A 114015-nucleotide genomic window follows, 5' to 3' on the forward strand; every position below is an offset into this window, starting at 1 on the left:
CCCCCCCCCCCCCCCCCCCCCCCCCCCCCCCCCCCCCCCCCCCCCCCCCCCCCCCCCCCCCCCCCCCCCCCCCCCCGGGCGGGGATCATTCTTCGTATTCGTCGTAGTTAAAGCCCCAGCCATAGTCGCCGAGCATGGCGCGGTAGGTATCCGCCTGCTCGCGGTATGCGTTCATCGAGCTGTAAACCATGTTGAAGTTCTCGTTGGCAGCCGCTTCTTCCTCGTAGACCTCGCGGCAGGTGTCGCGGATGGTCTGCCAGTCCTCGCTGTTCATCTCGGTGACGATGCAGTCATCCTCCTCAAGCATCTTCTCGGTGGATTCAAAGTCCATCCACAGATAGCGGGACAGCTGCTCGGCTGTGCAGATCTGCGCAGCCATCTGGATTGCGTTCTGATATTCCTCCGGCAGCTCATTCCATGCGTCCATGTTGATCATGACGCCGTTAACGCCGCCCGACTGATACCAGGCAGGCGAGCACCAGTAAGGCGCGACCTCCTGCAGCTTGAGCGAGTCGTCCGAGCACGGGGTGGAGAATTCGCCGCCGTCGATGACGCCGCGCTGCAGCGACTCATACAGCTCGGAGGCCGAAACCGTGGTGATATTGATGCCCAATTTTTCAGCCGCACGGCCGGCCATCACGCCGCCGAGGCGGATCTTCATGCTCTTCATGTCCTCGAGCGAGGTAATCGGCTTGGTCGAGCGGATGCCGGATTCGGCGTGGTTAATCATGATGGGGAAGTACATCATGTTATATTGGCCGTACATGTTCTGGTAGCAGTCCAGACCACCCGCCTGCGTGATCCAAATGTAGTAGTCCAGGCCGGTGAAGTTGTCCATCGTGGTCGAGAGCAGTTCGAACGCGGTGTCCTTGCCGCTCCAGTAGCCGCCCCAGTCGCCGCCGCACTGGATTGTGCCGTTCTGCACATAGTCAAACAGCTGGTTGGCTGCACACAGCGCGCCCTCGGGATAGTTGGTGATTGTGAAGCGCCCATCGGTCAGGTCGCTGACCAGCTCAGAAAAGCGCTCGTCGCAGGTGAAGTGAATATTACCGTCCCCCCAGGTAGAACCCATCTTCCAGGTGACAACCGGCAGATCGCTGCTGCCTCCGGCGACCGCATTGGCGTTGGCCGCATCCATCATACCGCTGTCTGCCGTGCCGCAGCCGGTCAGACTGAGCATCGCGCCCAGTGAGCCGCAAAGCAGGCCGGCCATCAGTCTTTTAACTTTCATGAAAAAGCCTCCTTGTATCTTTTTTCTATCGCAAAGCGCCGCCCCTTGGGCGCTTTCGACCGGGAGAAAAAAGAAGAGGAGGCGGCATCTCAGTCTGCGGGGTCGGCCAATTCGCCGACTGCCTCGACCACGCGCTGCTGTTCGGGCGTCAGCCGGTCATAGAGCGGCTGCGCAGCTTCGCGGAAGCGGGCGGTCTGCTCCTCGTCGAGCAGCGCCATATAGCAGCCGCTGCGCGAGGCGTGCAGCATAGCGCGGACCTCGGCGTTGAGCCAGTGGTCGCGCTGCCACGCGGCGGCTTCAACCGCACAGTCGCGCAGCATGGCACGCTCCTCTTCGGTAAAATCCTGCCATGTGCTGGAAGATGCAATCAGCACATCGGCATTATAGGTGTGTCTGTCATAGGTCCAGTAGGGCGCGAGCTTATAGTACCCGCTGTCGACATAGGTCGGCAGATTGTCCTCGGCCCCGTCGATCTGGCCGGCGCGCAGCGCCAGCGCAAACTGTTCGCGCGCCAGCGGCACGGCAACCGCCCCCCATTGCTCGACAAGCAGGTCCATTTCGCTGGAGGCACCCGTGCCCAGCCGCAGACCCTGCAAATCGTCCAGAGAGGACAGCGGTCGGTCGGTGGTGAAAAAGCAGCGGTAGCCCGCGTAGAAATAGGTCATGCCAATCAGCCCCGCTTGAGAGAGCGAGTCCAGCGCCTGCTGTCCGACCGTGCCGTCGAGTACGCGGAACAGGTGCTCGTCCGAGGTGTACAGATAGGGCATCTGCAGTGCGGTCAGCAGCGGCGCGTACTGCGCTGCCGCGCTGACGGTCGTGCGGACAAAGTCCACCCCGCCATAGACGCATTGGGTAAGCGCCTCGTCATCACTGCCCAGTTCGTTGTCAAACACCGGTTCGATGACGATGCTGCCGTCCGAAGCCTGCTCGACCAGATCGCAGAAGCGCTGGCAGGCCTGATTGGTCACATAGGTTGCGCTCTGGCTGCTTGCCAGCCGGTAGCGCCGTACCGGGGATTGGACGGCTGCAGCGCAGCTGCTCAGCAGCAGTGCTGCGGCCAGTGCCGCCAGCACGACGAAATGAATGTATTTTTTCATCGTTTCCAACCTCAATTATACCGGCGGGGTGTGCGCCAGCCTATCGGAAAAAATTGCGCTCCGGTAGGCAATATTATGACCGCCGCCAAATAGAATGCAAGGATTTAGTGCGTTTTGCACAAAATCAGTGATTGCGGTATTCTGTCGGGGTGACGCCGACGTGACGTTTGAACACCTTGGAGAAATAACCCGCGTCCGCGTAGCCTACGCGCGGGGCGATTTCTCGCACCGGGATCTCGGTCTCCTCAAGCAGGCGAACAGCTTGCCGGATGCGATAGGCCGTCAGGTATTCGACAAAGGTCTGGTTGTAGGCGGTGCGGAAAAACCGCGAAAAATAAAACGAGCTCATGCCCATGGCTTCGGCCGCTTGTTCCAGCGAAACATCCTGCATGTAGTGATGCGCAAGCCAGACGGAAAACTGGGCGCAGAATGGGTTTTCGGTCTCGTCCGGCTGCTCGGCGACTTGCTCGGGTAGATGAAGCGTGCGCCGCAGGCAGGCGTTGACCTGTGCGCGGTCGAACGGTTTGAGCAGATAGTCGGTACCGCCCGCTCGCATGGCGCCGACCGCGTAATCGAAACGGTCGAACGCGGTCAGAAAGATGATGGGGATCTCCGGCTGGGTTTTGTGCAGAATGGAGGCTGCATCCAGCCCATTCATGACGGGCATCTCAATATCCATGAAAATCAGCGCGGGCTGGATCTGTCGAGCGCGCTCGACGGCCTCGCGGCCGTTGCTCACGCCCTCGATCAGTGCATCCTCTCCCAGACGGCGGCGCAGATGACCAGTCAGAGTTTGCAGGCTGAGCGGCTCGTCCTCAGCAATTAGGATTTTAATCATGCGCGGTTTTCCTCCTTTGGCATGGGCAGGGTCAGGCGGGCGGTCGTGCCCAGACCGTGCAGGCTGTACAGACGGAACGAGCCGCCGGTCAGCTGAACGCGGCTGGCGATGTTGTGCAGACCGATTGAGCGCCGGCCGGTTGCGGCGGGCGGATTGCTGCCGGTGCATGTAAAACCGCCGCCGTTATCGGTTACTTGAATGCGGCAGTACGCGCCGTCGGCGCTGGTGACGATGCGAATGCGTCCGCCCGCGCTGCGGGTGCGCATGCCATGCACGATAGCGTTTTCGACCAGCGGCTGCAGAATGAACTTGGGTACGCGCAGCATGTCGCAGCGGTTGTCGCAGTCCATCTCAAACGAAATGCGTTCGCCAAAGCGCAGCTCTTGCAGCGAGATATAGTCGCGCAGCAGCGCCAGCTCACGCGCGAGCGGCACCATGCTCTCGTCGGTTTCGAGTGTATAGCGGAAAAAATTGGCCAGACGCACGACCATGTCGCCCGTCACAGTCGCGCGCTCGATCTGCGCCATGCTGGCCACGCTCTGCAGTGTGTTGAACAGGAAATGCGGGTTAATTTGGCTTTGCAGCTGAGCGAAGCGGCTCTGCTCAACCAGTTGACGCAGGTGGGCTGCTTCAGCTTCCTGCTGACGCAGCGATTTTTCCAGTGCGGCTTCGCTTTCCAGTGCGTGGATGGTCTGTGCAATTTGGTGCTTCATGTGGTTGAACGAAGCGGCAAGCACGCCGATTTCGTCCGAGGAGGGGTGCACAAAGTCGTCGATGCCGTATTCACCGTCGGCTACGCGGCGTGCCGCCTGACTGATCTGCCGCACGGGCAGGATTAGGCTGCGGATCAGATACAGCACGAGCAGCGCGAACACGATACAGCCCAGCGCTGCCACGACCGACAGCACGATATTCTGGTCGGCGAATTTCTGGCCGAGATCCAAGTAGCGGTTCCGTCCCTCGAGCAGCACCGCGTCCATCAACGTGTCGGCATAGCTGTACAGATACGCGCTCTGCTGCTGCAGTTGGGAGAAGGCTGTCGCGTCAAAAATGCCTGCGGCAAAATCGTCGAGGAATTGCTGCTGCCGTTCATGCAGGCTGTTCATCGCGCGGCCGATTACCTGCTTGAGCAGGTCGATTTGCGCGTTGTCTGTGGTCTGTGTGGGAGCCAGCGCCTGCCACGCGGTGGAAGTTGCCTCGCAGGCGGCGGTGTATTCGTCGACCGCTTTGGCGTTCGCCGCGGCAAAGGGCAGTGCGTCGAGCAGTTCTCTTTCGGCGCGCAGCGCGTTGGCGTAATCAATGCAGCCTGCGTATTCGGACAGGATCCGGTCGGTTTCCAGCCGGTAGGCGCTGAATTCGAAAATCAGAATGCCAACCGCGATCAGGATTGGCACGACAAAGGTACAGCATAATGCGACGGCCTTGTAATGAATGGACATATTCGCCCAGTGCCGTCTCAACAGAGTCATAAGACTTCCCACCTTTTTTGCTGCTTGCCGCAGCCGTCTTTTAACAGCCGCGGATGCGCGATTACTGGTATTATACTCCTGCGAGAAAAACAGAACAAGAGTGAAAAGCAGCGGCGCGGAGCAAGCCGCGGTATCTTTTCGAGTATGCTGTTTTCCGCAATACAGTGGTTGCTGAGTTGGGCTTAGAATGGTACACTGATAGTTCAGTGTAGCCTTGAAGCCGTGTTACGGCAAAAAGAAAGCGTTGCAGAATGATACATTCTGCAACGCCTTCTTTTGTTTCGTTTGCGATTATAAAGCGACATGAATCGCAAACTTAAATTGCTCATGTGTCCGCCAGAGTCTCTTCCATGCTATGCCATAGCTTCTCCATAATATCCACCAGCGCGTTTTGTTCTTCGCTTGACAGCTTTCTGAACGCGGATAACTCCACATTTCGCATCGTTCGACCAATGCGGCGTCCGGAAGCACGGCCGTCTTCAGTTAAAGTGATCATACGGCTGCGGCGGTCGTTTTCTGCAATGCTGCGGCTGACCAGACCGCGCTGCTCCAAGCTGTCCACCACACTGGTGACCGTTTGGCGGGACAGATGCAGCTCCCGGCTCAATTCGTTCTGCGTCATGGGTGTGCGATGCTTGTACAGCAAGGTCAGAATATTCATGATGTTGGAGGTCACACCGCAGGAAGCCGCTATCTGATCGTAGGCGGCATCTATTCCTCTCCAACTTTTGTAATATCGTTCAAATAAATCGTTTTCCCAACGCTCCATCACAGTTTCACACCTTATATTGTTTAATAGATCCCTTTATTTATTATACGCTAATTATGATATTCCAGTCAATACCATAAGCATACAGAACAAAAACGGGGCTGGTTTTCTAGTCAAGTATACAAAATAAATAAATAATAGTAAAACCGCTTGATTTTTTTGGGCTAAGTTATATAATTGAATCATCCGATATCAGACAAACTGAAATCGGATTGACTGGGTAAGGACAATCAAATATCGAACAAAGAGAAAGGGAGCATTAGAATGGATTTTACACTGAGCAAAGAGCATCGCGCATTGCAGGAAAAGGCAAGAGAGTTCACTGAGCAGGTACTGTTCCCGTATGAGCTGGAGTGTGAACAAAACAACGGTATTTCCCCTGAGACACATAAGTACATCACTTCTCAGGTTATGGAGTGGGGCTTCAACGCAACCAACCATTCTAAGGAGCACGGCGGCACTGGTTATACCCTGTTTGAGCAGGCACTGATCAGCGAGCAGCTCGGCATGGCGACGGGCGCTATCTGGGATGCGGTTCCGCAGCCTTCGTTCCCGATGAAGTTCGGTACGCAGGAGCAGATCGAAGAGTATCTGATTCCGACCTGCCAGTGCAAGCGCCGTGATGCGTATGCAATCACCGAGGCGGACGCTGGCTCCGACCCGACTCAGTGCCAGACGACCGCAGTCAAGTGCGACGGCGGTTATAAGATCAATGGTGAAAAGTGGTACGTAACCGTTGGTGATATCGCAGACTTCCTGCTGGTACATACCCATCTGGACGGTGACCCGAATAAGGCTACCGTATTCTTCGTTGAAAAGGATGCCCCGGGCGTCAGCATCAAGCGCACGCCGGAATACACCCACCACTTTGCGTTCAAGCATCCGGAATTCCTGTTCGAGGATGTTGTGGTTGACGAGTCCAAGATCCTCAAGGGCATCGGCGAAGGCTTCAACATGACCAAGGACTGGTTCGTAGAGGCTCGTTTGGGCATTGCCGCTCGCTGCGTCGGCGGTGCACAGCGCGTACTGAAGGAAGCAAACGACTGGGCGGCTACCCGCGTACAGGGCGGCCACGTCATCCGTGACTACCAGGTAATCGAGCATATGCTGGTTGACATGACCATGGATATCATGGCTGCAAAGAGCCTGCTGTATCGTGTATGCTGGGAGATTTCCGGCGATATGGATCGCAAGCTCAAGCACGCTCGTGCATCCGCTATCAAGCTGTGGTGCTCCGAGATGGTCAACCGCGTAACCGACAAGGGCGTTCAGATTCTGGGCGGCCGCGGCTACATGAGAGAGAACGCTATCGAGCGTCTGTGGCGTGACCAGCGCGTTGACCGTATCTGGGAAGGTACTTCCGAGATTCAGCGCAACGTTATCGGCGGTCAGATCAAGAAGCGCGGCATCGAGCTGTACACTGGCTGGGCTTACGAGGAGTAATTGAATCATCTAACCGTGAGGCTTTCTTCTCACAGTAATAGGAGGTTGCTATGTTTCCTTTAGAAGGAATAAAAGTGCTCGATTTGATGACACTTTCCGGTTACTGCGGGATGGAACTGGCTGACTACGGAGCGGAAGTTATCAAGGTGGAATCTCCGAATACCGGTGATCCGCTGCGGGCACTGGCGCCATTAAAAAATGGCGCCAGTGTTCATCATGCCTTCCGCGATCGTGGCAAAAAGAGTATCACGCTGGATCTGACACATCCTGAGGGAAAAGAGATTTTCAAAAAGCTGGTGGCACAGGCAGATGTGGTTTTGGAAAATTTCCCACCCAATTGGATGGATGAACTGGGCTTAGGATATGATGTGCTGTCAGCTATCAAGCCATCTCTTGTATATGGACGTATTTCTGCATACGGTTCAACCGGGGAAAAGACAGATTTGCCGCAATATGATCTGCTTGCGCAGGCAAAAAGCGGTGTAATGCACTTCACCGGCTTTCCGGAAAACCCGCCGACCCGTATCGGCTTTTCAATCTCCGAACGATATGCAGCCAGCTTCCTTTCCTCGGCTGTATGTATTGCCCTTTATCATGCGAAAAGCACGGGTGAGGGGCAGCTCGTGGAAACAACGCTTTGTGGCTCCGCGATTGCGATTTCGGAGGATAAGGTTATTACTTATGGCGCAGAACACGAAGATCCGATGCGTACCGGCAATGCACATCCGCTGATAAATCCATATGATATCCTTAAATGCAAGGATGGTTATGTGGCCATGGGCATTTCTTCCGATGCGCAATGGGCGAAATTCTGCGATGCATTCGGGCGTCCTGAATGGAAGGTAGATGAATTATATTGCTCCAATTTGGTGCGTGGCTACCATTATTTCGGCGACCTGCGTGTCAAACTGGAAGACTTGTTCTCTAATTACACGATGCAGGAAATTGCGGATATTTGTGATGAAACACTGATTCCGGGTACGATGTGCAGCACCACCAAGGAAGCATTGCAGCAGCCACAGCTTAGGGTGCGCAACATGATTGTTTCGGTCAATGACGCAGAGCTGGGCGCGGTTGAGATGCCGGGCAAGCCGGTCAAGTTCGCCGGGCAGGAGGAGGATGACCTGCGCGCAGCACCTACTGTGGGAGAGCAGAACAAGGAACTTTACGCAGCGCTCGGATTGGATTTGGCTGCACAGGCTGCTTTGCATGAGCAGGGTGTAATTTGAGTGGCGGCGCAACGAATACTGAAGGAGAGTAACAAATGAAGAACGGACCTCTCAAAGGAATCAAGGTGCTCGATTTTTCACAGGTGCTTTCCGCTCCGTTCTGCGGAATGATGCTGGCAGACATGGGTGCGGAAGTGATCAAAATAGAGCGTCCCGGCGCCGGTGATATATCGCGTGAGTATGGACCCTATGTCAATGACATCAGCTTGTATTTCTGCCAATATAACCGCGGGAAAAAGGGAATCGCCATTGATATGCGTTCGGAGGAAGGCAAGCGTGTTGTACTGGATCTTGTCTCTCAAGTAGATGTTGTCATAGAGAACTTTAAAGCAGGAACACTCGAAAAACTTGGAATCGGCTATGATAAAATGCTGGAGGTCAATCCTGGCCTGATTTATGGCTCGATTTCCGGTTTTGGCACATATGGGCCGCTTTCCCACCTGCCCTGTATGGACATTATTGCAGCCGCACGAAGTGGTCTTGTCGCACAGAGCGGTCAGGCGGGCGATGCGCCGATAAAACCCGGTTTCTCCATGTGCGATACATGGGCTGGACTGCAGCTGCTGCGCGGTTTATCGATGGCACTGCTGTATAAGCAAAGGACGGGAAAAGGGCTTCGCGTGGACATTGCCATGTTGGATTGTGCGTTCTACATGTGCGAAGCATCTGTACTGGAGCACTCACTGACCGGCCGGTTTTCTGAAAGAACCGGCAATCATCATGCGTGGTATGCTCCTTATGGCGAATTTGCTGCGAAGGATGGAAATATCGTAATCGCGGTGACAGACGAGGGCGCATGGCAATCGCTGTGCAGCACGCTGGGGCTGGATGCCCTTGCGGCGGATCCTCGCTTTGTCAATAACGAGCAGCGTGTGGCCAACCGGGATGCACTGATTGCGGAGCTTGAAAAAGCGACAAGCACAATGGGTCGATATGAGATGGAAGAAAAGCTGCACAGAAGCGGAGTTCCCGCAGCGGCGGTACAGTCGCTGCAAGAGTTTGACAACGATCCGCAGACCAGACAGCTCAATGTTATCACTCAGGTCACCCAAGAAGGCGTAGGGGAGTGCACTGTAACCAATACGCCTATCCTATTCAGCAAGACTCCGGTTGATTGCAATGCTTCTGCGGCCGGATTCCCGGGTGCGAACAGCAGGGAAATCCTCAGTGAGCTGGGATACAGCAGCGAGAAGATCGACAGCCTGATAGCAAGCGGTGCTGTTGCGCAAGCGGTTTGATAATTGCTGTAAATCAGATGAATGATCCACCTGATGCTCGTAACCTGTCTAGAAGGAAACGGTGCATTGGGTGGATTTTTTTGAAAGGGATATGTTTGTGAAAGCTGTTGAACTGATTTCTCCGGATAAGCAACAATGTGTGAAATGTTCTGCCTGCATTGATATCTGTCCCATGCGTGTCATCGAGCTGGATGAGGAAGGATATCCCCGTGCGGTTGGCAAAGCGTTTTTAACGTGCATTAACTGTGGCTACTGCGTGGATGTCTGTGCGCCGGGCGCGCTGCTTCACAGAGTGCGTAAGCGTTCGATTAACGCCGCGGCAGCGCAGCGGGCAGCGCAAAAGCGCTTGAACAGAACCCGGGAATACAGACAGAAGCAAGGAGAATCGAAATGAGACGGGATTGTATCTTTTTTTGCCCGATCCGTGTCCGCTTTGGAGAAGTAGACAGACAGGGCATTGTATACAATGGAAATTACGTGGCATATACCGATCTGGCTTTCGAGGAATTCCTTCGATCCAAGGGATATTCCTACCGGGAACTGGCGGAAAAACATGGTTCAGAAGTATGTCACAAAAAATCCACCTATGAGTTTGTTGCCAGCGCATACGAAGGGGATATGCTCGAAGTCGGTATCAGCAAGATTAAGATCGGCAGGAAAAGCTTCACGATGCAGTTTGAAATATACCGGCAGGGTGAAGACGACTTGCTCCTTTGGGCAGAATCGGTATACGTTGGTTATGATGTGGAAAACCGAACCAGTCGCCCGATTACCGATCTGATGCGTGCGCTGTTGACTAACTGACCGCTTCAAAATGCTGTAGGCGACGATTTTACGAAAGATAACACGCTATGGGGAGGCGAGCAATACCATGGATAATAAACAAAACAAGAAAAATGCGGATGTGGAAGTCGGTTTGATTATTGTAAGTGTGGCAATACTGGCTGCATTCATTGTCTTTATGATTCTCAATCCGGAGTCTACCCTCAATGTCATTTCCTCATTCTTCAACCTGATGATTTCAGTTCTGGGACCGTTCTTTGAGCTTATCGCGGTCGTCGCATTCCTTGTCGGTTTGTACCTGCTGTTTGGAAAGTACGGCAAAGTACGTTTGGGCAACTGTAAACCCGAATATTCCAACTTCAGCTACTTTTCAATGATGCTGTTGGCGTCGCTCGCATCGGCTGCGCTGTACTGGTCGTTCACAGAATGGGCGTATTATTATCAGGCGCCTGGTCTGGGTATGGAAGCGTTCAGCGTGGAAGCGCTGGAATCCTCTCTCGGTTATCAGTTCTATCATTGGGGCATTGTCAATCAGGCAATGTATACGGTGATGGGCGTTGCCATTGCTTATGGCGTTTATGTACGGAAACTGCCCTCGTTCCAAACCAGCGCGGTGTGCTGCGCTATGCTGGGCGAGAAGGTCAAGGGCAAGACTGCTATTGGCAAAATCATTGACTTCCTTGTTATTTTTGGTATTCTGGGTGCGCTGAGTTCCTCTTTGGGTTTGGCTGTTCCGCTGGCAACCGGCGGTCTCAAGCAGCTGTTTGGCTGGGAGGCAACTCCGGTTGTTCAGATTGGCGTCATTGTATTCATTGCAATCGTTTACAGTATCACCTCGTTCCTTGGCACAAAGCGCGGCATGCAGACAATCAGCAATATTGCATCTGTGGTTTGCGTGGTATTCCTTCTGTATGTGCTGTTCATGGGACCGACGACGTTTATTTTCAAAAATATCGTTAACTCGCTCGGTCATATGTTTGAAAAGCTGCCGCGCATGGCACTGTTCACCGACCCCATCAATAACACCGGCTTTGCGGAAAGCTGGACCATCTACTTTGTTGCGTTCTATCTGAACTATGTAGCAATGATGGGCATTTTCATTGCAAAGGTTTCCAAGGGCCGCACGATCCGCGAGATCGCGCTCTACACAATCTTTGTTATGACGGCCGGCGGTATTGGAATTTTCGGCATCAATGGCAGCTTCTCAATTTTCACCCATCTGCAGGAAACCGTGGATGTGGTTGGCCTGGTTAACAGCGGCATCGGAGACGCGGCAATTTACAGCATTCTGGAAGTGCTGCCTCTGGGCAAAACGCTGCTGCCGTTCCTCATTCTGGTGCTTATTGTCGGCTTTGTGGCGCCGTCCATGGACTCGGCATCACTGGCGCTGGCGGAAACGGTTACGAAACGGGGTACCCCCAAGATGGCGCTTCGGCTGTTCTTCTGTGTTCTGCTGGCAGTGATCCCCATGTCGATCATTCTGGTTGGCGCGGATTTCACGGCGATCAAAAATATTGCGATTATTATTTCGGCACCTTTCCTAATTATACTTGTAGGAACTATGCTTGGTCTGTTAAAATGGTTACGGCACGATGATCGTATTGGTCTGCATGCTGAGATCATTGCGCTGCACGAAGCAGAGCAGAGACAGGAGGAACTGTCCGGCGATAGCGAAGCTGCGGAGGAGCAAAACCCTGTGCAGGAGCAGATTCTCGTGCAGGAGACGGTCGAAGAGTCCTAATTTATTACAATCAGCTGGGACAGACAGGCGTGCCATGTGCATGCCTGTCTGCTCTGGAGTCAGGAGAAACACATATGAGAGATTTGTTTTTTGGCGAGGAAGCAAGAAAAATGCTTCAGGATGGCGTGGATCAGGTTGTGGATGCGGTTAAGATCACACTGGGACCACTGGGCAGAAATGTTTTGGTGGACAGTTCTTCCGGAGTGCCGTTCATTACAAATGATGGCGCGAGCGTTATCAATGACATGCAATTGACTGACATTGCGGAAGATCTGGGTGCACAGATGATCAAGCATGTTGCACTCCGCACAAATGAAGCGGCTGGCGATGGCTCGACTACCGCGATGCTGCTGACACAGGCGATTATTCGCGAAGGGATTCACAATCTTGCAGCAGGTGCCAATCCCATACAGCTTCGCCGGGGCATGCAGGGCGCGGTTGACGAGGTAGTGCGGTATCTGGAGGAGCATTCGTACAAGCTGACCACGCGGGATGATATTGCGCACATTGCGGGTGTTTCTGCTGACGACGAACAGATTGGAAGCATGATTGCAGATATCATGGATCAGCTCGGTTCGGATGGCGTGATCACGGTAGATGCATCCAGCACGATGGAGACTTCCTGCGAGATCGTCCGCGGCACGCGGTTTGACAAGGGGTATCTGTCGCCTTATATGGTGAGCGATCAGGAGAAGATGGAAACCGTATTCGAGAATGCGTATCTTCTGTTTACCGACAAAAAGATCACCGAACTGCAAGAAGTTCTGCCGATTTTGGATCAGGTTGCGCAGCAGCATCGTCCGCTGGTCATTGTGGCGGAGGATGTGACGGGCGAGGCGCTGAAGGCGCTCATTATCAACAAGCTCAAGGGCGCAATCGACGTAGCTGCGGTGCGTGCGCCGGGCTTTGGCGAACGGAAAAAGGCTTTGGTAGATGATATTGCGCTGATTTCGGGCGCGGTTGTCATCCGCGAGGAAACCGGCTATGATTTGAGCCATGCTACAATGGACATGCTTGGCCGGGCAGATAAGGTCATCATTCGGAAGGACAGCACGCTGATCGTCGGGGGCGCGGGCAATCGCGATGAAATTGACAGCCGAGTCGAGATGCTCCGGCGCATGCTGGCGCAGGCGAAGGATGAGTTCGCGGTGGATCGCGCTCGTGAGCGTCTGGGCAAGCTGGCAGGCGGCGTGGGCCTGATCCACGTTGGCGCAGCGACCGAGCTGGAGCTGAAGGAGAAAAAACATCGCGTGGAAGACGCGCTGAATGTCACTCGCGCTGCGCTGGAGGAAGGTGTTGTGGCCGGTGGCGGCGTGGCCTACTGCGACGCCTGCACACAGGTTGAGGCATATGCGGCGCAGCTTACGGGAGATGAAAAGGTCGGCGCGCAGATCATCTGCACTGCGTTGACCAAACCGGCAGCTCAGATTGTGGAAAATGCCGGCGGAGACGGCGATTCCGTTGTGACAGAGATTCGTCGGTTGGAGCCTGGAATGGGAATGGATGTTTGCACCAATACCTATGTCAATATGATTGAAGCCGGTATTATGGACTCGACCAAGGTGGTGCGTCTGGCGCTGCAAAATGCGGTTTCCATGGCGAGCACTTTCCTGACCACCGAGGTGAATGTGATCGATCCGGTCGATGAGGAATGGCTGCGCACCGGCGGCGCGAGCCGACGCAAGAGCACGCATTGATAGAGGATAAATGTGCGTCTCTCATCTTGCAGTATGCAGATAAGCGCAAGTCTTTCTGACGAGTAAAAGAAACCCTCCTGTTGCAGCTATGCTGCGACAGGAGGTTTTTCATACTGTGGCTTACAGCCATCCGTTTTTACGCCAGGAGCGAAATTCCGTAAACGCCAACGCAATGCTGAGCAAAAAGACCAGCATATCCGTAATGGGAACGGCATATAAAGCGCCATCCAGACCAAAACTGCGGGAGAGCAGCAACGCCAGCGGAATCAGAAACACCCCTTGCCGTACCAGCGGAATCATCAGCGAGTGCACAGGTTTGCCGATGCTCTGAAAAAAGGATGCCGTAGTCATATGCAGACCGTAGAGGAAAAAGGCCATCATATAAATTCGGAAAATGTGAGCGGTGCAATCCAGATACAGAGGATTATCCGAGACAAAGAGCATACCGATTTGCCGGGGGAGCACCATGAAAACCAGAAAGCATACAGCGGAAATGATGAGCGCAATCCGGCTGGCCAGCAGGTATGTCTGATGTACCCGCGTGTAGTGTTTGGCGCCGAAGTTAAAGCCGTTGATGGGCTGTACAGCGGAGGAGACGCCCACAAACATTGAATGAGCAATTTGGTATACCTTCATCATCATGCCGTAGACCGAAAGGGCGATGTCGCTGCCAAAGGCGCTCAATGCACCATACTGACGCATCAGGTTGTTCATGGTGATCTGTACCAGCGCCATCATCGTCTGCGTCAGCAGGCTGGGAAACCCCAACGCAACGATACGTCCGGTCAATGCAGGCGTGGGGCACAGATCGGGTTTGCGAATGCGGACGGTACGCATATGGCGCAGATAAAAGAGGCACATACAGCCGGCAGCTGTCTGTCCCACCGCTGTGGCGATACCGGCGCCCACCACACCCATTTGCAGCGGGAAAATGAAAATGGGATCCAGAATCAGGTTGATAACAGCGCCCACGATCATACATTTCATGGTGTACTGGGGAGCGCCATCCGCACGGATGATGGCGGTGAATGCAGGGCACATCAGCTGGAACGGTACGCCCCATGCGATCGCCCGCAGATAGGAGACTGCCTGCGTATAAGCGGTTTCCGTGACGCCGCACAGAATCACCAGCTGCGGGGCGAAGATAGCAAACACCAGCGCGCAAAGGATGCCGCTGCCGACAATTAAAGTCAGTGCGTGCGACATGGTCGCATCTGCTGTTTGCTGCTGCTTGCGGCCCAGGCACAGACTGATATTGGCCGCGGCCCCATCCCCCAGCAGCAGCGAGATTGCGTTTACCAGAATCATGAGCGGAAACGCGACATTGGTAGCTGTCATGCCGGTGATGCCAACGCCTTGCCCGACAAAAATCTGATCAACGATGTTGTAAAGGTAATTGACCATGAGTGTCAGTGCTGTGGGGATAGAATATCGCACTAACAGCGCGGAGATCGGCTCTGTTTCCAGCGGGTTTGCGTTTTGTACCGGTTTATTCATGGCGACAGCCTCCTCTTGTGGTTCCCTGCCGCCGGATAAGCCGGATAAATCGTAAAGCAGCCGTTGATTGCCATCCAACGGATGCAATACCGGCTGCTTCGTGTTCTTTCATCGTGCACGAGAAGCTGCCGGTGCTGCCGGCGGCTTTCTTCTCCCATCCAGACCTGACTGTTGGCCCCGGGATTGCACCGGGTTAGCTTGCGCTCGCGGGCTTTGACCGCCAGTAGAGAATACTCTCGTTTCCGAAGAAAGGAATATACAATTTTATAAGGCCATTATAGCAGAAAATCCTGCCCTGTCAATCGCTTGAAGACCAATTTTTTTGCAGAAATATTGTGCGTTATGGATGGCCGGTCGGCGGAGATACAAGTTGGGGATACGCCGCCTGCAGTATCACTCATTGCCAGCCGTCTGAGCCGAACTGTTCCACATTTTCCGCTGTAATTAACTCGACCGGCACAATGATTTCGCTTTCATAGGCTTGTCCGGACAGAATCTGGTATATGACCTGCGCTGTCGTCTGTCCGATCTGAATAGGAGATTGGGCGACCGTTGCTGTCATCACACCCTCAAAAATCATATTTTTGGCTTCGGGAGCACCGTCTACGCCATAAACCAGTGTGCGCTCCAGTAAATGACGCTCCTCCAGTGCAGCCATCGCCCCCAATGCTGTCGGATCGTTGAGCGCCATCACTACATCAATCGTCGGATCGGCATCCAGCAGGCCGTCCAGCGCCGGCATGGCAAGCTCCAGCTGACCGTCGCTGCTTGCGCGGCCGGCAATCTGATACTGCGGATGCGCGGCGATGGTGTCGCAAAACCCTCGAATGCGGTCGACCGCCGACTGGGCGGTCGGGTGCTCCAGAAGGGCGATGCGCGCGGAATCACGCGTGCTCATCAGATGCTCGGCGCATAATACGCCCGCGCCATAATTGTCTGAAGCAATCGTGCAGGCAACCAGTGAGGGATCGCTCACCTGCGAATCCACAATCACAACCGGAACATCTGCCTCCCGCGCTTCCTCCAGTGCAGGACGAATCTGCTGAAAATCCACCGGGTTAATCACAAGCAGATCGATTCCACCCGCAAGCAGTTCGTGAATCTGGTCGTTTTGCTTCTCCTGATCGAGTGCAGGGTCGCGCGTGAGCAGGATATCGCCGCGGCTTTCGATCATCAACCGCAGTTCCTCGTCAATGACGCTGTAGAACGGATTGTTCATTGTCATATAGGTTGCGCCGATACGCAGCGGTGTCTCCTGCTGTTCTTTCCATGCGCCCAGCGTCAGGCACAGCCATGCCGCCAGCACGACGCCGCACACAGCAAGAAACAGTCGTCTCCATTTCATCGCCAGCCCCCCTTACTGGTTTTATCATATCATATTAGGGGAGTCATGAAAACGCTTTTTTGCCGGTTCTGAACAGGACGACGATTCTTTTCCGGAGAGGTTTTACACATATTATTTGCGGCCTGCGGTGAACGACGCGCTATTTCACCGGACAGGCTGCGGGTATCCGCCTGCTGTTTTTGCATCTGATCTGATATGTTGTTTGATCTTGTGCAGGATATATATTATAATTTATGCATAGGAAACCCGTTCCACAGCGCAGCACGGCAGGAAAAAAGGCGACTGTCTGCGGCAGAAGAAAGACAAGGCTTGACGGGGAAAAGGGGGCTGCTGGCATGTCGGATGGACCGGCCAATCGCGAGATGCAGACGGACGAGAGCCTGACCCTGCTGCGGCAGGGGACGCTGCTCATCAATCTGGCACTCTGCGCGTTCCTCGGTGCGGTTTTTGTGCTGACGCCACTGCGTGCGGTGCAGCGAGCCGAGGGTGTGAGCTTTTTGCAGGGGCTGAGTATTTTACCGGCTGCTCCGTGGAGCGTGTCTTTTGCGGCGCTTAGTTTACTTGCGTTTGTCGCGGTCGACTTTGCATATCGGCGCGGCAGGCTGGGAAACGGCCGTATCGTGTTTTGGTTGGAACCGGGAGTCGCCCTGCTTGTGATTCTGGCGCTGCATCTGGACTATAACGGCCTGCTGCTGCTCGCCGTGGTCAATCTGGTGGATAGTCTGCATGGGCGCGGGCGTATGCTGTTTCTCGGCGCGATGACCTCGCTCTATCTGCTGACCAGTCTGGATGTTTTGCAATCCGGCTTGGGTATGGTTTCGGTATCCGAATATCTTGCCTATTATGAGGGACAGCCGCGGCAGCTCATGCAGACAGCCATTGGTCTGCTCAGTGCGCTCAATCTGATTTTGTTTATCGGCTATATGGTGATTCTGGTCGGCAGGCGGACGGAAGAAAACGCGGCTATCCGCCGACTCAACGGAGAACTGGCGCGGGCGAATGATAAGCTGTCTGTCCTCAACGGTCAGCTCAAGGAATATGCGGCGGAAAGCGAGCGCATGGCGGAGACCCGAGAACGCAACCGTCTGGCGCGCGAGATTCACGATACGCTCGGCCACGCGCTGACCGGCATCACCGCCGGTGCGGATGCCTGTATTGAAATGATGGATATTTCGCCGGATATGGCGCGCAAGCAGATGGAACTCATTGCGAAAACCGCTCGTGCGGGCATGAATGAGGTGCGCCGTTCGGTCAGTGCGCTCAGACCGGATGCGCTCGAGCGGTTTCGCTTGTCCGAGGCGCTTGACAAGCTGTGCAGCGAGATGCAGCAGACTTCACATGCGGATATTCGGCTGAATGTGCAGCCGACGGATATGCGTCTTTCACAGGACGAGGAGGATGCGGTCTATCGGATTGTACAGGAAAGCGTGACCAATGCCATCCGGCATGGGCATGCGACCGAAATTGACGTGTCCCTGTCCTGTCAGGAGCGCTGCATGACGATTGTAGTGCAGGATAACGGTATCGGCTGCGCAAAAATCGAACAAGGCTTTGGGCTGCGTCACATGCGGGAGCGGCTGCGGCTGCTCGGCGGCAGCCTGCGCGTGAACGGAGAGAACGGGTTCCGGATAGAGGCTTCCATACCGCTTCGATGGGGGGATGAAATATGATCCGTGTATTGATTGCAGACGATCAGGAGTTGATCCGTCAGAGCCTGAGCTTTGTGCTGGATGCGCAGGCAGATATCGCCATGGTGGGCACAGCATCCAACGGACGTGAGGCGATTGAACTGGTCCGCAAGGAAAAACCGGATGTGGTGCTCATGGATATCCGCATGCCCGAGGTGGACGGTGTGGAATGCACGCGGCTGATTAAAGCCGCCTATCCGCAAATCAAGGTCATTATCCTGACCACATTTGACGATGATGAGTATGTATTCGGTGCGCTGCGTTACGGTGCGTCCGGTTATCTGCTCAAGGGCGTTTCGGTCAGCGAACTGGCAAATGCGGTACGTGAGGTGGTGCGCGGCGGCTCGATCATCATGCCCGGCGTGGCATCCAAGGCACTGGATATGTTTGCGCGCATGGCGCGCGGCAGCATGCAGATTCCGGTGGATACACAGCAGACCGCTGCTTTGCAGGAAAACGAATGGCGGGTCATCCGCGAGGTTGGCTGCGGCAAATCCAACAAGGAGATTGCGGCGGCGCTATGCCTGTCGGAGGGCACGGTGCGCAACTATTTGAGCAGTGTGTTAAGCAAACTCGATTTGCGTGACCGTACACAGCTTGCGATCTGGGCAGTGCAGACCGGCGTGGCGGCCGATCCTTATGGGGATAAGCCATGAGACAGATGCTGAAACGACTGACAGCCGGCGTATTGTTGACTGCGGCAGTGCTGGTGTGCACGGCCTTTGGTGCGTCGCGGGAAACTGTGATCACGGTCGGCGTGATTGCGGGCAGCTATTGGGATGCGCCGACCGGCAACTGCTATGCTGTGATTGACGCTGCGATTGCGCGGTTTGAGCAGGCACATCCCAATGTGCGCGTGGAGTATACAAGTGGTATTTTAAAACGGGATTATTCCGAATGGTTGACTGACCAATATCTGCTTGGTCGGGAGCCGGATGTGTTTATGGTACTGCCGGAGGATTTCGGTATGCTGGCGGAGCAGGGAGCTTTGCAGCCGCTGGATAACCTGCTGGCAAACGATTCTGCGGTTTCTACAGCGGATTTCTATGACGCAGCGCTCGAGAGCGGCGCGGCGGGCGGCGTGCAGTATGCGCTGCCGTATGAATGCGTGCCGACGTTGATGTTTGTCAATAAAACGCTGCTGGAGGCGGAAAATATCCCGGTACCGGATAATGACTGGACGTGGGATGATTTTTACGAGATCTGCGCACAGGTAACGCGTGACACGGACGGCGACGGCACGATTGACCAGTTTGGCAGTTACGGCTATACCTGGCGGGACGCGCTGGCGTCAAACGGCGCGGCGCTGTTTGATGAGAACGGCAGCAGTTGTCTGATTGCGCAGCCGGCGTCCGTGGAGGCGGTTCGATTTGCGCAGCGGCTGGAAGAATTATATGCGGACTGCGATATCACGGCGCGCAGCTTTGACGAAGGGCATGTTGCATTTCGGCCATTTTTATTCTCGGATTACCGCACCTATCAGCCTTATCCGTGGCGAATCAAGCGGTATTCGGATTTTGAGTGGGACTGTATCCAGATGCCGGGCGGGCCGTCCGGTGCGGGACGGTCGGAGCTGAGCACCGTGCTGGCGGCAATCAGCAGTCGGTCCTCGCAGCAGGCGCTGGCGTGGGAATTTCTCAAAGAGATGACCTGCTCGGACGCGACGCAGAGTATGCTGTATACGGATTCACACAGCGTATCCGCGCTGCGGCGCGTGACGCAGTCGCCGCAGACCCAGCAGATTCTGCGGCAAGACACGCCGGGCGAGAGCCAGCTCGGATTGGAAATCCTGTCCGACGCGATGGAGCAGGCGGTTGCCGCGCCGCATTTTCGCGCGTATGACCAGGCGCTTTTGCTTGCGGAAAGTCTGGTGGCAACGGCCATGGAGGATGACCACAACCTGTCCCTTCAGCTGCAGAGGGTGCAGCTGAAGATGGAGGAATATTTGCAGCATTAAACAAACGAAGAACAGACAGACAGAATAAGCCGTCTCCGGTTTTGGCAATGTGCCAAAGCCGGGGGCGGCTTTTTTGCGTTTTTCCACAAGGCAAATGACATTTGTCATGTAAAAGAGGATAAGTGTCATCTGTCATTCGTGACAATGGACAGATGTATTATTGTGGGTCAATTGGTAAAATTGTCTCAACAAACGAGAAAGGGGAAAATGAGCATGCGTTATCTGATTTTGGTCAGCCACGGAACCTTCGCGCCGGGGCTGCACAATGCGGTCGGCATGATGGCCGGTGCGGGCCGCGAGGACATTCGCTCGACCAGCCTGCTCGATGGCATGGATGTGGACACCTACCGGAAGGCGTTTGCAGAACTGGTTGCGGATATCACCGCGGAGGACGAAATCCTGTTGTTTGCGGATATCATCGGCGGCTCGCCGCTGACGACCGCGATGGAGGTCCTGACGGAAAAGGGCCTGTTGGCGAACACGGCTGCCATCGGCGGCATGAACCTGCCGCTCGTACTGACCGCTGCTTTTGCGGACGCGGACGCACCGCTCGCGCAGGTTGCGGCCGAGATTATGGAGGAAGGCCGCGGTCAGCTCAAGCCGTTTGACCTGGACGGCGGCGACGAGGACGATATTTGACGGCACATTGCAATATTTAATTGGGAGGAAAAATTCATGTCTATTTCATTTATCCGTGTAGACGACCGCATGATTCACGGTCAGACCTGTACCCGCTGGGCGCTCGAATATCCCTGCGACGGCCTGATTGCCGTCAATGATAAGGCGGCAAAAACGCCGGTACTGAAAGCGGCTTACAAAAACGCCAGTGATAAAAAGACCTTTGTCTGGTCGCTCGACGAGTGGCGCGCCAAGTGCGGCAAGGTGCTGGCGAGCAAGGACCGCTACTTCCTGATTACCAAGGACCCGCAGACCATGAAAACCATTCTGGTCGACGACGGCTTTGACCCCGGCGAGGTCAAGACGGTTGTTATCGGGCCGTGCAACGACCGCGAGGGCGCAGTCAAGCTGGGCAACAACCAGTCCATTACGCAGGAAGAGGCGGATGCGCTGGAGGCCATTATGCAGAAGGGCTACGAAGTGGAGTTCGCGCTGATTAAGGAAGCGGCCATCGGCAACTGGAAAAAGTTCCGCGGTCAGTTCGGCTACAAATAAGTATAAACACCGCGGCACGGCTGCGGGTTAAAAAACAAAAGGGGCTATACAGAAAGGTTAGGTGAAGGATTTTATGGAAATCCAGGTATGGCAGGCGGCATTGTTTGGCTTACTGGCCTGTTTGGCGTCCATGCCCGGCCTTGGCGGCACGGTGTTTGGCAACTACACCTTGGGCCGTCCGCTGGTTGCGGGCCTGATTGTCGGCCTGATTATGGGCGACGTGCAGACCGGTATCTATCTGGGCGCGGCGATTCAGGTCGTTTACATCGCGCTGGTTACGCCCGGTGGTACGGTATCCGCTGACGTGCGTGCCATCTCTTACATCGGTATCCCGTTGTCGATTGTTGCAGTAAACGGCATGGGCCTCAACCCGGCTTCCGCAGAGGGTCAGGCAATGGCGGTCACCCTCGGTTCGGCTGTTGGTACGCTGGGTACGGTTCTGTTTTACGGCACGGCGACGGTCAACCTCGTTTGGCAGCATATGGGCTGGAGAGCGCTGGAAAAGGGCAACCTGAGAAAGCTCTATGTGGTTGATATGGGCTTGCCGTGGATTTCTCACATCCTGTGCTCGTTTATTCCGACATTTATCATCACCAAGGTCGGCGTCAACATGGTTGACCTGATGAAGGCCTATCTGCCGATGGACGGCATCGCTATGAAAACCCTGTTTACGGTCGGCTCACTCCTCCCGGCAGTCGGTATTGCGATTCTGCTCAAGCAGGTGGCGACCAAGCCGGTCGATTTGCTGACGTTCCTGTTCGGCTTTACACTGGCGGCCTGCATGGGCCTGAATCTGATTGCGGCATCGGTTGTTGGCGGCTTTTTCGCGGTCATCAATTACCGCATCAAGCTGCTGAGCATGCAGAAGGCTGCGCCTGCTGCTGCATCGGATGCCGGTACGGACGAATTTGACGATGACGAGGAGGAGATTTGACCATGGCTGAGAAAAAGCTTTCCAAAAAGGCGCTTGCGAAATCCTTCCGCAACTGGTATTACGGCCATCTGACCTGCTTCTCGCAGGAGCACATGCAGACGTTCGGCTACCTGTGCGCTATGCTCCCGCTGGTGGAGGAGCTGTATGATACCAAGGAGGAGCAGAAAGAAGCCCTCCAGACGTATTCCGCATTCTTTAATACCGAGCCGCAGCTCGGCACGGTAATCGTCGGCATGACCGCCGGTCTCGAGGAGGCCAAGGCCAACGGCGAGGAGATTGACGGCGAGATGATAAACGGTATCCGCGCCGGCCTGATGGGTCCGGTCGCCGGTATCGGCGACAGTCTGCTTGTCGGCACGCTCATTCCGATTCTGCTCGGCGTTGCGCTGGGCATGTCGTCCGGCGGCTCGCCGCTCGGCGCCATCTTCTACATTCTGGTTTACAATATCGTATTGACGCTCGGCATGCGTTTCCTGTACTATAAGGGCTATGAGCTGGGCGGCAAGGCAGTAGAACTCATTGTCGGCGAAAAAGCCAACGCCATCCGTGAATCGGTCATTATGCTGGGCACGGTTGTTATCGGCGCGGTTGCAGCAACGTGGATTTCGATTACTACACCTCTGGTGCTGCCCGGCGACATCGCCTTGCAGACCGGTGTACTCGACACGATTTTCCCCAAACTTCTGCCGCTTGCGGCCGTTATGTTCTGCTACTGGCTGATGAGCAAAAAGAAAATGGCGCCGACGACCGTTATGCTCATTCTGGTCGCGGTGGCACTGATTGGCGTACTGATCGGCTTCTTTGACCCGCAGCTGAGCTACTAAAAAACAGCATTGGAAAGGAGTTTTCGCAGATGAAAACCAAATTGAGTAAGAAAACGCTGCTCCGGGAAGCGGAGCAGCAGAAGGACGCGCTGGCGCGGCTGTCCATCTGGTTGAGGAATGCGATGCTCCTTTCCTCTTGTGCTGCGGTCCTGGCCTGGTGGGGACTGAGCGGAGGCGGACTGCGTCTGGCATGCGGCGTGGCCGGGGTTGTGCTGGCGTGTATCAGTGTGGTCTGTGCCGCTCTTCTTGGACTGGGCATCCGCAACGGCCGCCGCAATGTGGCGCATATTCTAAAGGCGGTGGAGCAGGCATGAACAAGACCGAAGACGTTATCCTTCCCCTTCGTCTATTGTGTCTGGACATTGACGGAACCCTGCTCGACACTGCGCATCAGCTGCCGCCCGAAAACCGGGCGGCAGTGCAGTATGCAGCGGCAAAGGGCGTCTGCATCTGTCTGCTGTCCGCCCGACCGCCGCAGGCCATCGCGCCGATTGCGCAGGCGCTTGGCGTACCGGGACCGATTGCGAGTTTTGGCGGCGCATTGATTGAAGAGGGCGAAAGACGAATTTTTGACCGCAGGCTGCCTGTGGATGCAGTGCAGACGGTAATTCGACTGGCGCGGCAGCAAGGTGTTTCGCTCAGCCTGTACCGTGATACCGATTGGTTTGTCGAGCGGGAGGACCGGTGGAGCGAGGGCGAAGGCATCATCACCGGACTGCATCCGACGGCTGTCGCATTGGAGGACACGCTTGCTGCGGGCGCGCCGCACAAATTGCTGTGCATGGGTGAGGCCGCACGCATTGATGCCTTCTATCAAATTCTGCAAAAGCAAGCGATTGCAGCGGAGTTGCTCCGCTCCAAGGACGAGTATCTGGAGATTATGCCGCGGCAGGCCGGCAAAGCCGAGGCGCTGCTGAACGTTTGCCACCATATGGGTATTGCATCAGAACAATCTATGGCAATCGGCGACCATGACATTGACTGCGCGTTGCTGCGCGCAGCAGGCGTCGGCGTGGCGATGGGAAACGGTTCTGATGCTGCGCGGCAGGCCGCAGACTGGATTGCGCCGGATAATGACCACGCGGGCGTGGCGGCGGCGGTCTATCATTGGATAAAGGAGAGAGACGCATGAAATATCGTTTGCTCGCGCTGGATTTGGATGGCACGCTGCTCAATTCGCAAAAGGAGATTACGTCTGAAACCCGCAAGGCGCTGACATGGGCCAAGGCGCACGGCATTTATGTTGTACTATCGACCGGGCGGATTGTCGGAGAAGCGGCGGAGTTTGCCCGCGAAATTGCCTGCGAGGATAAGATGGTCACGGCGGGCGGCGCGGCGATTGCGACGGCCTCCGACGAGCGTATTCTGGAAAGCTGGGCGATGCCGTGCGAAATCGGTGCGCAGGCGGTCGCCGCCGTGCAGGATTTGCCTGTGCGCGTGATGATTTATGTGGGCGATAAAATCTATATTAATCCGTTTTCCGACCGCGATTTTGTACAGAATTATCGCGTAGAGGGTTTTCACGCCAATAAGGTTGTGCTGGACGATATCGCGGGCGCAATTCGCGCGCGGGGACTGGATGTGACCAAGGTGTATGCGATTGGCGAACGCGCGGATCTGGACAAGGCGCTCGAAACCATCCGTCCGCTGCCGGGGATTACGATCACCAGTTCGGGCAGCGATAATTTTGAGGTTATGCCGGCGGGCGTGGATAAGGGGACGGCGCTGGTTCGACTGGGAGAGATGCTTGGTGTTGGCCCGGAAGAAATGGTTGCTATCGGGGACAGCGATAATGATGCAGCCATGCTGCGCGCGGTCGGCATGCCGGTGGCGATGGGCAATGCCGATCCTGCGCTCAAGCAGCTGGCGCGCTATGTCACGCAGGACTGCGACCATGACGGCGTGGCACAGGCGGTATATCATATTTTTTCGTAAGGACCCACCGCAAGGCAATGGTGGGGCTGGTATGAGAGGAGCGTTTTGCATGAAAAGCTATATCACCATTCCGGAAGCCGCAGTCAAATGGGGCGTGAGTGCGCAGCAGGTGCGAACCAGCTGTGAGAAAGCCCGCATCAGCGGGGTGGTACGGCTGAGCCGCCGCTGGTTGATTCCGGAGGATGCGGTTTTGCCGCCTGAACTCGAATATGCTGCGATCAAATGCAGTATATCCGCTTAAAATATGCAGGGACGGGAGGAGAAACCATGGCGCAGACCGATCTGCATATGCATTCCTCCGTCAGCGTGGACGGCGAGGTTTCGCCGCGCGGGCTGGCGGAGTTGTGCTGTCAGGAGGGCGTGACGCTGGCAGCGTTGACCGATCATAATGATATCGCGGGGGCAGCGGAATTTATTTGGCGCTGCGCGCAGCTGGGCGTGCAGGCGATTGCCGGCGTGGAACTGGACTGTATGCATGAGGGGACTCACTTGCACCTTCTCGGTTATGGGATTGATATTGCCAATGCCGCGCTGCTCCACGCAGTGCAGGCAGTACATGTGCTGCAAGCCGAGGCCGGCCTGCGGCTCATGGATGCTGTTGCAGCGCTGGGCATCGGGTTTGACCGGGAGCAGGTGCTGGAGTTGGCGGGAGATGGCGTGGTGTGTGCGGAAACAATCGCGCAATCCGCACTGCAAATGCCGGAAAACCGCACGCATCCGCTGATTCGTCCGCTTTTGCCGGGCGGCGCGCTGGAAGACCGGCCGCTGGTGAATTTTTACTGGTCGGTGTGTGCACCGGGCAAGCCCGCATATGTGCCGGTCGATTTTATGACAGCCGGACAAGCGGCTGACCTGATTCATGAAGCCGGTGGAGTTGCGATATTGGCGCATCCGGGCATCAGTATTTCGGATATGGCAGTGTGGGATAAGGTGCTTCAATTGCCGCTGGACGGCGTGGAAGCCTTCAGCAGCTATCATACAACGCAGCAAGCATTCGCTTACGTGCAAAAAGCGAATGCAAGCGGACTGCTGATCAGCGGCGGCAGCGATTTTCATGGCAGAATCAAACCGGATATTCGTATCGGAGCGGTCGACTGGCAGGGATGCGAAAGCGAGGCGACAGCAGCGCTGCTGGATGTGATCCGACGCTCCCGCTGAAAAACAACAATTGATATGGCGATTTTTCGCGTGCTGACATAACAAATCCCCCGGCCTGTACAGGCCGGGGGATTTGCGTCCTCCGCGGCGATGGACCGCGTGGCAGGACGATCGGAAAAAGAAGAATAAGAAAAAGCATGTGTCAAAGCTCAGCGACGGTAATAACGCCTTCCGTTGCACTCACCCAATTGAGAAGTGTGTTGATTGGGCATTTGCGGTGCAGCCGCAAAGAGAAAATTGCGCAGGCATTGTGACTTTCGCTGCCCGAGGCGCGTGTGATCTCAATATCCATGATGGTCAGATTGTGGTGCCGGAAAAGCTGGAGCACACGCTCCAGACAGGTTTTGTCAGAGTATTCCATATACAGATTAATTTCCGGAACATGATCGAGAATGCGATATTCGATACGTGAAAAGATGATTTCCGCCACCAGCACCAGCACGGTGGCGCAGATGCCGCCCTCGTAAAAGCCGCCGCCGAGTGCAAGACCGATAATGGCGGCCGTCCACAGTCCGGCAGCGGTTGTCAGGCCTTTGACGCGCTGCCGCCGCGTGACGATGATGGTGCCCGCGCCGATAAAGCCGATGCCTGCCACAACCTGTGCGCCCAGACGGGCCATATCGGTATAATAATGCAGGTTGAGGTAGAGAAACTGGCTGGTCATTGTGGTCATGGACGCGCCGAGACAGATCAGAATATGCGTCCGGAAGCCCGCAGGACGGCGTTTGTAGGCGCGTTCAATGCCGATTAGGCCGCCGCACAGTACGGAAAGCAGCATGCGAAGCGTAATCGAAGCCAGCGTGATGTCGCGCAGGCCGTCAAAAATGGGTAGCATGGACGACCCTCCTTAAAACTCGTCAATGGTGTAAATGCTGTCCAGCTCGGCGATGGCGGTGAGAATGCGGGTGTGCGGCTGTTTGTGCTCCAGACGGATGGAAAAAACCGCGCTCGGGTTTTTTGAGCCTTCCGCGCCGGTGCGGCTGATATCCACGTCACAAATCTGCGCTCCTTGCTCTTTGATGCGGTTGATGATCGTGCCGATGTTGTCGAGGGAATGAAATTCCACATAGATGTTGATAAAGCGGGCGCGCTCAATCAGCATGTTTTCGATGACCGGCAGAAAACGCATGCACAGGAAGATTAGCAGTACGCACAGGATGACGCATTCGTAAAAGCCTGCGCCGATGGCCAGCCCCATGCAGGCGGACGCCCACAGGCCGGCCGCGGTTGTCAGACCCTTGACCTCCTGACGGCCCGTGACCAGAATAGTGCCTGCACCGAGAAAGCCGATGCCGTTGACAACCTGTGCGCTGAAACGGGATACGTCGGTGCGTTGGCCGATGGATTCCGCCAGCGACGACCAGTGCAGATCGAGTGCGATGCTCTCATACTGGCCGAGCAGCATGGTCAGCGCGGCCCCCAGACAGACCAGCATATAGGTGCGGCACCCGGCGGGGCGGCGCTTGCGTCCGCGCTCCAGACCGAGCAGACCACCGCTGATCATGGCAAGTGCGAGTCGAAAGAATAAGGAGACCGCATTGAGTTCACGCATATAAGACAAGAGTTCATACAATTCTGGTAACCTCACCTTTCTAAAATGATGTGGCAGCGCTCCTATGTAGGAGAGAGCACCGGGTTAAAGCGTTTTAGTAGCGACGATGTTAACGTCTGTGTCAAGGATGTTGGCGGCCAGCACCTGACCAACCTTGACTGGCGCCTGCACGTTCAGCGTGTTAATCAGCTGCATGCAGTCGAACATTTTTTCCTTGGGCAGCGGCTTGTCGGTTTTGACCGGCAGGCGGGGGATTGCGGCGCCTTGCACCCGTACGGTTGAGGTGATCATGCGAACCGGATGCAGCAGCTCGTTGCGGGCATATTCCGCGCCGCGCGGACAGGAATTACCGGTCACGGCATAGTCGTTTTCCTCGTCCACCGTGAGATGACAGCCCTTAGGGCAGGTGATACAGATTAGGTTGGTCATGCCTGTGCCTCCTCGACAGAAATTGTAATCGCGCCCTGCGCCTTGTCCAGCAGTACGCGCGGCAGCTTGATGTTTTCCATTTCGCCCGGCGCCATATGCTCGCGCGGGAAAGAGGCGATTTGTGCACCGGCCTCGTCGGTGACAACAATGCGGCTGCTGCCGCAGATGGCGCGCACACGGAAGAATACGTCGACTGTCTGGAAATCCGTGTCCCTGTGGATATGCTGCGGCACAGTGTAGCCCACCAGATTTCCGTTTTGCAGCTCAATCGTATCGTCCGACGCGGTGCGCTGGCCGCGGCAGTATGCGGCTGCGGCGCGGCCCGCCCGGGCGGCTTCCGCAGTGACGAAATCGACCAAATCATGTACATGCAGCACGTTGCCGCAGGCAAACACCCCAGGCACAGAGGTTTCCATGTTTTCAAAGACAATCGGACCGTTCGTGCGCGTGTCCATCCGGATGTTCGCGCCGCGTGACAGTTCGTTTTCCGGAATCAGGCCGACTGACAGCAGCACGGTGTCACAGTCGAAGGTCATTTCGGTGCCGGGGATGGGGCGGCGGTCGGGTCCGACTTCGGAGACGATGACGCGCTCGACGCGGTCGCGGCCTTGAATGTCGGTAATCGTGTGAGACAGATAAAGCGGGATGTCAAAGTCGTGCAGACACTGCACGATATTGCGCGTCAGGCCGCCCGAATACGGCATGACCTCGACGCAGGCGAGCACCTTTGCGCCCTCCAGCGTCATACGGCGCGCCATAATCAGGCCGATATCGCCCGAACCCAGAATGAGCACCCGCTTGCCAACCATGTAGCCCTCAATGTTCAGATACCGCTGTGCGGTACCCGCAGTGAACACGCCTGCCGGACGGGTGCCCGGAATGGCGATAGCGCCGCGCGTGCGTTCACGGCAGCCCATGGCCAGCACAACGGCCTGCGCCTGCAGCACTTCATAGCCGCCTGCGGAGGAGACGATATGAATCTGCTTGTCGGGTGTGATATCGAGCACCATAGCGTCCAGCCGAACGTCCACGCCGGTCTGGCCGACCATTTCGATGAAGCGGCCGGCATATTCCGGGCCGGTCAATTCTTCGTTAAAGTAGTGCAGGCCGAAGCCGCTGTGGATGCACTGGTTGAGGATGCCGCCCAGCTCGCGGTCACGCTCGACGATACAAATCGAGCGGCAGCCGTCCTCCCATGCGGACTGTGCTGCGCTCAGGCCGGCGGGGCCGCCGCCAATGATGACAAGATCGTAATTCATACCTGTTCTCCTCCCTTGGTGACGCCGGTGAGAATGTAGGTGCCTTCGCCGTCCTGCCGAATATCCAGCGGATCGCAGCCCAGCTCACGGGCGAGAATATCCAGCACGCGCGGGCCGCAGAACCCGCCCTGACAGCGTCCCATACCCGAACCGGCGCGGCGCTTGATGCCGTCGATCGAGCAAGGCGGGATGGGCGAGTGAATCGCCGCGACGATTTCGCCCTCTGTGATGGTTTCGCAGCGGCAGATGACGCGGCCGTAGCGCGCGTCCTTGGCGATAACGGCGGCCTTTTCCGCGTCGGACAGATCCTTGAAGTGGATTTGCTCGCGTTCGCCGTTCCAGTCAGCCTTTTTCTCCAAAGAAAGGCCGCTCTTTTCCAGCAGTTCGACGGCATACTCGCCAATGGCGGGCGCGGCGGACAGACCGGGGGATTTGATGCCTGACAGATGCAGCAGATGCGGCATGCCCTTCGCGGGACGGATGATGAAATCCGCTTCGCTTGTATTGGCGCGCACACCGGCAAAATTGCGGATGGACTGACGGAAATCCACACCCGGCACGCTCTTCCGGCTGGCTTCGACGACCGAATCCATGCCGGCGCGCGTGTTTTCACGGTTGAGTGGGCCTTCGACTTCCTGTGCACTCGGACCGACAATCAGGTTGCCGTGCACTGTCGGCGCAACCAGCACGCCCTTGCCCGCTGCGGTCGGACACTGGAAGATGACGCGGCTGACCATGTCGCCGCTCGATTTATCCAGCAGATAGTATTCGCCGCGCGAGGGATGCGCTTCCCACTCGGCAGCGCCAGAGGCCATGGCGCTGATTTCATGGCCCCAGCCGCCCGCGCAGTTGACCACAAAACGGCTTTCGCAGTCGCCGGAGGTGGTATGTAACAGAATAGACTCGCCGCGGTCCTCCAGACCGGTGACTGCGCTGCGCAGACGCAGCTCCACGCCGTTGCGCACAGCGACCTCGGCTTCTGCGATGCACAGGCCCCACGGGTCGATGATGGCGGCGGAGGGCGCATACAGCGCAGCGCACACGTTTTCTGACAAATTCGGCTCCATTTCGCGTGCTGCGACGCCGTCCAGCAGTTGCAGGTCGGGTACACCGTTGCGCTTGCCGTTTTCGTACAGGCGCTCCAGATGCGTGCGCTCTTCCTGATTGAAGGCGACAACAAATGAGCCGATGCGCTTATACTTGACCGAAAGTGATTGGCAAAGCTGTTCCATAATGGCAGAGCCGCGTACATTGAGCTTTGCCATCAGGGTGCCGTACGCCGGGTCATATCCAGCGTGCACCACAGCGCTGTTGGCTTTGGTGGTCCCCATGGCGACGTCGTTTTCCTTTTCCAAAATCAGCACACGCAGCTGATATTGTGAAAGCGTGTAAGCCAGAGACGCGCCGATCACACCGCAGCCGATAATCGTTACATCATACATGCTCTTATCCCCTCCGTCATTGTTTGCAGAAATAAAAAAAGAGTCAAAACAAACCACCGTACAACAATTCGTGCACAGAAGTTCGCTTTGACTCATCTCTCCAAGAAAACGAAACAACTTTTAATTGATAAGTTTACTATAACACAGCATTTTTTTGATTGCAAGAAAAAGATTTTGCCCGCGGCGGTTATATGCGCCAAAGATCGACACTGGTCGTGGAGATGGCGTGTGCGCCTGCGGACAGAGCGGCCATAATGTCCTGCTTGTCAGCCAACAGACCGCTTGCGATGATGGGCTGCTGCACCTTTTCAGCCAGACGGGCGAGCACGCGGGGCATGGTGCCCGGCAGCAGATCGACGGCGTCGGCGTCGGAATTTTGCCGCAAAACATTTTCAAAAGACAGGGAATCGAACAGGAAAAAGCGCTGGATGGTCAGTAGGTCGAGCGCTTTGGCGCGCCGGATGATGTTCGGGCGGGTGGAGATGATGCCGTCTGCCTGCGTATTCTGCGCAATGAAGTTGGCAGCAATGTCCTTAGCTGTCATGCCTTCAATCAGGTCCGCGTGTACAAAGGCGATTTTGCCGCGCTGCTTGACGCGGGCAACCAGCTGGCCGATGTTGAGAATACTTCCATACAAGAAAAAAACGATGGCGCAGTCGCTTTCCAGCGCCTGCTCCAATCCCTCATCATTTTTCAGCGCGGCAATAATCGGAGAGTCCTGCAATGCCTGCAGAAAATCAGTTTGCTTGCGTGTCATAAATGAAGCCCCCTACATAGCAAGTGTCTATTGCGAATCCGGCTTATTCGTAATAAGACAACGAATTTGTTTATTATTTTCACTTTAGTATATTCGCTTTTATTTTTCAATGGGGAAAAGTGATTTTGGTCAAATTATATAAAATTTTCGTTTATTATATGTTAAATTAGTGAAAAAAGTCATTTTTAACGGAATTTTGACTTGCCAGACCCGGAGAGCCATGCTAAACTTTAAGTAAATCAAGAATATGTTGCTTGCAGAGAACAGAGCCAAGGTAACAAGAAACTCTCGTGTGAAAGTGCAGGGGGGATGGCTGTTACGCTTGGTTTTTTATTGCTTGCAAAACGTTTGGGACAATCTATAAATTAAGATTACGGGGGTTGATAGACAGGTTTGGCGCATTCTCATACTCTGGCAGCTAACAAAAAGGGGTGGAATACTTCATGTTCAAAATGCTCAATCCAAAGCGATTCTATCATGCGGTAGGAAAGCGAAAGTTTCTGGAATTTATTCTGTTTGCCGTATTTATTTTGTTTTTTTACGGGCCGATTCTCAACATGCTGATGCTGGCCTTTGCCAACGAATATACGGCGCCGAATATTCTCCCACAGGAATGGGGGTTCAAGTGGTGGGAATATGTATTCAGTCAGGATAGTCTGGTTTCTTCTATTGTGCAGTCGTTTATCGTAGCGATTGTCACAACCGTGGTTTCCATGATTTTCTGCATTCCGGCGGCTTATTCTATCGCGCGATTCAAATACCGCGGCCGCAAGCTGTTTATGCTGTCGTTCCTGTTGACCAATGCGTTTCCGAAACTTGGTATTTATACGTCGATCGCCGTGTTGTTCTATAAGTATAATCTGATGGGTACTTATACCGGCGTTATCATCATCCATATGATCAATTCCATGATGTTCATGGTCTGGCTGCCGGCCAGCGCGTTCAGTGCGGTGCATCGCCAGCAGGAAGAGGCTGCACGCGATGTCGGTGCGGGGCCTATCCGTACGTTCTTCAAGGTGACGCTGCCCATGGCGGTGCCCGGCATTGCGGTTGCCACACTGTATACCTTCCTCGGTTCGATGGAGGAGGCGCAGGGCACCATGCTTGTCGGTATGGCAAAGGTGCAGACCATGCCGGTTGCGATGTACGGTATCGTGCTGGATTCGTCGGCCGTCCAGATCGGCGCGGTGTTTGCCATCCTGCTGATCATACCATCCGCCGTCCTGATTTTTGCGATGCGCAAGTATATCGGGCCGAACGCTATTGCGGGCGGATTTAAGATGAAATAAGAGCGGAAAAGATTGGGAGGAAGATGAAATCCATGAGTGAGCGCAAAATCAAGTTGCAAATCAAGGATATGACCAAAAAGTACGACAACGGCGACGGTGTTGAGCATATCAATCTGGATATTTACGAAGGTGAAATCGTTACGTTTCTCGGGCCGTCCGGCTGCGGCAAGACAACCATCCTGCGCACCATCGGCGGTTTTCTGGATGTGACCAGCGGTGACATCATCATTGATGGACAGTCCATTATCGGCTTGCCGCCCGAAAAACGGCCGACCGCAATGGTATTCCAAAGCTACAACCTGTGGCCGCATATGACCATTTACGAAAATCTGGCATTCGGCCTGAAACTGCGCAAGATTCCCAAGGCGACCATTGACAAGGATATCAAGGATATTTTAGAGCTGGTTTCCATGAGCGGCTGCGAGAAAAAGTATCCCAGCCAGCTGTCAGGCGGCCAGCAGCAGCGTATTGCCATTGCGCGTTCTCTGCTGCTCAAGCCCTCTCTGCTGCTGCTGGACGAGCCGTTCTCCGCGCTCGATGCCAAGATTCGCCAACAGATGCGCGAGGAACTGAAGAAAATCCAGAGCGATCTGGGCATCACGGTTGTATTTGTTACCCACGATCAGGAAGAGGCCATGGCGCTCTCCCATCGCATCGTGGTTATGAACAAGGGCAAGTTCGAGCAGGTCGGCACTCCGACTGAAATTTACGACCAGCCCAAGACTCGTCACGTCGCCGGCTTTATCGGTGAAATGAACTTCATCGAAAAGGACGGCAAGACAATTGCGGTACGTCCCGAAGACGTAACCGTGACTGAGGCGGGCAAGGGCGAGGTTAACGGCATTGTGCGTACCATTATGGTGCTCGGCCATTACGTAGTCGTTACCGTGCAGCATGGGGATACGGTCATCAAGTGTTTTGTCGACCGCGAGGTGAGCGAAAAACTTCAGAGCGGCGACGAGATTGGCCTGTCAATTGGAAAGCATTGCGTATTCTAATTTCGGTAAACAGCGTTTTGGCGCGGATAATGCTTCGCGTGGCGCTGCTTATATCGCACCCAGTCAAAAAATGAGAGAGAAGGAGAATGAAAAATGAAAATGAAGCGTTTAGGCTCTATGCTGCTGGCGGGTACAATGCTGGTAGCGGCGCTGGCCGGCTGCGGCGGCGGCAAGGATGGCACAACGGCGGACGGCAAGTCCGTAGTAACGCTGTGGGCCACCGGCTCGGACAATGTGCGTACCATTTTTGAGACCTTGACCAAGGATTTCAATGAAAACTCCGAATATGCAGATAAATACGAAGTAAAGCTGCAGTTTATGCTGTCCGGTACGGGCGCGCAGACGCTGGCCGACATGATCGCGGCGGCAGCCAAGGCCAATCAGACGGATACCGATTACGACCTGATTGATATGAGCGGTGACGACCTTTCCAAGATTGTTTCCCAGATTGGCGAGGAATCCTTTGTCAAGCTCGATGATACCAAGATTCCGAATGCGGCATCTGTTGCGGCGCAGAGCACGGTAGCGACCGATTACGTCCAGCCGTACCGCGGCACGACCGTAATTCTTGCATATGACTCCGAAGCGGTTCCCACCCCGCCCAAGACCATGGACGAGCTGGTTGAGTGGATTAAAGCCAATCCGGGCCGCTTTGCTTACAATACTCCGGGTACCGGCGGCGCAGGCGACTCCTTCGTGCGCACCGCGGTTTACAACTTCATGCCGGAAGAGGCGATTACCTCGGACGACCCGAAGTGGGAGGAGCAGTGGGATGAAGGCTTTGCCTTCCTCGCTTCCATCCATCCGTACATGTACAAGTCCGGCGGTTCGATCGTTTACCCCAACAAGAACCAGGGTACGCTTGACCTGCTCAATCAGGGCGAAATCGATATGTGCATCAACTGGGCTGATATGGTGCTGAGCCAGCGCGCACAGGGCGCCATCAAGGATACCATCAAGATTACGCAGATCGAGCCTGCGCTGACCGGCTCGCTTCAGACATTGGGCATCCCGACCTTCGGCTCCAACGAGGACGGTGCGTATGCGTTTATTGATTACATGCTGTCTCCGGAAGCACAGCAGATCATGGTGGAGCAAATGGCGGCTATCCCGCTGATCGACACCGAGGGTATGGATATGACCGGTTATGAAGATCTGCAGGATCTGGATGTTTCCAATTTCCGCATTATGTCCATCGGCGATCTGGCCACGGACTTCAACGAGCGTTGGGATAACGAAATCGGCACGCTCGGCTAAAGCCCAAACCTGAAAAAGAGGGGATAAACATGAGTAAAAGCCTGAAGCAGAAGCTGGTAGCGTATGCTTTGGTTCTGCCGGCCTTTCTGGTAGTTATGCTGACGGTCGCCTATCCGATCGTTTCGGCGGTGATCCAGAGCTTTCAGGATGAGGAGACAGGTGCATTCACCTGGGACAACTACCTGTACTTCTTCACTGAGCCTGCGCAGCGGCAGAATATTCTGTACACACTGTATGTTGTAATTATGACGGTTATTATCGCGATCGTGGTCGCGTATCTGCTTGCGCTGTACCTGCGCTTCGTGCATTCAGGCTTTGCCAAGAGCATCGGAACGCTGTATCTTCTGCCCCGTTTTGTACCGGCTATGTGCGCGGTTTACGCGATGATTACCATCATCCGCGATTCCGGTCTCATCAACCGTATCGGTGCGCTGTTTGGCGTGGATATTCAGCTCGGCCTGATGTACCATGCCAACGGTCTGATTCTGATGAACCTGTGGTTTAACATCCCGTTTGCGGCGCTGATGATTACCGCAGGTCTGGGCGCAATTCCGGATTCCATCATTGAAGGTGCGCGCGACGTGGGTGCGGGAAAATTCAAGACGTTTACGTCGATGATTTTACCACTGTCGCTCAAGGACGTTGTCATTGCGGCAACCTTTGTGTTCATGAGCAACGTCGGTTCGTTCACCACTCCGTATTTGATGGGCGGCAACTCCCCGAAAATGCTGGGCATTGCGCTGTTTGACCAGTTCAACAAGTACCTGGCGTACAACCGATCGGCAGCGCTGTCAGTGATTATGTTCCTAATCTGTTCTGTTTCCGCAGGCGTATATATCTATACCAACCTGAAGGAAAAGGACTGGGAATAAGCAATTGAAAAAGAAGAGGAACAGTGATGTTCCTCTTCTTTTCGTGTATTTGATGGAAAAGACAGGAGAACTGAGATGGAACAGATGATAAAGATTACTGCGCACTCGGGTGCAGAGCATACGGCGGACAATTCTCTGGACTTTGTGCGCTATGCGCTTGAGCTAGCGGTGGACGCACTCGAGGTGGATGTGCGCCGCCGCGCGGACGGTGTGCTTGCGCTGGGGCATGATGCGGCAGATGGGCAGTCCCCGACGTTGGAAGAGGTGCTTGGGCTGGTGGCGGCGCATCCGTCCATGTGCATCAACTGCGATTTGAAAATGCCTGGATTGGAACGGGAGGTCGCGGCCCTTGCGCAGCAGGCAGGTCTTGTCGGTCGGCTGATTTTCTCGGGCACAGTGGACGCGGCGGTCTGCGCTGCGGACCCTTTGCTGCATGAACAGGCGGAGATTTATCTGAATATCGAGGAATATGTGCCGGATTTGTATGTAAGCTATCGTAACATACCGGATTTTGAACTGCAAGCCGCCGCTAAAATCACGGCGGTGTGCAAGCAGTATGGTGTGCGGACCGTCAACATCAATCATGTGCTTGTGACCCGCCGATTGGTGCAGACGCTGGCACAGGAGGGAGTGGGGCTGTCTGCATGGACGGTCAATGAGGCAAGTGAACTGCGCTGGTTTTTGGCAAACGGCGTACGCAATATCACCACGCGGGAGCCGTCGCTGGCGCTTGCACTGCGAGGCGAAGCAATACAGGTGTGATGAGAAAAGCGGACTGTGCAGCATGGCTGTGATACCGAAATCCTGCGCCGGATATGGTGCAGGATGCCCATTGCATTTTCCTGTTCTCGGCGCTATAATAACGATGTGCAGAGAATTGTTGAGCAAGCACATGTCCGTCGGTTTGTTGGCGTGGCATGTGCTTTTTTAATGGACCAAAAGGGGAGAAAGATTATGAAAAAACCTATTTTACTGGCACACCGCGGTTTTTCCGGAAATTATCCGGAAAACAGCCCGATCGCATTCCAGATGGCGGTGGAAAAGACTGCGGCGGACGGCTTTGAAAGCGATGTTCATATCACAAAGGACGGAAAACTGATTATTTTCCACGATGCGACGCTGGAGCGCACCTCCAACGGAACGGGGTATATCAAGGATCATACCTATGAAGAACTGCTCGCTCTGGATATCGGTGCATGGAAGTCGCCGGAGTTTGCCGGACAGCACATCTGGACGTTTGATGAGCTGCTGGACTTCTGCGACCAGACCCACATGCTGCTGAATATGGAGCTGAAGAACTACGAGGTGTTCTATGAAGGGCTGGAGCAGCGCGTCATTGATGCAATCTGCGCGCATAAGATGCAGGATCGTGTGTTCGTTTCCTCCTTCAACCATATTTCCATGCAGAACTTTAAGAATCTCTGCCCGGATATCAAGACCGGCCTGCTGTATGACAAGCCGTTCCTTGAGATTGGCGAGTACATCAAGCGCTCTAACGCGGATAATATGCACCCGCGATACATGCTGCTGCAATACCAGCCCGAACTGGTCGATTTGTATCACAGCCGCGGCATGGGGGTCAACACATGGACGGTTAATGATGAGGAAAACATGCGCGACATGATTGAGCGCGGTGTGGACTGCATTATTTCCAACTACCCGGACCTGCTCTGCAAGGTCGCGGGCGAGATGTGTGATTGAGCTTTCAAATGACAAAACGGCACCGGGCCGCTCTCCGTTGGGAGGGCGGCCCGCCTTGCTTGAGCGAAGGCCAGCTGTTTGAAAAAACATGCTCCAATCGACAAATCCGGCAATCCTGTGGTATGATAATAGGGCCTTGAAAAGAGGAAGCCGGTTGAGTGGATACAGCATGGAGGTGAAGCGGTATGCATGTGATCCTCTGCTTGGACGACAAGAATGGGATGCTGTTTAATCATCGGCGGCAGAGTCAGGACCGTATTTTGCGCAGGTATATCCTTTCCTTGTGTGGCGCGCGGGCGTTATGGCTGAATGGATATTCCGCCGGGCAGTTTGCAGAGAACGAGCGCGCCCGCCTGCGGGTTGATGACCATTTCCTTGCGTTGGCAGGGGAGGGGGACTACTGTTTTGTCGAAGATCAGCAGATAGAGCCGTTTCTGGATAAGATAAAGAATATCATTCTTTTCTGCTGGAACCGCGTTTATCCGGCGGACCGGTATTTTGACCGTTCGCTGCTTAACCACGGCTGGACCTTGCGGGAAACGGACGAGTTTGCCGGTTCCTCGCACGCAAAAATCACAAAGGAAGTATACCAAAAATGCAAAAAATCATGAAAAAAATCATACCGGTTCTGCTGGGCATCCAGCTTTTGCTCTCCGGCTGCGCCCTGCTGCAGCCGCAGCAGACCATTTCGCTGGAGGACGTTCCGGCGTACAGCGGCCAGCCGTATGTGGAGATCGACGGCAATGTACCGGATTTCCCGGAGGAGGACCGAGTTCCACAATCCTTTGAAAGCTATGCTCCGCTGGATTTCCTAGGGCGGTGCGGCACGGCCTATGCGTGCATTTCCACCGACCTGATGCCGACGGAGGAACGCGGATCGATTGGGCAGGTCAAGCCGTCCGGCTGGCAGACGGTGAAATATGATTTCGTGGACGGAAAATATCTGTATAACCGCTGCCATTTGATTGGATATCAGCTGACGGCGGAAAATGCGAATGAGGAGAATTTAATCACCGGTACGCGGTATTTAAATGTGGAAGGCATGCTCCCGTTTGAAAATCTGGTGGCGGATTACATCAAGGAAACCGGAAACCACGTGTTGTACCGCGTCACACCTGTCTTTGAGGGGAACAACCTTGTTGCCTCCGGTGTGCAGATGGAGGCTCTGTCTGTAGAGGACGAGGGGGACGGCATCTGCTATAACGTATATTGCTATAATGTGCAGCCCGGTGTGGAGATCGACTACGCAACCGGGGAAAGCCACGAAGCGGATACAGCACAGACGGACAATACAGGCGACGCACAGGAGTATGTACTCAATACTGCTTCGAAGAAAATCCATCTGCCGGACTGCGCCAGCGTGGCCAGCATTGGGGAAAACAATAAGGAGTCGTATACCGGAAGCTATGAGGATCTGCTTGCGCAGGGGTATTCGCCCTGCGGCAACTGTCTGGGAAAATAGCAAAGGGTTCAGACGGAAAAAGCCACTTCTCTGTGTCAAATGACAGAGAAGCGGCTTTCGCTTGTTTATATGGATGGAATATGTATCCGTCAGGCAGTCGGCGCTTCGCAATTTTCATGCTCAATGATTTTGATGAGCGTGACATGGCGGTCGTCGGCATCCTGCACGACAAAATCCAGATTTTTATAGGTAAGTGTTTCGCCCTGTTTGGGGATGTGTTCAAGCTGATCGATCATCCAGCCGTTGACCGTGGTATAGGTATCCGCTGCCTCGTCATCTTCATAGCCGAAGTTGGTCAGCACATCTTCAAAATCGGCAGCACCGCGCGCCAGATATTCATGGTTGCCGGTTTTCCAGCATTGCTCGACAACACGGTCGTGCTCGTCCCAGATTTCACCGACCAGTTCCTCCAGCACATCCTCCAGTGTTACAATGCCCAGTGTGCCGCCGTATTCATCTGCTACGACTGCGATATGTGATTTGTTTTTTTGCAGCAGTTTGAGCAGCTCACCGATTTTCATGGTTTTGGCTACAAAAATCGGGGGCTTGACAATTACGTCAATCGAACGGTTAGAGGGAGCCACTTCATTATAGAAGTCTTTCTCATGAATGATGCCGATGATATTATCAATGGAATCCCGATAAACCGGCAAGCGCGAAAAGCCGGTTTCCTTGAACAGCTTGGCGATGGTTTGATTATCCGTGTTCTCTGAGATGCCGACAATATTGACGCGCGGGGTGAAGATTTCCACAACCTCCACGTCGCTGAATTCGATTGCGCTGCGAATCAGATCGCCTTCCTGCTCATCGATGCCGCCTTCACTTTCGGCTTCATCGACCATGGTCAGCAGCTCTTCTTCCGAAATAGAGGTATCCTCCGAGGTTTTGAAAACCCGAGAGAGCAGCTTTTTCCACTGGACAAACAGGAAATTGACCGGCGTGAGAATATAAATGAGAACCTGAATGATCGGCGCGGAAAAGCGGGCAAACAGCTCCGGCGATTCCTTTGCCAAGGTTTTGGGGGAGATTTCACCAAAAATCAGCACAACAACGGTTGTGACAATGGTGGAAAGAGATGGTCCGGTTTCCTCGCCCGCCCAACGGATGAACAATACCGTTGCAACAGATGCAGACGCGATGTTGACAATATTGTTGCCGATGAGGATAGTGGACAGTAATTTGTCATACTGGTCGGAGAGCCGCAGCACCAAAGCCGCCCGCTTGTCGCCTTTTTCGGCAAGACTTTTGATACGGATGCGGTTAAGAGAGGAAAAAGCGGTCTCCGTAGAAGAGAAAAACGCGGACATAATAAGGCAGGCGATAATGATAATAATACCTACTGATGTGTTCATGTTGTGTTCCTTTCGAAGTGTTTTTTTGAGTTTAGTCGTTATCGGTGCTATTCCAAAAAAACTTCAATCGGTCGGAACGGTAATCGGCCCGCAGGATCAGGGTCAGACATAGAAACTGAATTCCACCTTTCTGTGTAAATTGTGACAAGTTAATGTTGTATATTATACAGAATTTGATGCATTTCGTCAAGATGGCTTGTGGCCGGTTCATCGATGGCCGGTTCGGTGCAAGTGCGTTTATTTTTGCAGCTTTTCGTTGTTGGCAAAGCGGAAAATGGTCATAAACAGGATTTTGATATCGAGCAGAAACGTCCAGTTTTCGATATAATACAGGTCATGCTCGATACGTCCCTGAATCGAGGTGTCGCCGCGGAAGCCGTTGACCTGCGCCCAGCCGGTAATACCGGGGCGCACCTGATGCTTGACCATATAAAGCGGGATTTCCTCTTTAAACTGATTGACAAAATAGGGAAGCTCGGGACGCGGACCAACCAGACTCATATCCCCCTTGAGCACATTGAAAAACTGCGGCAGTTCATCGATAGAGAATTTGCGGATGAAAGAGCCAAATTTGGTTTTGCGGGGGTCTGCGTTTGTGCTCCAGCCGGTGGTTTGCTTGTCGTTGACCCGCATGGAGCGGAATTTGTACATGTAGAACGTCTTTTTGTTCAGTCCGACCCGTTCCTGCTTAAATAAAACAGGACCGGGGGAGGACAGCTTTACGCCGATTGCGGCAAACAGCATGAACGGCGAAGTGACCAGAATGAGCAGCAGAGAACCAATGATGTCCATACCGCGTTTGAGAAATGCGTTGCCGATATTATCCAGCGGAATATGACGAATATTGACCAGTGCGATTCCCCCGACCTCGTCATAAACCGGGTGTGCGGGCATAAAGCGGCTGTAAAAAGGAATCAGGGAGACTTTGACACCATGCTTTTCGCTGCTTGCGATAATGTTTTGTAAATAAGGATATTCATCCGCTTCCAAAGCGATGACGACTTCATCCGGATTGGTGCGGTCAAGCACCTTGGAAAGGGCGTTGTAGTTGCCCAGATAGGAGATGCCGGGCAAGCAGTCGCGGGGAGCGAGGTAATGATCGACGGAGAATCCCAGCGTGCGGTCCTGCTGGATGGCATGGTAGTAGGTGCGCGCCTGTTCACCGCATCCGATAAGCAGCACATGCTTGAGGTTATAGCCCTTTTCGCGGAGTGTTTTCAGCGCACGCCGCAAGAACCAGCGTTTGATGGCGATACCCAGCGTGGCAAAAGCGAAAAATAACAGCAGGGTCCAGCGGGAAAGATGAAATTCCTTGAAAACAAAGAAGAATGCCAGCATCAGTCCGAACAGGATGACATTGCAGCGGAGCAGCAGACTGAATTCGGTTAAGAAATTTTTTGCGCGAAAGGAATCGTACAGGCCCATCAGACTGTACAGAAACCACAAAAGCGGGATAATGCAAACGGTGGCGTATAGATAATAAGAAAGCCCAATATGGCCGGGTTCCCCTTGAAAGATTACGAAACGGATAAAGTAGGCCAGCAGCATGCAGGGGAATAGAAGCAGCACATCAGTCAAGCCGTTGATCTGATTGAGCGTTTTTTGATTTTCTTTGATCACCGGTCGATCCTCCCGAACGAATGAATTATTTTTATTCTACCATATCTGACCGCCATATTCTATAGAAGAACCACTCTTAACTTGACAAAAAGTGCGGTATGCGGTAATATTTTAAGCGAATACAGAACAGGACGCGGGTGGGAAAAATCGCCTGCGTTTTCTTTTGGAGGCGCGTTTCCATGAGAGCAAGAGAGAAAATACTGTATGTTGCCTCAACATTTGGACATCTCGCATCCTTTCATCAGCCATATCTGCAATGGTTTGCCGACCAAGGTTATGAAGTGCATGTGGCCGCAGGCGGTACACCATGCGAACTGAAAGGGGTGAGCCGCTATATTTCTCTGCCGTTTGAAAAGAGTATGTTTTCTCCGAAAAATCTGGCGGCTGTGTGGGAATTATATCGACTGATGAAGGCGGAGCGGTATAAAATGATAAGCCTGCATACCTCGCTTGCGGCGTTTTTTGCGCGGCTTGCGGTTGTGCCGTTGGGAAAGCGTAGGCCGGGTGTGATGAACACGGTGCACGGGTATTTGTTTGATAAAAATACGCGATGGACAAAACGGATGCTGCTGCTGGGCGCAGAACGAATGACAGCGCCGGTAACTGACTGGCTGCTGACTATGAATCAGCAGGATACAGAGATTGCGCGCAGGTATCATCTGGGGAAATGGGACGTGCTGACCAAGGGCATGGGCGTGGATTTCACGCGGTTTACGCCGCCGGAACAAAACCAGCGGGAAGAGCTGCGGCGCAAGCTGGGACTAAAGCCTTCTGAGTTAGTCTTGATTTATGCGGCGGAGTTTTCCAAGAGAAAGAATCAGGGCATGTTGATTGAGGCAATGCAAAGATTACCCGAGCATGTTGTACTGCTGCTGCCTGGACAGGGCGAAATACGGGAAATGTGCCGTATGCAGGCGGGAAGAGCCGGGCTGACCGATCGCATAAGGTTTCCGGGATTTGTGCGGGATATGGAGAACTGGTATCGTGCATCGGATATCTGCGTGTCATCCAGCCGGATTGAGGGACTGCCGTTTAACGTCATGGAGGCGATGGCCTGTGGTCTGCCGGTTGTTGCCAGCGATATCAAGGGTCATCAGGATTTGATATGTGCAGGTGAAAATGGTTTTCTATACTCGTTCGGAGACACAAAGGAATTTGTAAATGCAGTACAACGCATGCAGGACGCAAAGGTGCGGCAGCGCATGGGGGAGGCTGCAAGAAGTTCCGTGCAGCGGTTTGGCATCACGGAGGTGTTTCCGGAATTGACGGTTCTGTATGAAAACGCGGCAAAGGACTTTCGCTGAAAAAGATTGTATTATATAATAAGGTATAAGGTATCAATGAAAAAACGCTGCGGCAGGCGGCAGCGTGAAGGAGGTCATTCGAAATGAAGGGAAAAACGGTTCAACCGGTGAAGACAGAGCGATGGTGGTTATATATCATCGCGGCAATCACCGTATTCTTCATACTGTGTTTTGAAAATAACGGCTCTTACTATACGGAGAAGGTAGTCGGACTGCTGGGAGCGGTGGCTGTGCTGTGCGGTCTGCTATTCGCAGACAAGCAGCGCGTCAAGCGGCTGCTGACGCCACCGGCGTTTGCAGTGTTTGCCTATATGCTTCTGGCGGGTATCTCGACGCTTTATGCGCGTTCCGGCAAATTTGCAATTGCTCAATTTGCCTGTCTGCTGGCGGCGTTTGCGGTATTTATGATTATTGTGCTATATGCGCAGGACAGCAAGACCGCATTCCGCCGCACCGCGGCTGTTTTGGCATGCGCTGCGGCGCCCGTGGGTGTGCTCTCCATTGATGCGGCATCCTGCAATATTCTGATGCGTCCGTTCCGGGTACTGATGGAAGTGATTGGAGCGGGCTACGGCGATACCGGTTCGCTTTTCAATGCGCGACTGAATACGATTTTTGGCAACCCGAATATCTATGCCGGTCTGATGTCGATTGCCTGCCTGCTCTCCCTGTGGCTTGTGCTTACGGCAGAAAGCCGAAAGCAAAAAATCCTTTGCACCATTCTGTTAATGGTCAACGCGGTGTCGTATTTGTTGGCATTTTCCATGGGTTCGCTTGGTGTGTTTGTGGTTGCTTGTCTGCTCATGCTCGCGCTCAGCCCCAAGGAGCAGCGAATCGGTCTGCTTCTGTTGCTGGTGCAGACGGCGGCAGTCGCATTGGTCGTGGGTGCGGTATCGGTCAAGGGCTTTGGCGATACGGTGACGGGTTCACCGCTTCCGATGCTGATGCTGGTGCTGGGCTGTGTGGTAGCCTGTGTGCTGGAACTGTTGGTGCGAAATAAGGTATCGGCAGCGCTTTCAGGCAAGGGAAAAGTGCTGATCGCTGTGATTGCAGCCATTGTTGTAGTGGGTATTATCTATTTGGTTGCAGCACTTTCCGTCACCGGCACTTATACCTTCGGTGCAGAGGGTTACTTCCGGCGCACGGCGGATCTGGGTGCAGGAGAATACACCCTGACAATGGAAGCAAGCGGACTGGTCAGCGTGCGCGTTGCTTATAAAAATACGAACAACCTGATTCAGAATAACGAAACCGATCTTGCCAGCGGCACGTCGGATGCGCCGGTAACGTTTGTCGTACCCGAGGACAGCGAATTGGTATTCTTCTATTTTTCGTGCAGCGAGCCGGGCGTTGCGGTGAGCAATGCAGTGTATGACGGTGCGGAAAGCGGCAGCATCAAACTGGGCTATAAGCTGCTGCCGACCTTTATTGCCGACCGCATACAGGATTTGTCGGCCAACGGCAATGTTGTGCAGCGCCGTGTATATTGGCAGGATGCCATCAAGCTTTGGCAGACCGCACCTATCTTCGGCCGCGGCCTTGGCGGTTTTGAAAACGGTGTTGTGTCCGTGCAGGATTATTACTATGAGACCAAATATGCGCACAATCATTATGTAGAAGCGCTATGTGATCTTGGTGTGTTGGGACTGGCGGCTTTTCTTGCGATACTGGGAACTGCGGTATGGGTGCTGGTAAAGAGCCGGAAGGAAAAAACACTTATAGTGATGCTGCTTGCCGCCTGTGTCGTGCAGATGTTTGGGCAGGCGGTAACCGATGTGACTTGGTCCTCCGGCGCATGCCTGCCAATGTTTTTTGGCGTGCTGGCATTGATAACGCTCTATTGCGGTGATTGCCTGCGGCTAAAGGTTGCTGAGAAGAGTAAAGGCGGTGCAGTTCGCTGGCCGGTGGCTGCGGTATCTGCCGTCTTTATCGTCTTGATTGGTTTGAATCTGATGGCACAGAGTATCTTCTATGGAAATAATCTGACATTGGATAAGCTCAAAACCTGCGTATCCATTGATTTCTTTGAAAAAAATGACTATAAGCTGTCGTATCTGCTTTCCGGCGGCAATGAAGAAGGTGTTGCGGAGCAATATGCGGCCGATCTGGCGGCTGTAGAATCCAATTCGATTACGATTCCGTTGGCACAATATTATGCGGCGATTGGGCAGTTTTCCAAGGCGCTGGATACGTTGGACAAGGGCTCGGATTACATGCGTGCGGATGAAGCGGTATGGCAGCAGATGTTTGATGTGTATGAATCTATTCTCGATCCGGTCGGGCAATTCAACGCAGTACAGCTGCTTGAGAATGACAGTTATGTCAAGCGCATGGTGGCAGGCTACGAAAAACTGCAGGCGGTTAATGACGATCAATTGGATGAAGTGTTATTGACGGTAAAGAACGATATGTTCCTCAATAAACTGCTGTCAGTGGCGGCGCTTAACCCCTATGACCAGATGGAAGCGCTAAATGCGTTTGCAAATATCGGATTGGATACGGCGACAGCGCCGGATGTCAATCATGACAGCATGCCGGATTATGCAACGGTGCAAGAGGGCAAGGTTGTATGGAATGAAGATGGATCGTTCACGGCGGAAACCGATTGCCTGATTACATTTGACATGGTGCTGAAAAATGAGGGCCAATATTGCCTGACAGTGTCCAGTGATAATCTATCTGGCGTTACAGAGGCATATGTGGACGGAAGCGCGGTGGCGATCGACCGCACTACAGGCGTATGTCCGGCGCAGGAAGAGTGGGGCGATGGAACGGAAAGCTCAATCACTTTGCGGCTGCAAGCGGGAACAACAATCAATCGATTGACTTATATGAAGGAATAAGACAAGCTTTTGCAATATTACACGCATGTTACATTCGCTTCGCTTCGCTTGACCCCCAAAAAAACCTGTGGTATTATAATTTTCGAAAAGAGCATAATGCTCAAAAAATTTAAGGAGGAAAAAACCCATGAAGAATCTGAAAAAGGTTCTCGCACTGGTGCTGGCGTTCGCTTGCGCGTTCACCATGTTTGCTGGTGCGGCATTCACGGATCAGGCTGACATTCAGCAGACTGAAGCTGTGGATATGCTTGCGGCGTTGGGTGTCATCAATGGTTACACTGATGGCTCTTTCAAGCCCAACGAGACGATCTCTCGCGCAGAAGCTGCGAAGATGATCTACACCATCTGGAACGGCGGTAACGACGACGCGACTGCTTTCGAAGGCAAGTCCGTTTTCACCGACGTTTACTCCGGCCACTGGGCAGAAGGCTACATCAACTTCTGCTACACCAATGGCATCATCAACGGTAAGGGCAACAGCAAGTTCGCTCCGGACGACAAGGTCACCGGCACCGAGCTGGCTAAGATGCTCCTCATCTGCATGGGCTATCAGGCTGACAAGTCCGGCCTGACCGGCACTGGCTACAGCCAGCGCACCAACGCTCTGGCTACCCAGAACGGCCTGTACGCTGACGTTAACTCTGCCGTTGGCTCTGCTATGCCGCGTCAGTACGCAGCTCAGCTGATGTACAACGCTCTGAAGGCTGAGACCGTTAAGTGGAGCGCTGATTCCAACGCTTACGAGAAGGTCACTGAGACTGGCATGAGCGCTTACCAGGATGCTTCTGGCAACTGGCACTTCACCACCGTCACCACCAACGAGACCATGGGCTCCAAGTGCATGGACCTGACCACGATGAAGGACATTCGTCTGGACACCGTTGAGAAGGAAGACGGCCGCGACACCTATCGTCTGAACGGCAGCATGTTCACTCGTGTTGCTAAGGACTACAGCAATCTGGTTGGCCAGAACGTCAACGTTATGTACAAGAACGGCGAGACCGACAAGGTTTACGGCGTTTACGCTAACGAGGACTCCAAGGTTGTTGCTGAGTCTGCTCTGGTAAACGTTGAAGTTTCCGGCACCAAGGTTAAGGTTGACGGCACTGAGTACAAGGTAGAGGGCGATGCTCTTTCCAACGTTACTACCTACGGCTTCAACAATGATACCGCAGTTGTAATCAACGGCACTACCTGCAATAACCTGTCTACGGTTATTTCTACTGCCAATGCTTCCAGCTACGATGCATGGGATGCTTACACCGCTAAGTTCATGGATAACGACGGCAACGGCAAGATTGACCATGCGGTCATCACTCCGGTAACCGTTGGCCAGGTAACCTATGTTGGTTCCTCTTCCATCAACGTAACTGCTAACGGCACCACCACTCCGTACAAGTTTGCGGATGACAACATCTACGAAGGCGCAGCTCGCGATGACTGGGCTTATGTAACTCCGAAGGCTTACACCGCGGACGACAAGAACGTTATCGCTAAGGCTGACGTTGTCACCGGCGAAGTTACCTCGACCAAGGGTGCTGGCACTGCAAAGGCTGAGGTAGAGGTTGACGGCACTTGGTACAAGGTTGTTAGCACCATCACCGATATCGAGGCTGGCTCTGCTTACGATCTGGTCGTTTGCAACGGTCTGGTATTCGATGCGCAGCTGACCTCTGATGGTTCTGCAAGCAACATCCTGTACATCTCTGCTGTAGATACTACGTTCGACAAGGGCTTTGGTGACAGCGATGCTTCTTTCCAGGCAAAGGCTTACTTCGCTGATGGCTCTGATGCAACCATTAAGGTTACCCGCGTCAACGGCGAGAAGATGACCATGGCTGATAACACCAGCACTACTGGCACTAACCTGGCAAACAAGATGTACACCTACTCCAAGAACTCTGCTGGTAATTACGAGATCAAGGAGCTGGCGAATGCTGCTGGCGCTACTACGCTGAATGGTGTTATTGCTGGCAACCCGAATATCAGCAAGAACACTGCTGGCTACAAGACCTACTCGACCAACACTGGTTCTGGTCTGCTGACTGCTACCTCCACCGACATGATCGATGGCAAGCCGCTGGCTGACGATTCCATCGTATTCCTGCAGGGTACGGACGGCGTTAAGGTTGTTTCCGGTAAGACCGCGAAGAACCTGTCTGTTGACTTCGGTACCGCTTCTGCAGTACTGACCAAGGTTGTTAACGGCATCAGCTATGCACAGGTTGCTTGCGTATATGATGCTGGCCAGGCTCTGCCGGCTGGCACGGTTTACGGCCGCTCCTTCGCATACCTGCTGTCTGATCCGATGATCACCACTCTGGACGGCAACCGCTGCACCAAGCTGAACGTTTGGACCGGCAACGGCGCTGCTACCCTGTACGTTGACTCCACTGCTGTTACGATCTCTGGCCGCCTGTTCTCTTACGAGACTGATGGCAAGTACATCAAGAACATCATGGATGCAAGCAACGGCAAGGTTGCGGCAGTCGCTATCACCGGCGTTGAGCCGACCAGCGAGGGCGCTGTTGAGCTGTACTATGCGAATAGCTCTAAGGGCACCTACAAGTTCGATAAGGACGTTGTGATTATGTCTGTCAACGATTCCGACCGCACTGGTCTGGAAGGCGCTTCCTACGCGGGCATCCCGTATGCGAAGTCTGATAACTCGGGCAAGATCACTCAGAACGCTTACATCTACTACGAAGGCAGCACCATCTACGCAATTGTTTACGATGTAAACAACGAGCTGGACGGCGCTCCGGAGTTTAACTCGTAAGCGAATTCGAGAATTGTATTCTTGAATGAACCAGCAAGCCCCTCGGGAAACCGAGGGGCTTGTTTTTTTATACAAAGGCGATATAGTGATATTTTACGTAGCTGTAATTGGTGTGAACGTTGTAGTTAGGCAAATTTACTACATTAAAGCCGCCGGATACGATTTCTACAGCATAGTTGGTAGAGCCAACAGTTCCTGAACCATAGCAGGGAGAGCCTTCCAGAGCCAATCCGCCATAACAAGTGGAGTTGACGGTTATTAAGCCGTAATTAGCGATCACAAAAACCGCTTTCGGAGTTTGCCCCAGAGAAATAAAGCGCTTTGCAGCGTCATCTCCCTGATAGGTGCCAAAAATCAAACTGCATTTTGCGTTGATCTGATTTTGCAGATTGGTGTCTGCCGTTGTGCGGGCAGATGTTTCGGCGCTATCGGCACTGGCACGCGCACTGCTTTCGGCGGCCGCTGCATTTTCAATGGCAGTGAATCGATTACGTACATCTTGTGCCAGCTTATCACCGTCTACACTGCCGGACGGAATATTGCCGAGCACCGCATCAATGACCTGTTGCTGCACGTTTTCGACGGCAGTCTGCACCGTATCGGCGGGCACGCCCGCCGTTCGCTGAAAGCCGAGGCCTGCTGCAGCGTCGGTAGCGTTGAGTGCGTCGCACAGGCCATTATGCGCCTGTCGAACCTCTTCCGGGCTGCTGTCAAAATACGCTTTGAGGGCATTCGGCTGCATATTAGGTTGGTCAGGCAAGGAAGAAATCGTTTTGCTGAATTTTTGTAGTTTGTTTTGCAAAAAGCCCATGGGAACCTCCTTGTGTGGCATAGTTCCGCGCGTGTTTTGCTTCAGGCGAGCACGCGCGGAGCCATATCCGGATATTTTGTTACGCGGGGAAACAAGCATATCAATAGAATAGGAAAAAATACAAAAAAAGCAAGTGCAAAGATTACACCTGCGGTTTATCTTGCTTTTTGGAACAAATATTGTATAATAGTGATATGACGCAGCAGCAATGCAGAGAAGCATTGTCCTGCTGCGGCTCCCGTAAGCAGGTATGCATGCAGGGGGATATACCCTCTGACTGAAAAGGGAGCGAAGCCGGAGCTTCGCTCCCTTTCCTGTTTTAAAACCAAAAGAGGGAAAGAGGTAATGGTATGGAGACATTCTCCGGTATTGTATCGGCGATTGATAACTGGATTTGGGGCCTGCCGATGATTGTGTTGCTGCTTGGCACGCATATTTTCATGACGCTTCGCACCGGCTTTATCCAGCGTAAGACGTTTACCGGCATTCGCTTATCCCTGACCAAGGATCCGGATTCTCCGGGGGACGTCAGTCAGTTTCAGGCGCTGACAACTGCGTTGGCTTCAACCATCGGTACAGGCAATATCGTCGGCGTTGGAACGGCAGTGTTCCTCGGCGGTCCCGGCGCTGTGCTTTGGTGCTGGCTGACCGGCGTGTTTGGTATTGCAACCAAATATGCGGAAAGCCTGATTGCGGTTAAATACCGCGTGCAGACCAAGGACGGACGCATGCAGGGCGGCGCGATGTATGCGCTCGAACGCGGGCTGCACTTGAAATGGCTGGGAGTGGCGTTTGCAGCGTTGGCTATGCTGGCTTCGTTCGGCATCGGCTGCGGTACGCAGATCAATGCGATTTCGGAAATCATTCAGGGCAACAGCCCGATTTACATTCCGCCGCTGGCCATTGGTATCGTTTTTGCAGCGATTACAGCGGTGGTTATCATCGGAGGGATCCAGTCGATTGCGGTTGTCTGTGAAAAGCTGGTACCGTTTATGGCGGCGTTTTATGTGCTTGGGTGTCTGGTGATTTTGTGCATTAATTGGGACTTCATCGTGCCGGCCTTGCAGACGATTCTGGTGCTGGCATTTAAGCCGGGGGCAGTGGCAGGCGGATTGGTAGGCGGCGGTCTGCGGCTGGCAATGCAGTATGGCGTGGCACGCGGTCTGTTTTCCAACGAATCCGGTTTGGGTTCTGCGCCGCTGGTTGCAAGCGCTGCGCAGACGCGTAATCCGGTGCGGCAGGCACTGGTCTCCGCAACCGGAACCTTCTGGGACACTGTCGTCGTTTGTATGATGACAGGACTGGTTCTGGTTACCACCATCATGAAAAATCCCAGCATCAATATGGATATGATCGAGGACGGCAGCCAAATGACTACGGCAGCGTTTTCGCAGATTCCGGTACTGGGGCCTTTGATTCTGGTGGTGGGAATTATCACCTTTGCCTATTCTACGATCTTGGGATGGTCATATTATGGGGAGCGCTGCTGTGAATATCTGTTCGGCCGGAAAGGAATGCTGCCTTATAAGCTGCTGTTCATTCTCGTCATTGTGATCGGGCCGGTATTGTCACTCGACCTGGTATGGACGATTGCCAATATCCTGAACGCGTTGATGGCGGTACCCAACCTGATTGCCGTATTGTTGTTGTCCGGCGTAATTGCCAAGGAAACACAGCATTATCTCAATCATCTGGATGAAAAAGACACCACGGAAATTCCCGTTGTCGACAAATAGCGTAGGAGGAGACAAGAACGGACGAATGTATATCCGTCCGGAAAAGCAAAAAAGCAATGATACACTTTCAGAAAACGCGACCGGGCGCGCACGAGGCGAAACGACGCCGTCCCGGAAAGCAGACAAATATCGAGGAAACCCGTGGAATCCCACTGCATATTGCAGCCGGTTGGAATATTCCGCTGGCGATTGTGCTGGCGGCGGCTATCTGGTTTTTGTGCCTGAAAACCATGCCGGTCATTCCGTATACCTTCTTTACCACGCCGTTGCTGGGACTGCTGAACTGGCTGCCGGTACTTTTGGTATTGGCCGCGCTGACGTTTGCATTTGGCAATGTTTTTGGCGCGTCGGCCGTGACAATGGTTGTATTCGGTGTGTTCAATGTCGCCAATCAGCTTAAAATCGAGGCACGCGACGATCCGGTTGTTCCGCAGGATTTGACCATGCTGAGAGAGGCGCTGACTGCGGCAGGCGGCTATGATCTGCGCATTGATTTGCCGCTCGTAGCGGCTTTTGTCGCGGCGTGTGTCATTTTAATTGCGGCGGCTGTGCTGATACGGACACGGAAAAGCAGTCGTGGCAGAGCGCTGGTGCGATGCGGTCGTGCTGTGGGCTGTTTGGTCAGTTTGGCAATTCTGTTTGGGCTGACGTTTACGGTATATGCTTCGGCTGACCTGTTCAATTCCTTTCCATGCACCAATCGCTTTAATATGACCACAGTTTGTCAGGAAACCGGCTTCCATTACACGTTTTTGCGCAGTGTGACGCAGAACAATCTGCAAAAACCGGAAGGGTTCTCTAAAGCAGAGACGGAGGAGCGCATTGCACAAACACAAACGGCAGCGGCGGAACCGAAGCCGGTGAATGTTATCTTTGTGATGAGCGAGGCGTTTTGCGATATTACCGATGCAGATGCATTCGCATGGACGGAGGACACCGATCCGCTTAAGAACTATCATGCGGTGCAGCAGTCGGAGCATGCGATTTCCGGCCGGCTGATTGTTCCGAACTACGGCGGTGGCACGGCGAATACGGAGTTTGATGTATTAACCGGCATGCAAACTGCCATGCTGTCAGATGCAAGTGTGTCTTCGTTCCGTGTACTGCATAAAAATATGGATTCCATCTTCCGGGTTGCCAATGATAACGGCTGGCAGACAGCGTTTATTCATCCCGGCAAAGCGTGGTTCTACAATCGGCAGAATATCTATAAATGGCTGGGCGCGCAGGAAATCGTGTTTGAGGATGCGTTTACCAATGCCACCTATAAGGGCGGATATGTATCCGATGCATCGCTGACCGAATATCTGATTACAGACTTTGAAAACCGGCAGGCAGCCGGTCAGCCGCAGTTTACCTATGTGACCACGATACAAAATCATATGGCGTATACCGAGTCTAAATATGGCAAGGCACGTGATTTGTATCAGCTCCAGTTGGCGGAAGAACTGCCGGAAGATGCCAAAACCATGCTGACCGTTTATACACATGGCTTGCGCGATGCGGATACGATGCTGGGGGATTTGGTCAATTATTTTGAGCAGCAGGAGGAACCGGTGCTGCTGATCTGGTATGGCGACCATCTGCCCAGTTTGGGAGACAATTACTTGTGCTACCGCGCGCTGGGCATGGATATGACGGCAGACCGCGAGACTGAGGATTGGCTGGACGCTTATGCGCCGCCGTTTGTAATGTGGGCCAATCAGGCGGGAGCGGATGCACTGGATTTCGATACCTTGGCGGAGCGCCTTGGTATTCCACAAGACGGCATGCTGAGTGCGAGCTTTCTGGGTGCTGCCGTGCTGGATGCGGTGGGCTGTGGACAAAGTGACGCGTTTTTTGCCTTTGTAAATAGCTTGCGGCGTGAATGGCCGGTGATTCAGCGTGGTACAGGGATAGACGCGCAGGGCAACTATCTGCCGGCGCTGGATGGAACGGCTGCAGACGCCGTTAAGGAGTATCAGGACCGAACCTACTACCGCATGAAATATGAAACTGTAGAGTGAAAAAGAGCCGACGGCATAGCCGTCGGCTCTTTTGGATAGACGTAATATTTATTGCAGCAGCGCACGATAACTTTCGGCGCGGTCGGGCTGACCGACTACGGCGAGAGAAACCTGTTCAAAGTCGAATACGCGGCGTGCCAACTCAAGCAGGTCCTCGGCGGTGACCTTGTCGTAATCGGCAAGCACTTGCTCTACCGCTGCAACCTGTCCACGCAGCAGCTCGCTGCGGCCAATGGTCATCATACGCGTACCGGTGTTTTCCAGTCCCATCAGCAGCGTGGTTTTGACCTGTTCACGGCAGCGCGAAAGCTCGTCGGGAGTAGGCCCGTCCTCGCAAAAGCGGTGCAGTTCACGTACAATCAGCTCCAGTGCCTTGTGCTCGGTTTCCGCGCCAAGGCCGGTGTAAATGGACAGCAGACCGGTATCCAGATGCGGCGTGGTGAAGGTGTAGATCGAATAGCAGAGGCCGTTCTGTTCGCGTACTCCTTGAAACAGGCGGGAGGACATGCCGCCGCCAAGAATGGAGCTGAGCAGGTTCATTGCAAAGCGGTCCTCGGACAGCAGCGATACGCCCGGGAAAGACAGGCACAAGTGATTCTGTTCAATATCCTTTTCACGCAGCATCAGGCTGGGCTGATAGACTGCGGGGGTAATCTGGTTGCGTCCATCGCCTTCCATATGCGAAAACAGCTCGGCAATATAATCCAGATCGTCCTCGGTAAAATGGCCGGAAACAGCGACAACCGTATCCGCAGGACGGTAATAACGATGCATATAGTCGTGCATCGCTTCCGAGTTAATCGTTTGCAGGGTTTCTGCCGTACCCAGAATGGGGCGGCCCAGCGCCGAACCGTCATAGCACTGTTCAAACAGCTTGTCAATGGCGACATCCTCCGGAGAGTCCTCGTACATGTCGATTTCTTCCAGCACAACGCCGCGCTCCAAGTCGATATCCTCCTGCGCAAAACGCGAATGCATGAACATATCCGCCAGGATAGAGATGCCGGTTTTGAGCCGTTTATCCAGCACCTTCATATAATAGCACGTACATTCCTTGTCGGTAAAGGCGTTAGCCTGTCCGCCCAGAGCATCGATAGCGATGGCAATATGCTGAGCAGAGCGCTTTTCCGTGCCTTTGAAGATCATATGCTCAATGAAATGAGAAATACCGTTCAGTGCAGCCGGCTCATACCGACTGCCGTTGCCAACCCAGATGCCGACCGATGCCGTCCGCACGGTATCCAGTTTCTCCGAGATCAGGCGCACCCCGTTGGGAAGAACACGTTTAACATACATACTGGTTGTTTTCCTCTTTCTGTGTCAGTTATAAATAGGGGGTATGATCTTGGTATCATACCCCCTATACGGATCATATTGATTTAATAATACACCCGATTACCGGATTCATCCAGATGATAGCGGTCGCCATCGGAGTCATAATAGTCCCCTGTTGCCGGGTCATAGCGTCCGCCCTCTTCCGCGAGGGAAGCGGGATCAACCGTGCTGTCCGAAGAAGAGGTATCGTCTGTGGTGGCCGGTGCGGTCGGTGGCTCATCGTAATCGACGCCGCCCAACGGCTCGTTAGTCGTATCCGTGCTGGTGGTGCTGGAACCGGAGGAAGACGTAGAAGGAGTCTCGCCGGGAAATACATCGTTATAGATGTATTCATGGATATGGTCAGCGGCCACATCCAAATCATATAGGATGTACTGGCTGGAGGAGCCGTAATAATCCCATTCGCCATCCAACGGGACGCGGGTATGCTCCAGCGTTGGGACGCCATCCTTGACAGCGCCGACAATCAGCGGAGCAATTTCGGTTGGTTTGAGCGAAGTTGTCACATAGGGGACAATCTTTTGCATCAATCCGATTAACTCGCTCGCTCCCATGGACTGCACCTTGGTGAACATGGCTTCCAGAACAATGCTCTGACGTTCTACACGCGCCCAGTCATCACCTGTGCCGCCCTTACGGATACGGCCGTAGCACAGTGCCTGCACACCGTCCAGCGTTTGCAGGCCGGTCTGCTCTACACCGGCAAATTCCTTGCCTTGCTCGATGCCGTAATCGCGGATGACACGGTTTAGTTCAAGAAGTTCCGCGGTGGTTTCTACATTGATCTCTACACCGCCCAGCGCATCGATAATTTCGACCAGCTGCTCAAAATTCACTGCAATATATTCAGTGATGTCTGTGCCGAAATTCTGGTTGATGGTGCGGATGGCAAGACTTGGCCCGCCGAGGAAATAGGCGGCGTTGAGCTTGTCCTCACCATGGTCGTCAATATTGACGAGAGAATCGCGCATCAGGCTGATGAGCTTAATCTTGCCGCGCGTATTGTCCACAGTGACAATCATCATACAGTCCGAATGGCTTTGGGTATCACCCTCGCGGGTGTCCAGACCAAACAGCGCAATATTGGTGATGTTTTCATCCGCCTTAACACCGGCTGCCAGATCCTGCCCAGACAGGAAGCTGTCATAGGTGAAGCCGAAAAATGACCGATAGGCGTACAGGCCAAGGCAGAAGATGATGGACAAAATAACCAGAACAGTCAGTATGCGGACAAGTCTGCGCTGGAAGCGTTTGAGAGACATAAAATCAATCCTGTACGAGCTGCGCGAACGACCGTTCGGTCAGCTGATGCACACGCAGCGTGTTGGTATAGTTGACGTGGCCGACCGGCATACCGGCAGTGATGGTGATGATATCGCCCACGCGCAGATCCACTGCGCTGATGGCAGCCTGCTCGGAAAGGTCATACAGCTCGGTACCCGAGGTGGGACGATTGGGAACCATCACAGGATGAACACCCCAGGACATGCTCAGACGGTGGAAGGTCTTTCCGTTAGGCGTTGCAGCAATGATCGGTGCGCCGGGGCGATAGGTCGATACCGCGCGTGCGGTGGAGCCGGACTCAGTGAACGCAACAATGCACTTTGCGCCCAGATCGGCGGTGGTGGAGCAGGTTGCGTGCGAAATTGCCAGCGTCTTGAGGTCGCCGGCAACATTCATGTTCTGGAATTCCAGACGGGTCGCGCGGCGGCGGTCGTAGTGGATGGTCTTTTCTGCGTTCTCTGCAATCATGCTCATGGTTTTGACGGTCTCAACCGGATACTTGCCGACCGAGGTCTCGCCGGACAGCATGATAGCGCTGGTGCCGTCGTAAACCGCGTTTGCAACGTCGGAAACCTCCGCACGGGTCGGACGCGGGTTCTTGGCCATGCTTTCGAGCATCTGGGTCGCGGTGACAACGCGCTTGCCGCGAGAAATGCAGGTCTTGATGATATTCTTCTGAATTTCCGGCAGCACTTCAAACGGAACCTCTACGCCGAGGTCGCCGCGGGCAACCATAACACCGTTGGCCTCGTCGAGGATTTCCTGAATGTTGTTGACGCCTTCCATATTTTCGATTTTGCAGATGATTTCAACATCTTCCTTGCCGTGTGCCTTGAGGATTGCCTTGATGTCGCGCACGTCCTGAGCGGAACGGGTGAAGGAGGCAGCGATGAAATCAATGCCCTGCTCCAGACCGAACTCGATATCCGCGCGGTCCTTATCGGACACGAACTGCATGTTCAGCTTAATGCCGGGAACGTTGATGGACTTGCGGTTGGAAAGCGGGCCGCCGTTGAGCGCGCGGCAGACAATGTCCGTACCGTTCTTGACTTCGATAACGTCAAAAGCAACCAGACCGTCGTCGATCAGGATGCGTGTACCGGGCTGTACGTCCGCCGGCAGGCCCTCGTAGGTGATGGAGACGATGGTGTTATCGCCTTCGATGTCGCGGGTGGTCAGGGTAAATTCCTGTCCCTCCACAATTTCAATCTTGCCGTCCTTATACGTCTTGGTGCGGATTTCCGGACCCTTGGTATCGAGCATGATGCCGACCGGCATACCCAGTTCTTCACGCGCTGCCTTGACAGCATCCATACGAGCCTTGTGCTCCTCGTGAGAACCATGGCTGAAATTCATGCGGGCGACGTTCATGCCTGCCTTGATCATTTCGGGAAGAACCGCGTCGGTCGCAGGGCCGAGCGTACAAATAATTTTGGTTTTACGCATCGAAACATATTCCTCTCTGTATCATCGCGTGTGTTAGTCTGACATTTTTTTAACAGCACCATTTTAGCAGTTTTCCAGCCGTTTTGCAATCGTTGGGCGCACTGTAACAGGATTTTCATGCTTTTCGACAAAAAAGAGCGCGTGCGCTGCAAACATCTTGTGTTTTATGATATGGTCTTGTATAATAATGAAGTATTCCAGACGGGCGGGGAGATTAAACATGGAAAAAAACATGGAAAAAGCCCGTTTTACTGGAGCAAAGACTGGATAAAAAAGTATCCGGCGGCGCGGCCGCCGCAAAGAAGGAGAAGTGCGCAATGGCAAAGCCGGTTTTGGTGATTATGGCTGCGGGCATGGGCTCGCGTTACGGCGGACTCAAGCAGATTGACCCGGTCGGTCCGAATGGGCAGATCATTCTGGATTATTCAATTTATGACGCACATCGCGCAGGGTTTGAACGGGTTGTGTTTATCATCCGGCCCGAACTGCATGAGGCGTTTGAGCAGGCGATTGGCCGTAAGGCGCGCCGCTTTATGCAGGTGGATTACGCTTATCAGACGCTGGACAAGCTGCCGGAGGGGTTGCATGCGCCTGAGGGACGTGAAAAGCCGCTCGGCACGGCGCATGCTGTCTGGTGTGCCAGTGAGCTGACAGCGGGCGCGCCGATTGCAGTCATCAATGCGGATGATTTTTACGGCGCGGATGCGTTCCGGAAAATGTATGATTTTCTGTCCACTGCGCAGGACGATGAAAAATACCGGTACTGCATGGTCGGCTATCAGGTGGAGAATACCCTGACCGAAAACGGTACGGTATCGCGCGGCGTGTGCACAGCGGATGAAAACGGTCTGTTGACCGGCATTGTCGAGCGCACCGCGATTTCGCGTACACCGGACGGGCGGATTGTCTACGCAGCAGACGGCGACGCGCCGGCAGGAGAAATCCCGGCGGGGACACCGGTTTCGCTCAATCTGTGGGGCTTTACGCCTTCCTTCCTCCCGACGCTGGAGGAGGGACTGCGCCGCTTTTTTGCGGAAAAGCTGCCGCAGAACCCAATGAAGGGCGAGTATTATCTGCCGTTTGCAGTCGATGAACTGATTCAATCGGGACGCGCAACTGCCAAGGTGCTGACCACTACGGCGCGCTGGTTTGGCGTTACCTATCGAGAGGATAAGCCGACCGTCTGTGCTGCCATTGCAGAGATGACCAGACAGGGCGAGTATCCGGCAGACCTGTAAGCGGGAGGAGACCAATGGATTTTTCAACCGAATTTGTCGATTTGCGCAGCCGATTGATGCGGGGATTGGATCCGGCGTTTGTTTCCACGCAGAATGCTGAAATTGCCGGACGTACAGCGGCCCTGTTCAGTCGGTTTGATGTGACCAGCCAGAAAAAGCTGCTGGGGATGATGACGATAGGGACATCCAGTCATGCGCATGAGTACCGTCTGCTGTTTGCTCAGCCTGAACTGAGTACGGCGGCGCTGGCAGACTGGTGGGAGTATGCCAAGCGGGCGGAGCAGGCGCTCGTGCAGCCCAATGCCGCGCACGGTTTTTCCATCGTGTCCTTTATTTTGGCGACGCAGCACGTGGAGCGCGATATGCAGAAAAAAGTGCGTCAGTTGACCGCGGAGCGGCAGTTTGAGAACGGCAAGCATGGCTGGTCCTCCATACACTTTGCGGTTGTTGATTTAGAAGCGCACAAGATATATACAAATCGCATGGGTGCACCATTGAAGAATATTTTGCAGCCTGTTTTGCGAAAAAATACTTGAAATTTCGCATTTATTGTGCTATAGTATCATGTACGCAAATATAGCGTGCCATGTTTTGGCGCGATAACGGAATGAAAAACAGTGGAGGAATCGTAATTATGACTACCGCACAAATTGCACTTTCGATTGTAATGATTGTTGCCAGCCTGTTCCTGATCATTGTGGTTCTGCTGCAGAGCGGCGCACAGCAGGGTCTGGGCGCTGTTTCCGGCGGCGCGGAAACCTTTTTCGGCGCAGGCAAGGCTACGGCAGCAGATAAAGTATTTGCCCGCCTGACCTCGGTTGTGGGCGTGGTGTTCGTCATTGCTGCGCTCGTGCTCAATCTGATTCACTGATATGCAGACGGTGCAGCGCGTGCTGCTGCTCGCGTTTGCGGTGCTGGCAGCGCTGACGGTTTTCCAGCAGATGCGGTATGGCATGATTTGCGGCCGTGTCGAAGGAACGGAGGATAAGCAGGCAGATCCGAAGGCAAAAGCATGCCGGCGGCGCGCAGTGCTCTGCGCAGTCGGGGCTGCGGTCTGTCTTGCGGTCAATATTGTGATTGGAGCCTTGAACCGGTAAGCCCTGTCCTTAGGCTGCGAGAGACAAGTGATTGGTGAAAGTGGTGCGTTGATGAGGGCGCGCCACTTTTTTTGATGCCTGCTAAGGGAGGAGAAAGCAGCTTGCGAGGAGGAAACCTGGCACCGCTTTCTTTTTGCACCGGAATATGGTATAGTAGTATAAACATGTCTGCTGTTTTTTGGACATCTTGCTGAGGGGTTTTGGGGAAATGAGGAATCAGTCGAACGTCTGCCGCGTTCTGGTGGTTGACGGACAGGGCGGCGGTATTGGCAGCCAGTTGGTAAAACTGCTGCGGTCCTGCCTGCCTGAAAATTGCGAATTGATTGGTGTCGGTACCAATGTATTGGCGACCAACGCCATGCTGAAAGCAGGCGCCAACCATGGCGCAACGGGAGAAAACGCCGTTATGTTCAATGCCGCGCGTGCGGATGTGATTTTGGGACCCATCGGCGTTGTGATGGCCAACGGTATTCTGGGTGAGGTTTCACCGCAAATGGCAATTGCCATTTCGGGTGCGGATGCAAAGAAAATATTGATTCCGTCCTCCACCTGCGGGATTTATGTGGCGGGTACCGAGGATTGCCGTCTGGAAGAATACCTGCGCCGTGCGGTACAGGTCGTGATGCAGGTCGTTGCGGAATGAGCGGACAGGATTATGAGGCACTGCTGCGTGCACATCGTGCACGGTATCCGCTGATGGAAGCGCAGGATTGCATCAAGCTGCTCTATCAAAGTGAGTTTGGCCCGATGCATTTGGGCGAAAATAGAGAAATGCTGATGAACAGCATTGCAGAGGAATGGAAAACGGTGCCGGAAGCCGCTTTGCCGGTTGAACCGGAAAGGATTGGCGGCGGTTTGTGTCGGTTTCCGCTTCGTCATGGTGCGTTTTGCCCGGAGGCGGCGCGGCTGCTTGCCGGATTGATGCAGCAAACTATGCTGCATTGCCAAGGGAGTTCGGAGCGTTTGCGGCAGCGGCTGGAGCGGCTGGGCACCGTGCAACCCGATTTGTGCAGGTGGCTGTCTCAAACAGCATGGGATTACACTTCGCCGGTCCAGCATAGCGCACAGTTTCGCGCAGCGTATCAGCCGCATTACCGGCTGCTGCGGCAGGAATATGCCGGATATTTTCCGCTTTTGCTGCGGATTGCACAGGAAATGCGGAAAAAGCGTCCGTTGCTCGTTGCCATTGACGGCTGCTGCGGCAGCGGCAAAACGCAGTTGGCCGCGCTTTTGCAGGCGCTGTTTCCGAGCCGGGTGTTTCATACGGACCATTACTATCTGCCAATTGAAAAACGTGCGATGGACTGGCAACAGCAGCCTGCCGGAAATATGGATTTGGAACGGCTGCGGACAGAGGTCATACAGCCGGCACAGGCAGATGCGACGGTATACCAGCGCGTATTTGACTGCGCGGCGCAGCAGCTGGGGCAACCGCAGGCTGTGGCGCCCGCTCCGCTCAGCATAGTGGAGGGCAGCTATTCTCTGCACCCGATGCTGGCCGATGCCTATGATATGCGTATTTTCCTTACCTGCTCGGAGCAGGAGCAGAAAACGCGGCTGCAAGCGCGGGAGGGTACCTATTATGAGGTGTTCGAGCGCGTTTGGATCCCGATGGAAAAGCTGTATTATACCGAGTGCGATCCGCTTTCGTATCATCCGCTGGTGATAGATACCAGCTCGTTTTTTTTGCGAGTCATCGGACACGCTTTGTATATAAAATGATTTCGCTGTCAAGAAGACAGCTGGATTCCCTCTGGCAACTCCTGAAAAAAGCCATGAAGGCTGCGCAGTTTCAGAAGAAACGGCTCGAAAAGACTTTTAAAGGAGCTTTTTATCATGCGAAAATCCATTCATAACTTGGTTCTGGCTGCACTGTTCCTTGCGCTGGGGCTGATTCTTCCGTTCTTTACCGGACAGATCCCGCAAATTGGGAGCATGCTGCTGCCAATGCATATTCCGGTGCTCATCTGCGGTCTGCTCTGTGGCTGGCAGTATGGCGCAATCATCGGCTTTATCCTGCCGTTGCTGCGCTATGTCCTCTTTGGCATGCCGCCGATTTTCCCAACCGGTGTTGCGATGGCGTTTGAACTGGCAACTTATGGTCTGGTTGTCGGTGCGCTCTATGCGCACTCGCGCTGGAAGTGCATCTTTGCACTTTACCGGTCGCTGCTTATCGCAATGGCGGCAGGCCGCATCGTATGGGGTGTGGCGGAGATTGTGCTGCTGGGCTTGGGCGGTCAGGCATTTACCTGGCAGCTGTTCCTGAGCGGTGCGTTGTTGACTGCGGTTCCCGGCATTGTTCTGCAGCTGGTGTTCATTCCGGCGCTGATGATTGCATTGGATCGCACTGGTTTGGTTCGTTTCTCGAAAAAAACTGCGGCGGATGCAGCGTAATGAGTTGATAGAATAAAATTGATAAAGCAGCAAAGAAAAACGGTGTTTTCATGAAGAAAGCATCGTTTTTTTGCTGTTACGGTAAGCTTGCAGCAGGATAGCGACCCGGTATTCCACAACACTTATGCTGTGAAAATGACTATCTATCGACAAATAGTGGAAATACCTATTCGTTTTTCTTATCCTATCACTATACTTAAAGCGGGAGGTGGGAAAATGCAAGTTGAAATCAATATTGACAATAGCTGCAAGGAAACCAAAGTCATTGTAGTTACCGACAAGAGAACCGATGCAATAAACACACTTGTAAAAAAACTCGCCGAGGATACCACGCAGTTTCTTGTAGGGTTTCAAGGAGATATCATTGTATGGAGCAGTAAGCCACCAAACAACCGGAAAATCCAGATGAGCCGGTCAAGGGGAATATCCGCTCTCGAAAAATCCATGAAGGCAGCGGTACCTTTGTGCGGAAAAGGAAAAAGCGTGCCGCAGAGCGACACGCTTTTCCGCAAAAAAGAAAAGAAGAAAAGAAGAAAAGAAGATAGGCAAGTAAGAGACAAGAGATAAGAGTAACGCTGTTTTCAGACCAAGGTCAGGGGAGTGGTCACAGCGCATCTACATTGATAGAGGAAACGTGCGGGATTGTGGACAGCTGCAACAGCAGATCCGAGGTTGATACATCGCGCTGATGTATGCCGAGATATAATTCAAACCGCACGCGGGAGTGTTCTCCATCGACATCCCGGCTGGAAAAGTTGCTGATATTAGCCTCCTGCAAATCCAGTGTCTTGCAGATGGTATGAAAACAATCCCCCTGCTGGCTGCAAAGGAAAGAAATCTCGAAGCGCGGGAATTTGAACAGCCGCAGGGCTAGCATGGCAATCGCAAAGCCGCAGAGCGAAATGATATATTGTCCTGCGCCGACAGCCAAGCCGAGACAGGCGGAAACCCAGAGCGTGGCAGCAGTGGTCAATCCGCGCACCGAGCGGCCCTCTTTCATAATGGTACCGGCGCCGAGGAAGCCGATGCCGGAGATGACCTGCGCACCCAGTCGGGCGGGGTCGGAATTGGCAGTGCCGACGAACTCTCCTACGGTCTGGCTGCCTAACAGCATAATAACGGCTGCGCCGATGGTCACCAGCATGTGTGTGCGCACACCGGCAGGATGATGGCTGCGGGCACGTTCCCAGCCAATGCCGCCGCCGATGCAGATTGCCAGCAGCAGCCGCAGAGTGGTATTTCCAAGCAGGATAAGGTGCTCCATGCTGTTTACCCCCTTTGACGGATAAAGAGCGGGTTGGTAAAGGCAAGATGTTGACCGGTACGACCGTAGTATGTGCCGATTAAATCGGCACGCAGCCAGCCCGGTGCGGCTGACAGATGCAGATGCTGGTGCGTCTGTGCCGGACAAACGGCTAATATTCGGCCGTTTTGTACCAGGCGCAGCTCTTGCAGCTGCACTTGGCTGCGGTCCCAGTCGTTGGGCAGGGTGTCCGGGTCGATGGTCAACTCGATTTCAAGCGGTCCAGCTTCCACTTCGTCGCCAATCTCCCAGTTGACGCCTTGCGCATCCGTGCCGCGCATAGTCAGCAGCGGTCCGGCTGCCAGACAGACGTGACCGGCGCGAATCGCGTTCAAAATCGTGTCCTGCGTCAGTGCACCGTCCACCCCAACATAGGTGTGCGCGTAGGCAAAGGTATCCTCGCGGTGCCAGTCGCGGCCGCTCGTTGCCGTGATGCGGCAGCCGCGGTCCAGCAGCTGCTCCCACAGCGCAAACGCACGCAGGCTCTGGATTTTGCGCGGCGCATCGTCGCGCGACCAAACCTCAAGATAGTCGACTGCCGTCCAGTCCGCCACCTGAAATTCCCAGTGATAGCCGGTGTTTACCGGATTGGACAGCGCAAAGGGATGCGCGATGCCCACGATGCCGCCATTCTGATGGATGGAGGCGATTGCACGGTCGATTTCGGACGGCTGCACGCCGCGCCAGTCGGTATAGCCTTGCTCGCCCAGTACCAGCATATGGCCGAAATACGTCGTCCATTCGATACCTGCCACGCCGGTCAATCCTTCGCGCTCAAGTGCGGGATAGAATTCGCGCAGACCGGAAGCGGTGTTGTGGTCGGTCAGTGCCACGGCGGCAAAGCCGCGCGCATGGGCGGCCTCGACCAGACCGGATACGGTGAAATCACCGTCGCTGTGCTCTGTGTGGGTATGCAGTTCAACCGGATACCACTTCATCGGGCAGCCTCCCTTCGATGCGCAGTGTGCCGCGGCACACCGGTGAAATAACTTCGTGCAGATGCAGCATACCGGCCCATGGTCCCTCCAGCCGAGACGGGGGATTAAAGCCGCGCGAGGCGGTTTCGGTGGTCAGAATGTGCTCCTGTTCGGTCGCCCAGCGGTGAGCGTTGCCGATGTATGTTCCGTCTTTGTCCAATGAGATCGTGATCAGGTTTTTGACCGGGAGAAACTGCTCTGCCCGCATGGGCTGCAATTCGTGGGGATAACAGTCGTAGTAGCGTGTGAGCGCTTTCTCCACCTCCGGACGGCAGATTTCCTCCGAGGTTTCCCGGCCGGGGGAAAAGGTGAAGTACAGGCGCACTTCTGTTGCTCCGTCCGGACAGGTGAAGGAAAACGGTACGTCGTGCTGTGCGTCCTGCGGCGTCCAGCAGTAGTCCTGCTCAAAAAGTACCATGGGTCAGACCTCCTTTGCGTAATATGGGATACAGTGTGTTGGTTCTTGTGCAACACAGCATAGTGCACAGGGCGGCTTGCCGTCTTGCAGCCCGAAGGATAATGCCAGACGACCGGTTGTATAGACCTGTGCCGGACGGCCGCGCTCGGTGAGATATTGTTCCGCCCGTGCCTGTACTTCGTCACAGGCGCTGCAGAAGGTGCGTGCTTCGTCTGCACACATCAGGAATACCTGTGGGTCACAGGCTTCGACCAGACTTTGCGGCATGCCGTCGCGTTGGCCGTGGTGGGTTAGCTTGAGCACCTGTGCATGCGGGAAATCCGGCGCGGCACAGCGCGCGTCCCAGCCGCTGCACAAATCGCCCGTCAGCATGACGCGCCAATCACCGTATTGCAGACTGCAAGCCAGACTGCAAGTGTTTTCCGCCTTGTCAAACGCGCGCATCGCATCCCGCTGCGCGGCGGGATCGGACAACTGGCAGAAGGTCTCGTATTCCGTGCGTCGTTCGGCGGCTCGTTGCTCGTCCATGCCGAACAGACGTATGCTGCAGCCCGGCCACAGCGGCTCATAATCGGCGGTAGCCGTGCGCTCACGCACTTGAATGCTGCGGTTGGCAAGAATCTGACGCAGCGTTTCAAAATGCTGTAAGCCGGTGGTAAACAGGCGCAGACTCAGGTCGTCGGGACACTCGGGCAGGGCGGCGGAAATCGCACGCTCTGCGCTGGTTGTCGGCCAGCAGTTGATCCAGAACTCCCGGACAGGGAATTGTTCGGACGACTCCACCAAACCGCTCAAATGGTCGTTGTGCAAATGGGTGCAAAGCATGCAGTCGATTTGTGTTACGCCCTTTTGATGCAGAAAATCCGCCAGACGGATGGTGCCGGGCTGGTCATAGGTCTCGTCGCTGCTGCCCGGGCCGCCGTCGATGACCAGACAGTGTGTGCCATCCAGCAGGACGATTGCTTCGCCGTAGCCGACATTTAGAAAGTACAGTTCCATCAAGGATCCTCCGTGGAAAAACGGACACATGGGCGGTTCGGTTGCCGAACCCCCCATGTGATAGCTTGCTTAACGGACCGATGCCGTTTTTTCCTGATTGCGTTCCGCCATGACCAGTGCTACGCGCTCTTCCTCAGTGTGGGTAGAGGGAGGAGTCAGCAGGCTGACCACGATGCAGAAAATAAAGGTTACGATGGTTACCGGAAGCGCCGGGCCTTTAAAGGTCTCAGTGATCCAAGCGTTGAACGGCTGGTAAACCAGATAAATAACGCCGAATACAATGCCGCTGGCCATGGTGGCGACGCCGCCCTGCCAGGTTGCACGTTTCCAGAAGCGGCCAACCAGCAGCGCTACTGCCATACCGGGCGTGAACGAGCCGATAACATTGTTGATGTAGCTCATGATGTCGTTTGCGAAGATGGTCATGCCAAACGCGCCAACCAGCATGATAACCAGAATGATACGGGAGTACTTCGGGATATCCTCATCCGCAACAGGCTTTTTGAAAATGAGCGCATAAACATCAGTCAGGAAGGTAGTAACGCCTGCGATGGCGTCCGAGTCCGCCGAGGACATGATGGCGGACAGGCCGGCAATCAGGCATACGAGGCCGATGGCAGGCGGGAATACGGTCGTTGCCATGTAAGCGAAGGTAAAGTCCGGGTTTGCCAGTACGCTTTCTGCACCGGTATTGGTTGCAATGGTGAAGCCGGACATGCCGACGATTGCCGGCAGAATCGAGAAGCAGCCAACGACTGCCGCTGCGATCAGAATGGCCTTGCGAGCGGTCTTGGGGGATTTTGCGGTGTAGACGCGCATGTGAGCGGTCGGGCCGGCCATTGCGCCGTAGTAGGAAGCAAGAGCAACTGCCAGTACGCCGAGCACACCCTTGGAGCCAAGGCCGAATGCAGTCATGGCGCCCGGATTGCCGGCTGCTTCATAGGTTGCGCGAATGGTTTCATAGCCGCCCGCCGCAGGGATGGCCAGAATAGCAATCAGAACGAAGCCGCCGAACAAAAGCACTGCCTGAATGGCGTCGGTCCAGACAACCGCCATGTAGCCACCGACGAATACATATACGCCAAAGGCAAGCACGGTGATGATCTTGGCGGGGATCATGTCCATACCGATGAGGTAAGCCAGATAGTTGGCACCGCCATTGATGGCACTGCCAACCCAAACGATCGAAACGATAAAGATGACGACCGACATGAACTTGCGCATGTACGGGCTGCCGTCATAGTAGAACTGCAGCTCTTCGCAGAGCGTGCGGAATTTGTGCTTACGCACGTGGGAGAAGCAGAATGCAACCGTAACCAGACCGATTGCATTGGCCAGCGGATAAACCGCGCCGAGCCAGCCGTCACGGAAACCGTTTGCCGTTGCACCGACCGAGGTGCCTGTTCCCACTGCTGTCGCAGCCGCAGTGCAGATCAGCAGCAGCAGGCCGACGTTTCGGCCGCCCATCAAATAGTCTTCTCCTTGTGTGGTCCCCTTTTTGCTTGTCAGATAGGCAATCAGTATCATCAGCGCGATGTATACGAAAAAGCCTATGACGAAAAGTATCGCATATTGTCCTGATACCATATGATTTCTCCTTTCAACCCCTTGATAAGTGGTATAGACCACCTATGTACTTTTTTATATCATATACATGAAAAGTTGTAAAGACCTCTTGTAGAATTTTGTCAAATTGACGTTTTTTGGATGGTGGAATTGGGTAATATGACCAGATAGGTTCTGGTATTAACAAGAGAGAGGTTGCACTTTCGACAAAACTATATATAATAGTACATATCAAAATGGCGGCACGGTCTTGACCGGACGTGCGCGCGACAGGAGGAGGAACCACATATGCAGCAAAAATCTTCTGCCTTACGCGCAAAAGAGGCCTTTTTAGACTTGTATCAGGCGGGTGAGTTTGCGCCCGGCAGTAAGCTCCCGTCCGAAGTGCATATGGCGGAGCGGCTGGGGGTCAGCCGGGAAACATGGCGTAAGGCGCTGAGCCTGCTGCGCAGCGACGGCTTGCTGGTATCTAAGCATGGTTCGGGCACTTATCTGCTGGAGCAGCCCCGCCGGATTGCCAACGATCTGTCCCAGCTGCAGAGCATGAGCAAAATGATTGCGGCGGCAGGGATTCGCGAAGAGGAGTCCCATGTGGAGTGTTCGGTGGGCTGTGTGCCTGCGGATGTCAGTCATTTTTTTGAAGCGCCGGAGGAAGAGGAATTTTTTATCCTGCGCCGGATTCGTCACGCGGATTGCGGTATCATTTCGGCCAGCTTGAGCTATCTGCCGCGCAAGTATGCACCGGAACTGCAGGAGCATATACCGGCTTCGCTGTTCTCCTATTTGGAGCAGACGCATGGTATTCGAATCAGTCGTGCGTTGACCGAGTTGTTCATCCCGCCGCAGGATGACCCGCTGCGGGATGCACTGCAGCTTCCGGAAGGCTGCGATGCTTTTGGATTCCGCCAGTATCATTACGACTCGCGCGGGAATCCCCTGCTGTACTCGCTCGATTATCTGCGCAGTGATTTGTTCCACTTTACCATCATGCGGATTCGGCCGTGATAGGCCAGGACCTCAGGAGGGATGGGCGCAGAAGCGGGGTAAAAAAACAGCCGCCGCGCGGTCGGAAACGACTGCGCGGCGGCATTTTTCGTATGAGAAATCTGTTTTTATTGAAGTTGTTGTTCCAGCAAAGGCCGCACACCCTCCCACTCGCTCTGATGCAGACAGCACAGACTTCCGTGCGGGATGGTTCGGGTACTGCCATCCATGCGGCGGGCAGGCAGGTCGTGTGGTACGTCATGTGCGTCGGCAAAATCGGACAGCGCGACGAAAACCATATCCGCGACTTCGCAGCCGGGGGAAAAAGGGGGAATTCCGTCCATGCGAGTGAGAAAAGCAAAGGCAAGTTCGTCATCAAAGCCGCCGCCCTCGCCCCGTGAATACTGTTGGCGGTAGCTGCCTGCCGGAAGGATATCTTCCGGGCGCAGGATAAGCCCGCTTTCCTCCTGCGCTTCGCGCAGCATGGCGGTTTCCGACGTTTCGCCGGGGTCGATATGTCCGGTGGCGGACAAATCGAAACCGCCGGGGTAGAGCGGACGATCAAACTGACGCTGTTGCAGCCACAAGCCGGGGATGCCGTCGCGTATGCCGATGGTCCAAAGGTGGCAGACATGGTGATATAGCCCTTGCGCATGCACGACTGCGCGCGGCCGTTCGCCGCAGGCTCGTCCGTCTGCATCGTAAACGGTCAACAGTTCGCCGCTGTTTTGCGCTGCAATCAGCGCCTGCTTTTGTGCGCGGGGGAGCCGTTTAATTTCCGCCTCGCGCCGCATCGCCTCGCTTTGCGTGGCGAAAATTTCACTGTACACCAGTGTGACCGGACCGCGACCGCGGGTATACTTGGCGCCCTTGCCGCTGTTGTGCGCTGCCAAACGGGCAGTCAGGTCGTTGGTCCAGCCGCAGTACAGCGTATCGTCCACGCAGCGCAGAATATAGGTGTAATTGCTCATTGGTGTGAGCGGATATCCCGCTGGGCGACGACCTTGCAGCCTTTGCTGCGAATCAGGGCGCGTACCTTGTCGTGGCTTTTTTCGCTGCTGCCGCTGGCCGAAACAAGAAGCACTTCTACCTCCTTGCCGGAGGGCAGCAGGTTGACCATGGTGTTGAACGGCGGGGCGGGGAAGCCGGCCCAGACCGGCGCCATCAGGACAATTCGCTCGTAGGCGGACAGGTCGGGCGCTTGCTGCAGCGGTACGCTTTTCTGCCGAATGGCAGCGGGACAGCCGCGAGTAAATGCGGTCAGCGGATTATATTTTTTAATAGGTACGGCTTCCAGCAGGTCGGCGCCGCGCGCGTTGGCTTCCGCGCGGGCAAAGGACCGTGTTGCGCCGCTTTGTGAGAAATAAACAACAGCGGTTTTCATGCGATGCACTCTCCTTACTGCCATTGGGTAATGATAAGAACTATTCTTAGTATACCACCAAAGAGAAAGCAGCGGATGTATAATCCGCTGCTTTTTTGTCTGTTATTCTGCGCTTTCCGGACTTTGCTTTGCGGCGTCGCGGGCGGCTTTTCGCTTTTTATACAGACGACTGCCGATAAAGTAGCCAATTGCAGCGCATACGACAGCGCAGATGTTGGCGTTCGGCGGCGTGTAGCCTGCCATGCCGATAATGCCGGAGACAAGGTAGCCGACCGCCACACCGAATGCGGTATAGTGGAAACACACGCGCGGCATGCCGAAAATCCGCACATCGGCGGGGTCGATATCCTCTTCTTCGACCGGTTCTTCTTCGGCGCCGTCGGTGGTCGTTTCGACAATTGTATCGCTGTCAGCTTCCGCAGACAGGATGGATTCTTCCGTTTCCGGTGCTTCCGGAGCGGTTTGCACCGATTCGGTCTGTTCTTCAGCAAGCGGATTCTGGTTTTCGCTCATAAGGGGCACATCCTCTCGTTGGGGAGGGGTTTTACTGGACGGTGCTCTGCGTCGGGATGATGATGGCGGCAAGGATATAGGCTAAAAAGCCGGTTCCGCCAAAACAGCAGAGAAAAGCCCAGGCAAGGCGAATAAGCGTCGAGTCGAGACCGAAATATTCGGCAATGCCCGCGCATACGCCGCACAGCATGCGGTCGGATTCACTGCGGTACAGTTTCTTGCCATTCATAGTAAAAACTCCTTTTCTTCTATCATACGTTGTTTTTGGGGGTTCGTCAAGGGGAAGGCGGATAAAGCAAACGATTAAGCTAAAATCCTATGGGCGCCCGGCCGGTATCTTCCAAAAGCAGATCGAGCGTGCCGCTGCCGACCTGCGCGCGCAGCAGCGGACAGGCGTTGCTGCTTCCTTTTTGCGAGGCATGGTGAACGTCGGAGGCGTTTCCGGAAATGGCGTGCCCGTTGAGCAGGATTGCACCGCTGTCCGAATCGAGCTGGTAGCTGAGCGCAGACGAATCCGGGTATTCACCGACAAGGGTCGCGGTCATGCTGCCATCGCCGAGCGAGATATCCAGTGTGCCGCTGGTGCTCATTTGTCCGATTTTGAGTTGCTCTGCGTATAGTTTGCCGTTTTGCACGGTGATATTGTATTTGTCACTGGAGAGTTTTTCTGCGTTCAGCGTGCCGTCTGCAATATGGATTTCCAGGTTGTCGGCGGCCAATGGTCCGGAGCCGGTGATATCGACGGTTTGATCCCCGACGTTCAGAAAAATGTTGGAATACGATATCGTATACGGTACATTGATGACGCATTGCTCCGACCCACTGGGCGTGAGACACAGCGACCAGGTGGTGCCGTCGAGCGTGCTGCTGGTGATGTCTGCGCCGGACACATTAAAGCTCGCCGTGTCGCTGACAATGTTGATTGTGCCGTTGTTATCCGAGAAGCCGGAAAAGTCAAAGTTCAGCGAAGAGATGACATCCATGCTGCGGGGGATATCAATGCCGCTGGCAATCGTTTCATGCCGCGTGTCCAGCCAGTCATCTACCCAGTCGGTGTCAAAGTTGTCCAGCGCCCCATCGACCGCCTGATCAACGGTATCATCAATCCAGTCGTCCAGATGGTCGTCAAACCAGCCGGAGTGCCAGCCATGTTCATCCACCCACGAATGATAATGCCACTGGTTTTTCATGCCATACGCAATATCGCGGATGCTTTCGCTGACCGGATGCAGTGCGCCATTATAATAGGAACCGTACAGCTGCCCGCCGGCGGCCCAGCCGCCCAGCATCAGGCAACCGCCTATAGTCAGAATGGTACAGCAGGCGAGAATGAGTTTTTTCATTTCGTTTCACCTCCGTTTTTGTGTGTGCGGCCGCGCCACTTGTCAATCGGCCAGCGAAGCAAGGCCACGAGAGCGCGAAACAGCGGTGGTACAAACAAAATACACAGCTTGATTATCAAAAGCGACAGCAGAACGCCCAGTGCGAACAGCGCAAGGCCACAGCCGAGGGTCATCACCGCGCTGGCTGGCATGCTCCACAGGACAAAGGAGATGCCGCACAGGATAACACCCGCCGCCAGCAGGCAGAGCGGAACGACTACGACAAACACCAGCGCCACCAGCACGATGGACAGCAGAATGCCGAACAGGGTGGCAATGAGACCGATTAACACGCCTGCGAGCGGGATACCGACCGGGATAGCCAGCAGCACCAGCACAAGCAGCAGCCATGGATTGATGCCGTGCCAGCGGCGCTTTTTCTGCTGCGGTGCTGTATTGTCCGATGTGGACTGCACGGGTGTCACTTCCCGATAATCCGCAAGGATTTGTCCGGCTACTTTTTCCGGTGCGCCCAGATCGGCAATCACTTTTTCTTCGTTTTCCGGTCCTGCGTCGTCAAAATATTCCTCATAATAGCGCAGGGCGCTGGCGCGTTCCTCCTCGGGCAGGACGGAAAGCGCACGCCGAAGCGCCGCCATATACTCAGTTCTGTTCATTGGCTAACCCCTCCAAAAAAGATCGCGTCGATGCCGTTTCGGTAATTTTGCCAGTCGATACGGTGCTGCCGGAGCTGGGCGCGGCCGTGTTCGGTAATTTTGTAATACCGTCGGTTGCGTCCGGCAAAGGCCTCGTCGTAGGTTGTCAGGCAGCCGTCCTTTTGCAGGCGGCGAAGTACCGGATACAGTGTCGATTCGGAAATTTCCAACACTTTTTGTACATCCTGTGTGATGCGGTAGCCATAGGTGCTCTCCCGCTCGACCACTGCAAGCACGATCCCGTCGAGCAGGGAGGAGGCGATCGGGTATGACATGGAATACCACCTCTCTTTTTGTGTTTGCAATAATATTATATGATATATAATATAGTCCGTCAACTGGTATTTCAAAAAAATAGTGTGAAGGAATTGTAAATTTTGTAGAAATGGTGCGCGGAAAAGCGCGGTTCTGCATTGTATTTGCGTGTCAAATAGCGTATAATGTTATCTGTATAAGTAGAAGGCAATAACAAGAAGGGGCGAAACAGGAAAATGAAACTGGCTGTATTATTTGGCGGCATTTCCAGTGAGCACGATATTTCGTGCCTGTCCGCTGCGTCCATTCTGCGCAATTTGGACAAAAACAAATATGAGATCTACGCGGTCGGCATCACGCAGGAGGGCAAGTGGTTTTACTGCCCGACCTGTGATCCCGACCGCATTGAAAACGGTTCGTGGGAACGCATGGCGGATAAGGTGCCGGCGGTCCTTTCGCCGGACCGCGGCGTACATGGCCTGATGCTGCTGCATGAGGACAAGGCGGAGACGGTACGTCTGGACTGCGTGTTCCCAGTGCTGCACGGTGTCGGCGGCGAGGACGGCACGATGCAGGGCCTGCTGGAGCTGGCGGGTATCCCGTATGTGGGCTGCGGCGTGGCGGCAAGCGCCAATTCGATGGATAAATCCATCACTAAGGCAATCGTGGAGACAGCCGGCGTGCGGCAGGCAAGATATTTCCTTGCACTGCGGCAGGATTTTGAGCGCGGCGCGGAAGGCGTGGTTCGTGCGGCGGCTGAGGCGCTCGGTTCGTTCCCGGTGTTTGTCAAGCCCTGTTCGCAGGGTTCGTCGGTCGGCGTTGCCAAGGCGGGCGATATGCTTGAGCTTGCCGCGGGGCTGACCGAGGCGTTCAAGCTGGACAGCAAGGTGCTGGTCGAGGAGTTTATCGATGGGCATGAGGTTGAATGCGCGGTGCTGGGCAATCAGTGTCCGGTGGCCTCTACCGTGGGCGAGATTGCGCCGACACAGGCGTTTTATACATTTGACGCCAAGTATAAGGATGAAAGCTCCAAACTGTACATCCCGGCCCATATTACCGAGACGCAGCTGGAAACCGTGCGGCAGAATGCGCTGCGCGTGTATGCTGCGCTCGGCTGCCGTGGCCTGTCCCGCGTGGACTTCTTTGTCACCCATGAGGATGGCGAGGTCGTGTTCAATGAGCTGAACTCCATTCCGGGCTTTACCTCTATCAGCATGTATCCCAAGCTGTTTGACTACGAGGGATTGCATTATCCTGCTCTGCTGGACCGTCTGATTGAGCTGGCGCTGGAGGAGCATCATGGATAATCGCGCGATTGGCGTGTTTGATTCCGGTCTGGGCGGTCTGACGGCGGTGCGGCGTCTGCACGCGTTGATGCCGCAGGAGAACATCATCTATTTTGGCGATACCGGACGCGTGCCTTATGGTACGCGCGGACGGGATACTATCATTAAATATGCGCGTCAGGACGTTGCGTTTCTGCGGCAATTTGACCTGAAAGCCATTATCATTGCATGCAACACGGTGTCGTCGGTTGCGCTCGACCTGCTCGACCGGGAAAATGACATTCCGATTATCGGTACGGTCGAGCCTGCCTGCCGCCGTGCGATGACAATGACGCAAAACGGCAAGGTCGGTGTAATCGGTACGGCAGCGACCGTGCGGTCGGGCGCGTATGAGCGCTATCTGCACCATGCGGATGGCAGCCTGACGCTGTATACACAGCCCTGTCCGCTGTTTGTGCCGCTGGTCGAGAACGGCCGCGTGCAGCGCGGTGACGTGGTGATTGAAACGGTCGTGGCGGAGTATCTCGCGCCGCTCAAAGAGGCGGGCGTGGACACATTGATTTTGGGCTGCACGCACTATCCGCTGCTCGAGGACGTAATCGGGGACTTTATGGGACCCGATGTGACGCTCATCGACTCGGGTGCGGAGGCGGCAAACCTCGCCTCGACGCAGTTTGACCCCGCCGGGGGACCGGGTGAGACAAGGTATTTTGTTTCGGACGACCCGGACGGGTTTGACCAGCTTGCGGGCCTGTTTTTGCAGGAGCAGATTGAAGTGGGCGCGGGTCTGGTTGATATTTCAAGCTATTGATAAAGGCATGGACGGAGAACGAGCAATGAAAAAGGACGTTTGGCTTTCGATTTCCTCCAAACAGCAGTTTGCCGACTGCGACGAGGAGCGGATCAACTTGGTAACCGCCGCAACGCTGTATGAGCGCGGCGGCAAATATTATATCGCCTATGAGGAGAGCGAGCTGACCGGGCTGGAAGGCACCAAGACCACGGTCAAGCTGGATGGCAAAACGGTCGCGCTTATCCGCACGGGCGCCTACCCTTCGCACATGCTGTTTGCTGAGGATGAGCGGCATGTTGGTTTGTATCAGACGCCGATCGGCGCGGAAATGACGGTTTCCACCCACACCTCGCGTGTGCGCAATACCGTGGGGGAAAACGGCGGCGAGCTGGTGATTGATTATACGGTGGAAGTGGATCATTCGCTGATGGGCGAGCACCATTTTGAAATGGTGGTATCCACGCAGCCGGCACAGGTTTGAGAAAAATAAACGGAGAGTGAACAGATGAACGCATATGAATTTGCGCGCGCCGAAGCAACCCGCGTGGTTGAGGCGGCTTATCATAAAGCGGTGGCGGCGGGTGTGCTGCCCGAGGGCGATATTCCGCCCGTTGCGGTTGAGACGCCGAAGGACGCTTCCAACGGCGACTGGGCATCCACCTTTGCCATGCAGTGTGCCAAGCCGCTGCGCATGGCGCCCCGCAAGATTGCGGAGGCAATCGTGGACAACCTTGATTTGTCGGACAGCTGCTTCGACACGGTGGACATCGCAGGTCCCGGTTTTATGAATTTTACGCTGGGGCAGAGCTGGTATGAAAAAGCGGTGCGCGGTGTGTTTGAAATGGGCGATAAGTACGGCCGCAGCCAGACCAAAACGCCGGAGAAGGTGATGGTCGAGTTCGTGTCCGCCAACCCCACCGGCCCGATGCATATGGGCAACGCGCGCGGCGGCGTGCTGGGCGACTGTCTTGCATCCGTGCTGGACTGGTCGGGCAACGACGTAACGCGCGAGTTCTATATCAATGACGCGGGCAATCAGGTCGATAAGTTTGCTCACTCGGTCGAGGGTCGCTATATTCAGGAAATTCGTGGCGAGGACGCCATCGAGTTCGACCCTTCGTGGTATCAGGGCGATGATATCAAAGCGCTGGCGCACGACCTTGTCGAGCAGTACGGCGACAGCCTGATGGACAAAACGCCGGAAGAGCGTTTTGCCATCATCGAGGGCTACGGCCTGCCGACCAACATTGCGCGCATGGAGCGCGATCTGAAGCGCTATAAAATCAATTACGACGTCTGGTTCCGCGAGAGTGAGCTGCACGAGAGCGGCTACGTCAAGGAAACCATGGACCTTTTAACCGAAAAAGGCGCGACCTACGAAACCGAGGACGGCGCACTTTGGCTGCGTTCGACGGATTTCGGCTGCGATAAGGACGACGTGCTGCGTCGTGCCAATGGTTTTTACACCTATTTTGCGGCGGATATCGCCTATCACCGCAACAAGTTTGAAAAGCGCGGCTTTGACCGCGTCATCAATATCTGGGGTGCGGACCATCACGGCCATGTCAAGCGTTTGCAGTGCGCGCTTGACGCGCTGGGTCTGGACGGCTCGCACCGTCTGGAAATCGTGCTGATGCAGCTGGTGCGCATGATGCAGGGCGGCGAAGTCGTCCGTATGTCTAAGCGCACGGGCAAGAGCCTGACCTTAACCGACCTGCTCGACGAGATTCCGGTCGACGCGGCGCGTTTCTTCTTCAATTCCCGCGCGGCGGAGACGCAGATGGAGTTTGACCTCGACCTTGCGGTCAAGCAGGATTCGGACAACCCGCTTTATTATGTGCAGTATGCGCATGCGCGTATCTGCTCGGTTATCAAGAACTGTACCGAGGACGGCGTGGCCATGCCGGATACGGCAAGCGTCGATCTCTCTGTGCTGACCGGCGCGGATGAGCGTCAGCTCGTCAAGACGATTGCGCAGTTCCCGGAGGAAATCGTGCAGGCGGCGGTCAGCCGCGATCCGTCGCGGCTGAATAAGTATGCCGTGGCGCTGGCGCAGCAGTTCCATCATTTCTATAACGCCTGCCGCATCAAGTGCGACGACGAAAAGCTGTGTGCAGCACGTTTGACACTGTGCCTTGCCGCCCGTCAGACCATTGCCAACGCACTGGGACTTATCGGTGTGGACGCACCGGAGAGCATGTAATATAAAGATATGGAACGGTGTTTTGCCCTCTGACAAGGGAGAGAATCAATGAAAAAAATTGCAAAAAGGCTGGCGGCGCTGGCGTTGTCGGCAACACTGATTGTACCGGCTGGCGCAATCACCCAGGATGGACAGAGCGAAACATGGTTTGACGGCGTTTGGTCGCTCATTGACAGTTTCGGTTTGAAAGCGGAAGATAACCCGTATGTGCTGCAAAACTATATCAATAAGTACTTGCAGGAGCATCCGGAGGAGATGTATAACGTTATCAACGATATTCTGTCGCTGCTCGATACGCACTCCATGTATCTGTCAAGCGAGGAATATTCGCAGGGCTTTTCTACGCTGGAGGGCTTTGTTGGTATTGGCGTGGGAATTCAGCAAGGCTCCGGCGGCGTGCTGATCAGCGAAGTGATGCGCTACTCCGCAGCGGAAGAGGCAGGTCTGCAGATCGGGGACCTCATCATTGCGGTGGACGGTAAGGATGCCACGCAAATGACCAATACCGAGGTGGCTGAGCTGTTGCGCGGAAAAGAAGGCAGCAGTGTGAATGTGACGGTGCGCCGTCAGGGTCGTGAACTGACTGTCACCTGTGTGCGGCGGCAGGTCAATCAGGTTTATGTATCCAGTCAAACCATGGCTGACGGTGTAGAATACATCAAGATCAGCGCAATAGGGTCGCAGAACGATTGGGATGCCTTTTCGGAAATATGGGAAGGACTGGATGAAAAAAATACGCGCGCGGTCATTTTGGACCTGCGCGGCAATGGCGGCGGCGTAATCGATATTGCGCTGAAAATGGCAGATGCCATGACGCAGAATGCAAATGTGTATCTGGCCGGTGTGCACTGGCGTGAGGATATGGGCGGTCTGGAGGAGCATTATTCCACTGGCGGCGGTCTGCCGCTGAACAAAATTGTTGTGTTGGTGGACGGCGGTACAGCTTCGGCAGCGGAACTGCTGGCAGGTAGTCTGCAGGACACCGGCGCAGCAACGCTGGTGGGCGAAACGACCTACGGCAAGGGTCAGGGACAGTATCATCTCGATTTAATCAATGGCGACAAGCTGGTGATCACTACGCTTGAACTGGAATTGCCGAAACAGGGCTGCTGGGAGGGCGTCGGCCTGACGCCGGACATCCAGATTGAAAACCGCACGGTGACAGTGAATGCTGAGAGGCTGACGCCGCTCGATACGACGGAAAATCTGCGCTTCGGTACGCAGTCGGACAATGTTTACGCTATGACCGAGCGGCTGGCTCTGCTGGGCCTGCTGGACGAGGCCACGAGCACGTTTGACGGTAAAGTGGCCAGTGCAGTGCAGTCCTTCCTTGCAAGCTACGATATGGAACCGGAACTGTATGCTTCGTCCCAAACGCTTCAGGCGCTGGATGCGGCGATGCAGGCGCTGGACGGACAGACCTACGAACTGGATGAACAGCTGCTCACCGCGTTGGAAATGTGCAAGCTGGCGGCAGCGGAGCCGCAGCAATATACCGCGCTGCCGGATGGCAGTTGGAAGAAAAACTAACTGGACGGTATTCTTCTTGGGAGGAAAACAACATTGGATATTCCTTTATGCCCGATGGAACATAAACCGCAGATTCTGCTGACCGATCCGGCGGCTTTGCCGCTCTGCCGGCAGCAGCCGGAGCGCTTTGCGGGTGCGATTGCACCGGACGGAGAAACCTGTGCAGTATGGGCGCAAAGTCTTGCGCCCATGCCGGTCGGGTTGATGCTGGATTGTCCGCCTGTTCCGGATGCGGAAGAATGCGGACGGCCGGTCACTATGGTGTACATGAAGCAGTGCAAGCAGGCTTTTCGTCCGCTGCTGCATGATGACGCGGCGTTTTACTGTCTGCGCGGCGCACAAACCTTTGCGGCGCTGCGCGCGGCAGTGCTGGCGCTGGGGGATTTGTGCGGACGCACGGTGATTGCGGAGCTGCTGGTAGATGATGACGAAGGCCGCCTGTCCGACGGTACGGATATACGTGCGGCCGTGGGCGTATTGCAGCGCATCGGAGTGACAACGGTCATTCTGACCGCGCATGATCCGCAGTCGATCACGGAGGCGCTCGATATGACGGCGCCGTATGCCCGTCTGTCGCTCGGTGTATGTGTGCATTCCGCGTGGCTGCGCGCGCAGACCACGCTGTATAATACGGAAATCTTTCTGCCGGCTGAGCATGACGATACTGCACGGCTGCTTGCGGCGATTGATTCGCATACGGGCGGCGCGGTGGTCGAGCGCGACCATGATGATTTCATTCTGGCGCCGGACGGCAAAAATGTGCATTTCATTGATCCGACGATTGATATTTCGGATGAGATTGAGTGCGGGCCTCGGCTGGAGGAGGCGCTCATTGCGGCGGAGGATGATGCCGGTGCGCTCAAGCTGGTGCTCGAAACCGAAGATGATGTGATTGCGCTGGAGGAATATTGGTATATGATTTCCCGTCCGCTGTGCCTGTGCGCAGAGTCGGCTGAGCTGCTTGAGCAGGGACTGCGGGTGTATCCGGGGCTTGCACTCTATGACGGCACGTGGGAGCAGCCGGAAGAAGTTGTGCATTATCTGGAACAAAAATACGGTTTGATTCGTTTATAGACCTTGGACCGGAGGAAATGAGCGCCGCGGCGCGGAATAAATGCGGAGGAATGCAATGGACTGGAAGGAAGTCACGATTTACACGACCACAGCCGGAATCGGTCCGGTCGAAGCGCTTTTGGAGGATAACGGCGTAGAAGGCTATGTGCTGGAGGACGCCGCGGATTTTGAAGAATTTTTGCAGGATACCGAAATCTACTGGGACTATGTGGATGAGGATCTGGTGCGCGAGAAACGTGCACAGGAAACCTGTCTGAAAATTTACCTGTCGGACGATGAGGACGGCGCAAAGCAATATGCCGCCATTTGTGCCGCGCTGGAGAACTTGAAGGCGCGTGATGATGAGCATGCATGGGGCCGTCTGTGTACCGAAACCGCTCTGACCCGTCAGGAGGACTGGGAATGGGGCTGGAAGCAGTATTTTAAGCCGTTCCCAGTAGGCGAAACCTTTATGATTAAGCCCTCGTGGGAGACGGTCGACGATGCGCAGGGAAGGAAAATTCTGGAAATCGACCCGGCCTCTTCCTTTGGCACCGGCAGCCACGACACCACGCAGCTTTGCATGGCGGCGCTGGAAAAGCTTGTCCATCCGGGCGATACGCTGCTCGATATGGGCACCGGGTCGGGTATTCTGGCCATTGCGGCGGCGATGCTGGGCGCAGATGTCAAAACCGTGGTGGATATCGATGAGAACTGCCTGAAAACCGCACAGGAAAACGCGGAGAAAAATCATGTTTCCATCGGCAGAGGACTGTGCGGCGATGCGCTGCGCAATCCGCAGCTGGCGCAGGAAATCGGTACGGGCTATGATATCATTGTGGCCAATATCGTAGCTGACGTCATCATCGGCATGGCGCCGATGTTTGCGGACAAGCTGGTGCCGGGCGGACATCTGATTTGCTCGGGTATTCTCAACGAGCGCGCGGAAGAGGTGCGTGCAGCGCTGGAGCAAAACGGTTTTGCGGTTTTGTCGCATGAACAAAGCGAAGATTGGAGCGCTTTTACCGCAAAAAAGTAATTCACGGAATGTTCACTTGCAATAGTGCATTTTTTTTGATAGAATAGGAAAGGTTACTTGATTGTTATGCCGAGATTCTTTGTATCCGAGCAGCCGGAAAACGGTGTGTTAACGCTGCGCGGAGAGGATGCGCACCACGCGGGACGTGTGCTGCGGCTGCGTCCGGGTGAGTCGGTGACCCTGTGTAACGGCAAGGGCACGGATTTTGATTGTTCGATTGAAACGGTCGAAAAGGACGCGGTTGTTTGCCATGTACGAGACAGTCATCCGGCTGAAACCGAACCACGGCAGCAATTGACGCTGTTTATGGCGCTGCCGAAAAGCGATAAAATGGATTTTATCGTGCAGAAGGCAGTGGAGCTTGGAGCGCGGGAAATCGTGCCGTATCTGTCCAAAAACTGTGTATCGCGGCCGGATAAAACCGAGAAAAAAGTGGAGCGCTGGCAGAAAATCGCGTTGGAAGCCGCCAAACAGTGCGGCAGAGGGTATTTGCCTGCGGTCGGTGCGGTAGTATCGTTTGAGCAGGCAGCAGTGCAGGCGGCGCAGAGTCAAACCGCGCTGTTCTTTTATGAAAATGAACGGCAGACCGGCTTGCATGACGCTTTGTTGCATGGCGTCGGCGAGACGGTTTCCCTGATGATTGGACCGGAAGGCGGTTTTGCGCCCGAGGAGGCTGCATTTGCAGCCAAAACGGGCCTGACAAGCGTATCGCTGGGCACACGCATTTTGCGGTGCGAAACGGCGCCGATTGTGGCGCTTGCCGCCGTGCTGTATGCAGGCGGAAATATGTAAGAACAAAAAAGAGGGAGTGTAGGCATTGGCTAAAAGCAATGTGGGCAAAAAGCCAATCAGTGAAGAAGAATATACCACCAATAAGGTGCTGACGGTGTTCAGCATCTGCCTGTTGGGCGTGCTGGTGCTGATGATTTTACAGCGTCTGCTGGATTACGGTAATACTTGGGCAACCGGTATGCTGGTTTCCAAAATTCTGCTGGGAATTGGCGTTTTGGGTGCGATCTGCGGTGTTGTTTTGCTGGTGCGTGAGATTTCCGGCAAGCGGTCGACTGCTCGCCGTATCCTGTGCGGACGCAACGTGTTGATTGCCAGCATTGTGCTGGTGCTGGCTATGGCTGCTATTATGTATCTGGGTACCGGCCCGATTAAGCTGCTGTATGTGGTATTGCCGGTGCTTGCGGTATATTATCTGGTATATCATTCTTATGCACGGGAATTTTTCCTGATTGCAGTGGATACCGGCGTGGGTGTTGGCATGATGTGGCTGATACGCCGTGCGCTGGACAGCGCAAGCTATGGCTGGATGGCTTATGCAGTGCTGGGTGCGGCGGTCGTGCTGACGATTGTGCAGCTTATTTGCGTTGCGACGCTGCGTAGGAAAAGCGGAAAGACCGCTTCCCGCGGCAAAAAGGGCAGCACACAGTTCAGCCGGAATGCCTATACGATGCTGACAATTACACCGGTGCTGATGGCGGTGCTGGTGGCGGCGGTCTTGTTTGCACCGGCGCATATTTTGATTGCAATGGGTGTTGCAGCGGCATATCTGTTTATCACAGCGGTATACTATACTGTGAAGCTGATGTAATTGTGGATAGCGATGTGGGCGGACGGCTTGACCGTCCGCTTGCTTTTTCGTGAGGAGGGAAGGCATGAAGCGGCTGGCCGGAATCTGGTTGGTCTTGCTGCTGGCCGGTGGAGCAGCGTTATGGTGGTATCCGCGGGTGGTATCGCCGCATGTGCAGAATCCATATCAGGCGGCCGCGCTGCTGGAGCAGGATGCGAGAGCGGATGGCGACGGTGTGCTGTTTCGCACCGAGGAAGTAGACCCGGACGAGGTATATCGTGCGCTGGAGGCGCGGTATCCGTTTGCGTTTTCCCTGCATGCGACTGTGCGGCCAAACCAGACTACGGAATTGCGTGTGGAGGTATCCCGCCGGGCACGGCAGGAGCAGGCGGAGCTTTATGCTCAGGCACTCGCGGCAGAATGCATCACGGACGATATGACCGAGGAGCAGAAGCTGCGCGTGTTACATAATACGCTGGTGCGCTTGTGCAGCTATGACATCGATACGGCGGCGCAGACCGTGCCAGACGGCGCGTCCGCGCCCTTCGCGGCGGATGGAGCGCTTCTGGACCATCAGGCCGTGTGCGCGGGCTACGGCCGCGCATACGGAATGCTATGCGAAGCGGCAGGGATAAAAACCATCTATGTGGCTTCCGAGGAGATGAACCATGGCTGGAACGCGGTGCGGCTGGACGGACAGACCTATTTTATCGACTGCACTTTTGACGACCCTGTGCCAGACCGCGGCGAATATGTTTCCGATCAGTTTTTCATGCTGACCGCAGAGGAGCTGTCCAAGACCCATGTTTGGGACCAAGCGTTCTATGAACAGGCGCTCGACAACATGGAAAAAGAAAATTCATAAAATCTTGAAAAAAGACTTGACACTACATAGAACATGAGTTATAATAACTATCGTCGCCGGCGAACGGGCGACGCAGGAAAGTGAGTACGGCGGTATAGCTTAGTTGGCTAGAGCGTTCGGTTCATACCCGAAAGGTCATTGGTTCAAGTCCAATTACCGCTACCATTTCCCTTGGCCCGTTGGTCAAGCGGTCAAGACACCGCCCTTTCACGGCGGTAACGCGGGTTCGATTCCCGCACGGGTCACCATATGGAAGTTTAGCTCAGCTGGGAGAGCATCTGCCTTACAAGCAGAGGGTCAGCGGTTCGAGCCCGTTAACTTCCACCACAACACGATAATCCGAACCTGACGCCGGTTGGCGATGGGTTCGGATTTGTTGTTTTTCTGGAGTAGTGATGTGAATAGCTAACGGGCAAGAGGCCAAAACCTCTTGCCCGCTTTTTCTATGTTTATCTGATAATATATCCCTGCTTGCCTTATTTGCTATCGTGTAGATCTTTGTATAGACGATCCGCTAAAGCTTTCATCACGGCCTGATACTTGTCCGCATCCAGAAAGAGCTGCTCATATGCTGCGGTGTTCTCCATATAAGCCTTTTGTGCAGTCGTATCAAAAATCTCCGGAAAAAGACTACGCTCATATACTTGGCGATCCTCAGTCTTGGCGGCTTTCTTTGCCTTAGCATCCTTGCGCATTTTTTGATACAGAGTATCGACCATTACACGATCTGCATCTGTAAATTCGCCATAGAACTCTTCATTGATTCGCTGTATGATTTCGTCCAATGGACTGGTGCGCTCCTTTTGGCCACCAGCCCGTTTTGGCTGAGTTGGTTTCCAAGATCCAGGCTTGCTTTCAAGTTCGATTGCACCTTCGTATGTCTTTTCCAGACGATAATATTCCAGCTTGACTCTATTATCAAGGTCAAATGGCTGTACGGGATCGGAGGGAAGCAACTTTGCCAAGTAAGAGCAGAAAACGTACTCTTTGTGCAGTTCCTTATCGAACATACGGGTAATTTGAGAAATGTAGTTATACCACTTAACGAGCGCACGGACTTCTCTACGAAACTGATAGCGTTGCTCTTGATTGAGTCCGTTGTACTTATCAGCCACAGGCTTTAGCGCATTGGATATCTTTCCCTGAGTCAGATTTGCCTTGCGCACATCCGGGTCAAAATAAATACTGGAAACTTCTTCAATATCCTCATCTGTATAGATGCCAAAACCACGAAGAGTTTTCTGTGTTGTGTAAATCAAATCGAAGTTGATTTCTTCATCCAGGCTGGTCTCCTGATAGAACTGCTGGAAAGCTTCACGGATGCGTTCAATCGGATTTACAAAATCGAGAATATAGGTGTCCTCTTTGCCAGGGTAGATACGGTTGACACGGCTCAAAGTCTGAACAGCCTTCACATCACGAAGCTCTTTGTCAACAATCATCGTGTGAAGAAGCGGTTCATCAAAGCCTGTCTGATATTTTTCCGCAACAATGAGAATATTGCCTTCCTCGTGGAATACAGCCTTTGTCTGACTTTCCTTCACCCGATTGCCGTTGCGATCTACATTCATACCGCTTTCGGTGTATTCAGTACCTGTCGGGTCATCCGGGTCTTTCAGGCTCCCGCTAAACGCAATCATGATTTCTACATCGTCGTAATTGTTGCTTTCAAGATAACGCTTAATTTCATGATAGTAACGGACTGCCGCCAGCCTGGACGCAGTAACTACCATCATCTTTCCACGGCCACCGATTTTCTTTTTTGTGACCTCACGGAAAGTCTCTACAATAATAGCTGCTTTCTGCTGAAGGTTGTGCGGATGTAATTCCTCATAGCGTCGAATCGTTCTAACAGCCTTGGAGGTAGGGACTTCCGGATTGTCCTGGACATTCTTTGCGATTTGATAACACATTTTGTATGTGGTATAGTTCGCTAAAACATCCAGGATAAATCCTTCTTCGATAGCCTGTCGCATCGAATAGATGTGGAAGGGATGGAAAGAACCATCCGGTTGAGGTTCGCCGAAAATTTCCAGGGTTTTGCCTTTGGGCGTTGCAGTAAAGGCAAAGAAACTCATGTTGCTGTGTTTACCTTGGCTGAGCATTTCTTGCACAAGAATATCGTTTGCCTCGACTTCTTCGATAGCCTTTTCTTCCAGTTCGGCATATTCTGCAAGAGCATCGCTCACATCGGCAAGAGCAGCCTTGAGTTTTAATGCACTCTGTCCAGTTTGGCTGCTGTGTGCTTCATCTACAATAACTGCATAATGCTTACCAACAGCGGACTCGACTTCATTGTAAATCACTGGAAACTTCTGCAAAGTGGTGACAATGATGCGCTTTCCATCGTTAATGGCATCACGCAGAGCGCCAGAATTTTTCTTTTCATCAATGGTAACCACACTTCCCAAAGTATGGTCAAAGCTGGAAACGGTGGCCTGCAACTGTTGATCGAGAATACGGCGGTCTGTAATAATGATTACGCTGTTAAAAATTGCATCGTTGTTTTCGTTGTGGAGGCTGGCCATACGGTAAGCCGTCCAAGCGATAGAATTGGACTTGCCGGAACCGGCACTGTGTTGGATGAGATAGTTATGTCCAGCGCCATTAGTTCTAACATGATTGACCAGTTGACGCACGACATCCAACTGGTGATACCGTGGGAAAATGACTTTGCTGCTGACGGTTTTCTTTGTGGAACCGTCCGGCAAAGTCTCTTTTTTTTCTGTTCTTTCGTAGTTAATGAACTTTTGCAGAATATCCAACAAGCTATCCTTCTGGAGGACTTTCTCCCAGAAGTATGAAGTTACATAGCTGCCATCGGTGCTCTTTGGATTACCTGCACCGCCATCCTTGCCTGCACCGGCACTGCCTTGATTGAAAGGAAGGAACGTTGTCTCCGGGCCTTTCAGCTGGGTAGTCATATATACATTGTAGAGATCGCAGGCAAAGTATGCGAGAACACGCTTATTAAATCCGAATGCCGGTTCATTAGGGTTGCGGTCATATTGCCACTGACGCATAGCGTCATCCACCGACTGCCCGGTGAGCTGATTTTTCAGTTCAATCGCCACAACGGGGATGCCGTTGACAGCCAGCATCATATCGACTGTATTTGTGTTGCGTTTAGAATAGTGCCACTGGCGGATACACTGGCAGACATTCTTTTGGTAGTTGGTGATGGACACCTCGTTCAGCTCAGACTCTGGCTTAAAATAGCACACCCGAAAATTGATGCCACGATGCTTGAAGCCGTGACGCAGGACAGAAATCAGACCATCCTGCGTGACGGCATTTTCAAATGCCTTATAAAACTGCCGAATAGGGTTGATCGTACACATCCGCTCGAAGCGTTTCCATGCCATGGGCTGGGTGCTTTTTACGAAATCGGTCAGAGTGACGATGTCCAGAAACATATCTTTGCTTTCATCGCTACAATAACCGGCATCCGTTGCCTTTGTCCATCCACCATCCTCAGAAACAAGGTAGGTCTCTATGAATTCTTCAAAGCGTTTTTCTGTTTCGTTCATGGTCACACCACCTTTCTTTTTCCTGTTACAGTTTCAAAAATTAATGATTTTTTATAACTTTCAAGTTCAAAAATCAAGGATTGTTTGTTTTCTATGATGGAATCGATCGAATGGCATATATCATTAAGATATGTGGAAATTTCAATTTGTTCTTCTATTGGGGGAAAAACTGTTTTTATATTTTGAATTGTATTAACAGATAAGCCCGGTTGAGCAGCACTATTCGAAGCATATCGGTTAAGGTTCATGCCATTCAGCAAATAATACAAAAATGAAAGTTCTACTCCTTCTACATTTTTTGTTACCACTGCGTGTTCTGTTGCCCAAAAACATCCCTTTATTTTATGAACGTTACCGCATAATGCACCTTGCCTACCTACAAGAAGATACTCTCCTTCGTAATTATACTTGGAATAATACCCTCGAATACCGTTTCCTCCGTATACTGGGTATTCTCCAGCTTCATCAATCTGATCAGACACAAGATTTTTCCCGGCTTGCATAGAACATAAATACTTAAGCGAGAGAATCCCCCAATGAGCAGGCATCTGGCCAATCCAATCAATATGGCTATCCTTCATTTCTGCTAAAGGATTTAGTCCCTTGGTGACTGCTTCAAAAACGATAGAAGCTCTCCACTTTTTGTATTCTGCAACACTGAGCTTTGCCTCCTCAATAACGGTATCTATTTGAGCACATTGTTCATCGAGGAACTGCACAATGGTGTCTTTTTCATCTTGGCGTGGAAGAACTATGCGTAATTCCTTTACTTCTGCATAATTCAATCCCTGCCGTACACCGGAACCCATGCCATAAAATCCTTTTTTCAGGTCAAAGGCATGGAGCAGGTAGAACAAGTATTTTGAATTGCTTGTGTCGATTGGACGCAAGGTTGTATAGGCCGAGGTAATAATACCACGCTCTGTGGCCAAACCTACCCGAAGGCTTGTATGGTCGTTCTGTAAATCTGTTAAACGAAGGACTATATCCCCATCTTCGATAATGTTATAGCCGTCAAAAGACGCAGGAAGAAGTCCATCCGGCGAATCAATATCTTTACGTTTGATTTTGCCGTAACTCAAAGACAACAGATTCTTTTCCTGAAAATTGCTGTTTTTTTCCTTGACCTGGGTCACAAGTTGATACAAGGTGTGGACACGCCAGTGAGAGGGAACACTGCCTATCCATTCAATACCACTATCTTTTGTTTTTTCATAGGTAGTAATTTCACTCATTTTGCTCACCACCATTTCCGAACAATGCCTGCAATTTCTCCATCAGTACCTTTTCACGGGCCGCAATACGTTTTGCAATATCAGCTGCCGGTTCCAGTTCCTCATATTCATAGAAGGTACGAGTGAATGGAATCTCATACCCAACCTTGGTCTTGCTTTTGTCAATCCAAGCACCCGGACGATAAGGGAGAACTTCCCGTGCAAAATAAGCATCCACATCTTCATCAAGTGGAACGCTTTCAGTGTCACGCTTGGAGGTATCGGCTACTGGCTTTCCTTTTTTCACAATCGGGTTGCCGTCATCATCCAAAGCAGGACTTTCCACTGTAATTTTATTGTAGCCAAGCGATATGGCATCAAGCACTTTGCTTTTGCAAGTCAGCAATGTTTTTTTATCTTCTAAGGTCTTTGTAAAAATTGCACTTCTATATTCGCTGTATGCCTGTGTGATCAAATTGCGGCAAGATTCCGTAATATCTACACGCTTATTACCGATAGGACGTCTACGTGCCTCACAGCACTTGCTGGCATCAATCAGCAAAATGCGTTCTCTATGTGTTTCGGGTTTATTTTTGGATACTATCCAGACATAGGTTGCAATCCCGGTGTTATAAAAGCTGTCATTGGGAAGCTGAACAATAGCATCCAACCAGTCATTCTCAATAATATAGCGACGGATTTCACTGGGGCCACTTCCCGCATCTCCTGTGAAGAGAGAGGAACCGTTTTGGATGATAGCCATTCTGCCGGTGTCTTTCAACTTTGCAATGCCATTCAGCAAGAATAGCATTTGCCCATCGGATTTTTGAGGTAAGCCAACGCCAAACCGACCGGCATCGCCCAGTTTGTGTTCTTTCTCCACATCAGCCGCTTCACGCTTCCAATCGATACCGAATGGAGGATTGGAAATAATGTAGTCGAAGGTATAGCCCTTGAATTTATCCGCATTCAAGGTATCACCGAACTGCATGTTTTCAGGATCGCCACCACGGATCAGCATGTCCGCTTTGGCGATACCAAAAGTAAAAGGGTTGATTTCCTGGCCATAACAGATGATTTCAGCCTCTTTGTCAAGGGCATGAACACGCTCTTCCATACAGGTAAGCATCTGGCTGGTGCCCATCGCCATATCGTATACCGTCTTGGCAGGGGTATCTTCGCCGGAAAAATCTGCATTCATGGTAAGCAAGTCACACATCAAATAAATAATATCACGGCTGGTGAAGTGTGCACCTGCTTCTTCATCATAACTCTCAGAAAAACGCTGAACAAGATTTTCAAAGACATAGCCCATATCGATTGCAGAGATTTTCTCCGGATTCATATCTGCATTGTCAGCAGTGAAGTCGCTGATAACCTGATACAGGACTCCCGCATCCGCCATACGTTCGATTTGCGTAAAGAAGCCCATGTTTGCCAGAATATCGATAACATTATCTGAGAAGTTGTTGATATACGTCTCGAAATTGATCTTAATGTTTTCCGGATCAGCTTTCAGTCGCTCAAAGGTGTACTGGCTGGTGTTGTAAAAACGATAGCCAGATGCAGTACGCAAAAAACCGTCTTTGACAGCTAACTGTTTCACCTTTTCATAAGTGGACAACACTTTTTCTCTGGTCGGGAGTAAGCAGTCATGAAAACGCTTAATCACGACCATGGGCAAGATAACCAGACCATATTCATGAGGCTTATATGCTCCGAATAGACTGTTCGCCACATTCCATATCAGATTCGCTTTTTCCTGAATATTGATTCCAACCGCTTTGATTTTATCGTTCGAGCCCATAGTCTCGTTCCTCCATGATATTTTCTGATATTTTATTGATTTTTTCAATTAATCTGCTTGATTTGATGCCGTATCGCTGTAGCTCTCCATTTTCCTCTACAGTGTCGTGAGTTATAGAGAAGATGCAGCGACCACGCATTACATCGAAAATGCAGTGCGGCATATCCTTGATAGCGTCACAGATGCCTTGTACCGCAAACTGATAATTGTTGGGTGGCTTCTCGCCCAGTGTCAAAAATCCGCTTAATTGCTCGCCAAAGATATCAATAATATCACCAACTGCCAAAAACTCATCTACCTCTGCCGGAATCTGGTCTGCCCATGTTAGAAGATCTTCCATCGACCACTTTGTTTCCATAAGTGCCAACAATCTCTGATGGTGATTGTAAGCCTGTTGTAACCTCGGCCTACTCTTCATCCCTTCCTTAATTCTGGGAATGACAGTTCTGTCATCCAGGTCTTTGTGGAGTACCGTCAATCGCCGGTCTTTATGAACCACCGGAAAGCGCTTTCCGTCGGAATGGATAATATCAAGCATAGCGTTTCTGGCATATCGCTGAATCGCCTCATCAGTCACCACAATCGAAGCCAACGGAAAGTAGTGATTGGCAGCATTAAATAAGCTGTCGACTGGATCTACATATATTGCTTCCACCTGGTTTGCATCCAATGTTTTTAGAAATGCACCACAGGTTTCTTCAGATGAATCTCGCAAAATATCCAGGCAATAGACTTCGCCGTCCCAAATGCCTAAAATGACGGGATAGAGCTCACCAAAGAATACCACTTCGACAAGACTAATAATGTGCGGTGTCCTGATCGGTGGCAGCAAGGCTTCACGATATTGGATTCTGCGCCGCATTATTCCACCGACTGAAGCAGTTGAAGCCGGAACTCTGTAATGCTGGCATACTTTTTTATATGAGAATTGAAACGTTCCATCCGCCAAGGCATCTGATAGTCGGTTTGTAAATCTGCATCCCTTTTCTCCAAATTCTGTAGGCTCCGAGAAAACGCTCTGTCTGCAGTGATCACACCGCAGATAGCGCTGATGAAAGAGTAGATCAATAATTTGAAACTCACGGTGGCTGTCATCCAACCATAATAAATCCTTGAGTTTTCTATCTACAATCTTAGAGCATCGCGTTTTAAGGGATTGACAGGCAGGGCATGGCAGTTTCTCACCCTCGAAGTATCTACGATGCACAACCTCTAAGTGAGTATCATCACTACCGTCTTTCAATACCACAAGCTCAGGTATGCCCAGCCATTCGGTTTTGGCTTTGGAAATGTCTCGTTTTGTATACAGCTTTTTCCCCAAGGCACACTCCCCCTATTTTATATATTATATGCCATTTGCCACCAAAAATCAAATGATTTATTAGTATATTTATTATTTGCCACCAAATTCTGAATAAAATTATTTTATAAATTGTTTCAATAGCTGTATAATGGTATTGTCGAAAGAGAAAATTCCTCTGTCATCACAAGACCACGGCAGGGAAATGCAGAATTCTCTTAAACGATACAAATACAAGGAAACGGCAACCAAGCGAATATGTGAATGTTTACAGAGGTGGTGTCTTATGAACAAATAAAAAGAGCGGCAACCTGCTGGCACAGATTAACCGCTCATTCGCAATTGTACATTATCAAAATATCATGTATAGCTTGTTTAGTCAAGCAGAAAGGAATTCAATATGTATAAACATTATTATATCAACAACGATCAGACTTCAAATCCTGGTCTTCATCATGAAGTCCACACAAAGGAGCATGCCACACAGCTTGGCATTCGTAGTACACAGTATGTAGGCTACTATGCAAACGAGGTTGAGGCAGTTGCTCAGGCGAAGAAAATCTATTCCGATGCGGACGGTTGTGCAATCTGCTGTCCTGACGCGCACAGGGGGTAATTATATGGCTCGTTCTTCTCATCATGTCGTTCACAATCCCAATGGTGGCTGGGATGTAAAACGCGGCGGGGCTCAGCGCTCCAGTGGTCACTATTCCACCAAAGAGCAGGCGGTAAATGCTGGAAGGCAAATCAGTCGAAACCAAGGCACTGAGTTCGTTATTCATGGGCTGAATGGTCGTATTCAGTCTGCGGATAGCCACGGAGGAGACCCTTATCCGCCGAAGGGTTAATTCTGGTAGATGACAGTTTTGGCAGTAGATCACGGTGGTAAGATTGGTATAGCAGTAATTACCTGATTTTCTAAGTCAGCGAAGGACAGAACTCTTACTGATCATAAAGAAACGCCATATTGAGCTTAAAGGCGCCTATGCGAAAGCGTGGGTGCCTTTTGTGTAAAGGTGAATTATACTATTAAGTGCAACACTTTAAGCAACCATAGAGTTACGACACAACTAAACCATAGGAAGGGAACTATATGAACTATCATCATCTTATTATAGAAGAGCGTAGTTGTATAAGGAAAAATATTTCCTGTGTTGAGCCCCACTCTAAAACAAAATCTGGTGTTGATTAACGCCAGATCCCGCAAAGATCTTAAGTTTCATTCTGCATAGAAATGATGACACTTTGAATTTAATTCCTGTTAGACTTGGTTTGACAATTCACTGTTAAAATTTATAGAATTATTTTTGCTCCAAAACTTTTCCTGATGACCATTTATATAAGCATGTGTAAGAGAGTGGCTTGTTATGTTAGGAAAATGTTGTTTTGTACAGAGCGGGGTTAGACAAAAGCGAAGATAAGTAGCCATCATTTCGTGATGAAAGAGAAGCAGGGCAGCAAAATGTTTTGCTGCCCTGCTGAATGAAATTGCTTACTTATTATAATGCGGCTAAGGTAATTCCTCCTTTTATGGTTATGACCACTAATCGGATTTGCAATCGTTTTCCACTGGATCAGGAGATAGACCACAAAGGTCTTCCAGAATATCCGGAAGCAAAACACGTGCAATGGAACGAAGTACCGAGTCCGGAACATTGTCCGGAAAAGAGTCAGAATTGGGTTTCATAACAATCCCTCGATCATCACCGAGGTGCGGGATAAACAATGGTGTAAGTCCGTTAAAAAGTCAAGTATAAGTCCGTAAATGATAGATCGGTCCGCACCTGTCCCCGCTCTGAGATTGTTATATTATTGGGTTTAGTTCCAAGATATTTTATTTCGTTCGTTTTGGCCATTATAAAACGCTTTGTTGTTTGCTGTCAAATCTCAGAACAAAAAGACCCGCAGTATCCGGCACATCGGATATTGCGGGTCTTGCGCTATTCATGGAGGGAAGTTCAGATCATTTCGTCGGTGTCTAAGAGCTTAAAGCTACCGATTTTTATATAGTGACGTTTGTTTCAAAAAAATGTGTGAGATTTGACAGAAGCAAAAAGGTGGTGTTATACTGGCACCATAAAGAAAACGAACGAAATAATCTGAATCAAGAACTGAAACTTTTATCCGCACAATAACGATGTTATTGTGCGGATTTTTATATATTATGTACGCTTTATGAAGTAAGGAGTGAAAAAGGTGAGAACAAAAAATGTTTTGAAAAATCAGAAAAATTTTCTATGGAGATGGATTTGGTTCAGAAATGGGCCACGGAAGGATCCGAATGGCATGGGCGGATCAAAGCAGGAAAATAAATTACAAACCATAGGTGAATCATTCATACAAGTGCAATGTAATCAACAAAACACATGCCAAAATTGTATTGGAAAGCTGTCAATGAATGACATACTTCCGCAGTACTGGTTATTTGACCGCCGAAAAGAACGGCGTTAAATAACCAGTACGACCGTTGTTATAACGGTTTCCACCCAGTGGGCTGGAGCAGGAAAGACTATACCAAACGGAACAATTTCGTTTGACAGGGTCTGAATCTGACGCCCACGCCGTCTTATCCCCGCAATCGGCATCACTGTAACAGCAGCGTACATGCCGGTGAGTTTGTTTGAACAGTAAGGGTGTCGGCAGTGATACCGCGGGGACAGGTTCCTGCGAAAACTGTTTGCAGGCACACGAGTGTGTGAGATGCCCACAACAATATAGCCATCCGGAGGAGTATATGAACATTTTTGAAAAGGTAGGAACGCCTTTTGCCAGAGCGTGTGAGAATAAAATGTACGAAAAAATTGCGAAAGGCGTTTCCAAACATGAGGAGCGTGCGAAGAAGATACAGAGCGGAAACATGCGGAAATCGAGTGATCTGCTGCATAGTGATAACACGATCAACGGCTATTGTGGCGTTATTACACGCTATGCGCAATGGATGGCAGAGAAGCATCCGGAATGTCGTCGTTTGATTGTGGCACATAAGCGTCATTATGATGGTGAGTATATTCAGGAATAAATCGACGCAGGCAAGAAACCTGCAACAATCAAGAATTATACAGCTGCACTGGCCTTTCTACACAAATGCCCGATGAACAAGGTACATAATTGCCGCCCTGTCGTAAAGACACAACAGGCGACCCGCAGCCGTGGTTATACGCCAGAAAAATACCAAAATCAGCTTGCATATCGTCAGCGGCAAGAGCAAACGAGAGTCGCGGATATCATGGAAATCTGCCGTATGACAGGTGTGCGAAGGGATGAGGCGAAACAACTACGGCCTTCCAACTTTGTTTTTGATGGCAAACAAGTGGTTTGCCATCTTTCAGGGAACAACAATGTAAGCAACAAACTTGGTACAGAAGCGACTGTATGGACAAAGGGCGGGCGCGAACGCACGATTGAAATTCTCCCCAAGTACACCGATAAATTGCGTAATATAATTGCACGTTATCAGGCAAATGAAAAAATCTGCTCGAAAATTCCGGAACGAATCGACATTCATGGAATTCGCAGTATGTATGCGTGTGAGATGTATAAAGCATGCGCTCGTCCGATTGAGCGCATACCCATCCGCGAGCGCACCATGGAAAATGGCAAAGATTGCCCGTCACGCTATCGCGACGCACAAGGTATGATCTGGGATCGCCGCGCTTTGCTGCGGGTATCGGCTTCGTTGGGTCATAGCCGCTCGTCAGTTGTCGTAGAAAATTACCTCTGGCGATTGCGGGAGTAAAACATAGAAAGACATAAAGTTTCATACTTAGAAACTTTATACAGATTCCTTGTAAAAACAATTCCCATCGATCGGAATGATCGATGGGAATATTTTTATTCTTCTGCATTATCTAATCCTTCAAAAAACGCATCATAACTGCAATTGTAAATTTTACGTAATTCAATAAGAACGCTGGCACGGATATTCAGCTCTCCAGCTTCATATTTGGCATAGGTGGTTCGGCCAATGTCACAACCACGACGCTGCAGCTCTGCACATAGTTTTTCTTGTGATAAGCCGCTATCATTTCTCAGACTGCGTAAGTTATCCCCCATATTTCGGTCACGCCGAATTTTCTGTTCCACTTGCCTCACCTCGCATACGATTGACCAGTATTGGTTGCAGAATATTATTATCGTATGCTATACTAAAGACAAATATTGACCGCTATACTGGTCAACTTACGAGGTATGGAATGGAAAAGTCAAGTGTGTGTTTGAGATATCGACGTTGATCGAATACTATAATTCCGAGATAGTATGATTCATTGGCTGGCTTGATAATCAAGAAAAATACATGTTTCCATTGAATATTTGTGGGAGATTGACTTTTTCGGTATAAATGGGGGGAGAAAAATGGTAGTAGCCATTGTAGGTTCCAGAGGATTGTGTGTTACCGATTTAGAAAAATATCTGCCGGAAGGAGTAACAGAAATTGTGTCCGGTGGTGCCAAGGGAATAGATTGCTGTGCTCGAGAGTATGCACTGTCCCATGATATAAAACTGACTGAATATTTACCGGAATACAATAAGTATGGCAGATCGGCTCCGTTAAAACGGAATATTTCCATTATCAAGTCTGCGGATATGGTTCTTGCCTTTTGGGATGGATCTTCTCATGGCACTAGATTTGTCATTGATAATTGCAAAAGATATGGAATTCCAGTAAAAATATTTGTCCCAACCGACCACATTTGATACTTTACTATAAACCCGTTGTGCTGTGGATTTTATTTTAGCATTTTTGACAGCGCAGGAAAAATGCGATATAATAAAAACGAACAAATATTCGATTTTGGAAGGGGCTGAACCCATATGAATGCCGTCATTTACGCTCGCTATTCCTCAGACAACCAACGTGAAGAAAGTATCGAAGGTCAGCTCCGGGAATGTCAAAGCTACGCCGAGAAGCATGGGTATAGTATTATTGAGCATTACATTGACCGTGCGATTTCTGCAAGGACGGATCAACGTCCAGATTTTCAGCGCATGATTGAGGACAGCGCACAAAGGCAGTTTTCTGTTGTACTGGTATGGAAGTTTGACCGCTTTGCGCGTAACAAGTACGATTCGGTTCATTATGAGCGACAGTTACGCAAGAACGATGTTAGCGTTGTTTCAGTAGTCGAACCCATCCCGGATGGACCGGAAGGCAGCTTACTGGAAACGCTGCTTGAAGGCTTAAACGAATACTATTCGGCTGAGCTTGCGGTGAAAGTCCGACGTGGCTTAACAGAAAATGCACTGAAATGCAAGTATAACGGTGGAACAATCCCGTTTGGATATTATGTGGACGAAAATCAGTATTTTCAGATCGACCCAGTCACCGCATCTCTTGTCCGGGAGATCTATCAACGCTATGCGGAAGGCGAAACAATTCGTTCGATTCAGCAATCCATGAATGAACGTGGTGTCACAACGCAGCAGGGTAAGCCGTTCTCCCCGAATAGTTTCAGTGTCATGCTCAAAAACCGGCGGTATCTGGGCGAATATCGATACAGCACCACTGTGCAGCCAGGAGGTATGCCACAGATTGTCTCAGAAAGTCTGTTTGAGCAGGTACAACAGCGGATAGCGCGCAATCGGCGTGCACCTGCATGTGCCAAAGCGACGGAAGCATACTTATTGACGGGTAAGCTGTTTTGCGGATTGTGCGGTAAACCGATGGTTGGAGAAAATGGTCGTAGCCATACAGGGATCAAGCATTATTATTACAAATGCGGTGCGGCTAAGCGCAAACAGGGCTGCACGAAAAAAGCGATTCGCAAGCATTTGATCGAAGATTTGGTAGTCAAACATATGATGCGGTTGCTATGGAGTGACGCGATGGTTGAGAGGATCGCAGATCTGGTGGTGGCAGAAAGCAGCAAGGATAGTGCACTCCTGCCGAAGCTATCCGCGCAACTTACGGACATACAGAAACGGCTGGCCAATTTGTTAAAGGCGGTGGAAGCGGGGATCTTTAACGATACCACACAGCAGCGCATGACAGAATTAGAACGGCAGAAACAGAAGTTGGAGATCGAAATTGCAAAAGAAAAGCTAAAAAAATCAAACATATCGCGCGAGGATGTAGCTGGTTGGCTGTACCATTTTCGTGAACTGGATGTGAAAAAGGAAAAACATCGCCGCATTCTGATTGATTCTTTTGTCAACGCGGTATATGTGTATGATGATAAAATTACCCTGACGTTTAACTATCGAGAGGGCACAGAAACCATTTCGCTTGCGCAGGTGGAAAGTTCGGATTTGTGTTGTGATGCTCCACCAACAAAAAGCTTGCATTATCCTAGGATAATGCAAGCTTTTTGCTTTATATTGACATTTGTTCATAAGATGGAGTTTGCATAAAATTTTGCTTTGAGAGGAGCGAAAAACATATCTGAATCCATATCAAAGCTCAGTCTGAGAATTCCTCATCTGTGGAACGGCTGGCATATCGATTCATAAAGTCTGCACCAGTCAGCGGTTTGGAATGGTCATCTGATAAGAAGTCTGCTTTGGTTTCGGGAGGCGATTGATAAGCGTCCCAAACCCGTACTGCAAGTCGCTTGAAAAAAGAAAAATCGCTTGAGAATGAAGGGAGATCGGCGGCCTCGTAGGGCGTCTGCCATACCGACTGTTTCAGCCGATACTTTTGCTCAAAACTTATAGCGCTTTCCATACGTTTGAGCCAGTACGGTGCCCTGCGGCTACGGACGGCTTGGAGGAAAGCAGCGCGGAAACTGTCTATTTCTTTCTTTATCGAGCGGTCTGCTTTATGCGCTGTATTCTCTTCTGCATATGCATCGGGCCGTGAGGCAATGTTTCGCGCGGTGCTGATCAATTTGGGAAACATCGCCTGTATATTCACAAATTTGAATAAAAGAGAATGATCGCGTGGCTTGATAGTTGATTCGCCGCCTTTAGAATTGGTGCGAATATGTTTTTTGGACTGTGCGCGCTGCACACGGTAGACGGAAAATCCCTGCGGGGCTAACTCATATATGCCGAGTGTGGAGCGTTCGCCTGCATTCACTGCTCGTACCGTCATCTGTGCGCGACCGATCCCGTTTTTCCGTGTAAACTGAAAAAAGCTGTTGCATAACGCTTTGACATCATCGTTACTGCCGTAGTGTGTGCTGACTACCCCAGTGGTATAAGGGTGATCGAATGCAGCAATCATCTCACGGCGTTCTGCTATCAGCGGCAGCGGTAACGCTTTGTTCTCCGCTGTATCCATTGCATTTCCCAGATCATCCAGCTCAATATTCTCATAAAGCTGCACAGTTGCCTGCGGATCATACTCTGTTGTCCGGTTAATTTTGGCGAGGCGCTTATCTACTTTTTCTGTACCAAAGTCGAACTGCGGCGAGGTCGCAATCACGCAGAAGCCGCTTTTCTGTGCATGTCGGACGGTTTCCAAACCCTGATCGCCAAATGTCACGACAATGGTACGAGGCTTGGATGTATCCAGAGTATCCAGACGTCGGCGGCGCCAACCGCGAATGATTTCAAAGGCATCAAAATAATCCAGTTTTGCAATGTAGCGTTGATATGCGGCGGCTTTTTCATTTTCAATATCAGCTTCCGACATACCGGGAGCGGCAGAATCCAGCTCGTCATGAAAAAAACTCCAGTATGTTTTCAGTGCTTCCTCGCAATCTTTTTTTGCCATTTCCAGCTTGTCGTGCCATAAGTATCCGGAAAAATATTTTCTTGCATAGACCATGACCAATTCATTGAACTCGTTGTCTTTTAAACGCTGTATTGGCAGCTGCACTGTGTTCAGATGCGGTAGGACTGCCGCTGAACGGGTTGCCGTTCCGTTTTGCACCGCCCAGCAGCGCCGGTTGGCATCACGCTCTCGTTCCGGAGATGCATCCACCGGCAGACCGTTGATGTTGCACGTGGCTTGGGACAAGCCCAGCGCCTGCTGTGGGTAGTGTCCCAATTCATGCGGCAGCGCCCATTCATAGCCGGATGCAATATCAATGTCAGCGCCTTGGATACAGGCGACGGCCCCGACTTTCGCCGGTTTGCTCGAATGAAAGTGCACTTGCACGTTGGCAAAGGACAAACCGTTGCGCCTTTCAAAATCCTTCTTCATCTGTGTGACGATATTGGTCCAACTGGTGCTGCGTTTCGCCTTTTTCGCCGATGGCGGCCGCCGGGTCATGGCATGCATATTCCGATCCCTCCTGCCTGTTCTGTGTGCTGTGCTAATTCTCGCGGCAAAGATTTGCCCATTTTCTCCAATTCCAGCTGCAATGCCGTCAGAATCTGTGCAGTGCGCATCCGTTCACAGCCGCCTGCCATTGCCATCACCGCTGCATTGCACGCGACTGCATAAATGCGGGCCGGACTTAGCTCTGCCTGTGCCAATTTGTCAAAGGGAATCTCACCCTCCCGGCGATCTTCCGCAATGGCACGTCGCCATAGTTGTTCCCGCAGGCTTTCATTCGGAAGAAAAAAGCGGACGATATATTGCAGCCGTCGTAAAAATGCATGGTCAAAATTGCTGAGCAGATTGGTGGATAATATCGCTACGCCATCATATTGCTCGATTTCCTGTAACAAATAGGACGTGGAAACATTGGCATATTTATCTTGCCCAGTGGATAGGGTCGTCCGCTTGCCAAAAAGGGCATCCGCTTCATCGAACAAAAGCACGCAGTGATTCTCTCGGGCGCACTGGAACAGCCGCTCCAGATGTTTTTCTGTTTCACCAATGTATTTATCCATGATCTGCGACAAGTCTGCCCGCAGCAGTGGCATGCCCAGTTCGTGCGCGATGGCAGATGCTGCCATGGTCTTACCGGTGCCGGACGGCCCGTGAAATACTGCTGTCACGCCTGCATGGCTTTGCGGAAGGCGCCAGCGATACAGCTGGGCGCTGCATCGGGCCGCCAGACAGATAAGTTTCAGCTGTTGCTGAATCGGATTGGGCAATACCATATCCTCTATGGACGTCGATATTTCATGGTAGACGCCGAATTCCAGCGCGCTACTGCACTGCAAACTCGCCTGCTGCACATCTTGCCGGGAAACTTGTTGCCGTCCGGATACCTCTGCCAGATATTTCGCGCGCTCTGCAATTTCGAGCAACGCCCCGATCGTCATCGCACCATTTGGTTGGGTGCCCGGCAGGGCGTTGTGGACGAATGCGTCCCATATCCTTTGCTGCGCTTGTGCAGTCAGTTGCCGGGGCAAGCGTACCACCTCGCATATGCCATGCAATTCGCTTTCGTTCTCTGCCAGAAAGACCAATGGAACGCCATGTTTGCGGCACAGATGTTCTAATGCATACTTGACTTGCCCGTCGCCGTCCGGCTGCGCGCACACCGGTGCCTCTAACAGCCGGGCCAGTACGACCATATCCTGCAAAATATGTCGTTGTTCCAAAGCAGAATAGGTGGCAATTCCGGTCAAGTCACCACAGATCAATCGTCCGCAGACACGGTGCAGCAGGGTGCGCCGTCCACTTCCGGTCAATCCCAAAAGGTACAATGGATGCGTCGCTCCGCTTTCATACCAGACAGCCACTTGACCGAGCGCTTTTTCGTGCAGATCAAGCCAAGGTTTGTCTTGTTCCATGCGCAGGATGCATCCTGGAATATCCGCGATTTGCAGGCCGGTGAGACAGGCGAAAGCGCTTCGGCACAGAATCAGCGGACGCTCAATAGGATAGATGGTGGATTCTGCCGAGGGGAGAAGCAAGGCGCAAAGCACTCCTTCACCGCTCAGCTCTGCCAGTGTTTCACACGAGCTGGGGCAGATGGTATCGATTAGTTGTAGGCCATATTCCAAAGTAGGCAGATTCAAGCCATACCGGCGGCGGAATTGGTTGCGCATCCCACCGTCCATTTCCAGAACCAATGCGGCCATGATAAGAAGAAGGTCGCGTTCACACAGCGCAAATCGCTGCTGCAGATAGGACGGAGCCAATGTTACAGCTGGCGGTGTGGCTGTCTCTCTGGCTAAAATATTTTTCCGCATTTGTTTACACTGTTCTTCGTTTGGCTGCTCTTCACTGAGCAGTTGAAACAGCGTCACATAATCCAGAATGCAGTCACTGTTTGTTTGGTAGCCATCCATGAAATTCACTCCAATATTGTGCCATCAATGTCTGTACCGTCCATTTCACAGATTGACGGTTCGATTAAAACGGAATTTTCATCCAGGTAGCTGTGCCCATCCATCGGTGCGCCTTCCTCCAGATGGACGAGCGTATAGGATACGCCGAAGGGAATGAAATCCGGCAAAATCATACGGAGATATTGCACATCTTTCGGATTTGCACATGGCGGTATCAGAATGGAGATCTCTTCAGAGGTTGCGGTGCCTTGCTGATGCGCCTCCCATGCGCAGCCGTCTGTACATCCGTGCGTTTCCATAATCCGGCAGGGGAAGCCGGTTGCTAGCGTTGCCAGCAGTTGCAGGCCGCGCCGCGTCCCGCGCAATCGCGTCAGCAGGGGTATATGCGGCAAAATCTTCTTTGCAGCAGAACAATTACTCATCCACTGCTGCGCACCGATCCACCCCGGCAGCTGTGGCAGAGCGTTGGGATGAGCGGGATTCAGACGAGTGGGAAATTCATGCATTTCCGCTGTCAAATCCAGATATTCGGACTGGCAGACAGCCAACAGTGTACGCAGAGTATCGTCGTTTTGCAGGACGATAGGAAGTCCCTCGGCAATCGAGCGCCCGGGAAAGGAAAGGGTAAAACTGCGCAGAGCCTCTCCCGGTTCTGCGGTGAAAGCCAGATAGCGGCCTTTTGCTTCGTATAACAGAAGATCTTCTGCGGTTCGTTCCAGCACAGGTCTGTCCTCCACATCCCGAAAATCATCCGGTGGATCATCGCAGGCATAGACCCGTATATGCATCTGCGCCGTACCGTTAACGGTCAGCCGCAGCCACTGCATACCACGCGACAGTCCCAAATACCATTTGGAGCGGAAACGTTCCTGCTCCAGCCAGCCGCATTGATGCAGATCCCAGCTGGATCGGTAATGCCGCAGTCTGTGATCCATAACGAGCCAAGTCTCCTTTCTCATTGCGACTGGACAATGTCCAGTTCTGTCAGACAGGGCAGCATATCCGCTGCCGGTAGGATGCCGCCGTCTGATGAACGCGCAATGCCGCGCGCCAGAGGGGTTATCTCCAGCTTGCGCACCGACCGGACACCATCCATGCTGCATAATGCAGTGTAAAGCGTTGTATACGATATTTCTGCGCCAAAATCCAAAGTGCCGCTTACGCCATCGGCAAGGGGAAGAAGCGTATCGCGCAGTTTATCCTGTGAAACCGGTTCCGTAGTCTGCAAGACGGCATGCACACGAAACGGACAGTATCGTGGGCCGCGGATTTCCAGTGGAACACCCAGCAAACGATACGGCTTCAAGAAAAGCGACAACTGCATGTGCTGCCAGGGACTGAGTGTCGGCTGAGGGCAATGGGATCGGGGTTTGACCAGCAGCACGACTCCCGGGCTGCTGCCATCCAGCATTTTTTTGGGAATGGCCCGTACCTGTTCTAACGCAAGCCCCGGGGTGCGTCGAGTTAACATTTCATAATCCTTGCAGGTTACCGCTCGCATGGGCTGATTCTGCACGCACGCAGCACGGGCAAAGGCTTCTTTGGGCCGTTCAGCATCCTGCCCACCGCAGGCGGCAGACAGTACCGTCAGTTTTGCATCTCCGCTGCCGCTTAGTATTCCTTTTGCGCCGTTGGCAGCGCTGCCGGCAGACAGAACGCAGCCGGAGATCAACGCGTGCCCGGGCAATGGCGGCAGATAATCCCGCCCATCGCCAAAGCGAATGGCGCGTCGATATGGATCCCATCGGCAACCGCGGGGTAGTGTTTTTCCGTTTTTCGGCATGCAAACGGGACAGTCATACCATAGGCCGTTTTCCTCCACCATGATCTGCAGCTGCTCCGGTTGCAGACCGTCTTCTTCCAATGCCAATTCCTCCATCGCGATGCCTTGCAGATCGCGCAATGCGTGAAAGTCCGGTTCTACAGCTATCACGCGGATAGTTTCCGACGGCTGCTCGTTCCAACCGTGGATCTGCTCATTCGCACCCAGCACAAACGGTTGTCGCTTCCAACCGTTATTACAGGGTGTAAGAAAGAACAGCTTCCACTGCCGGCGCACAATCTGCGGCAGCGAAAATGGGGCGGTCAAATCCATGCAGATGCTGCGCGTATGCTGCTGCATCAATACAACCGGCTCCAAGCAGACTGTTTGCAGCTGCGGGATATTTTCCCAGATGCCATGTATGCGGAAAGCGATTGCATCGGTTGGCTCGACCGGCACGATGGAAAGAAAGCCGCTTTGCAGAAATCCGTAGGTCTCATCGGTACAGGGTACCGTCTGCCACTGTTTTCCTACGCGAATCTGTGCACTAATTTTCACCGGCGGTGTTGTGATTTTGGACGGCGGATTGCGCTCGGCTTCCGGGAGGATGGAAACCCAAAAACGATACGGAGTGTTTTGTGCCGGCAGCATATTGGAGAGCGTCAGAATCAGACTACACGGCGTTTTCCCTTGCAGTGCAAGTGGGCTTGCTGCCTTCAGCACATATGTGCTGTTTTCTGCTTCAAAAACCACCTGTGTGATTTGCGGAAGATCAGGATCGTGATTTTTCGATACTTCAAAGGGCATACCGCTGATCTGAAAGCGTCTCCCGCGCGGACATGGTACAGCCGGATCGGGCAGTGCAAGAAGTCGTGCAGGCATCAGCTGTTTTGGCGTTACACCCAAAAGCTTACAGTATGCCAGATAGTGCACCTCGGTTATCTGATTCAAAATATAGTTTTGGATATCGGAGAGATAGCTCAAATGTTCCAGCACTGCGACGGCCGGATCGCTGGGAAAGGCGTCCGTCCAGCCGGGTATCTGCCGGGCCATATCCTGACAGGCTTTCTCATATAGATCCTGTTGGCGTGAGGTATCCAAGTTGATGTCGATCATCACAAGAAATCTCCTTTACCGCTCGAATGGTATGGTTGCCGGAAACCGGAAGCGCCAACGGGTCGCGCACTTGTGCATAGTCCAGCTCTGCGCCTTGCGGCGTCACCGTAGTAAGCAGAATTTTCATCACTTTGAGAGAGGGCAGGCAGTTGCGCAAATAATTTTGCAGCTCCATGCTTTCAGGTAATTTGCCGATACGCCATCCGTTTCCTTGAAATCCGCCGGTTACTGGATTGAGAAATTGCGTCAGTGCGCAGCGCACTGCTTCGCTGTCCGTCTGGAAATCGCAATTTGGTGCGGTACGTATCCAAATCATCGCGCTGATAGGATAAAAATTGGGTTCACGCACTTCGACAGCAAGCCCCAGCGTTGGGATGACGGTTTTCGTCATCAACAGATGGACAATGTCCTCCTTTCGCCGGGAAAAGGCAGCGCTGTGCTGGTGCGCATCACGCATCAGCACCGTCACCGCTATGCGGTTTTCCTCTCTTACAATGTGCGCCTGCAACACATCGTGAAATCGTTCCCGTATCAGTTGTGCCATGTCTGATGCGGATACGCCTCGTCCTAAATGGTGGCGGCGCAGCCGGGCGCGGGACAGAATTTCGTCGTCCGATTCCAGCGGTGCTCCGCCGAAGCTGTTTGTCAGAATGACACCGGAAATTGCTCCGCCCTGAAAGGGAAGCGCGGATTCGCCGCATACGCAGGTATCCTCACTTATGGCTTGCAGGCAGACCGCGCCCGCATACAGTCCAGAAAGGAGCGGAAATACTTTTCCTCGGGATAAAACACCGTTTTCATCACGGAAACAAATCCACCAGCCGTTTTGACCAAATTGTTCGGTCTGCGTAAAACGCATATCGGTAAGCCGCAGCAAGCCGCTGTGACGCAGCCCATCTGTTCCATCCTCTAACATGAGCGGATGCAGCCCTTCCGGTGTGGATTCCCATGCGGTCAATTGAGTGCCCGCTGTCCGTCCGGTTAGGGCAACGAAAAGGGAAAGCGATTCGCCGTAAGGCGTACGGTCAAACCGAAGCCACCAGCCATCTTTTTCGGGTCCAAGCGCCGGGAAAAAAGGGGCGTCCGCATTGCCATGCCATCTTTGAAATTGGGTGGTCAAGCCGCTGCAAATAGAAATCTCTACGGGAGCGGACTCCAATATTGCCCCGAGCAAAATTGCCGGACTTCCGGTACGTGGATGCGGCGGGGCATCGTTCCGCTGTCATCCGTTTGTGTCACGCGCCAGCGCAGCCAGTAATTTCGCTGACCCTGCACTTCACAGGGCTGCGCATCCGCAGGCCAGCGGATCTGGTGCTGAATCCTTTTTTCAGAGATGCCTTCGGTGGAAAAGTCGGAGAGTATGGTTTGCATGTCCGGAATGGGCAGCCAGATATTGCCGTTCCAATATTCCCACAGAACGCTCTGCGCATAGACGTCGCACGGCGGTGCAGGTGGTGTCGGCAGACGGCGCATCACAGGCCGGTACACAGGCGGCTGGTCGGTGCCGGGGAACCGTTCCTCCCGCACAGATTCGGAAAGGGTATAGGAGATGGTCACTTGCGCACCCCGCAGGGAAAACGCATCCGGGCAGCACACATAGCAGGTGCGCCATGGCTCCAACCGGAAGCCGAAGGGATGGAAATCGCCGGCGGTTACAGCGGCTTCCTCACACAACGCTGTTTGGTAGGGCATGGGATCTCGTTTGGCAGATACGCAAGCGCCGCTGCACATCGCGTCAGGGGTTGCGGCACCTGGCAGGATATCTGCTATGATTGCAGTGGCTGTTGGCGCAGGCGGCAGGTCGAAAAATAGGTTTGTCCGCTGTTGATGCGGCATTTCGAGTGCCTGTACGCTCTCGTTTTCCAGTTCCAGCGACCAGCGCACCTGCGCAGCGTCGCTCAAAAAGCACGCAAGGTTGGTATTCTCTGATTGAATGGATAGGCAAACTGTGCAGCCGGTGAGGGAGCGAAACGCATCCGAATGGGCGAATCGTGCCGCCTGACGTTGCTCTCCTGCAGCACGGAAGTCGAACAACCGGCTGGGAGCATCTTCCGTGGGCGGCGAGAGGGGAAGTAGTCTGCCCAGTCGTCCGCTTTCTAGTATCTGACAAGTCAGCTGTAGCGATTCGGCATACACGGTTTGCGTGGTTTTCCACAGTCTTGTTCCGTTGCCGGCAAGATAAAACTGACTTTCTGCGGGGACGGTTTCCCCAAGCGGGGCAGAGAGAGCGGCATAGGCAGACATCGGGGTGGGTTCTGTGGGTTCCAGTCCCCATGCGCGCAGGAATTCAATTTCGTGTTTTTCCGGAAGACGGGCCATGCGCATTCTTGTGTCGTCCAACATATGCCATGCGGCATACAAGACGGCTGCTTCCGGCTGGCCGTCGCCCGGCCGGATTTGCCATGCAGGCAAATAACTGCCAATACGGGATAAAAAACGCTCATCCATTGTTTGCAATACGGCTGCCTCCTGTTTGGATAACGGCTTGCTTCATGTGATACTCAATTCGATCTGAGAGTTTCCTTTGATTCCGCTGGTGCGCAGCTGATATTCAACCTGCACGATCAGCTGCCCGTCCTGTGGAGCCGAGGGAAAGGATACCTCGATCATCCAGATGCGCGGCTCCCAAGTCTGGAGGCAGGCCACCACTTCCTGACGAATGCGGTTGCGGATCGTAGTATCCAAATTCTCAAAGGCAAATTGATCTAACCGCGTACCGAAATTCGGACGATAGGGACGCTCTCCGCGCCTAGTCAATAAAATCATGCGCACCGATTGAGCAATTTCCTCCAGCTCTGTCATGGACTGAAAACGTCCCAGACCGCTTTTCAGGTGACAGGGATACATCATAGCGCCCATAGGACAGGCTCCTTTCAGTTTAATTTGATTACATCGCCTTTCACTTGCGTAAGGCCCGAAGAGTTAATTTGCAGATTGTTCTTTCCCGTCAGCGCAGCGCTCATGGTACCGCTCAGCTCCACTTGCTGCGCCTTGCCCGACAGCTTGCTCTGCGCTTGTACGCAGACTTCGCTGCCACTCAGTTTTAGTTTCCCCTTGGCGCAGATCGAAATATCGCCATTTCTGTCAAAGACAATGGATGTATCGCCGCAGCGGAGGGTCATTTTTGTCACAGCTGCGAACGTCATCTCGTCATTTTTCATGTCCAGCAGCAAAAAGGGTTCTTGCTTTTGCTCGGTACGCAGGGCAATGGTTTGTCCCTGATCCTCCATTACCAGCTCCAGACCGCCGGCGGTACGCAGGGTCACTCGCCCGTTATCCTGTGTGTCGTCCATAGTGAGGGTGTGTCCTGCGCGGGTGCGGAACTGCTTGCGGTCATTGTTTTGCGTCCAGCAATCAGTTACCTGCTGGTCCTGCGCCTGCCGGTGAACTTGTATGATGCGTGCTTCATATCCGGGCGATTGGGGCAGTGCAACCTCTACCACATCATCAATCTCCGGCAACCAGTAAACGCCGGACATACTTTGTTCCACACGGGCAAGAACGGTATTGTTTTTCGAATCGTAAGCGGCGATTTTTACCTCTACCAGGCCTTTGTCCTTGTCTGTGGCATAGGCGCTTACCTTGCCCCGCAAAACAACCTCCTCCGACATATTTTATTTCTCCGCTTCCCAATCCGTTTTGTAACCGCCTGCATCCAGCGTATGCCGCACGGTATATACATAATAAGTCCCATTGACGGCCTGACTGAACCCGGATACCTTGATAAAGCGGCCGGGACGAAGCTCCGGCGCGCCCAGACAGATGCCGATAAGACCGGCAGTTTGCCGCTGCCGCTGTTCCATTCGTGCCTTTGCCAGATATTGTGCCTGCGACATCGTGCGCACAGTAGGCTCAGGCTGGTGCAGATCGTTGGTGAGTGCTGAACGAATCTGTTTGCAGCCAAAGCCATGCTCCCGGCTTCTTGCGTGCCGGACATAAATGCGTTTTCCTTGATCATCCGCTCCGCTGACAGCCACCGCGGCACATTGATGCTCCAGCGTATTGCGGCGGCGTAGTTGGATCAGCCCTGTGGTATCGCTGGAAGTGAGCACAGGGCTGCTGACCGGTCGCGGCGGTCCAAAATAAAGCGTATCGGCGTATGCATAAAATTCATAACATAGAAAAGATGCCGCGCGGCACAGCTGTTCATAGTCGGAAAGGCCGGAACGCTGCACAGGCAAATCCCAGTCTGTGGGGAGCTTATCAATTTCACGGCTGGCAGCCAGTTTTTTGCAACAGTCTTGCTCCAAAATCGTCTCTATCATTTGAGACAGCGTACGGGTACTGCCGGCATCTGCGCAGGCGGAGTGCATCAGTTGTCCCCGCACATCCAGAAACACCGCTTCCAGTCCCAAAGGCCCCTGAGACAATGGCTCGTCCCAGTGCACCTCGTACAGGATGCCGCAAAAGATCGCTTTTTTTCTGCTGCCATAGCCCAGTGAAAACGAACCTACAGCACCGATTTGAAATGCATCCAGCCAAGCGCTGCCGTTGGTTCCGTTCGGATTCATGACCGCCTCCACCAGCAGGTATCCCGCATTCTGTCGGCAGGTCAGTTCGCATACCGCGCGGAGCAATTTCACATCGTCGCCGATCTGCAATTCTGCTTTACCTACCTTCAGCGTATAGGCCGGTGCGGCCATGCCGTCATATTGTTTGTAAAGAGCTGAAAAATCCATATCTGTGTCCTCGCTGTTTACGCAAAAAGCCAGCCGATGGATTCAGGAATCTCGTTTTGTTCCCGCCATGAAGCAACGGCATCTTTTAAAATCTTGATTTCTGCCGCATGATCGTTTCCATCCGCTGTCACATCCGGGTCTTCCCCAAGAATGGTGATGGACACTTCCGCCTGCACAGGCGTTCCGTCTTCCGCAAACATTTGGTAGGAAGCGCTGATGCTTTCCAACGTGCCTTTCATCGTTAAGGTACCCCAGGAAAAGCCGATTTTTCGACTTATGACGCCGTTTCCGTCATTGCTGCGGCGCAGAAAAGCGCGAATGCGGTTGACTTCCTTGCGCACATCCTGATAGCTGGTTTCGTTTTGATATGTATAGAAAAACAACGTGGCGGATAGCGTGGACAATCCTGTCACACCGGTCGGATCGCCTTGCACCTGTCCATTGTGGCCCAAACCGTTCTTGCTTGCCTCTCCACAGGATTGCGAGGTATTCGACCCCGCAGCATAGCTGAGTGTATTCGGATTGAACTGCACATAGAAAGACTTCTTGTTATTATCTGGATCAAAAATGCAGGCTTTTTTTAAGGTGCTCACTCAATTTCCTCCTCTTCGCAGGGCTTCCAGGCGGCTTTGCCGACCAAGTGAGGCGGTAACACCCTGCACCAAAGCACGAAAATCCGCTTCGCTGAGATGCAGCTCCTGTACGGGTGCCGACTCTTGTGCAGGGCGTGCCTCCGGCTGCGTATGAACTATTTTTGCGAGAGGTTCCCGGGGCGGGACTACCCGGCGGGCCACCTGCAATTTCAAAACGTCTTCGGTGATCGCTTGCTCGTGATAGGCATAACGCATCGGGATATGCCTGTTTTCCCCACTCCAAAGCTGCCGTACATAACGGCGATAAATTTGACTGTGCAGCACAACACCCGCTGCCAGATATAACGCGTTTTTTCCGTGCAGAGCGGGGTAATAGTTGGTGCCCAGCTTTTCAACCGCGCTCATATAGAAGCGAGTCAGCGTGCGGAATGCCTGCTGACGGCCGAATAGATTCCAGATCAAAGAAATTGCCTGCGATGGCCGACTTTTATAGCACTCTTGTTCCTCTTCCAAGACGCTGTGCACAATATTGCTGTAAAACGGAAGAAGCTGACGCTTGGTGCTCTCGAAGGAAAAAAGACGCAGCAGTCTCTGTGCGGCATGGGCCGGACGAGAACGGATATCATCCGGCTCGCGTCCTTCTCGGTGTTGTAGCCGGGGCAGCAGTAAAAACGTCTCGGTGTGCAGGTATTGAAGCGCATCGGTTCTGTGCAGAATATGACGGTGATTCACCTGATGGAAATGGATCACGGTTTGCTGTATGGTTTGCTGCATAACCGGTGCAGGCGGCTTGGTTTTTCGTTCGGGTCTTGTTTTGCGAAGCACGAGACTGTCGGAAAAATCCAAATGGATGTGATGTCCGACGGAGCAGCGCATGGGATGGACGGCACATAGCGGCCTTTTACGATTGGGATATTTCAATATACTCATAGTCGAGTTCAAACCGGTCGATAAGGAGCGTATTTTGCAGTGCATCTAGTTCACTCGCCTCCCATCTTTTTACCACCAATCCGGTCAGGGTATATACCTTGCCCAGCTTGTATTCCGGCATGAATGACCATAACTCCACGCGCATGGGCCAACCGATCCGCTCCCCGGTCAAATAGAAGGGGAAATACTCTCCAAAATAGGCGCCGCGTTCCAAACAAAGTGTACCGCATGACTTGACGGGACCGGGCAACACATGAATCCGGTCGTTCAATCCACCTTCCTGATAGACAAAGTTTTCCCGCGTGCGCTGCAAACCGGAAATTTTGGAAAAGCCAAACTCGGTTTTTTCGATCTGCACGTGGAAATTATAGGCGGCCAATGGGTCCACGGCATCGTTTCCTCCTTATTATCATACATCGAACAGATTTTTCTCTTCCGCATTGGCTTGTCGGTTGATCCTGCTGATCTCCTCACAGAATTTTTTCCGCTCGAGATGGGGTAACGCCATCACGGTTTCTAAATCCCAGTGAAAATAGTACGAGATGAATGCGAGCTGATGATACAGCTCTCTGGGAGATTGTAAATTCATCCCGCCCCCAGAAAATTTAAGGTATCGTTGAATTGTTGTCCGCAATGTGGACAGGTCACCTGAATCTGGGGTTTGTCTGTTTTGTTGATGATATCATACATATTTTGCAGGTATTCCATATCCGAGATGAACAGCCCTTCTATGGTTTCGGGGGTGATTTCGGTAAGTGTTCCCAAATTGACGATAACCCGGCTGAGCAGCACGGCGTTGACATAGCTTTCGTCTGCTTTTACTTTGGGATCGCGTAAAGCACTCATCTCATCGCCGGCTGTAGCCAGACGCATACGCCCTTCCCGGTGCAGGTTCCCTTCGGAATCGAGATATCCCTTGGGAAGCTGAAAGGGGTAAACGATTTGCAATTCCAATTCTATTCCTCCTTACTTGGTGCGTGTTACACCTTCTGTAACCAGTTCTAGACTCTCAATGGCTACTTCGTTGCTGGTAGCGTTGAAATCGGGCGCGGTGTATTTAGTGGGCCATGCCTTTTCCAGCTGCCATGAGGCAACCTCTTTCATTTCGTCATCCATCAGGGTGATGACCACTGTTTTGCGGGTAGCTTTGCCGGCCTGAATGTCCTTCATCCATGCGACAAAGATCTGGGAATCGGTTGTGCCGCGTTTAAGCGTTACATTGGAATACTTCAGGATGCCGGGCTGCTTGCCCGGTGTTTTGCCGGCTGTATTGCCTTCCCGATATTCGATCGGATCGGCAGTGACATCGGGAGAAGACACTTCATTGAATCCTGCTTCTTCCTTATTATCGATTAGCACTTTGTAGTTATATTTTTTATAGGGATAAATCATTTCTGCCATTGCGCGTTGCCTCCTTTATTAAGTGGCGTTTTGCGTGATCTGGGTGATGCGGAAGACGACGAATTCTGCCGGGCGCACCGGTGCCACTCCGATTTCACAAATTAGGCGACCGTTGAGAATGTCATCCTGCGTCATGGTCGTTGTGCCGACGTTGACATAGTAGGCCTGGTCCGCCGTTGAGCCCATCAGTGCACCGTTGCGCCGCTGCGTCTCCCAAAACAGCGAAATCGTGCCTTTCACCCGTGACCACAGCGCTTCATCGTTTGGCTCAAAAACCACCCAGCCGGTATTGGCTCGGATGGATTCCTCCAGAAAGATGAACAGACGGCGCACATTGATATATTTCCAGTTCCCGTCGCTTGAGCAGGTACGGGCGCCCCAGACCCGGATACCCTGACCCGGGATGGCGCGGATCAGATTGACGCCGTTGGGATTCAGCTTGCCCTGTTCCGCTTCATTGTAACTAACGGACAGACCTGTGCAGCCTTTGACAATTTCATTGGCCGGCGCCTTATGTACTCCGCGTTCCACATCCGTGCGGGCATAAATGCCGCAGACAGATCCTGAGGGCGGGATGAACACCGCACGCTTGAGCAGAGGGTCATATATTTGCACCCACGGCGCATACAGGGCGGCATACATCGTATCATACGCGCTGCGATGGAGATTGAGTTCGTCCACGCCGGTGCAGTCCAGAGGTGCATCCAACACAGCAAAGCGGTTGGTCAGGTTTTCGCAATGAGCGATCAGCTTAGCCTGCACATTGGCGTCGGTGACGCCGGGAATCGCCATGATGGATACATCCGTGATTTCTTGAAACGCTTCTATACCCGTGCGCTTGCCGGGGCCACCGTCGGTACCATTGAACACCCCTGCGTTGACGGCATTGAGCGTTCCGTTTAGGCCGTCGCGCAGTTCCACGCGCAGCTCCTCCATATCGGCGGTACCGCCGAGCAGCACCAGCAGGTCGTCCACTTTGTCCTCCAGCGTCAGTGTCATCGCCGCCATGGTGGATTTTTCTAAGGCGGCGATTAAGTAGTCGGGAGCGACTGGGTTCAGTGAACAGGCGGGGTACTTTTCTTCCTGTTCGCCGCAGCGAATGACCATATCGATGCCGCAAGCCTCGATTGTATGCTTCGGCACCAAATCGGTATCCACCGCATCATCCGGCAGCGCCTCGTCAAACGTAACCAACGTGCCGTTGACTGCAGTGATTTTTTGATAGGTCGTTTCACTCTCGGACCGATAGGCGATGATATCGCCCGCACGAAAACCGGCGGAATTCTTCAGTTGAAATTGTTTTCCGTTCGTGCCATCCTGCACCGCGAGAATTTGCGTTTTGGCGCGGACCGAGCGGGAAAAGAAAACCTGCATGGTGTTGGCCCACGCCCCGGGATCCAGCGCGGTAACGGTGACAGGCCCGTCCGGACTTTTGGCTGTGGCTGCGTCTTCCGGAGCTGCTCGCATGACATAGCAAGTGCTGCCGCCGTTTGTAAAAAACTGCTCGACTGCGTTGGGCAAAAAACGGTAAGGACCGTATTCCAACGCAGAGAGATATCCGCCAAATCGCCGCTGGTATTCCGCAAAGCTGGTCAGAAGAACAGGGCGACCGCTGACAGGGCCTTTTTCTGCCAGCCCGATAAAACCTGCCGTACTGGTTCCAACGCCTTCCATTGCCTTGACGCCGGAATCAAATTCCTCCACATATACACCCGGTGCTAAATACTCTGCCATAGTCAAATACCTTCTTTCTACAATGAACATGTCACGCCGGATAATTCGGCGAATGGTACAGAGATTGATTTATTTCATGCATACAGCAGATGGCTGCCGACGGTCAAAGCGGGCCGTCCACCTTTTTGGGAGTCTTGAGATGGAAACTTTGCACAGGGATAACCTGCTCCAGTCTGGTGCTGGGGATGACAATAGGCTCCATCACCAAATAGATAGCGGGCTGCAAACCGCTGCCGAAGCTCTGCCAGAGTGACGTTTTTTCCTGCCGTGTCAGGCATTCTAACCGGATGCTCAGCTTTTGTCCTTCCAACACAACAGGTTCGTTGTTGTGTAGCGCTCGGACCACTGCTTCCATCAGAATGATTTCGTCCTGCGCTGTCATGCTTTGAAACGCCATGCTGCGATTAGCATACACAAGAAAATGCAAGGAGATGTTCAGACTTGCCCCTTGCCGCTGGGTTTCGCTTATGCGGACGGGCAATGGTGTGCCGTAGGGACGAATCTCTTCAATATCATATAAAAATATACCGATTTGATAGTCCTGTTCCGCGTGGGGATAGGTTATGCGAATGCAGTCCTCATGGTTGAGCACCGCGGGAACCAGCGCTTCGTTCAATAGGTGCAGCAGCAGATCTCCTGCTTGTTGAAAAACAGGCTGCATACTCATGATGCCTTCCTCCATTTTGCGCTCTGATACCAGAGCGTCTGGCTTTTATCGCTTCTCCAGGCCGTGGTGGTTTCCAACGTATCGTTTGCCGCCACTGATCTTTCAAAATCCATT

Annotated in this window: 111 protein-coding genes, 3 tRNA genes and 1 riboswitch (1 of these 115 only partly in view); of the genes, 60 read left to right on the top strand and 54 right to left on the bottom strand. The window is 53.1% G+C overall.

Annotation, left to right across the window (positions count from 1 at the left end; all coding sequences use genetic code 11):
• Positions 1-85 precede the first annotated feature (85 nt).
• From ACESSO_RS12675 to ACESSO_RS12695, 5 genes are all read right to left on the bottom strand, one after another.
• Entirely contained in the window at positions 86-1231 is a 1146-nt protein-coding gene (locus ACESSO_RS12675) for a TRAP transporter substrate-binding protein (protein WP_373165802.1), read from the bottom strand.
• A gap of 89 nt (positions 1232-1320) precedes the next feature.
• Entirely contained in the window at positions 1321-2328 is a 1008-nt protein-coding gene (gene dctP, locus ACESSO_RS12680; protein ID WP_373165804.1) for a TRAP transporter substrate-binding protein DctP, read from the bottom strand.
• 124 nt (positions 2329-2452) lie between these two features.
• Positions 2453-3166 (bottom strand): helix-turn-helix domain-containing protein, encoded by a 714-nt coding sequence (locus tag ACESSO_RS12685; protein ID WP_373165806.1) that lies wholly within the window; start codon positions 3164-3166, stop codon positions 2453-2455.
• Entirely contained in the window at positions 3163-4635 is a 1473-nt protein-coding gene (locus ACESSO_RS12690; protein WP_373165808.1) for a histidine kinase, read from the bottom strand. The genes ACESSO_RS12685 and ACESSO_RS12690 overlap by 4 nt, the downstream gene beginning before the upstream one ends.
• Positions 4636-4960: 325 nt before the next feature.
• Entirely contained in the window at positions 4961-5404 is a 444-nt protein-coding gene (locus ACESSO_RS12695) for a MarR family winged helix-turn-helix transcriptional regulator (RefSeq protein ID WP_373165810.1), read from the bottom strand.
• A 264-nt stretch (positions 5405-5668) separates the two neighbouring features.
• Between ACESSO_RS12695 and ACESSO_RS12700 the strand changes: the two genes are divergently transcribed.
• The 7 genes from ACESSO_RS12700 to groL all read left to right on the top strand — a co-directional run bounded on the left by ACESSO_RS12700 (position 5669) and on the right by groL (position 13535).
• Positions 5669-6847 carry an acyl-CoA dehydrogenase family protein gene (locus tag ACESSO_RS12700; protein WP_373165812.1) on the top strand — a complete coding sequence of 393 codons (1179 nt, stop codon included), beginning with the start codon at positions 5669-5671 and terminating at the stop codon, positions 6845-6847.
• Between the two features lie 50 nt (positions 6848-6897).
• Positions 6898-8076, top strand: coding sequence for a CaiB/BaiF CoA transferase family protein (locus ACESSO_RS12705; protein WP_373165813.1), 1179 nt, complete (start codon positions 6898-6900; stop codon positions 8074-8076).
• Between the two features lie 35 nt (positions 8077-8111).
• Entirely contained in the window at positions 8112-9314 is a 1203-nt protein-coding gene (locus ACESSO_RS12710; protein ID WP_373165815.1) for a CaiB/BaiF CoA transferase family protein, read from the top strand.
• 91 nt (positions 9315-9405) lie between these two features.
• Positions 9406-9708 carry a 4Fe-4S dicluster domain-containing protein gene (locus ACESSO_RS12715; RefSeq protein WP_373165817.1) on the top strand — a complete coding sequence of 101 codons (303 nt, stop codon included), beginning with the start codon at positions 9406-9408 and terminating at the stop codon, positions 9706-9708.
• Positions 9705-10118, top strand: a complete 414-nt coding sequence (locus tag ACESSO_RS12720; RefSeq protein ID WP_373165819.1) for an acyl-CoA thioesterase — start codon at positions 9705-9707, stop codon at positions 10116-10118. The genes ACESSO_RS12715 and ACESSO_RS12720 overlap by 4 nt, the downstream gene beginning before the upstream one ends.
• Before the next feature lie 67 nt (positions 10119-10185).
• The gene (locus ACESSO_RS12725; protein ID WP_373165821.1) at positions 10186-11838 is read left to right on the top strand and encodes a BCCT family transporter; all 1653 of its coding nucleotides are present in this window, start codon (positions 10186-10188) and stop codon (positions 11836-11838) included.
• Between the two features lie 74 nt (positions 11839-11912).
• Positions 11913-13535: a chaperonin GroEL gene (gene groL, locus ACESSO_RS12730; protein ID WP_373165823.1), complete on the top strand. Its 1623-nt coding sequence runs from the start codon at positions 11913-11915 to the stop codon at positions 13533-13535.
• Positions 13536-13655: 120 nt separating this feature from the next.
• Here the strand turns inward: groL and ACESSO_RS12735 are convergent, their stop codons facing one another.
• On the bottom strand, positions 13656-15032 hold the full coding sequence (locus tag ACESSO_RS12735) for an MATE family efflux transporter (RefSeq protein ID WP_373165825.1): 1377 nt from the start codon (positions 15030-15032) through the stop codon (positions 13656-13658).
• 142 nt (positions 15033-15174) lie between these two features.
• Positions 15175-15286: riboswitch (FMN riboswitch) on the bottom strand.
• A gap of 143 nt (positions 15287-15429) precedes the next feature.
• The gene (locus ACESSO_RS12740) at positions 15430-16377 is read right to left on the bottom strand and encodes a sugar ABC transporter substrate-binding protein (protein WP_373165827.1); all 948 of its coding nucleotides are present in this window, start codon (positions 16375-16377) and stop codon (positions 15430-15432) included.
• Between the two features lie 335 nt (positions 16378-16712).
• Between ACESSO_RS12740 and ACESSO_RS12745 the strand changes: the two genes are divergently transcribed.
• From ACESSO_RS12745 to ACESSO_RS12800, 12 genes are all read left to right on the top strand, one after another.
• Entirely contained in the window at positions 16713-18047 is a 1335-nt protein-coding gene (locus ACESSO_RS12745) for a sensor histidine kinase (RefSeq protein ID WP_373165829.1), read from the top strand.
• Positions 18044-18721: a response regulator gene (locus tag ACESSO_RS12750; RefSeq protein WP_373165831.1), complete on the top strand. Its 678-nt coding sequence runs from the start codon at positions 18044-18046 to the stop codon at positions 18719-18721. Before ACESSO_RS12745 ends, ACESSO_RS12750 begins: the two co-directional genes overlap by 4 nt.
• Complete coding sequence (locus ACESSO_RS12755) at positions 18718-20022, top strand: ABC transporter substrate-binding protein (RefSeq protein WP_373165833.1); 1305 nt, start codon at positions 18718-18720, stop codon at positions 20020-20022. Before ACESSO_RS12750 ends, ACESSO_RS12755 begins: the two co-directional genes overlap by 4 nt.
• Positions 20023-20235: 213 nt before the next feature.
• On the top strand, positions 20236-20661 hold the full coding sequence (locus tag ACESSO_RS12760) for a PTS sugar transporter subunit IIA (RefSeq protein ID WP_373165834.1): 426 nt from the start codon (positions 20236-20238) through the stop codon (positions 20659-20661).
• Positions 20662-20697: 36 nt separating this feature from the next.
• A complete protein-coding gene (locus tag ACESSO_RS12765; RefSeq protein ID WP_373165836.1) occupies positions 20698-21195 on the top strand; it encodes a PTS system mannose/fructose/N-acetylgalactosamine-transporter subunit IIB in 498 nt (165 codons plus the stop codon).
• 73 nt (positions 21196-21268) lie between these two features.
• Complete coding sequence (locus tag ACESSO_RS12770) at positions 21269-22129, top strand: PTS mannose/fructose/sorbose/N-acetylgalactosamine transporter subunit IIC (protein WP_373165837.1); 861 nt, start codon at positions 21269-21271, stop codon at positions 22127-22129.
• Positions 22130-22131: 2 nt separating this feature from the next.
• The gene (locus ACESSO_RS12775; protein WP_373165838.1) at positions 22132-22953 is read left to right on the top strand and encodes a PTS system mannose/fructose/sorbose family transporter subunit IID; all 822 of its coding nucleotides are present in this window, start codon (positions 22132-22134) and stop codon (positions 22951-22953) included.
• 29 nt (positions 22954-22982) lie between these two features.
• Positions 22983-23267, top strand: a complete 285-nt coding sequence (locus ACESSO_RS12780) for a hypothetical protein (RefSeq protein ID WP_373165839.1) — start codon at positions 22983-22985, stop codon at positions 23265-23267.
• Positions 23264-24085, top strand: coding sequence for a Cof-type HAD-IIB family hydrolase (locus ACESSO_RS12785; protein ID WP_373165841.1), 822 nt, complete (start codon positions 23264-23266; stop codon positions 24083-24085). The genes ACESSO_RS12780 and ACESSO_RS12785 overlap by 4 nt, the downstream gene beginning before the upstream one ends.
• Positions 24082-24888 (top strand): Cof-type HAD-IIB family hydrolase, encoded by an 807-nt coding sequence (locus tag ACESSO_RS12790; RefSeq protein WP_373165843.1) that lies wholly within the window; start codon positions 24082-24084, stop codon positions 24886-24888. The genes ACESSO_RS12785 and ACESSO_RS12790 overlap by 4 nt, the downstream gene beginning before the upstream one ends.
• A gap of 49 nt (positions 24889-24937) precedes the next feature.
• On the top strand, positions 24938-25129 hold the full coding sequence (locus ACESSO_RS12795) for a DNA-binding protein (RefSeq protein ID WP_373165845.1): 192 nt from the start codon (positions 24938-24940) through the stop codon (positions 25127-25129).
• Positions 25130-25155: 26 nt separating this feature from the next.
• Positions 25156-26046: a PHP domain-containing protein gene (locus ACESSO_RS12800; protein WP_373165847.1), complete on the top strand. Its 891-nt coding sequence runs from the start codon at positions 25156-25158 to the stop codon at positions 26044-26046.
• A 142-nt stretch (positions 26047-26188) separates the two neighbouring features.
• On the opposite strand, the gene ACESSO_RS12805 is transcribed toward ACESSO_RS12800, so the two are convergent.
• From ACESSO_RS12805 to ACESSO_RS12830, 6 genes are all read right to left on the bottom strand, one after another.
• Positions 26189-26881: an MgtC/SapB family protein gene (locus ACESSO_RS12805; protein ID WP_373165849.1), complete on the bottom strand. Its 693-nt coding sequence runs from the start codon at positions 26879-26881 to the stop codon at positions 26189-26191.
• A 12-nt stretch (positions 26882-26893) separates the two neighbouring features.
• Positions 26894-27598, bottom strand: coding sequence for an MgtC/SapB family protein (locus ACESSO_RS12810; RefSeq protein WP_373165851.1), 705 nt, complete (start codon positions 27596-27598; stop codon positions 26894-26896).
• Positions 27599-27682: 84 nt separating this feature from the next.
• Entirely contained in the window at positions 27683-28027 is a 345-nt protein-coding gene (locus tag ACESSO_RS12815) for a DUF1667 domain-containing protein (protein ID WP_373165853.1), read from the bottom strand.
• Positions 28024-29286 (bottom strand): NAD(P)/FAD-dependent oxidoreductase, encoded by a 1263-nt coding sequence (locus ACESSO_RS12820; protein WP_373165855.1) that lies wholly within the window; start codon positions 29284-29286, stop codon positions 28024-28026. The genes ACESSO_RS12815 and ACESSO_RS12820 overlap by 4 nt, the downstream gene beginning before the upstream one ends.
• Positions 29283-30728, bottom strand: coding sequence for an NAD(P)/FAD-dependent oxidoreductase (locus ACESSO_RS12825; protein WP_373165856.1), 1446 nt, complete (start codon positions 30726-30728; stop codon positions 29283-29285). The genes ACESSO_RS12820 and ACESSO_RS12825 overlap by 4 nt, the downstream gene beginning before the upstream one ends.
• A gap of 187 nt (positions 30729-30915) precedes the next feature.
• Positions 30916-31485, bottom strand: a complete 570-nt coding sequence (locus ACESSO_RS12830) for a glycerol-3-phosphate responsive antiterminator (RefSeq protein ID WP_373165858.1) — start codon at positions 31483-31485, stop codon at positions 30916-30918.
• Positions 31486-31928: 443 nt separating this feature from the next.
• On the opposite strand from ACESSO_RS12830, the gene ACESSO_RS12835 reads away from it, so the two are divergent.
• The 8 genes from ACESSO_RS12835 to ACESSO_RS12870 all read left to right on the top strand — a co-directional run bounded on the left by ACESSO_RS12835 (position 31929) and on the right by ACESSO_RS12870 (position 39064).
• A complete protein-coding gene (locus ACESSO_RS12835; protein ID WP_373165861.1) occupies positions 31929-32774 on the top strand; it encodes an ABC transporter permease in 846 nt (281 codons plus the stop codon).
• A gap of 32 nt (positions 32775-32806) precedes the next feature.
• Positions 32807-33772, top strand: coding sequence for an ABC transporter ATP-binding protein (locus tag ACESSO_RS12840; protein WP_373165863.1), 966 nt, complete (start codon positions 32807-32809; stop codon positions 33770-33772).
• 93 nt (positions 33773-33865) lie between these two features.
• Positions 33866-35029, top strand: coding sequence for an extracellular solute-binding protein (locus ACESSO_RS12845; RefSeq protein WP_373165864.1), 1164 nt, complete (start codon positions 33866-33868; stop codon positions 35027-35029).
• 29 nt (positions 35030-35058) lie between these two features.
• Entirely contained in the window at positions 35059-35901 is an 843-nt protein-coding gene (locus tag ACESSO_RS12850; protein ID WP_373165867.1) for an ABC transporter permease, read from the top strand.
• Between the two features lie 75 nt (positions 35902-35976).
• The gene (locus ACESSO_RS12855) at positions 35977-36663 is read left to right on the top strand and encodes a glycerophosphodiester phosphodiesterase (protein WP_373165869.1); all 687 of its coding nucleotides are present in this window, start codon (positions 35977-35979) and stop codon (positions 36661-36663) included.
• Between the two features lie 192 nt (positions 36664-36855).
• Positions 36856-37602: a glycerophosphodiester phosphodiesterase gene (locus ACESSO_RS12860; protein ID WP_373165870.1), complete on the top strand. Its 747-nt coding sequence runs from the start codon at positions 36856-36858 to the stop codon at positions 37600-37602.
• Between the two features lie 185 nt (positions 37603-37787).
• Entirely contained in the window at positions 37788-38213 is a 426-nt protein-coding gene (locus ACESSO_RS12865; RefSeq protein ID WP_373165871.1) for a ribonuclease Z, read from the top strand.
• Positions 38210-39064: a DNA/RNA non-specific endonuclease gene (locus ACESSO_RS12870; RefSeq protein WP_373165872.1), complete on the top strand. Its 855-nt coding sequence runs from the start codon at positions 38210-38212 to the stop codon at positions 39062-39064. Before ACESSO_RS12865 ends, ACESSO_RS12870 begins: the two co-directional genes overlap by 4 nt.
• An 89-nt stretch (positions 39065-39153) precedes the next feature.
• On the opposite strand, the gene ACESSO_RS12875 is transcribed toward ACESSO_RS12870, so the two are convergent.
• Both ACESSO_RS12875 and ACESSO_RS12880 read right to left on the bottom strand, forming a co-directional pair.
• Positions 39154-40416: an HlyC/CorC family transporter gene (locus ACESSO_RS12875; protein ID WP_373165874.1), complete on the bottom strand. Its 1263-nt coding sequence runs from the start codon at positions 40414-40416 to the stop codon at positions 39154-39156.
• Between the two features lie 237 nt (positions 40417-40653).
• Positions 40654-42036: an undecaprenyl-phosphate glucose phosphotransferase gene (locus tag ACESSO_RS12880; RefSeq protein ID WP_373165875.1), complete on the bottom strand. Its 1383-nt coding sequence runs from the start codon at positions 42034-42036 to the stop codon at positions 40654-40656.
• Between the two features lie 179 nt (positions 42037-42215).
• Here ACESSO_RS12880 and ACESSO_RS12885 point away from each other — a divergent pair, with 179 nt between their 5' ends.
• The 3 genes from ACESSO_RS12885 to ACESSO_RS12895 all read left to right on the top strand — a co-directional run bounded on the left by ACESSO_RS12885 (position 42216) and on the right by ACESSO_RS12895 (position 48962).
• Positions 42216-43340 (top strand): glycosyltransferase family 4 protein, encoded by a 1125-nt coding sequence (locus tag ACESSO_RS12885; RefSeq protein WP_373165876.1) that lies wholly within the window; start codon positions 42216-42218, stop codon positions 43338-43340.
• A gap of 83 nt (positions 43341-43423) precedes the next feature.
• Positions 43424-46183: an O-antigen ligase family protein gene (locus ACESSO_RS12890; protein ID WP_373165877.1), complete on the top strand. Its 2760-nt coding sequence runs from the start codon at positions 43424-43426 to the stop codon at positions 46181-46183.
• A 127-nt stretch (positions 46184-46310) separates the two neighbouring features.
• Entirely contained in the window at positions 46311-48962 is a 2652-nt protein-coding gene (locus ACESSO_RS12895; RefSeq protein ID WP_373165878.1) for an S-layer homology domain-containing protein, read from the top strand.
• 67 nt (positions 48963-49029) lie between these two features.
• On the opposite strand, the gene ACESSO_RS12900 is transcribed toward ACESSO_RS12895, so the two are convergent.
• Complete coding sequence (locus ACESSO_RS12900) at positions 49030-49704, bottom strand: hypothetical protein (RefSeq protein WP_373165879.1); 675 nt, start codon at positions 49702-49704, stop codon at positions 49030-49032.
• Between the two features lie 419 nt (positions 49705-50123).
• Here ACESSO_RS12900 and ACESSO_RS12905 point away from each other — a divergent pair, with 419 nt between their 5' ends.
• Both ACESSO_RS12905 and ACESSO_RS12910 read left to right on the top strand, forming a co-directional pair.
• Positions 50124-51509 (top strand): alanine/glycine:cation symporter family protein, encoded by a 1386-nt coding sequence (locus tag ACESSO_RS12905; RefSeq protein ID WP_373165881.1) that lies wholly within the window; start codon positions 50124-50126, stop codon positions 51507-51509.
• 56 nt (positions 51510-51565) lie between these two features.
• A complete protein-coding gene (locus ACESSO_RS12910) occupies positions 51566-53515 on the top strand; it encodes an LTA synthase family protein (RefSeq protein ID WP_373165884.1) in 1950 nt (649 codons plus the stop codon).
• A gap of 48 nt (positions 53516-53563) precedes the next feature.
• Here the strand turns inward: ACESSO_RS12910 and ACESSO_RS12915 are convergent, their stop codons facing one another.
• The 3 genes from ACESSO_RS12915 to pyk form a co-directional block, all read right to left on the bottom strand.
• The gene (locus ACESSO_RS12915; RefSeq protein ID WP_373165886.1) at positions 53564-54811 is read right to left on the bottom strand and encodes a M16 family metallopeptidase; all 1248 of its coding nucleotides are present in this window, start codon (positions 54809-54811) and stop codon (positions 53564-53566) included.
• Between the two features lie 83 nt (positions 54812-54894).
• Complete coding sequence (locus ACESSO_RS12920; RefSeq protein WP_373165887.1) at positions 54895-56112, bottom strand: LCP family protein; 1218 nt, start codon at positions 56110-56112, stop codon at positions 54895-54897.
• A 4-nt stretch (positions 56113-56116) separates the two neighbouring features.
• Positions 56117-57580, bottom strand: a complete 1464-nt coding sequence (gene pyk / locus ACESSO_RS12925; protein WP_373165889.1) for a pyruvate kinase — start codon at positions 57578-57580, stop codon at positions 56117-56119.
• Positions 57581-57897: 317 nt separating this feature from the next.
• Here pyk and ACESSO_RS12930 point away from each other — a divergent pair, with 317 nt between their 5' ends.
• The 8 genes from ACESSO_RS12930 to ACESSO_RS12965 all read left to right on the top strand — a co-directional run bounded on the left by ACESSO_RS12930 (position 57898) and on the right by ACESSO_RS12965 (position 62876).
• Positions 57898-58818 (top strand): sugar phosphate nucleotidyltransferase, encoded by a 921-nt coding sequence (locus ACESSO_RS12930; RefSeq protein ID WP_373165891.1) that lies wholly within the window; start codon positions 57898-57900, stop codon positions 58816-58818.
• 14 nt (positions 58819-58832) lie between these two features.
• Positions 58833-59354 carry a hypothetical protein gene (locus ACESSO_RS12935; protein WP_373165892.1) on the top strand — a complete coding sequence of 174 codons (522 nt, stop codon included), beginning with the start codon at positions 58833-58835 and terminating at the stop codon, positions 59352-59354.
• 98 nt (positions 59355-59452) lie between these two features.
• A complete protein-coding gene (gene secG / locus ACESSO_RS12940) occupies positions 59453-59689 on the top strand; it encodes a preprotein translocase subunit SecG (protein WP_373165893.1) in 237 nt (78 codons plus the stop codon).
• Position 59690: 1 nt separating this feature from the next.
• Entirely contained in the window at positions 59691-59915 is a 225-nt protein-coding gene (locus ACESSO_RS12945) for a hypothetical protein (protein WP_373165894.1), read from the top strand.
• Between the two features lie 208 nt (positions 59916-60123).
• Entirely contained in the window at positions 60124-60558 is a 435-nt protein-coding gene (locus ACESSO_RS12950) for a DUF3842 family protein (protein WP_373165895.1), read from the top strand.
• Entirely contained in the window at positions 60555-61637 is a 1083-nt protein-coding gene (locus tag ACESSO_RS12955) for a uridine kinase (protein ID WP_373165897.1), read from the top strand. The genes ACESSO_RS12950 and ACESSO_RS12955 overlap by 4 nt, the downstream gene beginning before the upstream one ends.
• A gap of 114 nt (positions 61638-61751) precedes the next feature.
• Positions 61752-62309 carry an ECF transporter S component gene (locus tag ACESSO_RS12960; RefSeq protein WP_373165898.1) on the top strand — a complete coding sequence of 186 codons (558 nt, stop codon included), beginning with the start codon at positions 61752-61754 and terminating at the stop codon, positions 62307-62309.
• An 87-nt stretch (positions 62310-62396) separates the two neighbouring features.
• Positions 62397-62876 carry a hypothetical protein gene (locus ACESSO_RS12965; RefSeq protein WP_373165899.1) on the top strand — a complete coding sequence of 160 codons (480 nt, stop codon included), beginning with the start codon at positions 62397-62399 and terminating at the stop codon, positions 62874-62876.
• A 37-nt stretch (positions 62877-62913) separates the two neighbouring features.
• Here ACESSO_RS12965 and ACESSO_RS12970 read toward each other — a convergent pair whose 3' ends face one another.
• From ACESSO_RS12970 to ACESSO_RS12990, 5 genes are all read right to left on the bottom strand, one after another.
• Positions 62914-63573 (bottom strand): MgtC/SapB family protein, encoded by a 660-nt coding sequence (locus tag ACESSO_RS12970; protein ID WP_373165901.1) that lies wholly within the window; start codon positions 63571-63573, stop codon positions 62914-62916.
• Positions 63574-63578: 5 nt separating this feature from the next.
• Entirely contained in the window at positions 63579-64550 is a 972-nt protein-coding gene (locus ACESSO_RS12975; protein ID WP_373165902.1) for a CehA/McbA family metallohydrolase, read from the bottom strand.
• Positions 64531-65007, bottom strand: a complete 477-nt coding sequence (locus ACESSO_RS12980) for a hypothetical protein (protein ID WP_373165905.1) — start codon at positions 65005-65007, stop codon at positions 64531-64533. The genes ACESSO_RS12975 and ACESSO_RS12980 overlap by 20 nt, the downstream gene beginning before the upstream one ends.
• Positions 65008-65010: 3 nt before the next feature.
• Entirely contained in the window at positions 65011-66006 is a 996-nt protein-coding gene (locus tag ACESSO_RS12985; protein ID WP_373165907.1) for a ComEC/Rec2 family competence protein, read from the bottom strand.
• A gap of 69 nt (positions 66007-66075) precedes the next feature.
• Positions 66076-67593: a sodium:solute symporter gene (locus ACESSO_RS12990; protein ID WP_373165909.1), complete on the bottom strand. Its 1518-nt coding sequence runs from the start codon at positions 67591-67593 to the stop codon at positions 66076-66078.
• 267 nt (positions 67594-67860) lie between these two features.
• Between ACESSO_RS12990 and ACESSO_RS12995 the strand changes: the two genes are divergently transcribed.
• Positions 67861-68577, top strand: coding sequence for a GntR family transcriptional regulator (locus ACESSO_RS12995; RefSeq protein ID WP_373165912.1), 717 nt, complete (start codon positions 67861-67863; stop codon positions 68575-68577).
• A gap of 107 nt (positions 68578-68684) precedes the next feature.
• On the opposite strand, the gene ACESSO_RS13000 is transcribed toward ACESSO_RS12995, so the two are convergent.
• The 7 genes from ACESSO_RS13000 to ACESSO_RS13030 form a co-directional block, all read right to left on the bottom strand.
• Positions 68685-69527: a GIY-YIG nuclease family protein gene (locus ACESSO_RS13000; protein ID WP_373165914.1), complete on the bottom strand. Its 843-nt coding sequence runs from the start codon at positions 69525-69527 to the stop codon at positions 68685-68687.
• Positions 69524-69940 carry a flavodoxin family protein gene (locus tag ACESSO_RS13005; RefSeq protein WP_373165917.1) on the bottom strand — a complete coding sequence of 139 codons (417 nt, stop codon included), beginning with the start codon at positions 69938-69940 and terminating at the stop codon, positions 69524-69526. The genes ACESSO_RS13000 and ACESSO_RS13005 overlap by 4 nt, the downstream gene beginning before the upstream one ends.
• A gap of 102 nt (positions 69941-70042) precedes the next feature.
• The gene (locus ACESSO_RS13010) at positions 70043-70453 is read right to left on the bottom strand and encodes a hypothetical protein (protein ID WP_373165920.1); all 411 of its coding nucleotides are present in this window, start codon (positions 70451-70453) and stop codon (positions 70043-70045) included.
• Between the two features lie 31 nt (positions 70454-70484).
• The gene (locus ACESSO_RS13015; protein ID WP_373165923.1) at positions 70485-70682 is read right to left on the bottom strand and encodes a PspC domain-containing protein; all 198 of its coding nucleotides are present in this window, start codon (positions 70680-70682) and stop codon (positions 70485-70487) included.
• Between the two features lie 79 nt (positions 70683-70761).
• Positions 70762-71796 (bottom strand): hypothetical protein, encoded by a 1035-nt coding sequence (locus tag ACESSO_RS13020; RefSeq protein ID WP_373165926.1) that lies wholly within the window; start codon positions 71794-71796, stop codon positions 70762-70764.
• Positions 71793-72452, bottom strand: a complete 660-nt coding sequence (locus tag ACESSO_RS13025) for a DUF1700 domain-containing protein (RefSeq protein ID WP_373165928.1) — start codon at positions 72450-72452, stop codon at positions 71793-71795. Before ACESSO_RS13025 ends, ACESSO_RS13020 begins: the two co-directional genes overlap by 4 nt.
• Positions 72449-72766 (bottom strand): PadR family transcriptional regulator, encoded by a 318-nt coding sequence (locus ACESSO_RS13030; RefSeq protein ID WP_373165929.1) that lies wholly within the window; start codon positions 72764-72766, stop codon positions 72449-72451. The genes ACESSO_RS13025 and ACESSO_RS13030 overlap by 4 nt, the downstream gene beginning before the upstream one ends.
• A gap of 216 nt (positions 72767-72982) precedes the next feature.
• Here ACESSO_RS13030 and ACESSO_RS13035 point away from each other — a divergent pair, with 216 nt between their 5' ends.
• The 13 genes from ACESSO_RS13035 (at position 72983) to ACESSO_RS13095 (ending at position 83421) form a co-directional block, all read left to right on the top strand.
• Complete coding sequence (locus tag ACESSO_RS13035; protein WP_373165931.1) at positions 72983-74053, top strand: D-alanine--D-alanine ligase family protein; 1071 nt, start codon at positions 72983-72985, stop codon at positions 74051-74053.
• Positions 74046-74843 carry a glutamate racemase gene (murI, locus tag ACESSO_RS13040; protein WP_373165933.1) on the top strand — a complete coding sequence of 266 codons (798 nt, stop codon included), beginning with the start codon at positions 74046-74048 and terminating at the stop codon, positions 74841-74843. The genes ACESSO_RS13035 and murI overlap by 8 nt, the downstream gene beginning before the upstream one ends.
• 25 nt (positions 74844-74868) lie before the next feature.
• Positions 74869-75306 (top strand): DUF1934 domain-containing protein, encoded by a 438-nt coding sequence (locus tag ACESSO_RS13045; protein ID WP_373165934.1) that lies wholly within the window; start codon positions 74869-74871, stop codon positions 75304-75306.
• 24 nt (positions 75307-75330) lie between these two features.
• Positions 75331-77028, top strand: coding sequence for an arginine--tRNA ligase (gene argS, locus ACESSO_RS13050; protein ID WP_373165936.1), 1698 nt, complete (start codon positions 75331-75333; stop codon positions 77026-77028).
• Between the two features lie 48 nt (positions 77029-77076).
• A complete protein-coding gene (locus tag ACESSO_RS13055; RefSeq protein ID WP_373165938.1) occupies positions 77077-78558 on the top strand; it encodes a S41 family peptidase in 1482 nt (493 codons plus the stop codon).
• Positions 78559-78591: 33 nt separating this feature from the next.
• A complete protein-coding gene (locus ACESSO_RS13060) occupies positions 78592-79632 on the top strand; it encodes a hypothetical protein (protein WP_373165939.1) in 1041 nt (346 codons plus the stop codon).
• A gap of 55 nt (positions 79633-79687) precedes the next feature.
• Entirely contained in the window at positions 79688-80650 is a 963-nt protein-coding gene (gene prmA / locus ACESSO_RS13065; RefSeq protein ID WP_373165940.1) for a 50S ribosomal protein L11 methyltransferase, read from the top strand.
• A gap of 66 nt (positions 80651-80716) precedes the next feature.
• Entirely contained in the window at positions 80717-81442 is a 726-nt protein-coding gene (locus ACESSO_RS13070) for a 16S rRNA (uracil(1498)-N(3))-methyltransferase (RefSeq protein WP_373165942.1), read from the top strand.
• Positions 81443-81467: 25 nt separating this feature from the next.
• Positions 81468-82250 carry a hypothetical protein gene (locus ACESSO_RS13075; RefSeq protein WP_373165944.1) on the top strand — a complete coding sequence of 261 codons (783 nt, stop codon included), beginning with the start codon at positions 81468-81470 and terminating at the stop codon, positions 82248-82250.
• Positions 82251-82314: 64 nt separating this feature from the next.
• A complete protein-coding gene (locus ACESSO_RS13080; RefSeq protein WP_373165946.1) occupies positions 82315-83094 on the top strand; it encodes a hypothetical protein in 780 nt (259 codons plus the stop codon).
• A gap of 88 nt (positions 83095-83182) precedes the next feature.
• Positions 83183-83259 (top strand) — tRNA-Met (locus ACESSO_RS13085).
• 8 nt (positions 83260-83267) lie between these two features.
• Positions 83268-83342, top strand: a tRNA-Glu gene (locus ACESSO_RS13090).
• Positions 83343-83345: 3 nt separating this feature from the next.
• A tRNA-Val gene (locus ACESSO_RS13095) sits at positions 83346-83421 on the top strand.
• 149 nt (positions 83422-83570) lie between these two features.
• Here ACESSO_RS13095 and ACESSO_RS13100 read toward each other — a convergent pair.
• Genes ACESSO_RS13100 through ACESSO_RS13115 form a run of 4 tightly spaced genes read right to left on the bottom strand, consistent with a single transcriptional unit; the run spans position 83571 to position 90966 of the window.
• On the bottom strand, positions 83571-86624 hold the full coding sequence (locus ACESSO_RS13100; protein ID WP_373165948.1) for a type I restriction endonuclease subunit R: 3054 nt from the start codon (positions 86622-86624) through the stop codon (positions 83571-83573).
• Between the two features lie 2 nt (positions 86625-86626).
• Entirely contained in the window at positions 86627-87859 is a 1233-nt protein-coding gene (locus tag ACESSO_RS13105) for a restriction endonuclease subunit S (RefSeq protein WP_373165949.1), read from the bottom strand.
• Positions 87852-89645 (bottom strand): N-6 DNA methylase, encoded by a 1794-nt coding sequence (locus tag ACESSO_RS13110; protein WP_373165950.1) that lies wholly within the window; start codon positions 89643-89645, stop codon positions 87852-87854. Before ACESSO_RS13110 ends, ACESSO_RS13105 begins: the two co-directional genes overlap by 8 nt.
• A complete protein-coding gene (locus ACESSO_RS13115; RefSeq protein WP_373165952.1) occupies positions 89629-90966 on the bottom strand; it encodes a transposase in 1338 nt (445 codons plus the stop codon). The genes ACESSO_RS13110 and ACESSO_RS13115 overlap by 17 nt, the downstream gene beginning before the upstream one ends.
• Before the next feature lie 379 nt (positions 90967-91345).
• Between ACESSO_RS13115 and ACESSO_RS13120 the strand changes: the two genes are divergently transcribed.
• The 4 genes from ACESSO_RS13120 (at position 91346) to ACESSO_RS13135 (ending at position 94681) form a co-directional block, all read left to right on the top strand.
• Positions 91346-91561, top strand: a complete 216-nt coding sequence (locus ACESSO_RS13120) for a hypothetical protein (protein WP_373165955.1) — start codon at positions 91346-91348, stop codon at positions 91559-91561.
• Between the two features lie 4 nt (positions 91562-91565).
• Positions 91566-91793, top strand: a complete 228-nt coding sequence (locus ACESSO_RS13125) for a DUF2188 domain-containing protein (RefSeq protein WP_373165958.1) — start codon at positions 91566-91568, stop codon at positions 91791-91793.
• A 1886-nt stretch (positions 91794-93679) separates the two neighbouring features.
• Positions 93680-93964: a hypothetical protein gene (locus ACESSO_RS13130; protein WP_373165959.1), complete on the top strand. Its 285-nt coding sequence runs from the start codon at positions 93680-93682 to the stop codon at positions 93962-93964.
• A gap of 72 nt (positions 93965-94036) precedes the next feature.
• Positions 94037-94681, top strand: a complete 645-nt coding sequence (locus tag ACESSO_RS13135; protein ID WP_373165962.1) for a hypothetical protein — start codon at positions 94037-94039, stop codon at positions 94679-94681.
• A gap of 95 nt (positions 94682-94776) precedes the next feature.
• On the opposite strand, the gene ACESSO_RS13140 is transcribed toward ACESSO_RS13135, so the two are convergent.
• Positions 94777-95028, bottom strand: a complete 252-nt coding sequence (locus ACESSO_RS13140) for a helix-turn-helix domain-containing protein (RefSeq protein WP_302666091.1) — start codon at positions 95026-95028, stop codon at positions 94777-94779.
• Positions 95029-95298: 270 nt separating this feature from the next.
• On the opposite strand from ACESSO_RS13140, the gene ACESSO_RS13145 reads away from it, so the two are divergent.
• Together ACESSO_RS13145 and ACESSO_RS13150 are read left to right on the top strand one after the other, a co-directional pair.
• Positions 95299-95640: an SLOG family protein gene (locus ACESSO_RS13145; RefSeq protein ID WP_373165964.1), complete on the top strand. Its 342-nt coding sequence runs from the start codon at positions 95299-95301 to the stop codon at positions 95638-95640.
• 117 nt (positions 95641-95757) lie between these two features.
• Positions 95758-97293: a recombinase family protein gene (locus ACESSO_RS13150; RefSeq protein ID WP_373165966.1), complete on the top strand. Its 1536-nt coding sequence runs from the start codon at positions 95758-95760 to the stop codon at positions 97291-97293.
• 49 nt (positions 97294-97342) lie between these two features.
• Here ACESSO_RS13150 and ACESSO_RS13155 read toward each other — a convergent pair whose 3' ends face one another.
• From ACESSO_RS13155 to ACESSO_RS13240, 18 genes are all read right to left on the bottom strand, one after another.
• Entirely contained in the window at positions 97343-99109 is a 1767-nt protein-coding gene (locus ACESSO_RS13155; RefSeq protein WP_373165968.1) for a hypothetical protein, read from the bottom strand.
• Positions 99097-101019: an ATP-binding protein gene (locus tag ACESSO_RS13160; RefSeq protein ID WP_373165969.1), complete on the bottom strand. Its 1923-nt coding sequence runs from the start codon at positions 101017-101019 to the stop codon at positions 99097-99099. Before ACESSO_RS13160 ends, ACESSO_RS13155 begins: the two co-directional genes overlap by 13 nt.
• A gap of 5 nt (positions 101020-101024) precedes the next feature.
• Positions 101025-101954 (bottom strand): hypothetical protein, encoded by a 930-nt coding sequence (locus ACESSO_RS13165; protein ID WP_373165970.1) that lies wholly within the window; start codon positions 101952-101954, stop codon positions 101025-101027.
• A 20-nt stretch (positions 101955-101974) separates the two neighbouring features.
• Positions 101975-103897 (bottom strand): hypothetical protein, encoded by a 1923-nt coding sequence (locus ACESSO_RS13170; protein WP_373165971.1) that lies wholly within the window; start codon positions 103895-103897, stop codon positions 101975-101977.
• Entirely contained in the window at positions 103851-104855 is a 1005-nt protein-coding gene (locus ACESSO_RS13175) for a hypothetical protein (protein ID WP_373165972.1), read from the bottom strand. Before ACESSO_RS13175 ends, ACESSO_RS13170 begins: the two co-directional genes overlap by 47 nt.
• Positions 104856-105037: 182 nt before the next feature.
• Positions 105038-106354 (bottom strand): hypothetical protein, encoded by a 1317-nt coding sequence (locus ACESSO_RS13180; protein ID WP_373165973.1) that lies wholly within the window; start codon positions 106352-106354, stop codon positions 105038-105040.
• 33 nt (positions 106355-106387) lie between these two features.
• Positions 106388-106756, bottom strand: coding sequence for a GPW/gp25 family protein (locus ACESSO_RS13185; RefSeq protein ID WP_373165974.1), 369 nt, complete (start codon positions 106754-106756; stop codon positions 106388-106390).
• A gap of 14 nt (positions 106757-106770) precedes the next feature.
• The gene (locus ACESSO_RS13190) at positions 106771-107508 is read right to left on the bottom strand and encodes a hypothetical protein (RefSeq protein WP_373165976.1); all 738 of its coding nucleotides are present in this window, start codon (positions 107506-107508) and stop codon (positions 106771-106773) included.
• Positions 107509-107511: 3 nt separating this feature from the next.
• The gene (locus ACESSO_RS13195; RefSeq protein ID WP_373165977.1) at positions 107512-108576 is read right to left on the bottom strand and encodes a phage late control D family protein; all 1065 of its coding nucleotides are present in this window, start codon (positions 108574-108576) and stop codon (positions 107512-107514) included.
• A gap of 17 nt (positions 108577-108593) precedes the next feature.
• Positions 108594-109169, bottom strand: coding sequence for a hypothetical protein (locus ACESSO_RS13200; RefSeq protein WP_373165979.1), 576 nt, complete (start codon positions 109167-109169; stop codon positions 108594-108596).
• Positions 109170-110015 (bottom strand): hypothetical protein, encoded by an 846-nt coding sequence (locus ACESSO_RS13205; protein ID WP_373165981.1) that lies wholly within the window; start codon positions 110013-110015, stop codon positions 109170-109172.
• A 55-nt stretch (positions 110016-110070) separates the two neighbouring features.
• Complete coding sequence (locus ACESSO_RS13210; RefSeq protein WP_373165982.1) at positions 110071-110487, bottom strand: hypothetical protein; 417 nt, start codon at positions 110485-110487, stop codon at positions 110071-110073.
• A 21-nt stretch (positions 110488-110508) separates the two neighbouring features.
• Positions 110509-110688 carry a DUF6760 family protein gene (locus ACESSO_RS13215; protein WP_373165984.1) on the bottom strand — a complete coding sequence of 60 codons (180 nt, stop codon included), beginning with the start codon at positions 110686-110688 and terminating at the stop codon, positions 110509-110511.
• Positions 110685-111053 carry a phage tail assembly protein gene (locus tag ACESSO_RS13220; protein ID WP_373165985.1) on the bottom strand — a complete coding sequence of 123 codons (369 nt, stop codon included), beginning with the start codon at positions 111051-111053 and terminating at the stop codon, positions 110685-110687. The genes ACESSO_RS13215 and ACESSO_RS13220 overlap by 4 nt, the downstream gene beginning before the upstream one ends.
• A gap of 12 nt (positions 111054-111065) precedes the next feature.
• A complete protein-coding gene (locus tag ACESSO_RS13225; protein WP_373165986.1) occupies positions 111066-111500 on the bottom strand; it encodes a phage tail protein in 435 nt (144 codons plus the stop codon).
• Positions 111501-111518: 18 nt separating this feature from the next.
• Complete coding sequence (locus ACESSO_RS13230) at positions 111519-113234, bottom strand: phage tail sheath family protein (RefSeq protein ID WP_373165988.1); 1716 nt, start codon at positions 113232-113234, stop codon at positions 111519-111521.
• Between the two features lie 103 nt (positions 113235-113337).
• A complete protein-coding gene (locus ACESSO_RS13235; RefSeq protein ID WP_373165990.1) occupies positions 113338-113901 on the bottom strand; it encodes a Pvc16 family protein in 564 nt (187 codons plus the stop codon).
• Positions 113898-114015: the end of a hypothetical protein gene (locus tag ACESSO_RS13240; protein ID WP_373165992.1), read on the bottom strand. The gene runs 1400 nt beyond the window's last position; 118 of the gene's 1518 nt are visible here — the last part of the coding sequence; its start codon lies off the right edge, out of view — the gene reads right to left on this strand; its stop codon occupies positions 113898-113900. Before ACESSO_RS13240 ends, ACESSO_RS13235 begins: the two co-directional genes overlap by 4 nt.

The sequence above is a fragment of the Agathobaculum sp. Marseille-P7918 genome (genome assembly GCF_964248325.1).
In the GTDB taxonomy this organism is placed as follows: Bacteria; Bacillota; Clostridia; order Oscillospirales; family Butyricicoccaceae; genus Agathobaculum.

Excerpts from the sequence above, each read along its gene's own strand:
- ACESSO_RS12860 (WP_373165870.1), top strand. The coding sequence starts at position 36,856 with ATGAAAAAACCTATTTTACTGGCACACCGCGGTTTTTCCGGAAATTAT.
- ACESSO_RS12690 (WP_373165808.1), bottom strand. The coding sequence starts at position 4,635 with ATGACTCTGTTGAGACGGCACTGGGCGAATATGTCCATTCATTACAAG.
- ACESSO_RS13080 (WP_373165946.1), top strand. The coding sequence starts at position 82,315 with ATGAAGCGGCTGGCCGGAATCTGGTTGGTCTTGCTGCTGGCCGGTGGA.
- ACESSO_RS12780 (WP_373165839.1), top strand. The coding sequence starts at position 22,983 with ATGAAAACCAAATTGAGTAAGAAAACGCTGCTCCGGGAAGCGGAGCAG.
- ACESSO_RS12900 (WP_373165879.1), bottom strand. The coding sequence starts at position 49,704 with ATGCAGCCGAATGCCCTCAAAGCGTATTTTGACAGCAGCCCGGAAGAG.
- ACESSO_RS12820 (WP_373165855.1), bottom strand. The coding sequence starts at position 29,286 with ATGAATTACGATCTTGTCATCATTGGCGGCGGCCCCGCCGGCCTGAGC.
- ACESSO_RS12745 (WP_373165829.1), top strand. The coding sequence starts at position 16,713 with ATGTCGGATGGACCGGCCAATCGCGAGATGCAGACGGACGAGAGCCTG.
- ACESSO_RS12705 (WP_373165813.1), top strand. The coding sequence starts at position 6,898 with ATGTTTCCTTTAGAAGGAATAAAAGTGCTCGATTTGATGACACTTTCC.
- ACESSO_RS12840 (WP_373165863.1), top strand. The coding sequence starts at position 32,807 with ATGAGTGAGCGCAAAATCAAGTTGCAAATCAAGGATATGACCAAAAAG.
- ACESSO_RS13185 (WP_373165974.1), bottom strand. The coding sequence starts at position 106,756 with ATGGGCGCTATGATGTATCCCTGTCACCTGAAAAGCGGTCTGGGACGT.
- ACESSO_RS12800 (WP_373165847.1), top strand. The coding sequence starts at position 25,156 with ATGGCGCAGACCGATCTGCATATGCATTCCTCCGTCAGCGTGGACGGC.
- ACESSO_RS12935 (WP_373165892.1), top strand. The coding sequence starts at position 58,833 with ATGGATTTTTCAACCGAATTTGTCGATTTGCGCAGCCGATTGATGCGG.
- ACESSO_RS12760 (WP_373165834.1), top strand. The coding sequence starts at position 20,236 with ATGCGTTATCTGATTTTGGTCAGCCACGGAACCTTCGCGCCGGGGCTG.
- ACESSO_RS12895 (WP_373165878.1), top strand. The coding sequence starts at position 46,311 with ATGAAGAATCTGAAAAAGGTTCTCGCACTGGTGCTGGCGTTCGCTTGC.
- ACESSO_RS13070 (WP_373165942.1), top strand. The coding sequence starts at position 80,717 with ATGCCGAGATTCTTTGTATCCGAGCAGCCGGAAAACGGTGTGTTAACG.
- ACESSO_RS13150 (WP_373165966.1), top strand. The coding sequence starts at position 95,758 with ATGAATGCCGTCATTTACGCTCGCTATTCCTCAGACAACCAACGTGAA.
- ACESSO_RS13045 (WP_373165934.1), top strand. The coding sequence starts at position 74,869 with ATGAAAAAGGACGTTTGGCTTTCGATTTCCTCCAAACAGCAGTTTGCC.
- ACESSO_RS12735 (WP_373165825.1), bottom strand. The coding sequence starts at position 15,032 with ATGAATAAACCGGTACAAAACGCAAACCCGCTGGAAACAGAGCCGATC.
- ACESSO_RS13000 (WP_373165914.1), bottom strand. The coding sequence starts at position 69,527 with ATGAGCAATTACACCTATATTCTGCGCTGCGTGGACGATACGCTGTAC.
- ACESSO_RS12770 (WP_373165837.1), top strand. The coding sequence starts at position 21,269 with ATGGAAATCCAGGTATGGCAGGCGGCATTGTTTGGCTTACTGGCCTGT.
- ACESSO_RS12830 (WP_373165858.1), bottom strand. The coding sequence starts at position 31,485 with ATGACACGCAAGCAAACTGATTTTCTGCAGGCATTGCAGGACTCTCCG.
- ACESSO_RS12950 (WP_373165895.1), top strand. The coding sequence starts at position 60,124 with ATGAGGAATCAGTCGAACGTCTGCCGCGTTCTGGTGGTTGACGGACAG.
- ACESSO_RS13130 (WP_373165959.1), top strand. The coding sequence starts at position 93,680 with ATGAACATTTTTGAAAAGGTAGGAACGCCTTTTGCCAGAGCGTGTGAG.
- ACESSO_RS12850 (WP_373165867.1), top strand. The coding sequence starts at position 35,059 with ATGAGTAAAAGCCTGAAGCAGAAGCTGGTAGCGTATGCTTTGGTTCTG.
- ACESSO_RS12720 (WP_373165819.1), top strand. The coding sequence starts at position 9,705 with ATGAGACGGGATTGTATCTTTTTTTGCCCGATCCGTGTCCGCTTTGGA.
- ACESSO_RS12685 (WP_373165806.1), bottom strand. The coding sequence starts at position 3,166 with ATGATTAAAATCCTAATTGCTGAGGACGAGCCGCTCAGCCTGCAAACT.
- ACESSO_RS13135 (WP_373165962.1), top strand. The coding sequence starts at position 94,037 with ATGAACAAGGTACATAATTGCCGCCCTGTCGTAAAGACACAACAGGCG.
- ACESSO_RS13105 (WP_373165949.1), bottom strand. The coding sequence starts at position 87,859 with ATGAGTGAAATTACTACCTATGAAAAAACAAAAGATAGTGGTATTGAA.
- ACESSO_RS12890 (WP_373165877.1), top strand. The coding sequence starts at position 43,424 with ATGAAGGGAAAAACGGTTCAACCGGTGAAGACAGAGCGATGGTGGTTA.
- ACESSO_RS13225 (WP_373165986.1), bottom strand. The coding sequence starts at position 111,500 with ATGGCAGAAATGATTTATCCCTATAAAAAATATAACTACAAAGTGCTA.
- ACESSO_RS12905 (WP_373165881.1), top strand. The coding sequence starts at position 50,124 with ATGGAGACATTCTCCGGTATTGTATCGGCGATTGATAACTGGATTTGG.
- ACESSO_RS12960 (WP_373165898.1), top strand. The coding sequence starts at position 61,752 with ATGCGAAAATCCATTCATAACTTGGTTCTGGCTGCACTGTTCCTTGCG.
- ACESSO_RS12765 (WP_373165836.1), top strand. The coding sequence starts at position 20,698 with ATGTCTATTTCATTTATCCGTGTAGACGACCGCATGATTCACGGTCAG.
- ACESSO_RS13120 (WP_373165955.1), top strand. The coding sequence starts at position 91,346 with ATGTATAAACATTATTATATCAACAACGATCAGACTTCAAATCCTGGT.
- ACESSO_RS12835 (WP_373165861.1), top strand. The coding sequence starts at position 31,929 with ATGTTCAAAATGCTCAATCCAAAGCGATTCTATCATGCGGTAGGAAAG.
- ACESSO_RS12855 (WP_373165869.1), top strand. The coding sequence starts at position 35,977 with ATGGAACAGATGATAAAGATTACTGCGCACTCGGGTGCAGAGCATACG.
- ACESSO_RS13030 (WP_373165929.1), bottom strand. The coding sequence starts at position 72,766 with ATGTCATACCCGATCGCCTCCTCCCTGCTCGACGGGATCGTGCTTGCA.
- ACESSO_RS12825 (WP_373165856.1), bottom strand. The coding sequence starts at position 30,728 with ATGTATGATGTAACGATTATCGGCTGCGGTGTGATCGGCGCGTCTCTG.
- ACESSO_RS12710 (WP_373165815.1), top strand. The coding sequence starts at position 8,112 with ATGAAGAACGGACCTCTCAAAGGAATCAAGGTGCTCGATTTTTCACAG.
- ACESSO_RS12750 (WP_373165831.1), top strand. The coding sequence starts at position 18,044 with ATGATCCGTGTATTGATTGCAGACGATCAGGAGTTGATCCGTCAGAGC.
- ACESSO_RS13165 (WP_373165970.1), bottom strand. The coding sequence starts at position 101,954 with ATGGATCACAGACTGCGGCATTACCGATCCAGCTGGGATCTGCATCAA.
- ACESSO_RS12790 (WP_373165843.1), top strand. The coding sequence starts at position 24,082 with ATGAAATATCGTTTGCTCGCGCTGGATTTGGATGGCACGCTGCTCAAT.
- ACESSO_RS13145 (WP_373165964.1), top strand. The coding sequence starts at position 95,299 with ATGGTAGTAGCCATTGTAGGTTCCAGAGGATTGTGTGTTACCGATTTA.
- ACESSO_RS13160 (WP_373165969.1), bottom strand. The coding sequence starts at position 101,019 with ATGGATGGCTACCAAACAAACAGTGACTGCATTCTGGATTATGTGACG.
- ACESSO_RS13010 (WP_373165920.1), bottom strand. The coding sequence starts at position 70,453 with ATGAGCGAAAACCAGAATCCGCTTGCTGAAGAACAGACCGAATCGGTG.
- pyk (WP_373165889.1), bottom strand. The coding sequence starts at position 57,580 with ATGCGTAAAACCAAAATTATTTGTACGCTCGGCCCTGCGACCGACGCG.
- murI (WP_373165933.1), top strand. The coding sequence starts at position 74,046 with ATGGATAATCGCGCGATTGGCGTGTTTGATTCCGGTCTGGGCGGTCTG.
- ACESSO_RS12970 (WP_373165901.1), bottom strand. The coding sequence starts at position 63,573 with ATGGAGCACCTTATCCTGCTTGGAAATACCACTCTGCGGCTGCTGCTG.
- ACESSO_RS13195 (WP_373165977.1), bottom strand. The coding sequence starts at position 108,576 with ATGGATTTTTCAGCTCTTTACAAACAATATGACGGCATGGCCGCACCG.
- ACESSO_RS12815 (WP_373165853.1), bottom strand. The coding sequence starts at position 28,027 with ATGACCAACCTAATCTGTATCACCTGCCCTAAGGGCTGTCATCTCACG.
- ACESSO_RS12975 (WP_373165902.1), bottom strand. The coding sequence starts at position 64,550 with ATGAAGTGGTATCCGGTTGAACTGCATACCCACACAGAGCACAGCGAC.
- ACESSO_RS12985 (WP_373165907.1), bottom strand. The coding sequence starts at position 66,006 with ATGGAACTGTACTTTCTAAATGTCGGCTACGGCGAAGCAATCGTCCTG.
- ACESSO_RS13215 (WP_373165984.1), bottom strand. The coding sequence starts at position 110,688 with ATGAATTTACAATCTCCCAGAGAGCTGTATCATCAGCTCGCATTCATC.
- ACESSO_RS12990 (WP_373165909.1), bottom strand. The coding sequence starts at position 67,593 with ATGGTATCAGGACAATATGCGATACTTTTCGTCATAGGCTTTTTCGTA.
- ACESSO_RS12915 (WP_373165886.1), bottom strand. The coding sequence starts at position 54,811 with ATGTATGTTAAACGTGTTCTTCCCAACGGGGTGCGCCTGATCTCGGAG.
- ACESSO_RS12885 (WP_373165876.1), top strand. The coding sequence starts at position 42,216 with ATGAGAGCAAGAGAGAAAATACTGTATGTTGCCTCAACATTTGGACAT.
- groL (WP_373165823.1), top strand. The coding sequence starts at position 11,913 with ATGAGAGATTTGTTTTTTGGCGAGGAAGCAAGAAAAATGCTTCAGGAT.
- ACESSO_RS12755 (WP_373165833.1), top strand. The coding sequence starts at position 18,718 with ATGAGACAGATGCTGAAACGACTGACAGCCGGCGTATTGTTGACTGCG.
- secG (WP_373165893.1), top strand. The coding sequence starts at position 59,453 with ATGACTACCGCACAAATTGCACTTTCGATTGTAATGATTGTTGCCAGC.
- ACESSO_RS13020 (WP_373165926.1), bottom strand. The coding sequence starts at position 71,796 with ATGAAAAAACTCATTCTCGCCTGCTGTACCATTCTGACTATAGGCGGT.
- ACESSO_RS12700 (WP_373165812.1), top strand. The coding sequence starts at position 5,669 with ATGGATTTTACACTGAGCAAAGAGCATCGCGCATTGCAGGAAAAGGCA.
- ACESSO_RS12725 (WP_373165821.1), top strand. The coding sequence starts at position 10,186 with ATGGATAATAAACAAAACAAGAAAAATGCGGATGTGGAAGTCGGTTTG.
- ACESSO_RS12945 (WP_373165894.1), top strand. The coding sequence starts at position 59,691 with ATGCAGACGGTGCAGCGCGTGCTGCTGCTCGCGTTTGCGGTGCTGGCA.
- ACESSO_RS12785 (WP_373165841.1), top strand. The coding sequence starts at position 23,264 with ATGAACAAGACCGAAGACGTTATCCTTCCCCTTCGTCTATTGTGTCTG.
- ACESSO_RS12740 (WP_373165827.1), bottom strand. The coding sequence starts at position 16,377 with ATGAAATGGAGACGACTGTTTCTTGCTGTGTGCGGCGTCGTGCTGGCG.
- ACESSO_RS12795 (WP_373165845.1), top strand. The coding sequence starts at position 24,938 with ATGAAAAGCTATATCACCATTCCGGAAGCCGCAGTCAAATGGGGCGTG.
- dctP (WP_373165804.1), bottom strand. The coding sequence starts at position 2,328 with ATGAAAAAATACATTCATTTCGTCGTGCTGGCGGCACTGGCCGCAGCA.
- ACESSO_RS12930 (WP_373165891.1), top strand. The coding sequence starts at position 57,898 with ATGGCAAAGCCGGTTTTGGTGATTATGGCTGCGGGCATGGGCTCGCGT.
- ACESSO_RS12695 (WP_373165810.1), bottom strand. The coding sequence starts at position 5,404 with ATGGAGCGTTGGGAAAACGATTTATTTGAACGATATTACAAAAGTTGG.
- ACESSO_RS12920 (WP_373165887.1), bottom strand. The coding sequence starts at position 56,112 with ATGTCTCTCAAACGCTTCCAGCGCAGACTTGTCCGCATACTGACTGTT.
- ACESSO_RS12810 (WP_373165851.1), bottom strand. The coding sequence starts at position 27,598 with ATGCGTGAACTCAATGCGGTCTCCTTATTCTTTCGACTCGCACTTGCC.
- ACESSO_RS12910 (WP_373165884.1), top strand. The coding sequence starts at position 51,566 with ATGATACACTTTCAGAAAACGCGACCGGGCGCGCACGAGGCGAAACGA.
- ACESSO_RS12675 (WP_373165802.1), bottom strand. The coding sequence starts at position 1,231 with ATGAAAGTTAAAAGACTGATGGCCGGCCTGCTTTGCGGCTCACTGGGC.
- ACESSO_RS13170 (WP_373165971.1), bottom strand. The coding sequence starts at position 103,897 with ATGATCGACATCAACTTGGATACCTCACGCCAACAGGATCTATATGAG.
- ACESSO_RS13235 (WP_373165990.1), bottom strand. The coding sequence starts at position 113,901 with ATGAGTATGCAGCCTGTTTTTCAACAAGCAGGAGATCTGCTGCTGCAC.
- prmA (WP_373165940.1), top strand. The coding sequence starts at position 79,688 with ATGGACTGGAAGGAAGTCACGATTTACACGACCACAGCCGGAATCGGT.
- ACESSO_RS12875 (WP_373165874.1), bottom strand. The coding sequence starts at position 40,416 with ATGAACACATCAGTAGGTATTATTATCATTATCGCCTGCCTTATTATG.
- ACESSO_RS12995 (WP_373165912.1), top strand. The coding sequence starts at position 67,861 with ATGCAGCAAAAATCTTCTGCCTTACGCGCAAAAGAGGCCTTTTTAGAC.
- ACESSO_RS13025 (WP_373165928.1), bottom strand. The coding sequence starts at position 72,452 with ATGAACAGAACTGAGTATATGGCGGCGCTTCGGCGTGCGCTTTCCGTC.
- ACESSO_RS12805 (WP_373165849.1), bottom strand. The coding sequence starts at position 26,881 with ATGCTACCCATTTTTGACGGCCTGCGCGACATCACGCTGGCTTCGATT.
- ACESSO_RS12715 (WP_373165817.1), top strand. The coding sequence starts at position 9,406 with ATGTTTGTGAAAGCTGTTGAACTGATTTCTCCGGATAAGCAACAATGT.
- ACESSO_RS13055 (WP_373165938.1), top strand. The coding sequence starts at position 77,077 with ATGAAAAAAATTGCAAAAAGGCTGGCGGCGCTGGCGTTGTCGGCAACA.
- ACESSO_RS13035 (WP_373165931.1), top strand. The coding sequence starts at position 72,983 with ATGAAACTGGCTGTATTATTTGGCGGCATTTCCAGTGAGCACGATATT.
- ACESSO_RS13005 (WP_373165917.1), bottom strand. The coding sequence starts at position 69,940 with ATGAAAACCGCTGTTGTTTATTTCTCACAAAGCGGCGCAACACGGTCC.
- ACESSO_RS12775 (WP_373165838.1), top strand. The coding sequence starts at position 22,132 with ATGGCTGAGAAAAAGCTTTCCAAAAAGGCGCTTGCGAAATCCTTCCGC.
- ACESSO_RS12865 (WP_373165871.1), top strand. The coding sequence starts at position 37,788 with ATGCATGTGATCCTCTGCTTGGACGACAAGAATGGGATGCTGTTTAAT.
- ACESSO_RS13015 (WP_373165923.1), bottom strand. The coding sequence starts at position 70,682 with ATGAATGGCAAGAAACTGTACCGCAGTGAATCCGACCGCATGCTGTGC.
- ACESSO_RS13230 (WP_373165988.1), bottom strand. The coding sequence starts at position 113,234 with ATGGCAGAGTATTTAGCACCGGGTGTATATGTGGAGGAATTTGATTCC.
- argS (WP_373165936.1), top strand. The coding sequence starts at position 75,331 with ATGAACGCATATGAATTTGCGCGCGCCGAAGCAACCCGCGTGGTTGAG.
- ACESSO_RS12980 (WP_373165905.1), bottom strand. The coding sequence starts at position 65,007 with ATGGTACTTTTTGAGCAGGACTACTGCTGGACGCCGCAGGACGCACAG.
- ACESSO_RS13155 (WP_373165968.1), bottom strand. The coding sequence starts at position 99,109 with ATGCATGCCATGACCCGGCGGCCGCCATCGGCGAAAAAGGCGAAACGC.
- ACESSO_RS12845 (WP_373165864.1), top strand. The coding sequence starts at position 33,866 with ATGAAAATGAAGCGTTTAGGCTCTATGCTGCTGGCGGGTACAATGCTG.
- ACESSO_RS12870 (WP_373165872.1), top strand. The coding sequence starts at position 38,210 with ATGAAAAAAATCATACCGGTTCTGCTGGGCATCCAGCTTTTGCTCTCC.
- ACESSO_RS13125 (WP_373165958.1), top strand. The coding sequence starts at position 91,566 with ATGGCTCGTTCTTCTCATCATGTCGTTCACAATCCCAATGGTGGCTGG.
- ACESSO_RS12955 (WP_373165897.1), top strand. The coding sequence starts at position 60,555 with ATGAGCGGACAGGATTATGAGGCACTGCTGCGTGCACATCGTGCACGG.
- ACESSO_RS13190 (WP_373165976.1), bottom strand. The coding sequence starts at position 107,508 with ATGTCGGAGGAGGTTGTTTTGCGGGGCAAGGTAAGCGCCTATGCCACA.
- ACESSO_RS13110 (WP_373165950.1), bottom strand. The coding sequence starts at position 89,645 with ATGGGCTCGAACGATAAAATCAAAGCGGTTGGAATCAATATTCAGGAA.
- ACESSO_RS13100 (WP_373165948.1), bottom strand. The coding sequence starts at position 86,624 with ATGAACGAAACAGAAAAACGCTTTGAAGAATTCATAGAGACCTACCTT.